The organism is Rossellomorea vietnamensis, assembly GCF_008180415.1.
Classification (GTDB): Bacteria; Bacillota; Bacilli; order Bacillales; family Bacillaceae_B; genus Rossellomorea; species Rossellomorea vietnamensis_C.
The window spans coordinates 1-115,343 of record NZ_VTEI01000006.1; the positions used below are offsets into that span (position 1 = coordinate 1).

Annotated in this window: 104 protein-coding genes, 1 tRNA gene and 1 other annotated feature (1 of these 106 running past the window's edge); of the genes, 18 read left to right on the forward strand and 87 right to left on the reverse strand. The window is 40.8% G+C overall.

The annotated features are described in order from the left end of the window. Window positions 1–37: 37 nt before the first annotated feature. The 4 genes from FZC78_RS12290 to FZC78_RS12305 all read right to left on the reverse strand — a co-directional run bounded on the left by FZC78_RS12290 (window position 38) and on the right by FZC78_RS12305 (window position 3,424). On the reverse strand, window positions 38–1,174 hold the full coding sequence (locus tag FZC78_RS12290) for a bifunctional cystathionine gamma-lyase/homocysteine desulfhydrase (RefSeq protein WP_148940007.1): 1,137 nt from the start codon (window positions 1,172–1,174) through the stop codon (window positions 38–40). 4 nt (window positions 1,175–1,178) lie between these two features. Then, window positions 1,179–2,096, reverse strand: coding sequence for a PLP-dependent cysteine synthase family protein (locus tag FZC78_RS12295; protein ID WP_148940008.1), 918 nt, complete (start codon window positions 2,094–2,096; stop codon window positions 1,179–1,181). Window positions 2,097–2,111: 15 nt separating this feature from the next. Then, window positions 2,112–2,573, reverse strand: coding sequence for an S-ribosylhomocysteine lyase (locus FZC78_RS12300; protein ID WP_148940329.1), 462 nt, complete (start codon window positions 2,571–2,573; stop codon window positions 2,112–2,114). A gap of 203 nt (window positions 2,574–2,776) precedes the next feature. Next, complete coding sequence (locus FZC78_RS12305) at window positions 2,777–3,424, reverse strand: class I SAM-dependent DNA methyltransferase (protein ID WP_148940009.1); 648 nt, start codon at window positions 3,422–3,424, stop codon at window positions 2,777–2,779. Between the two features lie 237 nt (window positions 3,425–3,661). Here FZC78_RS12305 and FZC78_RS12310 point away from each other — a divergent pair, with 237 nt between their 5' ends. Then, complete coding sequence (locus FZC78_RS12310; protein ID WP_148940010.1) at window positions 3,662–4,504, forward strand: hypothetical protein; 843 nt, start codon at window positions 3,662–3,664, stop codon at window positions 4,502–4,504. A 23-nt stretch (window positions 4,505–4,527) separates the two neighbouring features. Here the strand turns inward: FZC78_RS12310 and FZC78_RS12315 are convergent, their stop codons facing one another. Continuing rightward, window positions 4,528–5,826 carry a Glu/Leu/Phe/Val family dehydrogenase gene (locus FZC78_RS12315; RefSeq protein WP_148940330.1) on the reverse strand — a complete coding sequence of 433 codons (1,299 nt, stop codon included), beginning with the start codon at window positions 5,824–5,826 and terminating at the stop codon, window positions 4,528–4,530. A gap of 384 nt (window positions 5,827–6,210) precedes the next feature. Here FZC78_RS12315 and FZC78_RS12320 point away from each other — a divergent pair, with 384 nt between their 5' ends. Beyond that, window positions 6,211–6,504, forward strand: coding sequence for a hypothetical protein (locus tag FZC78_RS12320; RefSeq protein ID WP_148940011.1), 294 nt, complete (start codon window positions 6,211–6,213; stop codon window positions 6,502–6,504). Between the two features lie 925 nt (window positions 6,505–7,429). Here FZC78_RS12320 and ggt read toward each other — a convergent pair. From ggt to FZC78_RS12350, 6 genes are all read right to left on the reverse strand, one after another. Beyond that, the gene (ggt, locus tag FZC78_RS12325; RefSeq protein WP_148940012.1) at window positions 7,430–9,136 is read right to left on the reverse strand and encodes a gamma-glutamyltransferase; all 1,707 of its coding nucleotides are present in this window, start codon (window positions 9,134–9,136) and stop codon (window positions 7,430–7,432) included. Between the two features lie 455 nt (window positions 9,137–9,591). Beyond that, window positions 9,592–9,993 carry a glucose starvation-inducible protein GsiB gene (gsiB, locus tag FZC78_RS12330; RefSeq protein WP_148940013.1) on the reverse strand — a complete coding sequence of 134 codons (402 nt, stop codon included), beginning with the start codon at window positions 9,991–9,993 and terminating at the stop codon, window positions 9,592–9,594. Between the two features lie 705 nt (window positions 9,994–10,698). Next, on the reverse strand, window positions 10,699–10,878 hold the full coding sequence (locus tag FZC78_RS12335; protein ID WP_148940014.1) for an H-type small acid-soluble spore protein: 180 nt from the start codon (window positions 10,876–10,878) through the stop codon (window positions 10,699–10,701). 92 nt (window positions 10,879–10,970) lie between these two features. Next, a complete protein-coding gene (locus tag FZC78_RS12340; RefSeq protein WP_148940015.1) occupies window positions 10,971–11,549 on the reverse strand; it encodes a GNAT family N-acetyltransferase in 579 nt (192 codons plus the stop codon). A gap of 156 nt (window positions 11,550–11,705) precedes the next feature. Further along, window positions 11,706–11,987, reverse strand: a complete 282-nt coding sequence (locus FZC78_RS12345) for a hypothetical protein (protein WP_148940016.1) — start codon at window positions 11,985–11,987, stop codon at window positions 11,706–11,708. Between the two features lie 84 nt (window positions 11,988–12,071). Further along, window positions 12,072–12,638 carry a VanZ family protein gene (locus tag FZC78_RS12350; RefSeq protein ID WP_148940017.1) on the reverse strand — a complete coding sequence of 189 codons (567 nt, stop codon included), beginning with the start codon at window positions 12,636–12,638 and terminating at the stop codon, window positions 12,072–12,074. Between the two features lie 224 nt (window positions 12,639–12,862). Here FZC78_RS12350 and FZC78_RS12355 point away from each other — a divergent pair, with 224 nt between their 5' ends. Then, window positions 12,863–13,126, forward strand: coding sequence for a YpbS family protein (locus tag FZC78_RS12355; protein ID WP_148940018.1), 264 nt, complete (start codon window positions 12,863–12,865; stop codon window positions 13,124–13,126). A 570-nt stretch (window positions 13,127–13,696) separates the two neighbouring features. Here FZC78_RS12355 and FZC78_RS12360 read toward each other — a convergent pair. Beyond that, complete coding sequence (locus tag FZC78_RS12360; protein WP_148940019.1) at window positions 13,697–14,134, reverse strand: Dps family protein; 438 nt, start codon at window positions 14,132–14,134, stop codon at window positions 13,697–13,699. Between the two features lie 242 nt (window positions 14,135–14,376). Here FZC78_RS12360 and FZC78_RS12365 point away from each other — a divergent pair, with 242 nt between their 5' ends. Next, window positions 14,377–15,171, forward strand: coding sequence for a SurA N-terminal domain-containing protein (locus tag FZC78_RS12365; protein WP_148940020.1), 795 nt, complete (start codon window positions 14,377–14,379; stop codon window positions 15,169–15,171). Between the two features lie 54 nt (window positions 15,172–15,225). Here FZC78_RS12365 and FZC78_RS12370 read toward each other — a convergent pair whose 3' ends face one another. The 4 genes from FZC78_RS12370 to FZC78_RS12385 form a co-directional block, all read right to left on the reverse strand. Continuing rightward, window positions 15,226–15,705 (reverse strand): 8-oxo-dGTP diphosphatase, encoded by a 480-nt coding sequence (locus FZC78_RS12370; RefSeq protein ID WP_148940021.1) that lies wholly within the window; start codon window positions 15,703–15,705, stop codon window positions 15,226–15,228. Window positions 15,706–15,757: 52 nt separating this feature from the next. Next, on the reverse strand, window positions 15,758–16,657 hold the full coding sequence (locus FZC78_RS12375) for an SDR family oxidoreductase (RefSeq protein WP_148940022.1): 900 nt from the start codon (window positions 16,655–16,657) through the stop codon (window positions 15,758–15,760). 49 nt (window positions 16,658–16,706) lie between these two features. Beyond that, on the reverse strand, window positions 16,707–18,599 hold the full coding sequence (gene selB / locus FZC78_RS12380) for a selenocysteine-specific translation elongation factor (protein WP_148940023.1): 1,893 nt from the start codon (window positions 18,597–18,599) through the stop codon (window positions 16,707–16,709). 199 nt (window positions 18,600–18,798) lie between these two features. After that, window positions 18,799–19,335 carry a GNAT family N-acetyltransferase gene (locus FZC78_RS12385; protein ID WP_148940024.1) on the reverse strand — a complete coding sequence of 179 codons (537 nt, stop codon included), beginning with the start codon at window positions 19,333–19,335 and terminating at the stop codon, window positions 18,799–18,801. A gap of 364 nt (window positions 19,336–19,699) precedes the next feature. Here FZC78_RS12385 and FZC78_RS12390 point away from each other — a divergent pair, with 364 nt between their 5' ends. After that, window positions 19,700–20,521, forward strand: a complete 822-nt coding sequence (locus tag FZC78_RS12390; RefSeq protein ID WP_148940025.1) for a DUF2935 domain-containing protein — start codon at window positions 19,700–19,702, stop codon at window positions 20,519–20,521. A 110-nt stretch (window positions 20,522–20,631) separates the two neighbouring features. Here FZC78_RS12390 and FZC78_RS12395 read toward each other — a convergent pair whose 3' ends face one another. The 6 genes from FZC78_RS12395 to FZC78_RS12415 form a co-directional block, all read right to left on the reverse strand. Next, window positions 20,632–21,228, reverse strand: a complete 597-nt coding sequence (locus tag FZC78_RS12395; protein WP_148940026.1) for an SCO family protein — start codon at window positions 21,226–21,228, stop codon at window positions 20,632–20,634. A gap of 310 nt (window positions 21,229–21,538) precedes the next feature. After that, window positions 21,539–22,333, reverse strand: a complete 795-nt coding sequence (coaW, locus tag FZC78_RS12400; RefSeq protein ID WP_187444927.1) for a type II pantothenate kinase — start codon at window positions 22,331–22,333, stop codon at window positions 21,539–21,541. After that, entirely contained in the window at window positions 22,330–22,623 is a 294-nt protein-coding gene (locus FZC78_RS23710; protein ID WP_187444928.1) for a hypothetical protein, read from the reverse strand. Before FZC78_RS23710 ends, coaW begins: the two co-directional genes overlap by 4 nt. A 417-nt stretch (window positions 22,624–23,040) precedes the next feature. After that, window positions 23,041–26,175 carry an AAA family ATPase gene (locus FZC78_RS12405; RefSeq protein ID WP_148940028.1) on the reverse strand — a complete coding sequence of 1,045 codons (3,135 nt, stop codon included), beginning with the start codon at window positions 26,173–26,175 and terminating at the stop codon, window positions 23,041–23,043. Next, complete coding sequence (locus FZC78_RS12410; protein WP_148940029.1) at window positions 26,172–27,317, reverse strand: exonuclease SbcCD subunit D; 1,146 nt, start codon at window positions 27,315–27,317, stop codon at window positions 26,172–26,174. Before FZC78_RS12410 ends, FZC78_RS12405 begins: the two co-directional genes overlap by 4 nt. Window positions 27,318–28,064: 747 nt before the next feature. Beyond that, on the reverse strand, window positions 28,065–28,595 hold the full coding sequence (locus FZC78_RS12415; RefSeq protein ID WP_148940030.1) for a hypothetical protein: 531 nt from the start codon (window positions 28,593–28,595) through the stop codon (window positions 28,065–28,067). Between the two features lie 258 nt (window positions 28,596–28,853). On the opposite strand from FZC78_RS12415, the gene FZC78_RS12420 reads away from it, so the two are divergent. After that, window positions 28,854–28,950: transfer RNA gene (locus FZC78_RS12420), tRNA-Sec, on the forward strand. Window positions 28,951–29,263: 313 nt separating this feature from the next. Then, window positions 29,264–29,755: a CBO0543 family protein gene (locus FZC78_RS12425; protein WP_148940031.1), complete on the forward strand. Its 492-nt coding sequence runs from the start codon at window positions 29,264–29,266 to the stop codon at window positions 29,753–29,755. Window positions 29,756–29,885: 130 nt separating this feature from the next. On the opposite strand, the gene FZC78_RS12430 is transcribed toward FZC78_RS12425, so the two are convergent. Together FZC78_RS12430 and FZC78_RS12435 are read right to left on the reverse strand one after the other, a co-directional pair. Next, window positions 29,886–30,449: a YtxH domain-containing protein gene (locus tag FZC78_RS12430; RefSeq protein ID WP_148940032.1), complete on the reverse strand. Its 564-nt coding sequence runs from the start codon at window positions 30,447–30,449 to the stop codon at window positions 29,886–29,888. 612 nt (window positions 30,450–31,061) lie between these two features. Beyond that, window positions 31,062–32,390: an ATP-binding protein gene (locus tag FZC78_RS12435; protein ID WP_148940033.1), complete on the reverse strand. Its 1,329-nt coding sequence runs from the start codon at window positions 32,388–32,390 to the stop codon at window positions 31,062–31,064. Window positions 32,391–32,630: 240 nt separating this feature from the next. On the opposite strand from FZC78_RS12435, the gene FZC78_RS12440 reads away from it, so the two are divergent. Next, window positions 32,631–33,059, forward strand: coding sequence for a DUF2621 domain-containing protein (locus tag FZC78_RS12440; RefSeq protein WP_148940034.1), 429 nt, complete (start codon window positions 32,631–32,633; stop codon window positions 33,057–33,059). A 532-nt stretch (window positions 33,060–33,591) separates the two neighbouring features. Here FZC78_RS12440 and FZC78_RS12445 read toward each other — a convergent pair. The 4 genes from FZC78_RS12445 to FZC78_RS12460 all read right to left on the reverse strand — a co-directional run bounded on the left by FZC78_RS12445 (window position 33,592) and on the right by FZC78_RS12460 (window position 37,515). Then, the gene (locus FZC78_RS12445; RefSeq protein ID WP_148940035.1) at window positions 33,592–34,374 is read right to left on the reverse strand and encodes an undecaprenyl-diphosphate phosphatase; all 783 of its coding nucleotides are present in this window, start codon (window positions 34,372–34,374) and stop codon (window positions 33,592–33,594) included. A gap of 500 nt (window positions 34,375–34,874) precedes the next feature. Continuing rightward, the gene (locus FZC78_RS12450; RefSeq protein WP_148940036.1) at window positions 34,875–35,360 is read right to left on the reverse strand and encodes a CcdC family protein; all 486 of its coding nucleotides are present in this window, start codon (window positions 35,358–35,360) and stop codon (window positions 34,875–34,877) included. A 635-nt stretch (window positions 35,361–35,995) separates the two neighbouring features. Then, on the reverse strand, window positions 35,996–36,355 hold the full coding sequence (locus FZC78_RS12455) for a response regulator (RefSeq protein WP_148940037.1): 360 nt from the start codon (window positions 36,353–36,355) through the stop codon (window positions 35,996–35,998). 452 nt (window positions 36,356–36,807) lie between these two features. Continuing rightward, window positions 36,808–37,515: a cytochrome c biogenesis CcdA family protein gene (locus FZC78_RS12460; protein ID WP_148940038.1), complete on the reverse strand. Its 708-nt coding sequence runs from the start codon at window positions 37,513–37,515 to the stop codon at window positions 36,808–36,810. 472 nt (window positions 37,516–37,987) lie between these two features. Between FZC78_RS12460 and FZC78_RS12465 the strand changes: the two genes are divergently transcribed. Continuing rightward, a complete protein-coding gene (locus FZC78_RS12465) occupies window positions 37,988–38,188 on the forward strand; it encodes an aspartyl-phosphate phosphatase Spo0E family protein (RefSeq protein ID WP_148940039.1) in 201 nt (66 codons plus the stop codon). Between the two features lie 190 nt (window positions 38,189–38,378). Here FZC78_RS12465 and FZC78_RS12470 read toward each other — a convergent pair whose 3' ends face one another. From FZC78_RS12470 to FZC78_RS12485, 4 genes are all read right to left on the reverse strand, one after another. Continuing rightward, the gene (locus FZC78_RS12470; RefSeq protein ID WP_148940040.1) at window positions 38,379–39,032 is read right to left on the reverse strand and encodes a hypothetical protein; all 654 of its coding nucleotides are present in this window, start codon (window positions 39,030–39,032) and stop codon (window positions 38,379–38,381) included. A 112-nt stretch (window positions 39,033–39,144) separates the two neighbouring features. Continuing rightward, complete coding sequence (locus FZC78_RS12475) at window positions 39,145–40,941, reverse strand: ABC transporter ATP-binding protein (protein WP_148940041.1); 1,797 nt, start codon at window positions 40,939–40,941, stop codon at window positions 39,145–39,147. Window positions 40,942–40,945: 4 nt separating this feature from the next. Next, the gene (locus FZC78_RS12480; RefSeq protein WP_148940042.1) at window positions 40,946–42,694 is read right to left on the reverse strand and encodes an ABC transporter transmembrane domain-containing protein; all 1,749 of its coding nucleotides are present in this window, start codon (window positions 42,692–42,694) and stop codon (window positions 40,946–40,948) included. A gap of 640 nt (window positions 42,695–43,334) precedes the next feature. Beyond that, a complete protein-coding gene (locus FZC78_RS12485; RefSeq protein ID WP_148940043.1) occupies window positions 43,335–44,495 on the reverse strand; it encodes a CamS family sex pheromone protein in 1,161 nt (386 codons plus the stop codon). 497 nt (window positions 44,496–44,992) lie between these two features. On the opposite strand from FZC78_RS12485, the gene FZC78_RS24280 reads away from it, so the two are divergent. After that, window positions 44,993–45,316 carry a hypothetical protein gene (locus FZC78_RS24280; RefSeq protein ID WP_252183607.1) on the forward strand — a complete coding sequence of 108 codons (324 nt, stop codon included), beginning with the start codon at window positions 44,993–44,995 and terminating at the stop codon, window positions 45,314–45,316. 359 nt (window positions 45,317–45,675) lie between these two features. On the opposite strand, the gene FZC78_RS12495 is transcribed toward FZC78_RS24280, so the two are convergent. From FZC78_RS12495 to yneA, 6 genes are all read right to left on the reverse strand, one after another. Then, window positions 45,676–45,894 (reverse strand): YneF family protein, encoded by a 219-nt coding sequence (locus FZC78_RS12495; protein ID WP_148940044.1) that lies wholly within the window; start codon window positions 45,892–45,894, stop codon window positions 45,676–45,678. Window positions 45,895–46,090: 196 nt separating this feature from the next. Next, the gene (gene sirA, locus FZC78_RS12500) at window positions 46,091–46,531 is read right to left on the reverse strand and encodes a sporulation inhibitor of replication protein SirA (RefSeq protein ID WP_148940045.1); all 441 of its coding nucleotides are present in this window, start codon (window positions 46,529–46,531) and stop codon (window positions 46,091–46,093) included. A gap of 189 nt (window positions 46,532–46,720) precedes the next feature. Further along, complete coding sequence (gene tkt, locus FZC78_RS12505; RefSeq protein ID WP_148940046.1) at window positions 46,721–48,727, reverse strand: transketolase; 2,007 nt, start codon at window positions 48,725–48,727, stop codon at window positions 46,721–46,723. Between the two features lie 429 nt (window positions 48,728–49,156). Next, window positions 49,157–49,390: a DUF896 domain-containing protein gene (locus FZC78_RS12510; RefSeq protein ID WP_148940047.1), complete on the reverse strand. Its 234-nt coding sequence runs from the start codon at window positions 49,388–49,390 to the stop codon at window positions 49,157–49,159. Between the two features lie 121 nt (window positions 49,391–49,511). After that, window positions 49,512–50,162 carry a YneB family resolvase-like protein gene (locus FZC78_RS12515; RefSeq protein ID WP_148940048.1) on the reverse strand — a complete coding sequence of 217 codons (651 nt, stop codon included), beginning with the start codon at window positions 50,160–50,162 and terminating at the stop codon, window positions 49,512–49,514. An 11-nt stretch (window positions 50,163–50,173) separates the two neighbouring features. Continuing rightward, on the reverse strand, window positions 50,174–50,500 hold the full coding sequence (gene yneA, locus FZC78_RS12520; protein WP_148940049.1) for a cell division suppressor protein YneA: 327 nt from the start codon (window positions 50,498–50,500) through the stop codon (window positions 50,174–50,176). Window positions 50,501–50,654: 154 nt separating this feature from the next. Here yneA and lexA point away from each other — a divergent pair, with 154 nt between their 5' ends. Further along, window positions 50,655–51,275 carry a transcriptional repressor LexA gene (gene lexA / locus FZC78_RS12525; RefSeq protein WP_148940050.1) on the forward strand — a complete coding sequence of 207 codons (621 nt, stop codon included), beginning with the start codon at window positions 50,655–50,657 and terminating at the stop codon, window positions 51,273–51,275. Window positions 51,276–51,516: 241 nt separating this feature from the next. On the opposite strand, the gene FZC78_RS12530 is transcribed toward lexA, so the two are convergent. The 15 genes from FZC78_RS12530 to FZC78_RS12605 form a co-directional block, all read right to left on the reverse strand. Next, a complete protein-coding gene (locus FZC78_RS12530; RefSeq protein WP_148940051.1) occupies window positions 51,517–51,903 on the reverse strand; it encodes a nucleoside 2-deoxyribosyltransferase in 387 nt (128 codons plus the stop codon). Between the two features lie 468 nt (window positions 51,904–52,371). Beyond that, window positions 52,372–53,763 carry a 23S rRNA (uracil(1939)-C(5))-methyltransferase RlmD gene (gene rlmD / locus FZC78_RS12535; RefSeq protein WP_148940052.1) on the reverse strand — a complete coding sequence of 464 codons (1,392 nt, stop codon included), beginning with the start codon at window positions 53,761–53,763 and terminating at the stop codon, window positions 52,372–52,374. A 495-nt stretch (window positions 53,764–54,258) separates the two neighbouring features. Beyond that, complete coding sequence (locus tag FZC78_RS12540) at window positions 54,259–55,149, reverse strand: EamA family transporter (RefSeq protein WP_148940053.1); 891 nt, start codon at window positions 55,147–55,149, stop codon at window positions 54,259–54,261. A gap of 191 nt (window positions 55,150–55,340) precedes the next feature. Beyond that, on the reverse strand, window positions 55,341–55,892 hold the full coding sequence (locus FZC78_RS12545; RefSeq protein ID WP_148940332.1) for a GNAT family N-acetyltransferase: 552 nt from the start codon (window positions 55,890–55,892) through the stop codon (window positions 55,341–55,343). A 340-nt stretch (window positions 55,893–56,232) separates the two neighbouring features. Further along, window positions 56,233–57,114 (reverse strand): aminoglycoside 6-adenylyltransferase, encoded by an 882-nt coding sequence (locus FZC78_RS12550; RefSeq protein ID WP_148940054.1) that lies wholly within the window; start codon window positions 57,112–57,114, stop codon window positions 56,233–56,235. A 105-nt stretch (window positions 57,115–57,219) separates the two neighbouring features. Beyond that, on the reverse strand, window positions 57,220–59,280 hold the full coding sequence (locus tag FZC78_RS12555) for a DUF4179 domain-containing protein (RefSeq protein WP_148940055.1): 2,061 nt from the start codon (window positions 59,278–59,280) through the stop codon (window positions 57,220–57,222). 1,205 nt (window positions 59,281–60,485) lie between these two features. Next, the gene (locus FZC78_RS12565; RefSeq protein WP_252183608.1) at window positions 60,486–60,821 is read right to left on the reverse strand and encodes a DUF5412 family protein; all 336 of its coding nucleotides are present in this window, start codon (window positions 60,819–60,821) and stop codon (window positions 60,486–60,488) included. 248 nt (window positions 60,822–61,069) lie between these two features. After that, entirely contained in the window at window positions 61,070–61,834 is a 765-nt protein-coding gene (locus tag FZC78_RS12570) for a MerR family transcriptional regulator (protein ID WP_148940057.1), read from the reverse strand. Window positions 61,835–62,081: 247 nt separating this feature from the next. Further along, the gene (locus FZC78_RS12575) at window positions 62,082–62,576 is read right to left on the reverse strand and encodes a VanZ family protein (RefSeq protein ID WP_252183609.1); all 495 of its coding nucleotides are present in this window, start codon (window positions 62,574–62,576) and stop codon (window positions 62,082–62,084) included. 39 nt (window positions 62,577–62,615) lie between these two features. Beyond that, window positions 62,616–63,116 (reverse strand): GNAT family N-acetyltransferase, encoded by a 501-nt coding sequence (locus FZC78_RS12580; RefSeq protein WP_148940058.1) that lies wholly within the window; start codon window positions 63,114–63,116, stop codon window positions 62,616–62,618. Window positions 63,117–63,380: 264 nt separating this feature from the next. Beyond that, the gene (locus FZC78_RS12585; RefSeq protein ID WP_148940059.1) at window positions 63,381–63,653 is read right to left on the reverse strand and encodes a DUF2188 domain-containing protein; all 273 of its coding nucleotides are present in this window, start codon (window positions 63,651–63,653) and stop codon (window positions 63,381–63,383) included. Between the two features lie 192 nt (window positions 63,654–63,845). Further along, a complete protein-coding gene (locus tag FZC78_RS12590; RefSeq protein ID WP_148940060.1) occupies window positions 63,846–64,829 on the reverse strand; it encodes an SGNH/GDSL hydrolase family protein in 984 nt (327 codons plus the stop codon). Window positions 64,830–65,371: 542 nt separating this feature from the next. Further along, window positions 65,372–65,986 carry a PH domain-containing protein gene (locus FZC78_RS12595; protein ID WP_148940061.1) on the reverse strand — a complete coding sequence of 205 codons (615 nt, stop codon included), beginning with the start codon at window positions 65,984–65,986 and terminating at the stop codon, window positions 65,372–65,374. 206 nt (window positions 65,987–66,192) lie between these two features. Next, the gene (locus tag FZC78_RS12600; RefSeq protein ID WP_148940062.1) at window positions 66,193–66,663 is read right to left on the reverse strand and encodes a GNAT family N-acetyltransferase; all 471 of its coding nucleotides are present in this window, start codon (window positions 66,661–66,663) and stop codon (window positions 66,193–66,195) included. 136 nt (window positions 66,664–66,799) lie between these two features. Beyond that, window positions 66,800–68,944 carry a peptidoglycan D,D-transpeptidase FtsI family protein gene (locus FZC78_RS12605; RefSeq protein WP_148940063.1) on the reverse strand — a complete coding sequence of 715 codons (2,145 nt, stop codon included), beginning with the start codon at window positions 68,942–68,944 and terminating at the stop codon, window positions 66,800–66,802. 760 nt (window positions 68,945–69,704) lie between these two features. Here FZC78_RS12605 and FZC78_RS12610 point away from each other — a divergent pair. Beyond that, complete coding sequence (locus tag FZC78_RS12610; protein WP_148940064.1) at window positions 69,705–70,952, forward strand: dicarboxylate/amino acid:cation symporter; 1,248 nt, start codon at window positions 69,705–69,707, stop codon at window positions 70,950–70,952. Between the two features lie 115 nt (window positions 70,953–71,067). Here FZC78_RS12610 and FZC78_RS12615 read toward each other — a convergent pair whose 3' ends face one another. From FZC78_RS12615 to hflX, 14 genes are all read right to left on the reverse strand, one after another. Next, entirely contained in the window at window positions 71,068–71,283 is a 216-nt protein-coding gene (locus FZC78_RS12615; RefSeq protein WP_148940065.1) for a short-chain dehydrogenase, read from the reverse strand. 131 nt (window positions 71,284–71,414) lie between these two features. Further along, window positions 71,415–72,347 (reverse strand): zinc-dependent alcohol dehydrogenase, encoded by a 933-nt coding sequence (locus FZC78_RS12620; protein ID WP_148940066.1) that lies wholly within the window; start codon window positions 72,345–72,347, stop codon window positions 71,415–71,417. Between the two features lie 64 nt (window positions 72,348–72,411). Then, window positions 72,412–73,281 carry an SDR family oxidoreductase gene (locus FZC78_RS12625; protein WP_148940067.1) on the reverse strand — a complete coding sequence of 290 codons (870 nt, stop codon included), beginning with the start codon at window positions 73,279–73,281 and terminating at the stop codon, window positions 72,412–72,414. Window positions 73,282–73,384: 103 nt separating this feature from the next. Continuing rightward, window positions 73,385–73,822 (reverse strand): hypothetical protein, encoded by a 438-nt coding sequence (locus FZC78_RS24285; protein WP_252183610.1) that lies wholly within the window; start codon window positions 73,820–73,822, stop codon window positions 73,385–73,387. Between the two features lie 13 nt (window positions 73,823–73,835). Next, the gene (locus FZC78_RS24290) at window positions 73,836–74,213 is read right to left on the reverse strand and encodes a nucleotidyltransferase domain-containing protein (RefSeq protein ID WP_252183611.1); all 378 of its coding nucleotides are present in this window, start codon (window positions 74,211–74,213) and stop codon (window positions 73,836–73,838) included. 191 nt (window positions 74,214–74,404) lie between these two features. Further along, window positions 74,405–76,024, reverse strand: coding sequence for a putative polysaccharide biosynthesis protein (locus FZC78_RS12635; RefSeq protein ID WP_148940068.1), 1,620 nt, complete (start codon window positions 76,022–76,024; stop codon window positions 74,405–74,407). A 108-nt stretch (window positions 76,025–76,132) separates the two neighbouring features. Then, entirely contained in the window at window positions 76,133–76,639 is a 507-nt protein-coding gene (locus FZC78_RS12640) for a GrpB family protein (RefSeq protein WP_148940069.1), read from the reverse strand. Between the two features lie 24 nt (window positions 76,640–76,663). After that, a complete protein-coding gene (locus tag FZC78_RS12645; protein WP_148940070.1) occupies window positions 76,664–77,308 on the reverse strand; it encodes an alpha/beta hydrolase in 645 nt (214 codons plus the stop codon). A gap of 191 nt (window positions 77,309–77,499) precedes the next feature. Continuing rightward, entirely contained in the window at window positions 77,500–77,976 is a 477-nt protein-coding gene (locus FZC78_RS12650; protein WP_148940071.1) for a hypothetical protein, read from the reverse strand. A 664-nt stretch (window positions 77,977–78,640) separates the two neighbouring features. Then, the gene (locus FZC78_RS12655) at window positions 78,641–79,855 is read right to left on the reverse strand and encodes a S8 family peptidase (protein WP_148940072.1); all 1,215 of its coding nucleotides are present in this window, start codon (window positions 79,853–79,855) and stop codon (window positions 78,641–78,643) included. A gap of 841 nt (window positions 79,856–80,696) precedes the next feature. Continuing rightward, the gene (glnA, locus tag FZC78_RS12660) at window positions 80,697–82,031 is read right to left on the reverse strand and encodes a type I glutamate--ammonia ligase (RefSeq protein ID WP_148940073.1); all 1,335 of its coding nucleotides are present in this window, start codon (window positions 82,029–82,031) and stop codon (window positions 80,697–80,699) included. Between the two features lie 42 nt (window positions 82,032–82,073). Then, the gene (locus FZC78_RS12665) at window positions 82,074–82,481 is read right to left on the reverse strand and encodes a MerR family transcriptional regulator (RefSeq protein ID WP_148940074.1); all 408 of its coding nucleotides are present in this window, start codon (window positions 82,479–82,481) and stop codon (window positions 82,074–82,076) included. Window positions 82,482–82,618: 137 nt separating this feature from the next. Beyond that, complete coding sequence (locus tag FZC78_RS12670; RefSeq protein ID WP_148940075.1) at window positions 82,619–83,890, reverse strand: aminotransferase class I/II-fold pyridoxal phosphate-dependent enzyme; 1,272 nt, start codon at window positions 83,888–83,890, stop codon at window positions 82,619–82,621. A 67-nt stretch (window positions 83,891–83,957) separates the two neighbouring features. Then, window positions 83,958–85,199 (reverse strand): GTPase HflX, encoded by a 1,242-nt coding sequence (hflX, locus tag FZC78_RS12675; RefSeq protein ID WP_148940336.1) that lies wholly within the window; start codon window positions 85,197–85,199, stop codon window positions 83,958–83,960. 282 nt (window positions 85,200–85,481) lie between these two features. Between hflX and FZC78_RS12680 the strand changes: the two genes are divergently transcribed. Beyond that, complete coding sequence (locus FZC78_RS12680; protein ID WP_148940076.1) at window positions 85,482–86,090, forward strand: trimeric intracellular cation channel family protein; 609 nt, start codon at window positions 85,482–85,484, stop codon at window positions 86,088–86,090. 144 nt (window positions 86,091–86,234) lie between these two features. On the opposite strand, the gene FZC78_RS12685 is transcribed toward FZC78_RS12680, so the two are convergent. Further along, a complete protein-coding gene (locus tag FZC78_RS12685) occupies window positions 86,235–87,593 on the reverse strand; it encodes an aspartate aminotransferase family protein (protein ID WP_187444929.1) in 1,359 nt (452 codons plus the stop codon). A gap of 725 nt (window positions 87,594–88,318) precedes the next feature. Between FZC78_RS12685 and FZC78_RS24295 the strand changes: the two genes are divergently transcribed. Together FZC78_RS24295 and FZC78_RS24300 are read left to right on the forward strand one after the other, a co-directional pair. Then, a complete protein-coding gene (locus tag FZC78_RS24295; RefSeq protein ID WP_435874110.1) occupies window positions 88,319–88,492 on the forward strand; it encodes a sigma 54-interacting transcriptional regulator in 174 nt (57 codons plus the stop codon). After that, window positions 88,458–88,739, forward strand: coding sequence for a winged-helix domain-containing protein (locus FZC78_RS24300; protein WP_148940079.1), 282 nt, complete (start codon window positions 88,458–88,460; stop codon window positions 88,737–88,739). Before FZC78_RS24295 ends, FZC78_RS24300 begins: the two co-directional genes overlap by 35 nt. A gap of 88 nt (window positions 88,740–88,827) precedes the next feature. Here FZC78_RS24300 and spoVK read toward each other — a convergent pair whose 3' ends face one another. The 5 genes from spoVK to FZC78_RS12720 all read right to left on the reverse strand — a co-directional run bounded on the left by spoVK (window position 88,828) and on the right by FZC78_RS12720 (window position 93,854). After that, window positions 88,828–89,778 carry a stage V sporulation protein K gene (gene spoVK / locus FZC78_RS12700; RefSeq protein WP_148940080.1) on the reverse strand — a complete coding sequence of 317 codons (951 nt, stop codon included), beginning with the start codon at window positions 89,776–89,778 and terminating at the stop codon, window positions 88,828–88,830. A gap of 517 nt (window positions 89,779–90,295) precedes the next feature. Continuing rightward, window positions 90,296–90,529 carry an RNA chaperone Hfq gene (gene hfq / locus FZC78_RS12705; protein WP_148940081.1) on the reverse strand — a complete coding sequence of 78 codons (234 nt, stop codon included), beginning with the start codon at window positions 90,527–90,529 and terminating at the stop codon, window positions 90,296–90,298. Window positions 90,530–90,568: 39 nt separating this feature from the next. Next, a complete protein-coding gene (gene miaA / locus FZC78_RS12710) occupies window positions 90,569–91,510 on the reverse strand; it encodes a tRNA (adenosine(37)-N6)-dimethylallyltransferase MiaA (RefSeq protein ID WP_148940082.1) in 942 nt (313 codons plus the stop codon). A gap of 371 nt (window positions 91,511–91,881) precedes the next feature. Beyond that, window positions 91,882–92,448 carry an MFS transporter gene (locus tag FZC78_RS12715; RefSeq protein ID WP_148940083.1) on the reverse strand — a complete coding sequence of 189 codons (567 nt, stop codon included), beginning with the start codon at window positions 92,446–92,448 and terminating at the stop codon, window positions 91,882–91,884. Then, entirely contained in the window at window positions 92,445–93,854 is a 1,410-nt protein-coding gene (locus tag FZC78_RS12720; protein ID WP_148940084.1) for an FAD-binding oxidoreductase, read from the reverse strand. Before FZC78_RS12720 ends, FZC78_RS12715 begins: the two co-directional genes overlap by 4 nt. A gap of 192 nt (window positions 93,855–94,046) precedes the next feature. On the opposite strand from FZC78_RS12720, the gene FZC78_RS12725 reads away from it, so the two are divergent. Continuing rightward, window positions 94,047–94,310: an alpha/beta-type small acid-soluble spore protein gene (locus FZC78_RS12725; RefSeq protein WP_353733577.1), complete on the forward strand. Its 264-nt coding sequence runs from the start codon at window positions 94,047–94,049 to the stop codon at window positions 94,308–94,310. Between the two features lie 230 nt (window positions 94,311–94,540). On the opposite strand, the gene FZC78_RS12730 is transcribed toward FZC78_RS12725, so the two are convergent. Together FZC78_RS12730 and FZC78_RS12735 are read right to left on the reverse strand one after the other, a co-directional pair. Next, the gene (locus tag FZC78_RS12730) at window positions 94,541–95,005 is read right to left on the reverse strand and encodes a GNAT family N-acetyltransferase (RefSeq protein ID WP_148940085.1); all 465 of its coding nucleotides are present in this window, start codon (window positions 95,003–95,005) and stop codon (window positions 94,541–94,543) included. An 18-nt stretch (window positions 95,006–95,023) separates the two neighbouring features. Further along, window positions 95,024–96,019: a tryptophan--tRNA ligase gene (locus FZC78_RS12735; protein WP_148940086.1), complete on the reverse strand. Its 996-nt coding sequence runs from the start codon at window positions 96,017–96,019 to the stop codon at window positions 95,024–95,026. A gap of 229 nt (window positions 96,020–96,248) precedes the next feature. After that, window positions 96,249–96,481: a binding site (T-box leader), on the reverse strand. Window positions 96,482–96,648: 167 nt separating this feature from the next. Between FZC78_RS12735 and FZC78_RS12740 the strand changes: the two genes are divergently transcribed. Beyond that, window positions 96,649–96,984, forward strand: a complete 336-nt coding sequence (locus tag FZC78_RS12740; protein WP_148940087.1) for a DUF948 domain-containing protein — start codon at window positions 96,649–96,651, stop codon at window positions 96,982–96,984. Window positions 96,985–97,356: 372 nt separating this feature from the next. On the opposite strand, the gene FZC78_RS12745 is transcribed toward FZC78_RS12740, so the two are convergent. The 7 genes from FZC78_RS12745 to cotE all read right to left on the reverse strand — a co-directional run bounded on the left by FZC78_RS12745 (window position 97,357) and on the right by cotE (window position 109,455). Continuing rightward, window positions 97,357–99,018: a glycerol-3-phosphate dehydrogenase/oxidase gene (locus tag FZC78_RS12745; protein WP_148940088.1), complete on the reverse strand. Its 1,662-nt coding sequence runs from the start codon at window positions 99,016–99,018 to the stop codon at window positions 97,357–97,359. Between the two features lie 305 nt (window positions 99,019–99,323). Beyond that, the gene (gene glpK, locus FZC78_RS12750) at window positions 99,324–100,814 is read right to left on the reverse strand and encodes a glycerol kinase GlpK (protein WP_148940089.1); all 1,491 of its coding nucleotides are present in this window, start codon (window positions 100,812–100,814) and stop codon (window positions 99,324–99,326) included. A gap of 156 nt (window positions 100,815–100,970) precedes the next feature. Further along, window positions 100,971–101,540 (reverse strand): glycerol-3-phosphate responsive antiterminator, encoded by a 570-nt coding sequence (locus FZC78_RS12755; protein WP_148940090.1) that lies wholly within the window; start codon window positions 101,538–101,540, stop codon window positions 100,971–100,973. A 1,299-nt stretch (window positions 101,541–102,839) separates the two neighbouring features. After that, window positions 102,840–104,699 (reverse strand): DNA mismatch repair endonuclease MutL, encoded by a 1,860-nt coding sequence (gene mutL / locus FZC78_RS12760; protein WP_148940091.1) that lies wholly within the window; start codon window positions 104,697–104,699, stop codon window positions 102,840–102,842. A 12-nt stretch (window positions 104,700–104,711) separates the two neighbouring features. Next, a complete protein-coding gene (mutS, locus tag FZC78_RS12765) occupies window positions 104,712–107,333 on the reverse strand; it encodes a DNA mismatch repair protein MutS (RefSeq protein ID WP_148940092.1) in 2,622 nt (873 codons plus the stop codon). 727 nt (window positions 107,334–108,060) lie between these two features. Further along, window positions 108,061–108,429 carry a VOC family protein gene (locus FZC78_RS12770; protein ID WP_148940093.1) on the reverse strand — a complete coding sequence of 123 codons (369 nt, stop codon included), beginning with the start codon at window positions 108,427–108,429 and terminating at the stop codon, window positions 108,061–108,063. A 489-nt stretch (window positions 108,430–108,918) separates the two neighbouring features. Then, window positions 108,919–109,455, reverse strand: coding sequence for an outer spore coat protein CotE (gene cotE / locus FZC78_RS12775; protein ID WP_113929967.1), 537 nt, complete (start codon window positions 109,453–109,455; stop codon window positions 108,919–108,921). 318 nt (window positions 109,456–109,773) lie between these two features. Here cotE and FZC78_RS12780 point away from each other — a divergent pair, with 318 nt between their 5' ends. Then, entirely contained in the window at window positions 109,774–110,451 is a 678-nt protein-coding gene (locus FZC78_RS12780; RefSeq protein WP_148940340.1) for a class I SAM-dependent DNA methyltransferase, read from the forward strand. 585 nt (window positions 110,452–111,036) lie between these two features. On the opposite strand, the gene FZC78_RS12790 is transcribed toward FZC78_RS12780, so the two are convergent. From FZC78_RS12790 to FZC78_RS12810, 5 genes are all read right to left on the reverse strand, one after another. After that, window positions 111,037–111,468, reverse strand: coding sequence for a RicAFT regulatory complex protein RicA family protein (locus FZC78_RS12790; protein WP_113929965.1), 432 nt, complete (start codon window positions 111,466–111,468; stop codon window positions 111,037–111,039). A gap of 1 nt (window position 111,469) precedes the next feature. Continuing rightward, the gene (gene miaB, locus FZC78_RS12795) at window positions 111,470–113,032 is read right to left on the reverse strand and encodes a tRNA (N6-isopentenyl adenosine(37)-C2)-methylthiotransferase MiaB (protein ID WP_148940095.1); all 1,563 of its coding nucleotides are present in this window, start codon (window positions 113,030–113,032) and stop codon (window positions 111,470–111,472) included. A 291-nt stretch (window positions 113,033–113,323) separates the two neighbouring features. Beyond that, window positions 113,324–114,253: a dipeptidase gene (locus FZC78_RS12800; RefSeq protein WP_148940096.1), complete on the reverse strand. Its 930-nt coding sequence runs from the start codon at window positions 114,251–114,253 to the stop codon at window positions 113,324–113,326. A 394-nt stretch (window positions 114,254–114,647) separates the two neighbouring features. Continuing rightward, complete coding sequence (gene spoVS / locus FZC78_RS12805; RefSeq protein WP_029281188.1) at window positions 114,648–114,908, reverse strand: stage V sporulation protein SpoVS; 261 nt, start codon at window positions 114,906–114,908, stop codon at window positions 114,648–114,650. 292 nt (window positions 114,909–115,200) lie between these two features. Then, window positions 115,201–115,343, reverse strand: partial view of a TIGR00282 family metallophosphoesterase gene (locus tag FZC78_RS12810; protein ID WP_148940097.1) — the 3' portion only. The gene runs 658 nt beyond the window's last position; only the last 143 of its 801 coding nucleotides appear in the window; its start codon lies beyond the right edge, outside the window — the gene reads right to left on this strand; the stop codon is at window positions 115,201–115,203.

The following is a 115,343-nucleotide window of genomic DNA, read 5'->3' on the forward strand; positions in this document are numbered from 1 at the left end:
AAAAAAAAAGCAAGTGCCTAAGCACTCGCTTTACTCATTATTTATCCAAAGCACTTTCTACATCTTCAATAAGATCTTCTACATCTTCGAGACCAATCGACACACGAACAAGACCATCAGTTATTCCTAATTCCGCTCTTCTTTCAGCCGGGATGGAGGCATGTGTCATTTTCGCAGGAACGGAGATCAAACTCTCCACAGCACCAAGACTTTCCGCCAGCGTGAAGTACTTAACATTTGTTAACAATTTTTCAGCATTTTCTTCACTTCCCACATCAAACGAAATCATTCCGCCGGCACCACGCGCTTGTTTTCCGTGTACATCACTGCCTTTATGGGAATCAAGCCCTGGGTAGTAAATCGAGCTCACCTTGGGATGTTTTTGAAGAAACTCCACAAAACGTTTGGTATTTTCTTCAATCTCTTCCATTCTGATTCCGAGTGTCTTGATACCTCTCATCAGTAACCATGAATCCTGCGGTCCCAAAATGGCACCCGCAGAGTTTTGAACAAAGTGCATGTCTTCTGCAAGTTTTTCAGAATCAACGACAATCAATCCCGCTACAACATCGCTGTGGCCGCCAAGATATTTAGTTGCACTGTGCAGGACAATGTTAGCTCCCTGTTCAATTGGGTTCTGCCAATAAGGTGTGCTGAAGGTATTATCAACGATGAATAATAAATCGTTTTCTTTTGTAATTTCAGAAACTGCTTGCAGATCAGTAATCTTAAGCAGCGGGTTTGTTGGTGTTTCAACATAAACTGCCTTCGTGTTTTCCTGTATAGCTTCTTTTACCTTTTCCGTATCGGATGTATCAATGAAAGAAACGGAAATATCGAAGCGATTCAGGACTTTGGAAAGCAGACGGTATGTACCGCCGTAGACATCATCCGTAAAGATGATATGATCTCCTGATTTAAACAGCATCATCAAGGATGATATGGCTGCCATTCCAGAACCAAAAGCAAATCCTGCGTGTCCGCCTTCAATATCAGCGATCAATGTTTCAAGTGCATGTCTGGTTGGGTTTCCTGTACGGGAATATTCAAAACCGCGATGCTGCCCCACTCCATCTTGCTTGTATGTGCTGACTTGATAAATCGGAACGGATACGGCACCTGTCTGCTCGTCTCCAGTTATACCGCCATGAATTAATTTTGTTTTTCTTCTCATGATTTCACTCCTCATAGATTCCTTGACTTAGGTATCGTTCGCTGCTGTCAGGGAAAACCGTCACAATGTTTGTTCCCTTTGCAGCCTTTTCTGCTTCTTTAAGAGCCGCTGTAAATGCAGCTCCTGATGAACTGGCAACCAGCAAACCTTCTTTTAGTGCCAGCTCTTTCACTGCTTTGAAGGCGTCCTTATCAGATATGGTATATATATCATCAAAGTATTCAGTATCCATATAGGAAGGAAGAAACTCCATGCCAATCCCCTCTGTTTTATGAGGGCCGGATTCTCCCCCATTCAAGATGGATCCTTCCGGTTCAACAATGACAGTTTTAACAGCTGGATTTTTTTCCTTGAGATACCTGGCCGTCCCCATAAAGGTTCCTCCCGTTCCCCCGCCAGCGATAAAAATATCAATCTTTCCGTCAAGTCCATCATGTAATTCCGGCCCCAAAGTTTCGTAATAGGTCTCAGGGTTCGATGGGTTGTCGAATTGCTGGGGACAATAGGAACCCTCCGTTTCGCGGCTGAGTTCTTTCGCTTTCTGAATGGCGCCCTTCATCCCTAGTTCAGTGGGAGTATTAATCACTTCAGCTCCCAAAGCACGCATGAGGGTCTGTTTTTCAACACTGAATTTTTCAGGTGTTACAAACACTACCTTATAGCCTTTCCCTACCGCTGCAAGGGCAATCCCTATCCCGGTATTTCCGGCAGTGGGTTCAATGATCGTACCTCCGGACTTAAGCACCCCGGTCCGCTCAGCATCTTCCAGCAGCTTAACTCCCAGACGGTCTTTGATGCTTCCACCGGGATTGAAATATTCAAGCTTGGCAAACAATCGAACTCCTTCAGGAAGCCCCATATTCGTCAGCTCCACCAATGGTGTATGTCCAATCAGTTCTTGTACACTTTTAACATAATTCAAGAATACCGCCCCTTATTAAGCAAATACTTCTGTCCATTCATCTCTTTTTGAAAGCATATCTTCCGCCAGTTCCTTAGCTCCTTCAAGGCTGTGGCTTGCAGCAAATCCGCATTGAACTTCATTGCAGGCAGGAACTTCTGTTGCTTCAAGGACATCTTTTAAAGTATTTTCAATAACATTCAGAACAGTATCATAGCTGTCATCATTCAGAACCGTGATGTAGAAGCCTGTCTGGCAGCCCATAGGACCAATATCGACGATTCGATCATGATGATTGCGGCTGAATTCAGCCATCATATGTTCAAGTGAATGCAAAGCTGGCATATTCATGTATTCTTTATTAGGTTGTTTGATCCTGAAATCATATTTGTATATTTTGTCTCCACTCTGACCTTCTGTCGTCCCTACCAATCTCACATAAGGAGCTTTTACTTTTGTATGGTCTAAATTAAAACTTTCTACATTCATTTTAGGCATATTCCATCTCTCGCTTTCTAATAAATTAGTTTTCAATTTTCAAAATCCTGTTGAGGCTGCTTAGTGAAATATGGTCATTTTCCTTTGAGACCATACAGCGTCCCGGAATCCCTCAGCTAATCGGATGCCGGGAGCGGGCAGGATGCCAGAAAGTCAGCACCCGATGATCTTTAATTTTGCTTCTTTTGTATATGAATTGCCTTTCACTGCTTCTTAGTTGCTGTCATAACCCAAACATACTTATTTTTCTGAACAAATTCAACTGTAAACCCATGCTTTTCACACATTGCTGTTAAATTATCCAGGTACGAATAATGCTCACTGTTCAGGTCGTCTACCAGATTATTATAGTAAGAGGCTATTGCATGCTCCATTATCGCTCTTTTGGCCGATTTGTCTTTGAAAACAGTATCAGCAAAAACTATTACTCCTTGTTCCGGAAGTATCCTGCTGTACTTTTCAATCGCTCTGTCTTTATCAGCGTCAGTCAAATGGTGAAAAGCATAAGAGCTTACAATGGAAGTGATTTGTACTTCCGGAAGCTGAAAATCAAGAAAATCACCATCTTTTATCTTCGCTTCCGGCACTTTGAGCTGGCCGATCTTTAACATTTCTTCAGAAGGCTCAATCCCATAAACATTGTATCCTTTATTGACCAGCTTTCTTGTCAGATTACCCGTCCCTACACCAAATTCAAGTATATTCGGTCCTTTAGTATTTCTGACTACCGATTGTAATATCTCTTCATAGTTTTCAAAAACTTCTCTATATTCGATGTCTCCATCTTCAGAAACGGTCTGATCATATGATTGGGCCCAATTATTGAACAAATCAACAAATTCGCGACTCATTTTTTATCACCCTTTTGTTTTCTAACAAACCCGATAAGAATACTCAGGTATGTTGTTTGTTTTATAATATCACAACCTTTTTAAAAAATAAATCCGCAGAGGCCTATTTTCTGAAAATATTCTTCTTGAGTATTTATATTTTCTTATATGTATAAACACGGCACTTCCTTCAAAGTATAATTAGGAAACAGCTTTGGTGAATATGTATTTCATTCACTTAAGGAGGTATCCAGAAGTTTGAAACGAATCAATAAAAATTCAATTCCTTTTATTCTGCTTTCCTTCATACATATTGCCCTTTTCATTTTTACTCTGTACAAAAAACGCGACAGAAAGACGATCACTCTTTTGTTTTCAAATGTCGCATTTGCTTATATATTTGAATATGTTGTGTTCAATGTGCTTCAGTCTTACCGTTATAACCCGGAAATCCTGAAGAAAAGACAGCTCGATAATGCCTTGGGAGCGTTGCTTTCCCAAGCGATTTATATTCCCATAACAGGGACTGCCCTTTCCGTTTTCCGGCTGGGATGGCCAGCAAAGTTCTTAGCCATTATTTATTTTCATTTAATTGAACTGTACTTCCTTAAGATCAATAATTACCGGCTTCATTGGTGGAAACCACTATATACATCACTCTTGCTGCCTGTCTTTTTTGCTTGGAGCGACTATTGGAACAGAAATCTCCATCAGAAGAACAAATTGTTTCTTTGGTTTTCAACGTATTTATCATTAGGAGTCATCACAAAAACCCTTTTGTTTGTACTGGACATTTTTAAAAAAAGAAAGATTGGAATAGGAATGGTTCATACTTGGAAAGAGCATTTTCTAATTTCCCCACTATATATGTTTATTTGTTCAGGTGCGGCTCTTTTGCCTGCGGTTAATAATCGGACTTCCAGCAAAGCAGCCTCCATGATGATCATGGCATTCATTAACCTTCTGCTTTTACGAATGAAGATCATAAACAGCAAAACAACCTTAATGTGGACCACTGTTCAAAACTTATTTATGATTTTTTTGTCTCCAAGAATAAAGTCATTTATATTCTCTACACCAAAAGAAGACAGACACAACTAGAGGAGTGTGTCTGTCTTCTTTTCTCAGCATTCTATCGGCATTTTCCAATTCTTTATCCAGCCCCTCGCTTTCATGGCTTCCGCCAAGCGTCCGACTCCTACGAGGTAAGCGGATTCTCTCATAGAAGCGTTCTTCTCTACCTTCATCCGGTACACACTGTCAAAAGCATTTTCCATTTTTTCTTTCAGTTTTTCATTCACTTCCTCTTCTTTCCAGAAGTAATGCATTGCGTTTTGAACCCATTCAAAGTAGGATACTGTTACCCCGCCGGCATTACATAAAATATCCGGAATGACAAAAATGCCCTTCTGCTCCATAATATGATTCCCTTGAGGAGTTGTCGGCCCGTTAGCAGCTTCTGCTACTATACTCGCTTTGATAGAAGGTGCCGTCTTTTCCGTGATTTGATTTTCCAGAGCAGCCGGAACAAGGATATCACAGTCAGCCGCAAACAATTCTTCATTCGTAATATCCCTGCTTCCAGGAAAGCCTTTGACCGTTCCTTTTTCATTAACATAGTTGATAAGGCTGACGATATCCAATCCATCAGGATTATAGGCGCCGCCTCCAGCATCTGTGATCGCGGCAACTTTTACCCCCTGCTCTTGAAGAAGCTTGGCGGTTATAGAACCAACATTTCCAAATCCTTGGATGACTGCTGACAATTCATCCAATTCCAGATTCAAACGCTTGGCCGCTTCCATAATGTTGATAACGACACCCCTTCCCGTGGCCTCAATTCGGCCTTCAGAGCCACCGATGATTACAGGCTTTCCTGTAATGAATCCCGAAACATCCTTGCCTCTCAGCCGGTCGAATTCATCAAGCATCCAACCCATAATCTGTCCGTTTGTATTCACATCGGGTGCAGGAACATCCTTATCCGGCCCTATAATAGGTTCAAGTTCTCTGATATACCCCCTGCTCAATTCTTCAAGTTCTCTTTCAGATAGCTCTTTGGGGTTAACAACGACACCGCCTTTCCCTCCTCCGAATGGAAGTCCGACGAGGGCGGATTTTAAAGACATCCACATGGATAAAGCAACAACTTCATCCTCATTAACTTTTGGATGGAATCGTATTCCGCCTTTTGTGGGTCCCAGAATGTCAATGTGCTGGGAGCGCATTCCTGTGTAATTTACATATTCTCCGTTATCTTTACGGACCGGTATGGAAACCTTCATCACCCTCTTAGGTTTCTTCAAAATGTTGTATACTCCTTCCGGAAGGTCGAGCGATTGAGCTGCCCTCGCAATCAATTGCTGTGCAATCAAATAAGGGTTTGTGATTTCCTCTCCGTTTTTTTGTTCCTTTACTGGCATTTCTGTCTTCACTTCGGCAGCAACTTCATTTTCCGCCCCTATTTGAGGTTCTTTATTCGTTACTATTGGTTTTTCATCCATCTTGATATCTTTAGCTGGATCTGGTTTTCTCATTGAATTCCCTCCATAAATTAGTAGTCCGTACAGCCAATTTCTCTCACTTCTTCAAATACCCCCTCACTTTCTATGTAAACGTTTTAGTCTTGCTTCCTTAATAAATTCCATTTCGTGGAACCTTAAGCAGCATCTGCTGTTCATCGACACAAGCGAGGATTCATCAAATCTCTCTAGTGAAATATTTTGATAATTTAAGTAATTATTATTTTGTCAATTCGATATTATAAAGAGGAAACTGTGAATTAATTTAATGAGGTGAGGATAGCAGTGAGAGTTATACTTGAGTTAGTCAGGATCTTGTTTTTGTTTCTTTTTTTTGGCGGAATGCTTGGCGGGCTGATTAAATTAATATATATAGTTTTGGGCATAGTAATAAATGAGGATGGTTCGGGTGGTTGGTTCCCAGCCATTGCCATTCTTTTAATTCTCTATGTACTCTATAAAAACTGGCTTCAATTTTCTAGCTTTGTTCAAGGAGCAAAAGAAAAACTTCCTAAAACAGTATCTCTCAGACTGATTTCGAGTGCTTTGATATTAATTGGCATAGCCCCTTTTATTTGATTCCTTATAAAGAGGACATTGCCCTTCTACTTCAAGAATGAAATGCCGGCACCTCCTAAAAAGCAGCGGTACCTTTGCTGCTGGATAAGCAACTAAATGCGTCCCCTACCAACACTTAATTCGTGATGGCCTCCGCACTCAGGCAGGGAGAAAGATGAATTTTAATAAAATGTACCTTATCTTAATTGGTGACAAAAAAAGACTTCATAAATGTAACGGGTTCAGTTTTCTAGTACATTATTACCCATTACACAGCAAATGGAGTGTCAAAACGCATTGATTTGACACTCCTATTTGGTTGATTTAGCGGTATTCTTGCTGGTAATTCTGTTCAATTGGTTAAGCAAAATGCACCCTAGAGAGCAAATGACAGAACTTCTTGTTCTTCAAAATTGTGACACAATTTCCTATACACTTTCAATCCTACTATTAATATGAAGGAAAATTTTTTAATTATAGTTAATTACAAAAAATCTAGCAATGATTTGATTGGAACGGAAGGTGCGTGACCTCCTGCGGGACTAGCGTGCGTCTAGTTCCAGCACCTAGCCCCTCGGGGTCAAATAACCCCAAGAGATAAAAAGGAAGACCGCCTTTTTTTCTCTTGAGAACATTTGCCTGTCGGGGCTGAACAGGGCGCTTCCACTTTTGAAGACAGGTGAGACCCCCAATCCAGTTCCAGCGCCCAGCCCCTCGGGATCAAATAACCCGCATCGAATAAAAGGAAAGACCCCCTTTTTTCGATGCGGAACATTTGCCTGTCGGGGCTGAACAGGGCGCTTCCACTTTTTATACAGGCGAAGCCAAGGAGGCTCACCACACGCCCCGCGGAGTCAGGCATCTGGAGTGGAAATCACTCTGCCATTTCTTGGGCTAATTAGAAGTTTGTACTTCAATACAGAACCCGTTAGCATATGTGCAGCCTTTAGATTCTGCCAGCCTCTTCCTTCCACACTGCCGAAGCTTTACCCGGCCTGGTAGAGTCTGCAGCACCATAAAGAAGGTTTTCCTCTTTATCCATTAATATTGCCTGAACATTACCTATTGGCATGGTGTCATCAAGTATTTCGATCCCCAGATCTTTCAATTTTCGCTTCACTCCTTCGCTGAAGTCATCTTCAACCCATACTTCAGGAGCTGTACTGTTATAAAGGCGGGGATGTTCGATTGCTTCTTTAAGATCCATTTTGAAGTCGATAACATTCATGATGACATGCGCGACGGATGAAACAATCGTGGGCCCTCCTGGCGATCCAAGCGTCATAAAAGGCTCCCCATCTTTCAGGATGATTGTCGGGCACTTTGCGCTGACCGGGTATTTCCCTCCACGCATTTCGTTGATGTGCTCTTTCTCCACTTTGAAGTCTGTTAAATCATTGTTTAATAAAAATCCGTATTCTTCAACCATGATTCCCGTTCCAAAATAATGCTCTAATGAAGAGGTACAGGAAGCCACATTTCCCCACTGATCTACTGCAGTGAAATGAGTGGTTTCTCCCCCTTCCCTTCTTTTTTGAGAAGAGGCACCTTGCTTCATTTCACTTTTTTCATATTCCCAGGGGTTGCCAAAATCAATATCAGGGTTTCTGCCGCCGTTAAAATCAATAAATTTCACTCTTTCAGCGATATACTCTGGATCAAGCAAGCCGTTTACAGGGACATTATGAAAATTCGGGTCACTCATGTAGGCAAGTTTATCTGAGAAAACAAGGCGCATTGCTTCTGAAAGGATAAAATATTTCTGCCAAGAGGACGCATTATATTCACTTACATCAAATTGCTCGATAATCTTTAATATTTGCAGCAGATTTGTTCCTCCCCCATTCGGAGGCGGCGGAACCGCAACATCATACCCTCTATAATTTCTAACAACTGGTTCTTGAATTTGGCATTCATAATTCTCCAAGTCACTCATCTCCATGTGACCATTATGAGACTGTAGTCTATCGATAATTGCCTCGCCAATTTCCCCTTTATACAGTGCATCAATTCCTTTTTCTTTGAATATCCTGAAGGTTCTTGCCAGTGCTTCATTTTTTACCAGATCCCCTTTGACCAGTGGAACGCCCTTCGGGTAAAAGAATTCTTTAGCTGTATGCCCAACCCTGTCACCGTATAGCTTTAAGGCTGTATCCCAAAGGGAATTTACTGTGAATCCATTTTCAGCGAGATCAAGAGCAGGATCAATCAGTTCTCCAAGATCCTTAATTCCATAAGTTTTATTGATAGTATCCATCGCTTTCATAATACCCGGTATCCCGACAAAACTTTCGTTCATCGTCCTTTCCACAAAAGGTATTACTTCGCCATTTTCATTCTTGCACACCTCGGGATGGGCACTTCGAGGGGCTTGTGAGTGTCCATTAAAAATTTTAGTTTCTCCTGATTTCTTATCGTGATAGACGATAAAACCACTAGCACCTACACCTGTATTGAACGGTTCAGAAACAGCAAGGGCAAACTGCATGGCTACTATGGCATCCGCTGCTGTCCCTCCATTACGCAAAACTGCAGCACCAATGTCACTCGACTCCTTTGTTGCACTGGCAGTCATTCCATAATCCCCCACCGCTTTGTAACGATCTTCACTGCGTTCATATTTTTGGTTTTTATAGATTTCCTTCACCTTCATAACCCATTCCTCCTGCCTGATTCATCTCAAATTATCTGCCTTGATGGCCATTCTTAATAAACGCTATATTTAATTCCTGGCAATTAACAGTTAACTATATAGATTACTTTTAATGTGATTCTATTTATTGAAGTTAATAGTATCGTTACCCTTAAAAATATCTGTTTAAAACCTACTCCAAAAAAGATAGTATGAAAGGAACGATTGTTATCATGATCTTCTAAGCTTCGATCTACTAAAGAAACTGATAGTCTTTTGCAAATTCATGAGGCTCATATTTTATATTGCAAATTGAAAACTTGGGGTTAACTGTCCCCCCCCTGTAGTTCAATGCCTGATAATTCTATTTCAGGTTCCTTACCTGTGTACAGGGAATCATTTTCAAGTAAAGCAAAGAGCTTGCACATCAATGTGCAAGCTCTTTACGATCTTTATATTAAACGGCGCAGAACTTATTAATTGTTGTTATTATTCTGTCTGCTGTTTCCGCCTTTTTCGCCAATTTCCTTGTAGAAGTCTTTGTCATGGTTATTAGAAGTTGCTTCTCCGCCTTTTTCACCAATTTCCTGATAGAATTCTTTATCATGATTTTCGGAAGTTGCTTCTCCGCCTTTTTTCCCAATCTCCTGGTAGAAATCTTTGTCATGATTATTGGAGGTTGTCTCTCCGCCTTTTTCACCAATTTCCTGATAGAATTCCTTATCATGGTTGTTGGAAGTTGCTTCTCCGCCTTTTTGTCCGATTTCCTGGTAAAATTCTTTGTCATGATTATTAGAAGTAGTCTGTCCGCCTTTGCGTCCTGCTTCTTCCAAACTCATTTTACCATTGTCATTTTGATTGTTGTTGTTTTTAGCCATTATTAATTCCTCCTTAAAGAATAAAATATTTTTTTCATTAGGTTGAATTACTCTAGCTGTTTTCTCAGATGTCCTTAGCTGTCTTAATGAGTGGTCTTGCTGTTAACCCAACACGAAATTTCCGGTTGAGCAATGACTTTTTATCTTAACCTGTGTTCTTATTCTTCCACTTTTAAAGTCTATTAAACTCCAAATGATTCTTTTAACACTATTGTAACGTTCCTGTAATTCTATTTATACTTAAAATATGGTATGGAACCTTCTGCTTCTAGTACTTCTGCTCATGTGTGGAACAAGTTCCTTTCCTTTTGTAATATTTAATTTTACAAATGTCTTTATGTTAAATTCGATACTGTTTAATAAATTCCTGAATGAGTTTCCTTATTTCAAACGAAATCTATTCAAAGGGCAAAATATTAAAGCTCTTGTACCCCGGATTAGAATCCGAGACAGCCAAATTCACGTGAACCCCTGAGAACTGATAACTGTACTAGCCGCCAAACAAAGCTTGCACTCTATTTAATTTTTTATATTATGCTAAGAGGAATAGTTATTTACATACAAACAAGCTTCTACATCCATGCTTATGATAATCGGTTCCCGAAAAATTAGTGAAAGTATATTCGTTTTCATTTCAGAATGGATACATTTAAGGGGGGAGTTAATAAAAGCAAAAAACACCCGTCAGCAGGTGTTTTTTTGGTTTTATTCTTCTATAAGATCTTCTATAGCTACTTGAGATCTTTCTTCGAGCGGACCCCGCAAATGGACTGCGGCCAGTCTTTGATCCTCCATCAGTTCATCAATCCAGACAGATACTCCTTGATAAGTAACATCAATATCAGCTGAAGAAGACAGTATTTGTTTAACTCTGTTAACGTCCATGCCTCCACCTCCAATTATAATCATGGAAATAGTTTGCCTGTTTCTTCAGCTTTTATTCAAATAAGGTTTAGCTCCTGATTAAATGAACAATGTTAGATTCGGGAATCATTTAACACAGGTGCATCCACGGTTTCCTGCCATTCTGCACGCAATAGGGAATAAACGTAGGTATCATTGGAAACACCGTTTTGAAAAATATACCCTCGAAGTATACCCTCCTTTTTGAAGCCGATCTTCTCAAGCAGCCCGTAGGAAGAATGATTCTCCAGAAATGTAACAGCTCCTATACGGAATAACTCTAATTCTTCAAATGCGTAGCGGATGACGGCATTCGCTGCTTCTGACGTGATGCCGCTCCGCCAATAATCAGGATGAATTTCAAAGCCTATTTCTGCTTTTTTCTGGCCGATTTGTAAATTATTCAGCCCTGCTGTCCCTATAAAAGTTCCAGTATCTTTTAAAATGATACCCCACCTCATTGATCTTTTGCTTTCGTATCCTGTCCTAAAAGCACGAATGATTTCAGCAGCTTGTTCTTTCTTTTTAAAACTTTCCATTCCATAATATTTCGTCACGCGATCCAATGACATGACATTGAAATAAGCCTCTACATCCCCCTCTGTTATTTCCATTAATTTCAAGCGCCTAGTTTCTAATTCCGGAAATGTCATATGTAACTCCCTTTCTCTACGGCAATATAGAATATATGCTAATAAATTCTGCGCTTAAAAGGTGTAGAAATTTGTCGAGATAGTAAATTTTCTATCTTCCACCGAAGTACACCATGGAGGATATAGTGGACAGTTGCCCAAAAAGAAAAGAGCATATTAACTATGCTCCTTCTGATTACTTCTTTTTTGAATGCCCTTTGTCACTAGAGAGTTTTCACTATTAGCGAGATAATTGTCGGGATCTACACCTTTTGAAGGTTTGCCACTCTCCAGCTCTTCATTGATTTTCTTATTAGCATCCTCTGTTTTAGTATCAGCCATAGATGAGTTTTCTTCTTTATAGAATTCCCCATTCAATTGCTGATTGGCTTTTTGAGCATTGTTTTTATCACTGGACCTGCTGATAACAATTACCTCCTTCGAAATCTGGGGTTTCATTATTCCTATTCCCGTTTTGACAAGAAGTAATCAACACATTATTTTTACTGATAAAAGTAAATTGAATGGGCAGAAATAATTCTATTAGCTTTTATTCTCTTTTCTTCTTCTATAGAATTTGAATACTATAATAAAAAGGAGAAACAGCAGACCTCCAAGCAAAGATCCACTAGTGTTCATCATCCAATCATCGATATCTGTCGACCGTCCAAGAGGCAGTAAATACTGTATCACTTCTACAGCTACTGAGAGCAGACTGCCGGAAAGTGTTGTTTTTAACAACCTCCACTTCCTGTTCCGAATCCACCAGGAATAAAAAAAACCGAACGGTATGAAGAGCACTATGTTAGCCAGTAAGTTCCTTACAGGAATATCCAAGTGGGTTCTATAAACCAGGTTAAGTCTGAGATTATCAAACGGCCGGAAATTGGTATTCCCTTCAAGTGCAACCCCGGGTACAAGCGGAGATAGTGTAATAAGAAATATTCCGCCAATTGATATCAAAGTGAAAAGGACTGGAATAAGATCAGCCCACCTGGCGCCCTCTTTTCCTTTTCGGTTCTTCCATACAAAAACTGCCGCTACCAGTGCGGCGGTCACTAGAGCCATGATAGGGATTACCCAACCGAATTGTCTCCAAAGCTGTATCATCTTCAGCCTTCTTTCTACTTATAAATACAAATATTCTATTAAAAATTATTTAAACTAGTATACTACTTGTTCTTATAGTCGATTACTATTTTCACTGAAAATGAGTTTCTGTTCAAGAAAAATTTAATGGAATTTGCGATTTTATCTGAATTAGTTGCGGTAATAATAATAAATGAGCATAATAATAAGGTGGCTTAAAAGAACGTTTAACAGGAGTGAATAGCATGAATGTACATAAAGCGATTACAAACCATTCAAAAAAGCAAAATGCAATTGCCCAAGAATTTATAAAACTTGATCAGCAGAGAGAGTATTATATTGAGGAAGCAGTAAGCCTCTGCCTGAAGGGCGATCCCTTTACAACAGATAAAATCAATGAAGTTACTAAAAGAATCAATGATGAGGCAAGGCTCGGTATAGTTCCCGAAAGAAAGTTAGTAACTGCACAGATGGTCGAGGAGTATTGTGCTTCCTTATCAAAAAAATAATGCAGACCCACCCCCTTTGCGAGGGAGGATGATAACCTAAGAAATACCCCGGAAATCTTATGAAACCACTAAAAAAAGTGTTGATTTCCGTTCCAGGTGAGCAATAAAGAAAACTATCCGCTAATAAGTCTTATTTAAAATAAACTTATTAATATAAGCGGGTGTTTTCCAATGATATATCAACAGACCATAATGTTCATAAAAAAAGCTGTCTCTCCTTCCTTTTATAGGAAGAATAGACAGCTTTTAATTTATTTATCAAAGTTAAAATTAAATATCAGGAGATTTCAGCAACCCCAAATCTTGTCCTGTATACTTTTTAAATAAGGTCCTTAACATTATCGTGCTCTTCCTCAGCCTTAAAACTCCCGGGCAGCAGATCAAGGATAGGATCTCGTCATCAAAAGTGGAAGCCCCTGGTCAGCCCAGACAGGCAAATAACCTCCAGAGAAAAAAGGCGGTCTTCCTTTTATTCTTTGGAGGTTATTTGCCCCCGAAGGGCTGGGTGCTGGAACAGGACGGATCAAAAGCGGAAGCACCCCGGTCAGCCCGGCTGGCAATTATACTTTTTTATGAATTATAAGCACTCAGCATCCAAACATGCTGTTCCAGTGAGGATTTAATTCCAATGAACATATCAGCAGTAGGCTGATCATGCAGATCTTCGGCAGTTTCAATCAGCTTCTTGCTTTCTTTGATGACCTGTTCGAAATCTTTCACCAGGGCTTCCACCATATCCTTCGCATCTTCCTGACAAGTTGCTTCATTTATAGTAGCCGTTTCTAGGTATTTTTTTAAAGTGGCAACCGGCTTCCCTTTCAATGTAAGAATTCTTTCAGCAATTTCATCTATGTATTGTCCTGCTTCATTATAATACTCCTCAAACTTTTCATGTAGAGTAAAAAAGTCCGGACCTGTAACATACCAATGGTAATTATGAAGCTTGGTGTAGAGGATATTCCAGTTTGACAGCTGGTTATTCAGCATCACAATCAATCCGTTTGACATCCTTATATCCCGCCCTTTTACTAATTTTTATTTCAATTTAATTAAATTGACTCTTTTAGCTTTCCTTTTTTCTGCAAATGTTATACACTTGCTCCTAGGTTCAAATTTTGAGAGCCTGGCTAATTGGTGAATGATATATCTCAGCCTTTATTGCAAGGGACGATGAGCCTATTTTTCATCACAATGGTCTTTTAAGACAATCAATTTTCCAACTAATAATTGGAAGAAAGAGGGGTAAGAAAATGAAAAACAGATGGAAATTGGCAATGCTTACGGGCATTCTTTCACTAGGATTGGCAGCATGTTCCGATAACGAGGAAAATGCTGAGGAAGCAGAAAATAATTCAGATGTTACTGAAGAACAACCTGCAGAGCAAACTGAGGAACAGGCGGATCAAGCCGCTCAAATGGAAGAAATGCAAAAGAAATTAGAAGAACAGCATATTGAAGAAGACAAAACGGTAGCAATTGTCAATGATGAAGAAATCAAAGGTGAGGCTTACAATAGCCTTCTGACTGAAAGCCAAATGAGCTATCAGCAGATGGGACAAGACCCAACATCAGAAGAGATTGCAGCTCAATTAAAAGAAAGTACGATTGACAGCTTGATAGGCCAGACTCTACTCCTTCAGCAAGCTGAAGAAAAAGGGTACGAGGCTAATGATGAAGAGATTCAGCAAGAGATCGCCACACTCAAGGAAGGCTATGAAGATGAGGCTGAATTTGAGGAAGTGTTGAAAAGCAGCGGTCTGTCACTAGAAGATTTGGAAGCTGAAGTTGCTAAAAATATTCAATATACTGCTTATATTGAGAATGAATTGACCGTCGAAGAAGTGAAAGAAGAAGATGTAAAAGCTTATTATGATGAAATCGTAGAACAAAACAGCGGATCCGAAGAGGCTGAGGCTCAAATTCCTGAATATGAAGAAGTGAAAGATCGAATCAGACAGGACCTTGAAAGTCAGAAAACACAAGAAGTGCTAGCCGCTGAGGTTGAGAAATTGCGGGAAAATGCATCAATAGATGTGAAGATCTAAATTGTAGTATAAAGAAAAAAAGCCTGTTCATCCCATGAGGTGGACAGGCTTTTTTTATAGTTCCCTGATAGTCACATGTGCCTCATTCCGGTCGTTTCCATCCCACTTAGAATGTATTTCAAAGACTCCCTCTTTGAAAAAGTAAGGAAGTCTTCTTTGGAACCAAGGCTGCATAGGCAACTCCATGACTTCTTTCCGATTTATCCACTTAAGCTTTCCTTCCGGAGGGTCTTCCAGCAGGTCACCATCTATATCCTCAGCCAGATAGTTATATACAATATATCTGTAGTTTTTATGAGGAATGACAAACTCGTCTATGCCTTTGAATTTCATTGACTTGACTATCAGCCCAGTTTCCTCTCTTACTTCCCTTTCAGCGCCCTCTGAGGGACTCTCAGGGAAATCAATCTTCCCTCCTGGAGCTATGTATCCGGGGAAGCCTTTGTCAGAAGGCCTTTCGATCAATAGGAGGTGATCCTCTTTCTCTATCATCACCATTGTATATAGCTCCGTCTCATATTCTCTCCAATCCATTTCATACCACCCAATCGTATATGTAAGGAGGATTGTTCATCCTCCCATTAAATTATGATTCTACCATCGCTCCTCCATTCACATGAAGAACCTGGCCTGAGACATATCGTGAATCGTCGGAAGCCAAATAAACGTAGGATGGCGCAAGTTCAAATGGCTGCCCCGCCCTTTTCATAGGTACGTCCAATCCAAAAGAAGCCGTTTTGTCTGCAGAAAAACTCGAAGGAATCAACGGTGTCCAAACCGGACCGGGTGCAACCGCATTTACCCTTATCCCCTTGTCAATTAACTGCAGTGACAATGATCTTGTAAATGTGACGATTGCTCCCTTAGTGGAAGAATAGTCCACCAGATCTTTATTTCCACGATAGGCCGTAATAGATGCCGTATTAATGATGGAACTTCCATTTTTGAGATGCGGAAGAACAGCCTTAGTCATGTAAAAAAACGAAAAAATGTTTGTTCTGAAAGTATCTTCGAGCTGCTCTTCCGTAATATCCATAATGCTTTTCTGAGGATATTGGACAGCACAGTTATTCACAAGAATATCAATTTTCCCAAACACTCTGATGATTTCTTCTACAGCAGCAATCGAGGTAAGAGGAGCCCTTAAATCACCGCTGATTGCCAAGCATTTTCTGCCAATCTCTTCAATCCTTCTCTTTGTTTCATGGGCATCTCTATGCTCATCAAGATAGACAAAGACAATATCCGCACCTTCTTTGGCCATCGCATAAGCCGCAGCCCTGCCGATGCCGCTGTCACCTCCAGTAATGACTGCCACTTTGCCTTTCAGCTTATCAGAACCTTTATAATGAGGGTTTTCAGAAATTGGTCTGGGTACCATGATGTACTCCAAGCCCGGCTGCCTCCTCTGATGCTGGGGAGGAAACGGGACAGGAACAGTTTTACTTGTCTGTTTAAAGGCATAGTAAGGATAAACAGGGTACATTTTTTTCACTCCTTTATTACTCTTACCGTACCCTATTCCTCAACCTTTCTTAATGTGCTGCAGATCTCCACTTCCTCTTATTTTCCACACGGGTGGTCAACCCCTGGTTATCCAGCGTTTCCAAAAAAGGGATCAAAAATTTCCTGGACAAGCCAAGAGTTTCTTTAGCATCAGACAATTCAAATTCAATATCTGTATTACCCTGAAGCTTTCTGACAGCTTTATGAAAGACTTCTGCATGGAATGCGAGCTTTTCATCCAGAAAGACGACCAGATCCTGCTCCCGATAATATTGCCGCAGCCCTCCCTGCAAATCAGCAGGTATACCCGCATCCGCAAGATAATCAGCCAAGTCCACCGGCTTCATTCCATCCTTCCTTAATTGCTCTAATACCTGTTGAGATCTTTTTTTCCATTGTGCAGGTACATGCGGATCAAACTCCGCTAAAGACAAATAGTGCCCCTTTTGTTTCCAACTCCCCGATTGCAGGTTTTTCTTTACTGCATAATCCAAAAGGGATTCTTTGTATGTGCTTCTATACAATTGCATTAACATGGCTTTATCATATCCTGCTTTCAAGGGATTTTCATCATGATACCTGTTAAGCTGCTCGTTCATCAGCTGAATGATTTCTTCGAGTACATAGGTCGTTGTCAAGTCACCGCCCGGAAGCTGCAATAAAGTACCTTTCTCCAGCAATTCATTTATTGCGGGAGAAGCTAAAGAAGTTTCTTGCAGGAAATGACTTTTACTTAATACTTTATGTTTCTTTAAAGCATCCTCCGCCCGCTGCAATGGTGTTCCATTCTTCTTTTGGAGAAGCACTTGTATCGTTTCCTCACCAAATTTGTATCGGCCGCCGTTTGGATCAATGATGAATCCTCCCCCGATGGTTTCGGCTGGTGTCGGCCTCCTGAGAATCAACCGGTCATTTCTTTTTACGACAATGGAGTCGTCAAGCCTCAACTGGCAGAGAATTTCCTCATTCCCTGAATCAGCTTCGTTGCGGTCAAAGAAGATGATTTTTCCCATTGTTTCAGAAGTTCCAGTATGCAATTTTATCGGCATTCTTTGTTTAACAGGGTGGTCCAGGTCATCAACCAGCTTTAAACTGATATCTATAGTTTCTGTTACAGTAAAAAATTCCGACTTCACTAATGCATCTCCGCGTTCAGCCTCTTCTTTGGATAATCCTGACAGATTAATGGCCGTTCGTTGACCACCGAACGCTTCAGCCGCTGATTTATGATGAACTTGAATCTGCCTTGCTTTGGTTTCTTTTCCTGAAGGAAGCAGAAGCAGGGATTCTCCCTCTTTGACGCTTCCTTCATAAACCGTACCCCTTACCACCGTTCCTTGTCCTTTTACAGTGAATACTTGATCGATCGGCATGCGGAAATCTCCCGTTATACTTCTCGATGGAAGTTCCTCTAAAAATCCAAGGATAGTCTTCTTAATGTCGGATATTCCTTTTCCTGACAAGCTATCGGCCAGTAAGATTGGGCTATCTTCAAAAACGGTCCCCACCAGTTCTTCTTTAATTTCTTCCTTTGCCAAACTATGTAATTCTTCATCAACGTTATCGACCTTGCTTAGTACCACAATCCCTCGAGTGATACCCAGAAAAGAAAGAATCTCCAAATGTTCCTTCGTCTGGGGCATAACTCCTTCATCAGCCGCCACCACAAGGATTACCAGATCAATTCCTGCTACCCCGGCAATCATTTGCCTGATGAACTTTTCATGGCCGGGCACATCTATGACGGAAACCTCCATCTCTTCTGTTTCCAGCAGGGGAGCAAACCCCAGTTCAATAGAGATCCCCCTTTCTTTCTCTTCTTTCAGGCGATCCGTTTCTTTATTTGTCAAAGCTTTAACCAAGGCCGTTTTTCCATGATCAATATGCCCTGCCATACCTACTGTAAAATATCGTTTTGTCATTACGTACACCTTCTTTCTAAGTTGCAGCCTTTCAATGCCATTTTATCTTAATCTTCTGTTGAAGACCAAGAGACCCGCCATCACAACGAGAAGGATAGAGAAAATGATTCCTTTGGAAACATCTCCTTCTAAGAATGTCTTAACCACCCAGATAAAAATAAATATAGTAAATAAACTATCAAACAAAAATAATTTCTTCTTAGTCTTTTCCTTCACTTTCTGCCTTCATCCTTTCCTCAATCAACCCTCCCGGCCGGTACCTTGCCATTCTGTATTCACCGGCATACCTGCCATGCTGGACAATCGTACCTTTGGAAAAACCTTCGTCAACAAAACCGAGACTCTCATAAAGTTTTTTTGCCTTTAGGTTATTGTCCAAAACCGTTAGCTCTACTCTTTCAAGCATCAGCCAATTATCAGCCATATCAAGCAGCTTCTTAATCAAGGCTGAGCCTGCACCCTTTCCCTGGAATTCTTCATGAATCATAATAAACAGAGTGCCGCTGTGAGACCTTCTCCCTTTTCCCTGGTGAAGACCTGCAAACCCTATCACCACTCCATCGTGAACAGCGACAAATTCATGTTGCTCAGGAGCTGCCGCTTTTAAAATATTTTCAAAACGTTCGACACGTACACTTGGCAATGATACCACATAAGGCATGACTTTTTCCTGAATCATAATTTCCGTAATCTGCATAGCGTCACTCATTCGTACCGGCCTGATTTCAATCTTCAATATGGGTACACCCTCTCACTATAGTTCTATTTCTAATTCGACGTTCTTACTAGCATCCCTTTATGCTGGGGTAAGTTTCAGAAAAGTTGTTTTTCTCAACATTGGTGCTTTTGGATATCTACGGATATAAGGATTTTTCTCTGATGGGGAGGGTATTTCTTTTCTTTCTAAATCACCAGATAGTTTACGAAAACAGCCTTTATAAAAACTTCCCCAAAATCATATCATGGTAGAAAAATGCCGCTAGTTTTTGACTATGGGATTCCTACATAAGGTACTGCTCTTATAAAACAAGAAACATGCAAGCATATCCTCTTCATTCTAATAATAACTTTTAATATATAACTTAGAACGGAGGATTAATATGCCTGAACAATATATCTCAACGTGGGATGAGCATCAATTTTGGCTGAACATGCTGCAGGATCACGCTTATTTTGTCAGAGATTACCTTTCTCCTGCCGAAATTAGATACGTTACTGAAGCAGACATGCACATCAGAAGTTTTGAAGCAGTAATACAAAAGTTACAAACCATTTCTAAAGATGCCCCCTATTCCTCTCCTGAAATGATGGAGCTGGCACAATTTGCTTATCAGACAGCTGGCAAATACTATTTATTTGAAGGAAATATCCTAAATTTGAGGCTGAAGAACGAAATTAATATAAACCTGTCCCCTACGTACTTTAATGGAACCCTGAACGAGAATGGAGAATACTTACGGATTCTTCAATTTTTCATGAGGGGGCAAGAGCCGCCGCCGCTTTCATTGGTTGATCTATTGTCTTTATGGCTTGAGGACCAGTTGGGGCATGCTGTCCTGCTAATCAGACTGGTCGACGGTATAGAGTTTGATATTATCAGGCAGGCAGACGTTTTGAAGGGAAAGTTCTCTCAGTTTATTGTAAAAAATAATGCAATCAAAGGTTATTTACGATTTCTGCCGGCCAACTCCCCAATTCAAATCCGCTTTGCTCATGAAGTGGCCGGATCTGTAGTGGCATTCAATAATCTTGTAGCTCTAACCTTGGAACTCTATGATGAAAAATCACTCGTGAACCAATCTACCCGGAGATTTCTATTTCACCATTTTCCTGAAGCCTGTTATTTCATGAAAAAAATGTCGCTCTATGCCCCTGACCTTCAGTATCCTCCATGCCAGGTAACTTATCCTCCAGGAAGGTGAGCAGGTTGCGGGAGGATGGAACAGCATGGCGACACCCATAAAATGTATGTTTGATTAAGCAGCATACAAATAAAGGACTGCTTGTGAGTCAGCAGTCCTTAAAGTAATCCTCATTTATTTCCCTCTTTGATTAACGCTTCAATATCCAGGGCAATCTGGTCAAACGGCACTTCTTCATAACCACTGTAGCTCTTTACCGTTCTTCCCTCTTGATTCACTAAATAGAAGCTTGTCTGGTGGACAACCTGGTCAGTATTCGGGGCATCCGCCACAAGAGATTTAAAAGACTTTTCGGCAAATTTTGAAATATGGTCTTGTGTATAACCTGTTACTAGATCCCATTTACTTGTATCAGCATCGTATTTACTGATATATTCCGATAAGGCTTCAGGCGTATCCACTTCAGGGTCGACACTGAAGGATACAATTTGGTAGTCTTCAATACCCTTCTCTTGCAGCTCTTCTTGAAGCAGAGTCATATTATACGTCATTGGCGGACAAACCGTTTCACAGTTCGTGAAAATAAAGTCGGCCAGCCATACTTTCCCTTTTAAATCGTCTAAACTGACTGTTTCATTGTGCTGATTCGTATAACTAAAATCTTGCACCTGCCAATTATGATCAGCTTTGAAACCGCCGTTTCCGCAGGCAGCCAAAAAAGCGGCAGCAATGAGCACGAAGGACAGCAGCACCATCTTCTTAACCAAGGATATCCCTCCAAAACACTTTTCTTCATACAATTGTTTTCTTAATCTATGGTAGATGAAACGAAGGATTAAAACAATCCGTTCCACTAATTATACTTGAATATTTTGTGAAGAGTTCCCCAAAACCCTTTAGGTGCAAGTATCATTGCCTTCTTGTAGAACTTTTGGAGAATCAATAAACCAATTTCTACAAAGGGAATAATATAGCAGGGTGATTAGCGCACAAACACCATACTTCAGCGCGAATGGTGACTGCAGGGGGAAAGCCAGCCGCTACAATAATTCTTATCGTTTTCTAACAGTATTTATCTCACAATAAACAGCCTATTGCTCCAGCAAAGGCTCCTTCTTTTAAAAAAACAAGATCATAGTTTAATATATCCTGAAATTGTCCAAGGTCTTTCACTAATAAAGGATTTCCTTTCAGCGCTCCCCCTGAAAACACGATTGTTTTGGTTCCCGCCGCTTCAGCTTCCCTTGAGGATAGAAGAATGATATTTTCTGCCACCATATTGATTAAAGATCTCAATGCATCTGCCGGAGATACCTCATCAGTAAAATCACCAGCAAAGTTGGCAGCGGTAAGGTGACCCGGAATGGGAGGCTTCTCGTTTTCGTACAAGTCCTTTACCAGCAAGTCAACCTTTTCACGGTTACCTGATTCTGCTGCTTGAATGATATCCGAAAAGGTATACTGAATGCTCAATAACCTTCCCAGGCCCATGATGGTTCCTCCTCCCATACCTGTACCGGTGAGGCGGCGCTGCTTGTCCTTAATGGGATCTACTAAGAACAAGGAAGTGCCGGTTCCAATATTAGCCAAAATAAAAGGTTCCTTTTTCTTATGCTCTTCATATAGCAGGCTGGCTGCACCGGAGCATACTGCATTAAATTCAGGTATTTCAACCGCATTCTCAATATGGGCTTTTATTCTCGCGGCCCTTCCTCCCGTAACGCAGAGTTGCGAGTTAGGGGAAAGCCAGCGAATCCACAGGCTGAAGGAATCTGTTTCATTGGAAAGGAAGGTCTTGTAATGCCTTTCCCCTCTTTCTTGATAAACAACTTTAACAAGCGTACCACCGGCATCAATCCCAATTTTATTCATGAAGGTGTATCCTTCCTTTTGGAATATAAAAATGCCAAAACCGCTCCATTTAAAACCAAAATAACCAGGAAGCAAATCAGAAAATAAAAAATACCTGTCCATCTTTCTTCAGAGCTGCCGGAAATGAACGTCCACCACAACGACCCTGACAGCAGAATAATGAAATTCAGAATGGTTCCTTCCAGAAAAGGCTTCTTATAACTGTTAAAATCCAGCAGGCGCTTCCAGCTCCAAAAAAAAGACGCTGCAGCAGCAAGTAAAATGCACAAGGTAAAAAAGAACAATACCATCTTCTGTGAAAACCTCCTCTTCTTTGCTATCTCTATATTAGGAGAAAATTCTGCCAATAGAAAGCACTTTCCTCACACAATTGGCTGCCCTTTGAGATACCCTTCCATTCTTCTAGGTAAACTGCAGCAGCATAGGTAGAGGGCGATATCGTTTTCCCTCAAAAAAATATCCTTACCCAAAGGCTGTTTTGGCATATAGTGTTGCTTTCGAAAAAATCTCCAAGAGCCGGTTTCCCCCGGATACTAAGAGTTTTATTTCTTATCGTGGAAGAACAGCTCTTTTTTAGGTATTACCGTATTTCACCTTATTGATATTTATATTTCTTCGGAGTTAGTATCAAACAGCAACAAAGTTAACGAAAAAAGCCTGCCTAAAAAGGCAAGGAATTGGAAAACGACCAAGTCCTTGCCGCAATGTTAAGCTAAAAAGTGAAATCTGGTGGTACTGCCTGTTTGTGAAGAGATGACTTCCAATCGTGCATCAATTCGTTCTTTCAGCTCTGGAACATGTGATATCAGACCGACTAAACGACCACTGCTTTGAATATCCATCAGTGCTTCAATCGCATGGTCAAGAGATTCGGGGTCCAGTGTGCCAAACCCTTCATCAATAAACATTGTTTCCAGGGAAACACCCCCCGCATACTGCTGAACGACGTCAGCAAGACCGAGCGCCAGGCAAAGTGCTGCTTTGAAGCTTTCGCCTCCTGAAAGAGTTTTTACATGACGATCCTGTCCTGTATATTGATCAAAGACAAGCAGCTCCAAGCCGCTTTGGACATTCCCTTTACTTCTATCTTTTTTCCTGATCAGCCTGTATCTTCCCGATGTCATCTTCATCAGCCTTTCGTTTGCCACCAACAAAATATCCTCTAAAAAAGAGGCAAGGACATAGCGTTCAAATGTAAGACGATGTGCATTATGTCCTCGTGCCATCTCGGCAAGATGACCGGCAAGGCTGTATCTATTTTCCATATCTTTCATCTTCTTGTTAAGTTGAAGGACATATTCTAAGATCGCTTCGTTTTCAGATTTCCTCATTTTCATGGAATTATAGTCTTCGTTCAGTCTTTTTAATTCTTCGTTCATAAAGGTGAATTGCTGCTGAAGTTCTTCAAGGCGGGGTTCTTCTGAATCCTGAAGAGCTTTTTCGAGTTCTTCAAGCCTGTCCTTCACCGAGCGGACTTCCTCCCCGTAACTGCTCACACCTTTTTCCATTGAACTGATTTCAGAATCGGTTCTTTTGGCTTCCTGAAATGCCCTGTAGCTTTCAAAACCTTGTTCTTCCAGTATTTGAAGGAATTTATTCCGTTCATCTTCCATCTCTGTTTTAAGTTTATCCACAGCAGCCTGCCGGTCATTCACTTGGACTTCATTAACAGAAACATCTTTACTCAGGCGATTGTAGACTTCCTGAGCTTTTTCATATGAGGTTTTTAATAGGTTCAATTCCTTCTCGGCTGCATGCAGTGCCTGGGTGAATTTCTCCCTGGTTCTGATCTCGGGGGGAATGGCCGACCTTCTGCTCTCTAATGCACCCTTCTTGGCATAATAATTTTCAGATAAATTCTGTTCATCCTTTGTAAGCTGTTCGATTATTTTATCCTGCTGCTCAATGGACCTCTTATTCTCTTCGATATTTTTAATAAGAAGCTGGAGACCGCTAAGCTGCTGTCTGCCTGTCTTTAAGTCTGTTTTTTTCGCATCCATCAGGCTTCTTACCGACTCTAGTTCGCTATCGATATGCTCTTCTTTGATTCCTTCAATCATTTCAGTAATTTCACTCAATGCTTCCCGTTTTTGGGTTTGAATCGATGTGTATTGAGCTTCAATCTCATAAAAGCTTCTGCTGGATTCATTTGAGAGTTTTTCTTTTTCCCCTGCCATTTCTTTTGCTGCTTTAATATCCTTTTCATGAGGGAGGTCCTCCTGCAGATGTGCAAGAACAGGATGCTGCTCGGATCCGCATACTGGACAGGGGTCTCCCTCATTAAGGCTGGAAGCAAGTATACCTGCTTGCGCTTTATTCCATTTGCCTTCCAGCCAATTCAATGTGGAACGGGCATCTTCAAGTTCTTGAACGGCATGCTTTTGCTGTTGGTTCCGCTTTTCCAGATTAAGTTTCAGGAGAATGCTTTCTTTTGCTATTTTTTGATAATGCAAGAGTAACTTCTCGCTGCTGTGCAGTTCGGAAATCGCTTTTTCTATTTCAAACATCTCAACCCGGAGGTTTTCCAAGGCGGCTTTTCTTTCCTCCTGCTCCTGAAGAATTTTCTTCTTAGCAGACAGGCCTTCTACAGCCTGTTTCATTTCGACCTTCAACCGCTTCCGCTGTCCGTCAAGTTTGGAGACCTCATCCTCTAATTGTCCGTAGGAGAAAACATCCTCCCGCAGGCTTTCCAGGGTATTGACCTTCTTTCCTGCTTCCTTTCTCTTCTCTTCCTTTTTCTGTTCTCGCTCCCATTTCTCCCGTGCAGTATGCATATTGATTGTTAACTCACGCTGTTGAATGTGGAGCTTCTCTAATTCTTGTTCTACCGATTTTAATTCACGATTCAACCTATGGCAGTATTCATCCTGTTTTAACAGCTTGTCTGCTTGATGAGCTTTTTTGATTTCGGCCTTCAACCGTTCTATATCTTCCCTCTTATTTTCAAGGGTTTGTTTTAGTTTTCTAAGGACTCTCCTCTTCTCAAACTGTTCTACCAGTTTCTGCGCGTGTACGATCTGTTTTTGAAGCTGATCTCTATCTTTCTGCTTTTTATCAAAGAGCTGGCTTAATTCATTCAGAGCATTATTCATATCTGTGTTGTGATATTGAAGTTTTTCTATTATTAATGTGTCGTTTAGGGGTTCCTCCAGAAGAAGCTCCCTTAATGCTACATTTTGCTCGGGATGTATACCCAGCAGATTTCTCGTTCTGTCTTCCACCGCTTTTTCTACATCTCTTTTTAAAAGATCACTTTCTTCTTTTAATTTATCCTGGATGTTTTTATAGAACTCTGTATGAAAAAGACGTTGAAGAATCGCTTCTTTATCTTTGCTGTCAGAAGTCAGAAGCTTACGGAACTCTCCCTGCGGAATCATGAGAATCTGCCTGAACTGGTTTGCATCAAGCTGAATGATTTCTTTTATTTTTTCATCGACATCTCTGACGTTCGCCGCCAGCAGTTTTTTCTCGCCATGTTTATCGATTGAATAAAACTCTGCTTTTGCATTGACGGTTGTGAACCCTTCACCACGTGCTTTCTTTTTTTCCTGTTGAGGAGATCTGGTAATGAGGTACGTCCTGCTCCTTAAGGAAAAAGTCAGAGACACTTCGGTCAAGTCGTTGTCATCTGCAAATTGACTGCGGAGATCGTTGCCGTTCCTGTCTTCTCCCGAGGCTTTTCCATAGATGGCAAAGGATATCCCATCAAAAATGGTTGTTTTTCCAGACCCAGTTTTTCCGGAAATGACAAACATCGTCCTGTTTTCAAGAAGCTGAAAGTCAATCGTTTCGGCAGCAGGGTAAGGCCCGAACGCCTGCATGGTCAGTTGTAATGGTTTCATTTCTTTTCAGCCTCCCTCTTCGCCTTCTCAATGACATTGATCATCATTTGTTTCTTCTCTTCTGAAAAATCAGAAGTGGTCATTTCATTGTAAAACTGCTGAAATAGTTCCAACTCTGTCTTTCTCTCATCCTTGACTGTAGAATAATTCTCTTTCCTTCTTAAATCGTATTGTTCTGCTTTTTTTTCTAAATGAAGAACATTGGGGTATACCTGGCGCAATTTATTGATTGGATCGATAAGCGCTCCCTCATCAAGCAGAGTCACTTTCAGAAAGTCATCTGTTTTTTGATCGTTGAAAAAATGGGGATCTAATAGCTCCTCCATAAACCCTTCTATCTCACGCATGTCCTGTTTGGGTGTTAAAGTTTTTTCTTCTATCGAGATATTTCCCTTTGAATCGATTTCAACAATTGAAACAGCTTTTCTCTGTTTAGCTTCAGAAAAAGAGTATTTTAATAGTGAACCAGAATACTTCACTCTAGCGTGCTTGATGGCATCCGGACTATGAAGATGTCCAAGGGCAGTATAGTGGAAAGGATCAAATAATTCAGAGCCTACACATCCTGAACCTCCCACAGACAAAGTTCTTTCAGAGTCAGAGGTTTTTCCTCCAAGAACAAAGGCATGACCTACGAATACCTGTGGCAGTGATGTGTCCATATTCTTTTCGATTTCACCAACGAGAGCCTGCATGGCATCGTGATGGGAGTGAATGGAATCATCTTGAAGGAGCTGTCTGACGATTCCAGGGTCTGCATAAGGAATTAAGTGAAAATGAACACCTTCCACTTCTATTGGAGTAAGATCATTCGTTAGTTTTCCTTTTAAATATAAACGGCTCTGTTTATACCACGACGTACCGAAAGACAGCCTTTCAGCACTATCATGATTTCCCGATATAGCTATTACTGGGATTTTTAACTCCACATTGATTTTGTATAAAATTTCATCAAGTAATTCAACAGCTTCCGTTGGCGGTACCGAACGGTCATATAGATCACCAGCGATAACCACTGCGTCAGGCTGTTCATCTTCTACCAATTGAACAAATTGATATAAAACTTCCCGCTGCTGTTCAGTCATATAGATTCCATGAACCAGCTTTCCCAAATGCCAGTCAGCTGTATGTATAAACTTCATCCTAATCACCTCTCCGAACAAATATTCTATTCGTATTATATCAAATATTCCCCGGTGTTTGTTACACTTTGATGGGTTGGCATGAATTTACGGAGGATGCTGCAGTAATAACGTTTTCTTTGATCTGGGAGAGTAGTATTTCCTTTCTTAATCAGCTCTCCACACCCGCTGAAGCTCGTAGTAGACTAGCTACTCTCACCCACAGCCATTTATACACATGTATTACGCTAATAAGAAAATAGAAAAAACCATACCCTGCAGATAAGCAAGATGAAAAAAACTCTTTTCTAAAAGCTCTTTTCGTAAACTTTGTTTTTTTGTTACTATTTCCGAAAAAATATCCATATTAAGAGGGGTGAAAACTGGTAACCACCGAAAAGAAAAAAGCTACCCTCGATAAGAGATAAAACTCTTCCTCATTTTTACCAAGCAGAACTGGAGCGTAAGGCGTGCGACCTCCTGCGGGACTAGCGGGCATCTAGTTCCAGCGCCTTCCCCCTCGTGGTTGCTCGCCTGGAGCGGAAACCCATTAGGTTTAGAACAGCGAAATGTATACGAAAGGCTGTTTTCGTATACATTGTTGCTTTCGGATATCCCCAGATACATGTTAACTAGGTTATCCCGGTGACTTAAGGTTGTTTTTTTCTGAAATTAGTATCAAATAGCAACAAAGTTTACGAAAAGAGCCTTACGAAAACAAAAAAAAAGATTGCTCCCTTTTTAGAAACAATCCTTTTAAGCCTTTAATTATCCGTTAACATCATTGCTAAGAGAAGATTTAACCAATCCGGCTTCTTCAAGCAAGCTGCCGATTTGCTCTTCAGCTTCTGTGAATTTTTCATTAGCCGCTTCAAAGTTTACTTCTTCATTTTGCAGCTCAGCAGCTTTCATATCATAAGATTCGGCAAGTGTGGATTTGAATGTTTCTAATTCTTCCTCATACTGAGAAAGCTCTTCTGAAACTTCCATCCCTTGTACTGCTTCACTTGATGCAGTTGCTGATGCTGCAGCAGCTTCTTTCATTTCAGCACTAGGAGCTTCTTCTCCACCCATAGCAGCTTCAAACTCATTTAATTCATTATCTACTCCGTTAAGAGTACTTGTCATATTCAAGTAAAAATCCATCATTGCTCCGGATACATCAGCAGTTTCTTCTGTTGACTCAGTTTCTTCTGCATTGTCTGCACTATTATTGTCCGCTGCATTATTTTCTCCATTGTTCGAACAACCTGCAACCGCTAACAAAATAGCTAATCCTAACCACCATAATTTTTTCATGTTCTTCATCCTTTCTGAATTGCCCATGTTGAATAGTTTTCCGGCAAAATCTGTGCTGCTGCCCATGCAACCTCACAAGTTTCAGCCGATAAGTATCTTATCATGGGAATATCAGGCAGGTAAAGGAATTGTCCTTCATTTCCATAAAGTTTAAATCTTGGAAATTTTGTATTATTTCTGAATAAAAGTAACCAATACTTACTGCTTGAAATTCTTCCGGAAATTCTACATAATAGAGAATGCTGATATTATTCTTGTGGGGCTGATTGTGTTGCTGGTGCATGCCTCGGTCTTCAAAACCGCTTGGGAGGCGCGTGCCGTCTCCGCTGGGTTCGATTCCCAGGCAGTCCCGCCAAATTTAACTACAATTTCTATAGAATTTACATTGACCTTAGAGGTTTCCTCTAAGGTCATTTTTCGTTGAAATGGGTTAGTTCCTGCCTTTCTTATACATCCGATAAGCTGCAAAGAATAAAATGACCCCAATAACTATGCCTGATAAATCCATCAGCAGCCCCATTGATCCTTCCGCCTTTCTACCCTCTTATTCACATGATAATGTGTACTACTTTTTGTATATTTTTTCGAAAGAAGAAGAAATTAAAATATACAAGCATTAAGATTTTACCACATGATTCGATTTCGAATCTCAAAATAGGGGGATTAGGGTGAAAAAGAGGAATGAGAAAAAGATTTTACTCTTTTTACTGGGTTTTGGGTTACTTTCCTTCATGAATATTCTACGAAAACCCCCTATCAAGGACTGGCTGATTATTTTCCTTGTAAAGGGGTATATTTCTTCAATTTTAGATAAGTTTGTGGTTAAGAAAGGTTATATAAAATATCCTCTCAAATTGATCAAAATATTTGATACAAGCTTTATTTTTGACTATTTATTATTTCCTATTACCTGTGTTTATTACAATCTGGCCACTTATCAAAAGAACTTTAAAACTATTTTAATAAGAGTCCTCTATTTCAGTGTTCCTATGACTATGGTTGAACAATGGCTGGAGAGGAAAACCAACTTGATTCAATACAAAAAAGGATGGAGCTGGATTTTTACTTTTACATCTTTAAATATCACCTTTTTAATGGTGAGAGGAATTATCTCACTAGTAAGGGTGAAAGCAGAGAGTGAGGATAGGAAATTTCAGTAGTATTAAATCCATGAATTCTCACAGGCTGCTCTCCAAAATTCGAGTGAGACCACCTCCAACATAAACTTTTAAGTTTTTCCGAAACCAGCTCAATTTAAACAGTAAAAAAAACCGGTAAAAACCGGTTTTTTTATCCAAGCTGTCCAGGTATTTTTTTTTCTGAACTATCAGAAGAAGAAGTGTTGTTAAAGCCTGGGCTGTTGTTTGAAGTTGAACTGCTATTCACGCTTCCGCCTGATTGACTGGAGCTTTCATCCATTACTTCTTCCCCAGCCTCCTTTACCTTTCCTCCGATGTCTTTTAGGTCTGAAGTAGCTTCTTTGGCAGTTGAAAGAATTTCTGTGGATTCTTCTTTAACTTGATTGACCTGCCCGACAATATCTCCGTTTACCTTTTCATAAAGATTTTGAGCATCATTGATAGCTTCTTTCAATACAGATTGAGCTGAACTTAAACGATCTTGCAGGTCGCTCTTAACTCCAGATGGGTCATTTCTTACTTGTCCAACCATGTCCATCGTGGAGTCTTTCATGCTTTTCGTATTGGAAGTCACTTTTTGTCTTGTTGTAGAGTCAAGCATGGCTAACGCTCCGCCAACTACCGCTCCCAATACCATTCCTTTTACAAGCTTTCCGTTCTTCTCTTCTTCGTTTGATGAAACATTCGTGTTATTATACGATACTGTTTGTGTCATAAAAAACATCCTCCTAAGCAATATTTATATATGGTCTTAGTTTTTTCTTTCCCGATATTTTTCATTTTAAACTTTAAGTCCCTCCACATAGCCTTCGGGAATATTTCCCAAATTTAAAAAGCTGTGATGTTCTTACAAGGTCACTGAACAAGTCCACCAAAGATACCTTTAATTGCAGAATCGCATCTTTCCCGCTTCAGATGGTATGTAAGAGTGTTGGTTTCCATTCAAGATGCCTACTCCACTTGGGTACAAGCCTGATGGAATGGGCTTTATTTTGATAGAGGCCTGTCATGTTTTCATTGGATACCCGAACCTTTTTCCTCTATTTATTATCCAAAATACTAAAAGACATGGATAAGTGCCACCGGTCACTGGATTGAATCAGCGACTTTCCATCCACTAGGTGAAAAAGGACCATTTCAGCACCGACTGGCAAATGTTCTTAAAATCCTTCTATAGTTTAAGTAGTAAAGAGAGCAGCATATACATTGCTTCCAAAGAAAAAAGTCAACTTTTCTTCCTATTAAGGAAGGGAAAGTTGACTTTATCTTTGATTATAACAAGTCATAATAATAATTCGGTATATTTAAGAGCACTTGTTTTCACAGCTTAAACTTTTTCTTTTGTTCCCTCTTTTGCTCTCTTTGATTTTTTGGGGAGAGCAGCAGGCAAAGTCAGATCAAAAGTAGTTCCTTTTCCTTTTTCACTTTGGACATGGATGGTTCCGTGGTGATCTTTCAATATTCTGAGACACACCATGAAGCCAAGTCCAGTGCCCTTCTCTTTTGTTGTATAAAAAGGCTCACCAAGTTTATTTAAGGTCTTTTCATCCATGCCGTTTCCTTCATCTTGAAAGGTCAGCAGTACTTGTCCATTGAGTTCATTTGCCGATATGTAGATGTTGCCGCCCTCTGGCTGTGCTTCAATGGCATTTTTAATCAGATTGATAAACACCTGTTTGATCTGATTTTCGTCACATTTTATAAAAAGTTCCTTTTTCGTGAACTGCTGGTGGATCGAAACATCGAATAACGTAGCATTGGTCTGCAGCAAGGCTGTAACCTGTTGAAGAATATGAAGGACATTTTTCTCCTTGAATTGGACTGCCTGTGGTTTTGCGAGCATGAGCAATTCACTTAAAACCATTTCAATCCTCTTAATTTCCGCAAAGATTATGTCTAAATAATACTGATTCGTATTTGAATCAGATTTCATTAGTTGAAGAAAGCCGTTTATGGCTGTAAGGGGGTTTCTGACTTCATGTGCGATTCCTGCAGCCAGCTGCCCGGCAATCGACAGCTTTTGTGATTGTACAGCAAGGTTTTCATTTATTTTCATAAGCTCTTCTTCAGCATATACTCTATGGGTTATATCTGAAATAGTGCCTATTGTTCCCTTGAAGACTCCTTTGTCATCATAATTAAGTTTGATATGAAGTTCCGCCCAATAATTCCCGCCGTCTTTCGTTCTATAGAGTACCTCTACTTTTGTACTGCCTGCCTTTTCTTTAATGCTTATCCTGATTATCGGCAGAACTTCATGGCGCTGCTGCAAAGGTAAAAAATGGAGAGCATTCGCATTCAAACTTTCATGGACTGAATAACCTGAAAAACTCTCCCAGGCAGGATTAAGAAATTGAAATTGTCCTTGGGAATCAGTACGAAACACCACTTCGTCTATTTCCTCCAGAACAAGGCTCATCTCATCAGATAATGTACGGTACTTCTCTTCGCTTTCCTTCAGCTGTTCGAGGTTTCTTTTATGACGGTCGTAATAGCCGCCCAGCCAAACTGCCGCTCCTAAAATGAGAATGGTATACACAATATCGACAATTAGGTTAAGATCGTTTTCCAATATAAAATAAAAGATGTAATCCCAGGCACCCACAAACAAAGCCACCGTTATAAAAGATGTTATCCGACCCTTATATCGACCCATTTCGTCACCCTTCGATTCATTCTTATAGTAATATCCTAATTTTCGCACAATTATCCTAAAATCAGTATACCATCTCTTGAAGAAAAAGGAATATTTTACTTGTGAAAAGTTTTAGAATTCACTTTAGCACATTAAAGCAACAATGACGGCTTTTTAAAACTGCCTCTTGCCACTGCCCCTCCGCTTGTCTATAATGAAAGACGATAATTGGCTTTTACAGAAATTTTGAGGTGAAAAAACATGCAATTAGAAGGCTGGTTTTTAATCTTCATCCTTTTCTGGGTAGTTGTCCTTATTTCCTTGTTTGCAATCGGTGGTTTCTTTATGTTCAGGAAATTCTTGAAACGCATGCCGAAAGAGGATGGACGATCTGATTTAGACTGGGAAGAATATTATGTCAATAAAACGTATACTTTATGGGGTCCTAAGGAAGTTGAAATTCTCAATGAATTGGTATCCCCAGTTCCGGAGCTGTTCAGAGATGTTGCCAAACAAAAAATCGCTGGAAAAATCGGCGAGCTGGCTTTGAAAGAAAAGGCCTCTTTCATATCACAGGAGCTGATCGTCCGAGGATATATCATGGCCACTCCCAAAAGGGACCATAAATTTCTTAGAAAAAAACTGGATGAAATGAATATTGATGCTGCACCTTATGAACATCTATTCTAAGAGTGCGGAAAGGAATTTATTGTAATGAGTGTCATTTTAATTATCCCTATCATTTTATATTTAATCTTCTTCGGGGCAGGTCTGGTTATCTATAAAAAATATAAAAAGCAAAAAGGCTGAAACGGGAATTCCTGTTTCAGCCTTTTTTTTCAGCCTCTTTTCATAAACTTTGTTGATAATGATACTAATCCCGAAAAGAATAACTATAATTCAACGAAATAACCTTATAGTCTTGAAAAGAAAAGAGCTGTTCTCTTCGATAAAATAGAAAACCCTTAATATCCGTAGTGGGGGATCCGGCTCTTGGAATTTTCCTAAAGCAACAATGGGTGCGAAAACAGCCTTTCTTAATGATTGTTGCTTTTGAATGCTATTCTATCCCTTATCCCTCTTTCTCGTAGAAGAATCTTCGCTGCAGGCGTGCGATCTCCTGCGGGACTTGCGGTCGTCTAGTTCCAGCGCCCAGCTCCTCGGGGTCGTGCGCCTGGAGCGGAAATCCATTATAATTAAGAAAGCCATCGAAGACAGCCATTTATAGTAAAAACAAGGCAACAACCGCTGCCAGGGCAAAACGATAATAAGCAAAAGGAGTCAATTTCACTTTGGATAAAAGTTTTAAAAATGACATAATAGCAATCAATGCTACTATGAAAGCCGAAAAGAATCCCGCCATGAACATGTCAACATCAGAAACTGATATTACCTCATAACTCTTAACTAAATCCAGTCCGCTGGCCGCAAACATCATGGGTACTGCCACCAAAAAAGAAAACTCAGCAGCAGTTTTATGATTTGCACCGCTTAAAATCCCACCCGCTATTGTTGCCCCTGCTCTTGAAAACCCAGGAAATAAGGCAAGGCATTGAAAAAATCCTATTCGAAACGCCTGCTTGTATGTCAATTCATCCAAGCTTTCAGTTAGTACACGTTGATTTTTCTTTTCTGCATAAATAAGCAGCACACCGCCAACCGCAAGAGCAACAATAACAGTCTGTGGTGAAAACAAGTATTCTTTAATCAGATCATGCAGCAGCAATCCGACCATCACCGCAGGAAGCATGGCAAAAAGGATATGAAGGACGTTAAGACCCTCCTTGAAATTAAATTTCAAAATCGACAGGACTCGTTTCCAATAGTAAACTACCACTGCCATAATGGCACCAAGCTGAATAAAAATACTAAAAGTCTTTTCCTTCTCCCCAGTAAAATCAAGAAAATGCCCAGCCAGAATCAAGTGGCCAGTAGATGATACAGGCAAAAACTCAGTGAGTCCTTCAATAATCCCCAATATAATGGCGATAATGATTTCATTCAAATGTTCCATCTCCTACAATTTTTATTCTTTCTGATGCCCGATAAGAGTATATGTATTCTTCCCATAACTCTATTTAATTGATTGGTATCAGCCTATAGAGAATGAATCTATTAAATTGCTTTGTTTGCTCTCTCAGCTGCTGCTTTATCCACCTTCTTATCCAGGTTAACAATATATCTCCTTTTATTGTATTTCATGATATACTGCTTCTCTCAATACTATCTAAGTAATATTACTTCGAAGTGATTCTACTGTAAAGATAATTTTCATCGCCCAGATACTGGTCCATAAACCAGCCACCTTCTTCGATTTTGGTAATTGTTCTGCCGAATTATCTTCCTTCAGCTGATTCTGATTATATCCTTGAAGGTGATTTTCATTTCACCCCACTCTATCTTATTGAATCCCATTAAAAGCTCTAGCCCCGATGGTATAGTTGGGATTTTCTAAAATCAAAAAAACCGGCAGTCTGCCGAGAGGGCCAGGTACCGGTTTATGCTTTAAATCGTATTGGTCGTTAATTCATCTTTATCGTCCAACAGTTTCTTATACTGCATATACATAGCAACTCTCCATGGAACAATCATCCCGAAGGCAAGAATCCAGAACATCCCACTGAGCTGGCCATAATCAATACTGCTGCTTAATACTATTTTTGCAGCAATCCTTACTAGCAGCAAACCAATTAAAATGAACCCAAAAGCTTTTGAGCGTTTTAGGTAAATATCATTATCACGAACTTCAAAACGTGATGTTTTGACGAGGAATATAGAAAAGATCATGCCGACAATCAATGCTTCGACCATTTCTGCCAGGGTGACCCTGAACATCGGGATAAGAAACATAAGTGCACCTGTGCTCATAAATAGTGGCGGCAGGATAATCTTTCTGGCTGTTACCGGCTTTTTCTGGGCCTTCATTCTAATAAAAATTACAAAGAACCCCATACCAATCGCAATAATGGATGAAGCAATCGTCATGGACATAGTCATCATCCTTCTTAAATAATTTACATGTGTCGACACTAATTATAGACTATTAACACAAAAGCGCAAGTAGCCATTCGCAGGTCATCTTAAACAATCAACAAGGCCTCGCCATCCAGTTGTGCAAACAGAATCTTTCCCTCGTCCTGGTTATAAACACCAACTGGCACAAAAGAAAGTTATCATTAATTATTATGCGTCATACAAGCTTCTTCTCTGCTTCCTTCATTCTTTTAATGCGCTTTTCTTTCTCTGAGCTTCCTTAACCGGAGCAGCCGTCATCTCTCTCTTCCAAAAGACTGTTTTCGCATATATTGCTGCTTTCGGATATCTCCGGATACTAAGGTTTTTCTCTCCAATCAGAGGGTGCAGCTCTTTTCTTTCTTATCTTTAGTTTCGGTGATTTACGGCGATATTTTTGCCTTTAATGTTAAATCGCAACAAAGTTTACGAACTACTCCCATGACGGTACCACCGACACCATCGATCATAAAAAAGGCTAAACTATTTCTTCCCACAGTATAGGTTTGATTCAAAGTGGATATGCTTATAGTTTTGCAAAGCGTAAATATGGCTTTTTCATACAAAGAACCTTATATAAAAAACCCCTGCATCACTGATGAGGGGAATTATATTTAACTTATTGCTCTATTGATTGCCTCGACAACACGGCTTTCATCAAAAGGCTTTACAATGAAATCTTTTGCGCCGGCTTCTATCGCTTCGACAACAAGCTTCTGCTGGCCCATTGCCGAGCACATGATGATTTTGGCATGTGGATATTCTTTCACAATAAGTCTTACAGCTTCAATCCCGCTCATTTCGGGCATGGTGATATCCATCGTGACGATATCAGGGAGAAGCTCCCTGTATTTTTCAATAGCCTGGGCGCCTGTCTCGGCCTCTCCGATTACTCTATGTTCACTTGTTTTCAGCATATTTCCAAGCGTCATGCGCATAAATTTAGCATCGTCAACTATTAGTACTGTTGCCACCGGTGATCCTCCTTGTTCCAGCAATGGATGTGGAATTTCTGATTTTAGCAGGTTAATTTTCTGATTATTATCATCTTCAAATATATCACTCTTGATCTGGTAATTTCAATCATTGAAGCAAATCTTAACATTTATCTATTTTTTTGATTATTTGCAGCCAAGATAGTGGAAGACTGTTACTCAAGGGTATGACACTACTCAAATTACCTCTCATATGTAATATGGCCGGCTCATAAAGCCGGCCTTCTATTGGTTAGGCTCTTTTCGTAACCTTTGTTGCTATTTCAGACTGATTCCAAAAAATACAACCCTAATTCACCGGAATAATTTCGTAACCAGGAAAAGAAAAGAGCTGCTCTCTCAGATTTGAGAGAAAACACTTAGTATACGGGGGAAAATCCGGCTCTTGGGATTTTTCCGAAAGCAACAATGTCTGCGAATACAGCCATTGGTTAAAAACCAGTGAATCCTCCAGTGATTTTACTGAAGAAGATGATGATCTCGGTAAGCCAGTCAAAGAATAGCATGATGCCGACAAGGATCATGATATAACCGCCGACTTTCATGATTTTAGCGTTATTTTTTCTAATCCATTGCATTTTACCCACAAAGAAGGACAATACAAGGAATGGAATGGAAAAGCCCAATGCGTAAGATATCATGTAAATCATACCTGACCCTGGATTCGAACCGATCAGCGATATGACAGCTCCCAAAATAGGGCCTGTACATGGAGTCCATCCGGCTGCAAAAGCCATACCGATTAAGATTGATCCGATAAAACCAGCAGGGCGGTTCTTGAATTCAAACTTCCTGTCTTTCATTAAGAACTGCGGCTGGAAAACTCCTATAACCATCAGTCCGAAGATGACAATGAAGATGGCCCCCGCCTGACGGATGATATCCTCATATTGGAAGAGGAAATTCCCCAAATAGGTCGAACTGAATCCCAAAACAACAAATATTGACGAAAACCCTATTAGAAACAAAATGGTATGGATCAGACTTCTTTTTTGCAGCTTTACATTTTCATTTTTTAAATCACTGACTGACATTCCAGTTATATATGATAGAAATGCAGGATATAGCGGCAGACAGCACGGTGAAATGAAGCTAAGAAAACCAGCGCCGAAAGCTAAGAATATATTAATATCACCCATGAGACCCCAACTCCTAAAGGTTTCTTTATTATTAATGGCTCTTTTCGTAAACCTTCTTGCTATTTCTCACTACTTCTGAAAACACTATTTTTCACCCGAATAACCTCGTAAACAGGAAAAGAAAGTAGCTGCTCTCTCAGATTTGAGAGAAAACCCTTAGTATACGGGGGAAAACCCGGCTCTTGGGATTTTTGCCGAAAGCAACAATGTATACGAAAACATTCTTTTTTATTGTATCAGACATCAATGCCTCATTGGAGATTTATCACTGTGAACAATTTGTGTACAGAGCAGGATAGTTGATATACAAGGAATCACACTCACTCCTATTAACAATTACTTACTTTTTTCATAAATTATGTGAATAATTCTTTTAAAAAAAGCTTCTTTTAGCTATACTATTATTTATTAGTAACATTTATTAACAAAACCAAAATAAAATATAAACTCTTCCAAGAAAGGATTTAAGGCCATGTATAAACAAGAGCTACTAGATCGTATAGAAAAAAAACGTGCCCAATTAATAGATATTGCAGCTGTTAATGGTCTTAATTCACCTCTCGCCATCAAATACAGTCAAGAGCTCGACTCCCTGTTAAATCATTATAACCGACAATTCATTAAAGCTTCATCTATATCAAAATCATTGGCTGCCAAACATGCAGCTCATTGAAAATTTTGATCACATTAACCAGCGGTCCTGCCACTGTGCTTCTGCGAAACGGTGTTAGACAGTGAAAATCTTCACCTAAAATAATAGCTGATTAAAAAAGCTCCGCCCAAGATTAAATCCTATTATTGAAATCAATTCTACTTAAAAAAGGCAAAAGCAGTATTTCCGCTTTTGCCTTTTACTATTAGAATCATTTAAAATCCATTTCACCCTCGATTTGATCTTCGTGTTTCTCAGTTTCCAATCCTTCTGTTCCAGCGCTCTCCTTCCCTTCAGGCTCTGTTTTTTCGGTTTTAGTTTTAGAAACCAACCATGAATCATCCTCCATCACTAAAACAAAAGTAACTTCTAAGTTTCCTCTCAATTCGCTGCTGTTGCTTTGGATGATATGGTATTCACCTTCAGAAATTTTCTCTACTTTATAATCCTGATCATACTTCAGCCAGATCGGTGCTTCTGTCGCCACTACGGATAATGTTCCATCCTTATCATTGATATAGATATCCGCAAGGTCTTCTGCCTGCTCTTTTGTCATGATAGTGGAAAATTTTTGAATGATTTCATCTCTGGATTCATATTCATTGAGTTCAGGACCTTTATCGATCACTTCCATAAAGGTTTCTTCATACTTCCTTAGAACCTCTGCCGCTTTCTCCTTAGTCATTTCTGCTTCTTCAGTATCGCCATTTACGGCTTTATCCGTTGAAGCGGTTTCAAATGTTTCCTCTTGTGTCTCCTTCACTGCCTGAGCTTCTGCGGGATTGGCTTCTGTACTTTCTTCAGCTGTTCCACAACCTGCCAACAAAAATAAAGAAAGACCAAGCCCATAAGATGTTTTTTTCATATTCTTGATTCTCCTTTCTATAATTTACCTTATACTAGCCTATACACCACAGGGTCACCTCCTAAACAAAAAAAAGAAAGACAACCGCCAATTTAACGGTCATCTTTCCGAATTATGAATTCACTGCACCCTCAATGCCCTCTACCAAACCATTTTGCAAAAGATACATTTTGTGGTACAAGCCTTTTTGTGATAAAAGCTGCTGATGATTCCCTTTTTCCACTATTTCTCCCTGGTGGAGGACGAGAATACAATCTGCATCTTGGATTGTAGATAGTCTGTGGGCAATGGCAATCGTTGTACGTCCTTTACGCATTTTTGCTAATGCCTGCTGAATTGAGTCTTCTGTTTCTGTATCAATGTTCGCTGTGGCTTCATCCAACACTAGAATTTTCGGGTTGGTGGCAATTGTCCTTGCGAAAGCGATCAATTGCCTCTGTCCGCTGGATAACGTGGAGCCTCGTTCAACCACTTTATGCGAATATGAATCTGGCAGCTTTTCAATAAATGTATGAGCTTGAACAAACTCTGCCGCTGACTCAACCTCTTCATCGGTCATATTACTGTTATGAAGCTTAATATTATCTTTTATAGTTCCATAAAACAGAAATGGATCCTGCAGAACAAGTCCGACACGGTTTCGGAGCTCTTCGATAGGATATTCCTTAATGGACTGTCCGTCAATCAAGATTTCTCCTCTTTCAAATTCATAGAACCTCATCAGTAAATTAATTATCGAACTTTTCCCGCTGCCTGTATGACCGACCAATGCAATCGTTTCACCAGGTTTAGCTTTAAAAGAAATGTTCTTCAAGACATCTTTATGCCCGTCATAGGAAAAAGTGATGTCCCTGAACTCTATCTCGGCATCTGCTATTTTGCCTTTTGCCCCTTTGATTTGTGCAGGTGTTTCTTCAGTCTCATCAAGCAGCGTAAACACACGGGAAGAAGCGACAATCGCCTGCTGGAACAGTGACAGCCTCATCATGATATTATTTACAGGCTCAAAGAAACGGTCCAGATAGTTGATGAATGCATAAAGAACACCAATTTCAATCGGGTTATTAAAGGAAGCAATCCCGAAGTAACTCAGCACAAGAATCAAGGCAGAGGTATATACGAGATCAATCGCGGGACGAAGCAGCAGTCCATCGATTTTTATATTCCGCATACCGGCTTTATAGTGACTTTCATTAATGTCTCCAAACTCTTCTCTAAGCCGTTTTTCTTGCCTGAACACCTGAATGATTGCCATTCCTTGCAAAGATTCGCTCAACTTGGCATTCAACTGACTCAATCTTTCGCGTAAATCGTGATAAAAGATGGAACTGTATTTTCTGTAAGTCCTGATAATCATGAACAAGACTGGCAGGATAAACAAGCAGAACAACGCCAGTTTCACATTGAGGATGAACATGGCGGTAAATATCCCTATAAACAGGAAACTTCCTTGAATGAAGCTCACCAGAACACTGACAAACATATCTTTAATGGCTTCCGTGTCATTTGTTACCCTGGATACAATACCTCCTGCAGGGGTTTGATCGAAATATCTCATTCCAAGATTCTGCACTTTTGAAAAAACGTCAACTCTCAGCTGTTGAATGATTTTCAAAGCTATTTCCTGAAACTTTAATAATTGAAAATAAGAAATGAGTACATTGGCAATCTGTATACCGATATAACCCGCTGCCAGCCATACCAGCGGTTCATATGGAAAGTTCCTGGGTGTGAGATAGTCATCTATAAATACTTTGACCAGATAGGGGCCKAGAACATCGCCTACAGTCGTCAAAGCCAAAAGAAAAAATGCCATGAATATAGATTTTTTATGCGGAATTGTGTATCTTACCAACCTTTTTAAAACTCGGCGCTGTTCCTTGGCTGACATGGTTGTTGTTTTTTCCATACGGTTATCCTCCATGCTCTACTAATTCTTCTAACTGCTGGCGCAAATACATCTCCCTGTACCAGCCTTCATTCTTCATCAACTCTTCATGGGTCCCTTTTTCTGTAATTCTTCCTCCATCAAGGACAAGGATTAAATTCGCATGTTGTATGGCACTCAGCCTGTGAGCCGTGATAATGGTTGTCCTGCCTTCTCGGTTCTCCTTAAGCGCTCTTAGAATGGATTCTTCCGTCTTGGCATCTACAGCTGATAAAGAGTCATCAAGGATCAGTACCTCCGGCTCCATCATCAGGGCCCTTGCTATGGAAATCCTCTGTTTCTGCCCGCCTGACAAGGAGACCCCCCGCTCACCTACTACTGTTTGATAGCCGTCAGTGAATCCTTTAATATCTTCGTGGATGTGAGCCAGCGAAGCTGCTGTCTCAATAGTTTCCATATCAGACATGGGATTGGTAAAGGCTATGTTTTCAGCTATGGTGGCAGAGAACAAGAAATGATCCTGCGGGACATAGCCGAGGGACTTTCGGAGCGGTTCTAATTTATAGTCTTTAATAGACCGGCCACCCAATCGGACTTCCCCATCATAGCCCTCGAATTCCCTGATAAGAATCTTGAGCAGGGTAGTCTTACCGGCACCGGTCTTACCGACAATCCCTAATGTTTCCCCTCGTTTCAAAGTGAAGCGGATTTCTTCGAGGACAGCCTCTTCTTCTCCAGGGTACTTAAATTGGGCAATATCATACTCAATATCTCCCTCAGGCTTCAAATTCAATGCACCAGGGCTGTCATCAATTTCAACTTTTTCTGCCAGCAATCCGGATACCCGGTCATAAGAAGCACGACCTCTTTCAACAATGTTAAAAAGCCACCCAAACGCAAGCATCGGCCAAATCAACAGTCCCAAATAGGTTGTAAACGAAACGAGTTCCCCTATCGTAATTTCCCCAGCAATTACGAACCTGGAGCCAAATGCAACAGATAAAAAGAAAGAAATTCCGACTATAAGGGAAATAGTTGGATCAAACAATGAATCGACCTTAGCGACCGATATGTTTTTTTGGACCACATCTTCAGATTGATCCCTGAATGACTCTATATCTTCTTTTTCCTGCCCAAAGGTCTTAATGACTTTTATACCGGAAACACTTTCTTGCGTTTTATCATTGAGATTGGAGAAAGCCTCCTGAGCCTTATGGAATCTTTTATGTAATAAAGTGCCGTAATAATTGGTCAATATCGCCATGACCGGCATTGGAATTAACGCAATCAATGTCAGTTTCCAGCTGATTGTGGCAGCCATGGCAATGATGACAAATCCGCCTGTTGCCAGGGAATCCACAAGTGTCAGTACTCCCTGTCCTGCTGTCATTTGAATAGCTTGAAGATCATTTGTAGCGTGCGCCATCAAGTCACCTACACGCCTTTTCTGATAAAAGGACGGAGTCATCTTCGTAAAATGATGATACAGCTTATTTCGAAGCAATTTGGACAGTTTAACAGCAGAACCGAAAATCATCATTCTCCATACAAATCTCAGACCATACATACTTAACCCGGCTGCTGCCAAGATGCCCGCCCATTGCAGTAATTCAGCAGGTGTAAGCTCATTTTGTTTAATACTGTCAACCACTATACCGATCACCTTAGGCGGCACCAGCTGGAGCAATGCTACCAATAACAGAACGCTTATGCCTGTTAAATAGGATTTCTTTTCTTGTTTAAAAAACCACATCAAATCAAGAAAGACTTTCATGATGCAACCCCCGAATCCAGAAATATTTTTGCGACTCTTAATTTTAGCAAATTTTTAAATAATATAAAATACAATTAAGCTGTCTTCGTAAATATTTATTGCTTGCTTTCTAGTGGACGGTTGATTTCCGCTCCGTGTGCCCGGCTTCAAACGGCTCGCAGTGAATTTGATCAGAAAGGGCCATTATTCCTTATAAATTTTCAAATCTCCTCCATAGAAACACAACTAACAAAATTGACTGAGCTGACTTATCGCAAGGATGGGCGTTCGAAATCCCGGCACCTTGACTCATGCAGCGCACTAAAAGTGGGAACGTCCTGTTCAGACCTGACATTCAAATAACCTCTAGAGAAATAGGATGGGGCATTTATTTTCAGGAGATTATTTGACAACAGCGGGCTTGGACGCTGCAGCTAGACGCCCGCTAGTGTCCGGGACTATCTTCTCCTTCCGCTCCATATCAGCGCTGCTTTAAAAAATAATACTATCAACAATCTATTAAAAGTGCCTAATTGATTCTATGTTCTTCTTTATAGCAGCAGGCCATTCCCGTAACTTCTATTTGCTCTGAATTTTTAAAAGAGCTTTATTTTTCTCCCAGAAATTTGAGCAAACAAAAAAACGTGCCAATGCACGTTTTTTAACTGCCGTTATCATGAATGTGTACTGCCGGTTCTTGTTCTGGCTCCAATAAGATTGTGGCTGCTGTACCTTCAGGAGTTTTCACATAAATATATACAGGTTCATGTGGGAAAAAGTCTTGAATTTCAGGAGTAAATGCTTGTACAAAGCCGACAATTTCTCCGTATTGCGTCATGTCAGTATTAACATTGATTACCATTTTCTGCATGTCACTGCCAATATAAGTTCCTTTAGAAACCAATTGGATGGTACGGTCCACAAAGAAGGAATTCATATCTTCTTCTAATCCTTTGAAGCGGTTTGAAACTACACGGTCATGCTCTTCAGCCTCATCAGATGGAAAGAGGTACTCTTGTTTTTCTGTGTCTCTCCACTTTTTAATCGATTTATCATTAGAATCCAGGTAAGCGTAACTGAAATAGGATCCTGGAAGAACACTGTTTTTCTTTTCAAGCTGATAGAGAGAAATAACAACAGGTATGTTTGCCAGGCCTTCTTTTTGTCTTATACGGTTAATGATTGTACCGGCCATTTTCTTGCCTTCACTAACCATTTTTTTACTGGGCTCATCCAAACCGCTGATTTCTTTCGTGTCAAAATGTTTTAATCCCATATTATCATCCACAGTAATATAATCAACAGAGTTCATAGCAAGCGCAATGGATATCCCCTTCAAATTCCCTTCTTTATCCACGTAATTTTGTTCATGGACATATCCAAGGTACATAGGACTTTCTTTTTTAATCTCCATTATTTTTTCCCAACCCATGCTCTCCTCTACTTCTATTGCAGGATTTAATCCAAGTTCATCATTAGACTCCCGGCGTATCCAGCTCCTGATTTCCTCCAAGTGCTGCCCTTCTTGATAGATGTAGTCCTCAGCAGGGAAATATTCTTCTGAGATGCTCATCAGGCCCGTTTCGATTTCGTTCATATCAACACGGTTATTCACCTGATTAGTAATAAGATCGCGGTTCTTGCTGAAAGCTGAAGATTTAACATTATATCTTAAATATTCATTGGTTTCATTTTCAGATGTAGTCTGCTGAGTAACCAGATTTGTGTTTTCAGTATCTGACTCGCCAGGTATGCCCATGAAGTTGCATCCTGATAGAATCAACAGTAAACTCGCACTAGTTGCAATTAGTCGTTTTTTCATTTAGGTCTCCCTCCGACCACTATTTTAACATAAAAACAGACAGGTGTAGACCAGCCGTTATAATTCAACACCATAATAATAGTGAAATAAATAGAATAGATAATCAAGTAAGAAGCTCAACAACCTAAACTTTAGGTTGTTTCCGCTAAGGTTGCGGATTTCTTATTCATAATGGATTTCCGTTCCAAGTGCGCGACTCCTCGGGGCGGGCGTTGAGCCTCGGCTTCATAAAAGCGAAAGCGGCCGTTCAGCGACGTACATATTTTAGGGCTCATGTATGAGATAAAGGAATCACGAAGAGCGTTAGCGATTCGATGATCATTTCCCTATAATTAAAAATAGCGATTTAAATTGGAATTCAATTAAGCACAGAAAAAGTCCTGAACCAGACTTTTTCTCATAACTGCCTCTCAATTTGTAAGGAAATGATCTATATGACTTATCTATATAAAGGGGAAAGGCCCCGCTCAGCGGCGTACAGATTTTAGGACACTCGCATGAGAAAAGGAATCACGGAGAGCGACAGCGATTCGATGATGACTTATCGCAAGGAGAGAGTCCGAAATCTGCTAGTCGCTAAGTCCGTTCCAGTGGGTACTGACCCTCGGCCGCTGGAGCTGGATGAGACTCGGCTTCGCCTGTATAAAAAGTGGAAGAGCCCTGATCAGACCCGACAGGCTAATGTTCTCAAGAGAAAAAAGATGCTCTTTCCTTTTACTTTCTTGAGGTTATTTGACCCCGAGGGGCTAGGCGGTGCAACTAGACGCCCGCAAGTCCCGCAGAATGTCGCACGCCTTCCACTTCAATCCTTCTATAAATAAGAGGGAGAAGGTATAAAATAGCATTCAAAAACAGCATTCTTTAGAGAAGAGCCTGATTTTTATAGGCTCTTTCCTTAACTTTGAGGCTGTTTAATATTAGTTCAAAATGACGTCTTCTTTTATCCCAGATTACATAGAAGCAAAAGCGAATTTCAAAAGCAGCAACCTATTTAGAAGAGGCAGGGCTGTTAACCATTCACATTTTCAATAACCAAAAAAGATCACCACCATGCTTTATGCAGGAAAGTGATCTTCTTTATTTCAATGCTGAACGATTGTGCATAGAGGAAAAGGGCTCTTCCATACACTTCAATATAATCAAGCATTTCATGAGCTGAAACTCATTGTGCAATTGGCAGTTACTTGCCTTGCTGCTTGTTCATAGCGTTCATCATCTGATTGATTTTCTTCTGGGAAGGTTTCTGTCCCATTTGCATCATCATCATTCTTAACATTTGTTCATTGATTGGTGGATTTTTCTTTAGGTAGCTCATCATATATTTACGAGCGATGAAAAATCCTAGCGCTACTCCAGCTAAAGCAGCCAGAACACCGACTAGAATAAATTGCCAAACCATAGTTCTATTTCCTCCTTCATGTTGTCCTTATAAAAGTGTACTAAACCAAGGAAGATTATACAATATTTTAATTTAAATTTCTTTATTCAAAACATTTTTTTCAATAATATGATACCTAATTGAGGTTAAGTTTGAATATTAGCTGCATAATCTACCAGCAGTTTTAGCCGAAAGAATGTTGATTAGTTCCAGCCTTTCAAACATACTTTCTCATTTTTATCGGTTTGAGCCAGCCAAATTGTTCATCATCGAGATTAATTGCCAGCAGCCGGCCATCGAGCTTTCGCAACAGTTCGAAAATGTACGCTTCCCAATCACTATGCCCTTGCAATTCTACCTTTACATAGTGATCCAGCACACTGATTTTGGCGGTATTTTTCCCGCAGGAAGATTCAATATAATATCTATTATCATTCTGGATGTATTCTTTTTTGATTGAAAGTGCCTGGGACAAAGCTCGATTAAAAGGCAAAAAAGGGATAGGTTTTGTAATATATTGAACTTGTTTCAACACTATCTCTTCCATCTGCCCAGTGGCAATCGTACTTTCGAGAAATAAATTATAAAACGCTCGTTCCCTGCCATAGAAATAATCAGCAACCTCATCTTCAATCCAATAGAGCCGGTAGGATTTCATATATCTTCCTCCCTATAGCTTGTCCTTTTTTATAGTATAAAGAACCAAGAGGGGCAAGATTGTAGAAAACTGTTGAGAAAATGCACTAGTTTTGTCGAATCTATTTACAAAAACCTGCATATCAAAATTCGATTTCAGAAAACCAAAAGCTGCTGTATTACAGCAGCTTTTGAAGTATCAATCATTCAATTATCTTTCAAGCAATGCCTTTACACGTGAAACGACATTTTCGACTGTAAAGCCATACTCTTCCATGATTCTTTCTCCTGGTGCTGAAGCTCCGAAACCATTAATCGCCAGGATATCACCCTCATCACCAGAGTAACGGTCCCAGCCAAGAGGAGAACCAACTTCCAGTGCAAGACGCTTCTTAACAGCTTTTGGAATAATAGATTCTCTATATTCTTTGGACTGCTCTTCGAAGCGATCCCATGACGGCATGCTGATAACGGAAACAGCAATTCCATCCTTGATTAGAGCACTTTGAGCTTCTACAGCAAGGCTTACTTCAGATCCTGACGCTAATAAAAGAGCATCCGGCTGTTCTTTGCCTGCAGGGGATACGACATATGCGCCTTTTTCTACCCCAGTTTGTGCCTTGGCATCCGTTCCTTTTAAGGTAGGAAGATTTTGTCTTGTCAACACAAGTGCTGTCGGCTTATCTTTTGAAGTCAGCGCTGTACGCCAAGCGGCAGCAGTTTCGTTTCCATCAGCTGGACGGATGACAGAAAGATTAGGCATAGCCCTTAGAGAAGCCAGTTGTTCGATTGGCTCATGCGTCGGTCCATCTTCACCCACTGCTATACTGTCATGAGTGAACACATACGTTACAGGAAGACCCATCAAGGCAGCAAGACGGATTGCCGGTCTTAAGTAGTCGGAGAATACGAAGAACGTTCCGCCGAATACTTTAACTCCACCGTGCAGCGCCATACCATTCATGGCAGCACCCATTCCGAATTCACGGACACCAAACCAGATATTGCGTCCTTCATAAGATTGAGGAGTGAAATCCTTTTGGTTTTTGATCATCGTCTTATTAGAACCAGCAAGGTCCGCTGAACCGCCTATTAATGTTGGCATATTTTTAGCTATACTATTCATCACTTCACCTGAAGAAGCACGGCTCGCCAAGCTGCTTCCTTCTTCATATACAGGGACCTCTTTATCCCAGCCTTCAGGAAGCTCGCCATTCATCGCAGATAGGAATTGAGCGGCAAGTTCTGGATATTCTGCTTTATATTGAGTGAATAACTCATTCCATTCCTGCTCTTTCTTCGCTCCTGCATCAACCATTTGCTCTTTGAATCGATCTTGAACTTCAGAAGGCACATGGAAATCTTTTTCAAAAGTCCACTTGTATGCTTCTTTAGTCAACTTCATTTCATCTTCACCAAGCGGCGCACCGTGCACGTCGGATTTACCCGATTTATTTGGTGCTCCATAACCAATGACAGTTTTTACTTCGATTAGTGTCGGGTGGTTTTCGTCACTCTTTGCCTCTTCCAGCGCTTTTGCTATTGCTTCTGTGTCATTTCCATCCTCGACACGGATATATTGCCAGCCATACGCTTTAAAACGGCCTGCTACGTCTTCAGAGAACGACCTGTCCAACTCTCCATCTAGTGAAATATCATTAGAATCATACATCACAACCAGACGACCTAATTTTAAATGAGCTGCCAGTGATGCTGCTTCTGATGATATCCCTTCCATGAGATCTCCATCACCACAAACACTGTATGTATAATGGTCCACAACATTGAAGTTGTCACGGTTATAAACAGATGCCAAATGACGTTCTGCCATTGCCATTCCCACTGCCATTGCCAACCCTTGTCCAAGTGGACCAGTAGTGGCTTCCACACCAGGAGTATGACCGTATTCAGGGTGCCCAGGCGTCTTGCTTCCCCACTGTCTGAACTGTTTCAGATCTTCCATTGAAACATCATAACCGGACAAGTGCAGCAAACTATATAACAACATCGATCCATGGCCTGCTGAAAGAACAAATCTGTCTCTGTTATGCCAATCAGGATTCTTTGGATTGTGGTTCATAAATTTGGACCAAAGTGCATAAGTCATTGGTGCAGCACCCATCGGCATACCCGGATGACCTGAATTTGCCTTTTCAATGGCATCAATTGAAAGTGTTCTAATTGTATTTACGGCTAATTGATCAGTTTTATCAAACATTAATCAACATCCTTCCTTTTTTCGATTATTACTTGTTAATATTAATATTCTTATCCAGTTTATACAAACGATTTGTTTGCTCCAAAAAGCAGTTCTGACATGAAGAAAGCGCTTACCTCGCTGATATGAAAGCCTTTTCTTTAGCAAGAAAATAATTTTCTTCCTTCCACAAAGATGCGGAATTTTTTTCTTCTGCGCTTCATTCTCATACAGAGCTTGTAAAACCATACTTTCTCAATAGCAGTGTCCGCTATTTAACTGTGACTCCTTAGAGCAAAGAAGAATTATTTAAAGGTGTACACTTAGTATACGTCTGCAACGTGAAACAGAGGGCCTTTACTTCTTTAGAATGCACCTTTTTACTTTCCTGATACCCTGTTTAAAACACTCTCAGTACGAAATAAAAAAACATGCAGAAAAATGCATGTTTTAATTAAGCTTCTTGCTATTTTGAATATCTTTGACCTTTTGGGGAGTTACTTCATTTCCTTCAGGATCGAACATTCTTGTATTCTCAATGGTAGAACGCATGGATTGTCTGAATGTTTCCAAATATTCTTTTCTTAATTTTGTTTGTTCTTTTGCTTCAGCAGCCGTCAAACCTTTGCTTTTGGCTTTATTAGCCAGCGTATTAATCTTTGCCATTTTTTCTTTTGATAGCATTACCTAGTTCTCCTCTCCTAATGAGTGTCGATTATTCTAAAAGCATCCTGTGCTTATAATTAATCAGAAAAGACCGATTGAATATCGACATGTTACTAGAAAAAGAGAGAAAAAACAAGTGTCACGCTTCTTCAGGAGCGTGTACATACTCCTGATATCTCCTGTGAACAGTGGCTTTAGAGATATTATAACCAAAGCCTCTCAGCGTAGCTGCTATTTCCGCAAAGGTCAGTTTATTGTTTCTTAGTCTTACAATTTCTTCGACTGGGACTTCAATTCGTTCACGTCCCTCTCCGTTTCCTCTGTTCTTTAAGTTTTTATGGGGTTCATACCCCTTCTCAACCGCTCTTTTCATTCCGCGCTTTATTTTGAGATTATGCAGCTGCCTCTGGTGTTCTTCTACCATACTGACAATTTGAAGGACCATAGAGTCTGATTCTGAAAGATGAAGCTCCCCGCTATGTGAAATACTGAAAATCTTCACACCTTCCTTAATGATGCAGTGGATGAGGGCGATCTTGGCATTCCCTCTCCCGATCCTTGTTTCATCCTGAATTAAAACTGCATCAATTTCTTCGGCCTTTAAGAGATCCAGCAATTCCAGTACGCCCTCTCTGTCAAGTTCATATCCGCTGGCTTGGTCTTTTATGATATGGCTTACTTCAAAATTAAAGTTGGAAGCCAGCTTGAGAAGCTCCTCTTCCTGCCGCTGCAATGAAGACTCCTGAGTATCCTTTTTTGTACTGACTCTGCAATATATTGCTGCTTTCATAAGTCAAACTCCTATTCTGTTCCACTTGCCAGTTCATAATCGGCGTTGTTAAGTAGAACCCGATTTCCCCCTGGAATAATCAGTGATTCTCCGGGTTTAATTATGTCCGTTGCCAGATTGTTTTTTTGTGTGACCCATTCTACTATCGCTTGTGTGGACATATCATAATCTTCAGATAACTCCTGAGCAATCTTCCAAAGTGAATCCCCTTCTTTTACTGTTATTTCCTGTTGGGCTTCTCCTGCCCCAAGTTTAATAAGTGCTATGGAACTCATGGCAACGGCCAATCCCATAAGAAGGATAACATAAGAATAATTTCTCCAAATAGTTATAAGCATGACATTACCTCCGTGCGAATGTGTGTTCGGTTTTTGTTAATTTGATTATAATACGAACATCTGTTTGGCGTCAACATTTATTCGAACTTATGTTTGTATCACCTTGTTTATCATGCTATAATGGGAACAAAAGATCGGTTTAGAGGTGAAAAAGATGACAAAATTATCCAAAAGACAGCAGGATATCCTTCAATATATTAAAGAGGAAGTAAAATCAAAAGGATATCCGCCATCCGTAAGAGAGATTGGAGAAGCCGTAGGACTTGCCTCCAGTTCGACTGTTCATGGCCACCTTGCCAGATTGGAAAGCAAAGGCCTGATCAGGAGAGATCCAACCAAGCCCAGGGCGATTGAAGTCCTGAACCTTGAAGAAGACAATATTCCAAGACAAGCAGCAGTAAATGTTCCATTAATCGGTAAAGTAACAGCAGGCCAGCCCATTACAGCCATTGAAAATGTAGAAGAATTCTTTCCGCTCCCACAGCATCTGGCGCCAGCAGATGAACAAGTGTTCATGCTTGAAATCATGGGAGATAGTATGATAGAAGCAGGCATACTGGATGGGGATTATGTTATTGTCCGCCAGCAGCAGACAGCCAATAATGGAGATATCGTTGTAGCGATGACGGAAGAAGATGAAGCAACGGTGAAACGCTTCTTCAAAGAGCAGGACTTTGTCCGTCTGCAGCCAGAAAACTCATCCATGGATCCTATTATTCTCCGCCATGTTTCCATTCTTGGTAAAGTTATTGGAGTTTACCGCCAAATTCATTGATAAAAAATCCAGGCCGGATGCCGGCCTGGATTTTTTATAAGTTTAACGAACTTCCGAAAGAAGTCTCCCTCTTCAAGCGTGTGAAGGGCGTAGCCCAACGGTAAGGGGCAGATGAATTTCGGTTGGGCGATAGCCCAAAAGTTTCTGTCTTTTGTCTGGAGTAGTTCACTAGTTCATCCTATCTTTTCAAATGGTGTTAAAGGGAATTCATTCTTAAAATATTCCCATAACTGCAAATCACTTATATATGCTGGAAAGCTGCCACCTTCCCTAACAAATCATCAAGACTCCCAAAGCATTGTTCTACTTCCGGCAAGTGATAGAAAGTACTTGTGGATGCCAGGTCTGCATTTTCCAGTGAATAAAGAAATACTTTTTTTCCAAGTCCCAGTGCAATGCCCAACTCTATATGGCTTCCTTTTCCAGCAGGCAGCAGAACGATAATAAAGTCAGATTCCATAACTGCCCTTTTTTCTTCCCGGCCAATCCTCTCGAGCTCTTCCCGGGAAGATGCCCTGTCATTTTGAGTCCAATCATAGGTATGTATATAGCCAATTCGTTGTAACTCTTGGTTAATATTTCTTACTGATTCGATATTTTTAAAACTGGAAGCTGTGTAAAACTTCAATACATTCCCTCCTCATATTAAACCTCTTATTCTTTAATCTCTTTGTAAGCCTTTTACAATACTATTTCAAAGAAAACTTCTTCTTTTATTTAGGCTGTTTTCACCTAGATTGTTGCTTTCGGAAAAATCCCAAGTGCCGGATTTTTCCCCGGATACTAAGGAATTTCTCTCTAATCGGGGAAAGTAGCTCTTTTCTATTCATGATTATCAGGTTATTAAGGTGAATTTTGATTAGTTTTTGAAATTAATATCAAATAGCAACAAAGTTTACGAAAAGAGCCTTTATCTATTGAGGCTTATGATCATAAAAAACTTCGGGCTATACACATAAAAGGGCTTGGAGATTTTTTTACCTCCAAGCCCTTTTCACTGTGCATTGTATGTGATTAGCTTCTTGTATGATGTCTACGATTTACCGCTTTTTATCTCCCAAGTAAACCAGTGGCAGTTCGTGATGGTGTTTCACTATCACTTCTCTAAGATAAGTTCTGCAACACACTCTACATGAACGGTATGAGGAAACAAATCAACAGGTTGAACGACTTTCAAGCTGTACCCAAATTGCTCAAGTTCTTTAATATCTGCAGCAAAAGTGGAAGGGTTGCAAGATACATAGACAATCCTTTCAGGCTGGGAACGTCCAATTCTTCTCATGACCTTCCCGCCCGCACCGGAACGAGGAGGGTCAAGGAGCAGCAGTTCTGGCCTGCCAAAGCTCTCCAGGATCTCATCGATTCCCTTTCTTGCATCCTTTGCAAGGAAAGTCGTATTGGAAATTCCATTATCTTCGGCATTACGTTTAGCCGATTCAATCGAGCTCTCCACAATCTCAATCCCAGCCAGTTCTCCAACTCTGCTGGCAAATGGCAGAGAGAACGTACCTACTCCACAGAAAAGATCGATCATTTTTTCCGTTTTCTTCGGTTTCCCCATCTCGACGGCCAAGTCTACAAGCTTCTGGGCTTGGACGGGATTGGTTTGGAAGAACGTGTCAAACCAAAGGCGGAATCTGTAGCCATCCATTTCGTCATAGATGTAGTCCCGTCCAGCCAACGTATGGCTTTTTTCTGATTGAGTACGATCTGCCCAATCTCTATTTTCAAGCCACAGCAAACTTTTGACTTTCGGGAACTTTTTTTCCACACGATCAACCAAATCAGATACAGCTTCTTCCAAACTGCCATCTGGTGACTCTGTGGCAAAGAGGCCAAGCATGATTTCTCCCGTTACGAATGACTGTCTTACCATCAGATGGCGAAGCAGGCCTTCATGGCTGTCTTTATCGTACCCTTTCAATTCATGCCCGCTTACCCAGTCTGCTACTTCCATTGCTGCTGTTACCATTTCTTCACTTGCGATCAAGCATGTTTCGAGCGAAATGACTTTACGGAAATTTCCCTGCTCATGCAATCCAAGGGAACCGTCCGGTGAAAACGTGAATTCCATCTTGTTTCGATACTGCCAAGGTTTATCCATTCCAATCGTATCAAGTACAAGAGCCGGATCATATCCTTGAGAAGCAACTTCTTCTTTAACGTGAGCGGTTTTATGTCGTAACTGGCCTTCATAACTCCAGTGCTGCCATACACAGCCGCCGCAGCGTTCAAAATGAGGACAAGGTGCATTCGTCCTATCAGGGTTCGGTTCAATAATTTCTTCAGGAATGGCTTTTCTTCTCCTTTTTAGAGGTTCATCGACCTTCACTCTGACCTTTTCACCGGGAAGAGTGCGGGGTATCGTAAGTTTCAGTTTGCCGATATGGCCCTTCTCATTCTCACGCCAAACAACAGCCTGTCCAGCACCCCTATCATCCAATCGATGAATTTGTGTTTCTACCATTTCACCTTGAGTAATCTTCAATTGGAATTCCTCCTTCATACCACAACTTTTAATAATCTATAAAGAATCTCTTTAAGATAAATTTATATTTCTGTTAGAAGACATACTTATCTAGTATAAAGGACGACGAGTGAATATGGAATGCTTTCCTGCCTATTTGAAGAAATTCACTTAAAAAACTGCGAATTTCCCAGCTGGAATCAATCTGCGAATAATTTACCTTTTTATTCTCAACATAAAATTATGCCCTTCCGTTCATTCATCGGTTTGTAAATTAGAGAATCCTCTTTGTCATAGGCTGTTTTCGCAAAGATTGTGAATCACACTTCTTAGTAAACAGGGCTGCGACTGCTGACCCCTCTTCGCTAAGATTATACATCTCTGTTGCCATGATAGAAAAACAAGCACCTATTAATAGAGTGTGCTTGCTTAGTAAGTTCATTATTTCTATCACTCAACCAAACCGCTTTAGGATTGGCTCTAAGAACCTCTCCTTCTTCCTTGAAAATACGCACTTCAGTTTTTTGATGTAACCTTTCCCTGGTCTTGACGATTAGTCGAGCATATCAATAAACAAATTGCAGTTAATATTAAGACTAGGCCAGCCCAAGAATAAGTGCTTAACGTTTCCCCAACTAACAAGACACCCAGCAGTGCTGCTGTAAGCGGTTCAGCTAATGAAAGTGTAACCGCTGTAGAGGAAGAGACATTCATAAGGCCTTTTGCGAAGAGTAAATAAGCAGCGCCAGTAGCAGCAAGTCCCAAGTGAAGACTGACAGCAATTCCACTTGCTTTAAATATCCAGGTCATGTCTGAGAGAAATAGAAAAGGAGATAAGCACAAGGCGCTTAATGAAAATACGACCGCTGTGACTGAAAGCGAAGAGCGGTTACTGATCAGCTGCTTGCTGACTAATGTATAGCCGGCAAATGAAAGTCCTGCTCCTAAAGCCAGCAACACCCCAACTGGCTCTATAATAACTGAATCCCTGTTACTAAATAGCAAAGAGCAACCTGTAACTGAGAGCATTGTTGAAAAAATCCATAGCCTTGATAGTTTTCTTTTTTGCACTATCCATTCCAATAGCCCGGCAAGAATTGGTGCACTTTCGATGGCAACCACTGTTCCCACTGCCACTCCTGTCATAGATACAGCAGAAAAGAATAGCGGTTGATAAAAAGCCATGCTCAGAGAAGCCAAAATAGTTGGTCTTATCGGCCAGTCCTTCAACTGAAGTTTTGCTGCAGCAATCATAAGCAGAAATAAAGCTCCACCTCCAACTGCAAGCCTGGAGGCTCCAATTGAGATCGGACTTGCCCCCTGAGGAGCAAAAGTTTGAACAGTGCCAGTTGTTCCCCACAAAACCGCAGCCAACAGCACTAATAAGGCGGACCCTTGATTGAACATACATATCACTCCTGCTCCTTCAATCTCTGAAAATCTGAATTGCCGACGAATACACTGCTATCATTGTGAAATGAAAAGTCAAAACAAGCCTATTAACTACCAGCTATTTACGCACTAAGAGCACTATAAAAAATAACAGGCGGCATCAGCCCTCCTGCTATCTTCTTTACGCTTCTCCTGCATGTTGTGCATCAAGCCTTAGATAAATCACTTCTTAAAAGAGAATACATGTACAAATCATCAAATTTTACACAAGTGTATTCATAGTGCCGGAGGAGACCTTCTCTTTGAAATCCCTTCGCTTCCAATAGGAGTTGAGAAGCTTTATTTTCTGGTTCAACCAAAGCTTCTACCCTTTCCAATTGGAAATGTCTTAAGCCAAATTGTATGACTGCTGCTAATGCTTCACTTGCTATGCCCTGCCCCCAGTAGTCCCTGCTTAATTCAAACCCCACCTCTGCTCTGCGGTGTTTGCTGACCAGATTATGAAATCCACAGCTGCCAATCATCTTTCCGCTCACCTTACTCGTAATACCCCACCTGATACCTGAACCTTCAGTAAAGATCTTTCTGTACCAATTTAATTCATCAAGGGCATCCTCCATGGATTGAAATGGCGCAAGTCCCATATATTTTACAACTTCAGAGTCGGATAAGTAGCTCAACATATCCGCAGTGTCGGATTGTATGGTTTCTCTTAATATCAACCGGCTGGTGTCTAGTACCGGAAAATTCCTTTTCATCATATAACCTTCTTCCTAATGGTACAGGTCTTATTCTCTGCTTTCACAAATTAAAACTCCTCAGAATAAGGATACGCTTTTTCGTTCAGGCAATATTCAATCCTTTGTTTAAAGTTCGAATACGTAACCTTTTCTATAGGAAAGGATTCTGCCTCTAAAGCCTCAGAAGTCGTAATAAGCTCTCCTTCAACCGGTTTTCCAAGAATAAGAGTATTTCAGATGGATTCGTCTACATTTTAGAAAACACCTTAAAAATTTGCGTCCTCGATATCCTGTCCATATTCTTCCTTTGTTTCCCGTACAGCGCCGTCCTTATAAGATTCATTGTTCAGGTGTGTATTTAATAGATTCCTTCTGCATCATTTGGAAGATTACGAACTCTTTCCATGTATCTCATCATATTGCGATCATCCTGCTCAGGATAAGTGTATTCCAGGCTTTCCGCAACTTCCCTGGCTAATTCACGGAACAAGGAGCAGGCGGTGAAGACAGCTTCCCAAAAGTTATTATATTTTCCGTCAGAATAGGTGGCACGGTACATCTCCCAATAGGAATCAGGAAGATACCTTTTAAAATACTTACCTGATTTCCCAGGTGACAGCCCAAAATTCGTTTTAGTTCCTATCCACCATGAGATTGCTTCATCCAGATGGGGCCGTATGATGCATTCAAACATGTTCTTTGAATAGGGGAGCTCATCGCGCCATATTCCTTTGGCCACATTCTGCTGGCACCACCAGAAATTATTGCATGTTCCGGAGAATTCAGCTTCTGTCGGCTTTTTCACATGATAGTCACTATCTGTGGGATCTGGGATGGCAGGCAAGATATTATCTTTATCCATTAAAGGAACAGTCAACTTGTCGCTGCGGTACCTTTCCAGGGCCCCTTCTATTGATTGCAGCTGCAAGTCGATTCTATTACCGTCTGCAAACAGCATAAGGTAACCATAAGAATTGGATGGCTCCTTCTGAATGCCGGCCATCCTGTCATTCTTGTCTGGTTCCTGAATCATGAGAAGCTCACCAAATACTTTCAGCCAACTTTTATCATCTATTAAAGGTGACGTTTCTTTAACCACATATACAATGTCGTAATCTTGAAAGATGTCTTTCGGGACATTAGGATTTGTCCTTGAGCCATTCATATACACAGCGCGGACGTTATCATTGTTCCCCGCTGTCTCCAGTATGACATCCATCATTTCATTCTCAGTTCTCAAATAATCACTCCACTTCATGTTACACCATTAAGTGTAAACAACTTTATTCAGACCTTATACTAGAGACAACATAAGGTTAAGGATGAACCTCTACCAGCAAAATCTCTAATCTATTGGAATGATAATCTTGTCTTCTATATATTTCGTAACGTTATACCCTTCAATCACCAACCTTGTCGGATAGCCTGGATCACTGGAGGAATCATCATATATTTCCAGTTCGTGGCTTGTCTCAAAGAAGCGGGGCTGTTCAATCTCTTCAAAAGGATAGTGATATCCTTCTGGCTCGAATTCCTCGCCGTTTTTATCAACCAATATCCCGTCAACCCCAAAACCATAACCTTGAGATGAACTATCAGACATTACTTGCATACGAAGTCTTTCATGCTCTCTTCCTTCAGTATAAGGATCCGTAATAAAGACCTTAGTAGAGTTCCCTGCCATTTCCACCTGATCGATGGTAAGCTCGTTTCCTCGATATTCAAAGGTTTGCGGAAGTTCGCCGGCTTGATTAATCTCGATATCTTTTTTGTCTTCTATAAATAGGAGCATAGAGTCAAAGGAAAGGGTTACTTCCTCAGGAGTTGTAACAAAAAGCGGTTCAAACCTTGATTGTAAGGTGGTCCATTCTCCTGATTGATTGATAAACTCTCCACCTCGGAAATAATCAGCCTTCGCTGAATAACCATTAGTGGTAAGGGAATCCATGGTTACATGTTCTATCCATTGTTCTTGGTCTCTTTCCTGATAGCTGTATTCCAAAAGGGCTGCCGTAGGGGCCAGCGTGAGTTTGTTAATCTGAATTGGAATACCATCTACTTCACTCTCCTGGTCAAGATCATATACAGTGGATTCGTGCTTTTCGACCGGAATGTCAAAACTCCATTCGCCCTCTAAGAATTCAGGATAGTAAGAGTCCATTGTAGAACTGTCTGGTTCCTCTTTCATCGTCTCCTGAAGTCTCATTAGCTTTAGGTTAATGGTTCCGCTATCGGATTTGATCGGAGCCAGACTGATCTTTCCTCTAAAAATATTTACCTCTTCTTCATTGGCCAACCCATTTTCAAAAGGATGATAGAATCTTTGATTAGCCTGCCTATCCAGAACTTCATATTCATTTTCTACCCGCATTCCTTCATCTTGATTGAGGAAATACTGATTTTCTTTATTCATGTCCTCCACTTCATAGTAAATCACCGTTTGTATATCATCGGCTACCGCTGTCTTGATCGTCACTTTGACTCCTTTGTTTTCCTGGACAAGTTCAAGGGGTTCGCTTATTCCGCTTTTGTAGTACTGAATGATTTCCATTTCTTCTTTTTCAGTCCATCCCATCCAAGAATAGTAGAGGTTGGTGAACCCTCCTGTTACAAAACCGGTACAGACAATAAATGTCATGATGCCTACTGCCGTAAGGCCAAGCCTGTTTCTCTTCTTCTTTCTCTGTGTTCTGAGCCTCTCCGTTTCAACTGCCTTCTCTTTGACCGAGCGCATCAATCCAGGAGGAATATGTAATTGATCTGCACTTCTTTGCAACGAAAGAATAGACTCCTGAACATCAGTCAGTTCCTCTTGACAAGAAGGGCACGTAGGGATATGAATCTCTACTTCTACCTTTTCATTCCTATCAAGGTTTTTCCCTAAATAATCGATGAACTTATTTCTATATGGTGTACAGTCTCCTGGATGCATCTCCTTTTCCAATCCTCTGCTTAACTGTTGTATCCCTCTGGACAGCCGTGATTTTAAAGAATCAATAGAGATTTGCAGTATCTGCGCTGCCTCTAGAAACGATAATTCTTTCAGATATGTAACCGCAACCGCTTCTCTATCTTTCTCTTCAAGATTTTTCAATTCATTAAAGATACTGCCAGACTGCTTATTTCCTGTATCAGCGATGCTTGTCTTATTGATTGCCTGGCATTCTTTTATAAAAATTGCTGCAGCCTGCATCTCAAAATTCTGATCTTCCACATTATATTTTTTATCATCAAAAAGCTTCATAACCGTTTGATAAAAAACTTCCTGAATTTCCTGGTTGCTGCTTGAATAGGCCCTGGCCAGTTTATAGAAAGATGCCTTTCGTTCCTCGAACCAATTCAAAATAGTCTTAATACCTTCTTCGCCGGCATTTTTAACTACAACTGTTTCTGTTTCAGCTTTCATAAAATTGACTTACCTCCTCTATCCCCTGATGCTATAGTACTATATAATTTCACAGTTTAATAGGTGGAATTTTCAGAAATATGGATCCAAAAAAAAGCAACTCTCCCTCTCCTGATTTTACCATACTAAAAACTCCTGTTTAATCGTTTCTTCAAGAATAAATGCTGTTTCGCCAAGATTGTGGCTTTCTTAATCATAATGGATTTCCGCTCCAGGCGCACGACTCCGCGGGTCGGGCGCCCGGCCTCCTCGGCTTCATAAAAAGCGGAAGCGGCCGTTGAGCGACGTACAGATTTTAGGGGTCTCGTATGAGATAAAGGAATCACGAAGAGCGATAGCGATTCGATGATCATTTCCCTATAATTAAAAATAGCGATTTAAATTGGAATTCAATTAAGCACAGAAAAAGTCCAGAACCCGACTTTTTCTCATAACTGCCTCTCAATTTGTAAGGAAATGATCTAGATGACTTATCTATATAAAGGGGAAAGGCCCCGCTCAGCGGCGTACAGATTTTAGGACACTCGCGTGAGATAAAGGAATCACGGAGAGCGACAGCGATTCGATGATGACTTATCGCAAGGAGAGAGACCGAAATCTGCTAGTCGCTAAGTCCGTTCCAGTGGGTACGGACCCTCGGCCGCTGGAGCTGGATGGATAACTCGGCTTCGCTGTATAAAAAGTGGAAGTGCCCTGATCAGACCCGACAGGCAAATGTTCTCAAGAGAAAAAAAGGCGGTCTCCCTTTTTATCTCTTAGGGTTATTTGACCCCGAGGGGCTAGGTGCTGGAACTAGACCCCCGCTAGTCCCGCAGGAGATTGCACGCCTTCCTCTCCAATCCTTCTACGAAGAAAAGGGAGGAGGGATAAAATCGTATTCAAAAGCAACAATCTTGTAGAAAAGAGCCAAAATAAAAGACCTTACTCATGATGGTGAGACTGCATCATCACAACAAGTGGAACCAATCAAGAAGCTGCCTCATTTAGTTTAACTATTTTCATTATATGTTTACTCACTGTCATGAACATGATACCGGGTGCTATAAAGTTGATTAATTAGAAAAAACTTAAAGACAGAGGTGTTTTAATTTTATTCACAAAAAAGAATGATCGATGCTGCCATCCCAAATACTGTGAAAATATCTTGCTAAATATATTTAATTCTTATGCTGCTCACTCAATATTAGTGGTTAAAAGGCCTTTCTTCACTGATTTCTATAATCAATTTTTCCATCAGGGACTTTTAGTGAATGCCCTTTAATCACGACTGTATTGTTATCTGTCCAGGAAATGTTCGCTGTTTCTTCCCTGTTATTCCAATAGATATTTCTTTTCTTTTTTTCCTCTTTATTGAATACTAACTCGCCTCTGACGGCATAAGAAGTGGTTGCTCCGCCGTTGGTTACATAGGCCTTAAGCGTAAATTTTCCATCCGGTGATGTTTCTTCAGTAAGATACTCTCCAGCAGGCAGCCTGCCCATATCAAAAAAGGCCCAATTAACTACATAAATGCCCGCTGCCATAATTATAATGGCGGCCATAAAAATACCAATCATGAACCGTTTGATTTTTTTTTTTCAGAGCTTTCACTCTAGAACTTGTGTATGTTGATGACAATACTGCCACCCCTGCTCTCTCTCGTTTATAAGTTGACGAGTTTCAACCGATAAAGGTTTCGGTTTTCAGCCAAACTAGAACAAATTGAATATATTTTTTATGTATAGATAACCTGAAAGAGATGCAAATCACAGCCGATTTGCATCTCTTTTTTTATGTGACCCATCCTAAACTAACCGTTTTTTCCTGTAAAGACGTATATCGCATCCCTCAAGAACTTCGCAACTCCATCTTGTTCCTTATCGTAGTATGCTTTGAAACGCTCATCTTCCACATACATGTCCGCCAGACCAGCGTGTCCTTCTTTGCTGTATTCACTCCAATAAAACATCAGCCATTGTTTGTGGAGGCCGGCAGCTTTTTGAGCGAGATTACCAGCAGGGTCCCCAGTTTTGTACGCTTCAGAAAGTGTTGTATGAATTTCTTCAGAGAGTTTGTTCGCTTCCTCAAACTGGCTATGTGACATGTTTTTCACCTTGGTATTGGATCTGTTTACTGTTTCTTCTCCATATCTTGTTCTTATCTCTTCACCATATTTACGTTCGTTTTCCTCTACTAACTTATTTTTAAACCCTTGGAACTTTTCTTTATCGGTCATCTGGTTTCTCCCTTCCTTCAGTGCTATAGTTTTTTCCACATTATGGATCAGTTGATCAAGCTGACGGCGTTTGTTGACTAATTTTTCTCGGTGGCCTTCCAATGCGCTGGTTATTTCAAATCCCGGATCATCCAGGATTTCCTTGATCTGCTCCAATTCAACACCAAGTTCTTTATAAAACAGAATTTGCTGCAGTCGGTCTACCTCCTCTACACCATAAATCCGATATCCTGAAGAATTGACCCTTGCCGGCTTAAGGATGCCGATTTCATCATAATAACGCAATGTGCGGGTGCTGACGCCTGCTAATTCTCCAAGCTTTTTTACCGTATATTCCATGAATTCACCTCCTGATATTTTTAACTTTACACCTTGACGCTGCGTTAAGGTAAAGAGGTTTTTATAAAAAAAAATTTAAGTTGATCTAGTCTATTTCATTGATAGTGCATTAAAAATGTAAACACAGAATAATGATACTCACTGCTGATTATCGCCGAGTTTTCAAGTGTTGAAATTGAAGTATAGAATTAATTCTAATAAAAAAGCTAAAGATCGAGAAGACCTTTAGCTGCTGCAACTGCACTATCTAATTAGCAATTCTATTTGCGAAGCCCTGATTTTTCTTGTACACTCTGAGAAACAGGAAGACTGGCAAGCAGCCTGCTATTCCTCCGACTGTATTCAGAATTAAATCGTCCACATCAAAGCTGCCAAATTTGAATATAATCTGAATGATTTCGAATGTTGAACTTAAAAAAAAGGCAGCAAAAGCAACTCTTTTTAAGCTATAAAACTTCTTGGATATTATGGGAAGCAAGAATCCCAGCGGCATAAAACCAATGATATTTCCCACCAGGTTTTCTATCCGTATATTTGTATTGATATCAGCAATGAACAAATAATACAAGATTGTTTTGAAGGGAATAAAGTTATTCTGATTCCAGTATGCCCCTTCCGTCTTAAATGTAAAATGACTAATGATTTCCGGAAACGACATATACTTAAATAAAATCATTTTTGTTAGAATCATTAAGTAAACACAAAGAGCAGCCACAGCACCTGCTTTAATTAATATCTTCAATGAAATGTCTCTCCTGTCCCAATGGTTGAAAATTGTTCTTCATACTAGCAGCTTCGACATATAGTACTCATTAAAAAATGTTCCTTTGATGAAAAGGGAATTTCTCTTTGTACCTTCAATTTCAAATCCTCTCTTTTTATATAGAGCTACCCCTTCTTGATTTTCCGTTACTGCTGTAAGTTCAAGTCTGGAGATATTATGTTGTGCTGCCCACTCTTCTATGTATTGAAATAATGAAGTGCCTGCCCCCTGTCCTCTGCAGGACTCGGCTATCCCAATTGCAAGATAAGCAGAATGCTTGGTTCTGAGGGTATTCCCTCCGATGGCAAATAAATATCCTATCAATCTTCCATCCTTCTCTGCTACTAAGACCGTTGAATTGTCCTGATTCGTTATCCGCTCCAATTGTTTCCGCTGCCCTTCTGAAGTTGTTTTTCTTTCTCCAGGTTCCATGAGCATAAATCTGGAGCTTGCTTCAACCTCTTTGATGAGGGAGATCAACTCTTCTGCTTCTCCGGATTCTGCCTCTCTGACTATCATAGCGTTCTCACCTTTCAATAAGAATTTTCAATATACTGCACATGATAACTTCAAATTTTTTCCATTCCTGATTATTTTCTGGGTCTAAAAAGATCATAATTTATAGATGATTCCATATACAATAAGACCTTTCAATATTTATGTGTGCCCCCTACCTCTTAACCTAATTATTCCAGCAAATTAACTTTTTCACAATATGTTTTCATTTATGGTATTTATTATCAAAATTAAAACCCGGGATTATTACTCCCGGGTTAATCACTATCATTCATCTTTATAGTTGTGCTGTTCTTCAATCTGTCCATGCTCGCTGTGAACATAAGCCATGGTGCCTGATTTTTCTGCTCTCTGTTTGGCTTCCTCCACGGCATCAGACTTAGAGCCGGCTGTGTAGACGGGATCATCGTTTCCTTCTTCTTTTACTGCCCAGCCCTCTTCCTCATGCGGGACAACATGGAATCTTGCCTCATCTGTTCCCGCTCTGTCTTCAAAGTACTCATTTCGGTTGTTTTGATCATTGTTATTGCTGTTGGCCATGATTAAAACCTCCATTTTTAGATTAGGAATATGGTTCTCAGGTATAATTACCCTTTAATAATCCTAAAAAACATGGAAGTGTAGAGGTGATTTCTGCATTTTTATCAAATATGCTATTTCGAATTACATAGTAAGAGAGGTAGCAAAAAAAGCTGAAGTGCGACCTTTCAGCTTTTTAAATCATTTTTACATCTATTCTATTACTTCGGGTTCAGGCTCACTGTCCTCTGGTGCCTCTGGTGCCTCTGCTGCTTCCAAGTCTATTTCTTTTACATGCTCCAATACCCGTTTGGCTATAAGTTTATAGCCATTAGTATTGGGATGAAAATAATCTTCCGCTAATAACTCCAGATCAGAATCCTGAAATAAATCAGCCGTCGGAATATAATTTACATTGTCATATTCCTCTGTGACTGTTTTGCCCGCGGTATTCCAGCTCTTCATTACCATCTCCAATTCACTGATATTCCCAAAGTAACCTTCAAATGGATTATAAAATCCGATCAAGTAAATTTGAGCATCGGGATTATACTCATTGACCTTATTAAAGATTTCCTTCAACCTTTCCTTGTACCCTCTTTTTTCTTCTTCAAAGGTTTCCATCTTTAAATCGATGAAATTGCTTTTTACTATTTTCATAATGTCGTTTGCACCAATGGTGATTAGGACCACATCAGCATTCTTAATAGAGTCGGCTATTTCCTTTTCTTCCAGTCTCTTTAACAATTGATCAGTGCGGTTTCCTCTTTTTCCAAAGTTATCTATGGTGATATTTATTTCGTTATCTTCAAAAGTATTATTAAGGATCCCGACATAGCCTCCGTTCCCCGTTTCATCTCCTACACCTTGAGTAAGTGAATCTCCAACGGAAACAACTTTCATGTCTTGCATGAATAAACGGACTACTCCTTTAAGCACTTCCCTGACATTTTCTTTAATTTCCTCAGTGATGGACGATGGCTTCTCATCTTTTTCTTCATCACTTTCAATTGACTCAAGCTCTTTCTTTATCTTTTCCTTCTCTTCAGGGTCCAGATTCTCCAGCTGTTCATTTATTGAAGCAGTTTGAGTCGATATGCTGACATGTTCATTTTGAGAATAAGGGGAAAAAAAGTAAATGAGAATTCCTGTCAACAGGAGACCTGTTGATATCATAACGATCTTCAGCTTTTGCAAGTTGTCTTTACACCTGCCAATTAGATTTATTTTCTATTAGATAGGACTTTTAGATACTTCAAGATTTCAAATATATTAACATAAAGCCAATCAGAATAGTCAATATATTTTAGCATGTAGAACACATTCATAAAAGGTATCAAAATTTAGTAATGTTTTTATAGACTGTTTGGCAAAAATTGCTGCTCTCGAATTATCATCGAGGCTGCTGGAGATTTTCATTCTTACTTATAAGGATATTCCTGTAGAAGGAATAATGATCTATTAGTATGAATTTTTTTGTGAGAGGTACGTTTGTTTCTTTTTAACCTAAAGTTTATTTTGGCAAACATTTCCGACAGATGCATTTGTTTCTTAAAGGTCCACGACACTGCGGGTTAACTTAAGGTTCATAGTCACTAGAAAAATGAATAGGTACAGCTAGGTATGGCTCAGACAATTAAACAGCATGGCACTAGAGAGAAAAAGCACCACTCTGGAGCAATTTAGAAAAAAACGCCTGTCCCCCTTCGAATTGCGGGAGCAGGCGGTACATAGGTTGGTTAATTTTGGATATATCGATTAAAAATTTCTCCAAAATCTTTTTTCGTGGTCGTTTGGTAGTGGTCGTTTAACCAGTCATAGGCAAATGTAGTGGTTTCTTTGAACTCATTTGAAATGTCATTATCGTGGAAGCGGTTATTATGAATGAGATCCTTTGCAACCGTTAAACTTCTTTCAGCCCAGTCGAGTTTGCGCTTCCCTTCTTCTTGGGTATGAGAAATGGCCAGTAGAGATTTATATAAATCTGCAATGGCTTCTCCTTCCTTTTTATCAATATCCACGGACACTGCTTTATTTCCTAAAGTGAACTTTATCTCCAGGTCAAGGTCGATTGTTCCGGCAGTTTCAATTGAAACATCGCTGATAGGATGTTGATAGTACTCATACCGATACAAATTTCGTTTGCTGCTGGCTGCTTTTTCTCCATCGAGATGAATCAGCGCCCTATTGGTAAAACAGTATTCATCCGTCTTGGACTTGATTAAAAAATGAATTTTTTCGCCATCTTCATGAAGAACATAATCATCCGATAACGTTTTGTCAAAGTCCTCTTTCTTGATGATTTTTCCGATATCGCTTAGGCCCAGTGCATCACTTGCTAATTTTTTGAACATGTTATGACCCCTGTTCTAATTGATCTATTAAACATTCCACTTCTTCATGCTATCAATTAATCACATCAATCGTAAACGTTTTTAACTTTTCAAACCCTCCCATCTTATTCAGCTTTACACTAATTAATTCTATAAAATCGCTTAAAAATACTAGAGCGGAAACCTGTTAAGTGATTCCTTGTTTAAGCTGCCTGAATGAAAGCCACTTATAAGTCGATCTCCATCACCCTAATTTTTGTCTTAAGATTCATTGATTCATAAAATTTTATAGCACTTTCGTTAAATTCCCATACGCCTAATTCTAATGAATCTGCTTCTATATTTTTTGCATATTCCACTATTTTCTCGAAGAATTTTTTCCCCAGTCCCTTTCCTCGACACTTAGAATCCACACCAAAATCATCCATGTAGACAACTTTCTTTGGTTTTAAAATGGGTCTATCGGCTGCATATTTTACAGTCAAGATTGTATAAGCGATTGGCTGGTCTTCTTCTAATAAAAATACCTTCGTATTTGCTCCATCTATTAATTCGTGAAAATAGTCCTTGTCCAGCGTGATATCAGCCATCATATAGTGGTCTGGTCTTTCTTGTGTATGAATATCGTGAACCTGCTTCTGTATTCGATGAACAGCATTGTAATCATTCTTTACTGCTTCTCTAATATGAATTTCCATTATACTTTCCTCCTGGTGGTTAATGCTTTTTATTCTGGGAGCATTTCTCGGTAAAAAAACTAACCTATGCCAATTGATAAGTCAGTTTCTACTTACTTTACGATAGCACTGTTTGACGATAACACCCTCTTCTGAATCACTCACTGAAATCGCTTTTGCCCTTCTCTTCACCACTATCTCGCTGCTTCTTTAATTCAAAATATTTGTCCATAATTCTTCTGGAAATATCTTTATTGATATAAGGATCTGTTTTCCCGTTATGTGAGGCCGGCACAACTGTAGAATAGGCAATTTCCAGCTGATCGTAAGGGGCGTACCCTATTAATGTAGTATTATAAGTTTTATATTTCATTCCAGTTACAGGATCTCTAGGAGTAAAGGACTCTGCTGTTCCTGACTTGCCGGCAGCAACATACGGAGCATCGCCAAAGTGGGACTCTGCCGTTCCCTCAGATCCGTGGTATACCTGGTAGAAACCTCTTTGAACATTTTTCAACTGTTGAGATGTCACATTGACCTTATTCAGGATAATGGGTTCTTTTTTCATTTCCATTCTGCCCAGGGTTTCATGATCCCCTCCTGGCTTTCTTACCTCTTTTAGAATTTGCGGCTGTACTCTGTATCCGTCATTGGCAATCGTTGATACGTACTGCGCCAGCTGCAATGGAGTGTATGTATCAAATTGCCCAATGGCAAAGTCAAGGAGGTTTCCGGGATCATTAAATTCACCTTTGTATCCATCCACCTCACCAGGTAAATCAATTCCCGTATTCACTCCAAGACCGAATTGGTTGAAATGATTCCTCAAATTCACCAGATCCTTCTCAGAGCCATTTATAGGAGCTTTCCGGATATAAACAGGGTTTCCTGCCATCTTCATCGCTACCTTGAACATATAGGAGTTAGAAGAGATTTCTAGTGCAAAGCGGTCATTCATTGACTGGGTCCGCCCACCATTCGGATTAAACCATGAAGCCTTAGTTTTAGTGGCAGCTATCTCAATAGGCTCGTCTACCAACGGCTGCCCCGGACTGATCGCACCTGCCATGTAGCCAGTAAGGACCGTGGCTCCTTTTACTGCAGACCCCACTTCATAGAAACTGGTATATGTCCCAAGAGCATAATCCATCACTCTGTATTCACCCGTGCTGGGATCTTTTCCATACCTTTTACCAACTAGGGCCAGCACTTCTCCATTATTCGGATCCATCATCACCACAAATGCTCTGTCCAAATGCGAGGACCTTCCCTGATGGACATTCTTAAGGAGTTCCTCTGAAACGATTTTCTCCACTTCCTGCTGAAGCTCCATATCGATGGTGATGACGATATCCTTTCCACGCTGTCCCTCTTTCAACACCTTCGTCTCCAGTACGGCTCCGTCCTTGGTAACATTCTTCATCTTTTCTTTGCGCCCGCTCAATATATGTTCATATTGCAGCTCAAGCTGACTCGTTCCGACCCGGTCATTACGGCTATAGTCCTTGGATAAATAATAATCAACCATTTCACTTGGAATCCCTTGCTTTGATGAAGACACACTGCCCAGGATAGAGCGGATCGTATTCTCAAACGGATACACTCTTTCCCAATCCGTGGTTGTATTGATACCCGGTAATTCAGATAGGTTTTCACTCACTACAGCGAATTCCCTCTGGCTTACTCCTTCATTTTTAATAATTTTTGGGGTGAGGGCATAACCTGTACTTAATTCACGGTAAATCGCCAGGTTTTCAATATCCTGTTCAGTGAGGGAGGCTAAATCCTGTTCAGATATTCTCTCCAAAGTCATCTGATATATCTTGTTATTCTTTTCTTTAGAAGATAGTTGTTTGTTCCTCGCAATCTCCTTTTCTTCCTCAACTGTTACCTTGTTATCCGCTGCTTTCTTATTGGTTAAGATCCAATAATCCTTTTGATCTCTTTCTCTTACAGATGAAGTATCCATTTCAATAAGCTGTGCCAGTTTCACCGCCACTTCCATCATGTCTTCTGGATTGGGTGACTGCGGAGGAGTATAGGTAATAGCATTTTTAGCCACATTATCAACGATTACTTTCTCTGTACGGTCATAGATCTTTCCTCTTGGTACACTGTTGGTTACAACAACATCTTCTGTTCTCTCGACTTCCTGTTTATATCCCTCACCTGATACTATTTGAACAACTCCCAGCCTTAAAATCAGTACTGAGAATAAGAGAAATACAAAGAAAAACAAGAGGTTCATCCGGACAGGGACATGCCTGTTCTTCTTTTTCTTCTTCTGTTTCTTTTTATCCATCACTAACACCTTCTCTTTAAAACTTCATATAAATAATTGCAGTAAAACTCCAAAAGTAGAAATAATTATAATATTTTCTAAATATTTACACTTCTGTTTTATTATTTCAAACTTCGACTTCAACTTCAAGGCTATTAGACTAGTTTAATAAAAAGAAAGAAGAAGCGATCTGGCCTTTCTCGGGTGTATCTGTTGGACACAGACTTAAGGAAGAAAGGCTTCCCTCCTGTTGGGCTGCAAATTTTTTATATGAGAATTGCATCGATACATGACATTCTGGTAAAATAAATCTTTCTTTGAGAATTTCTTTTGCTCGTTGTGTCACCTGTTGAAGAAACTCATTCTCATCCTGCGTTATTCTTACATTGGTCTTCACAGCCTATTCAAACAAGAAAATTCAATTTAGTCTTCTCCACCCATCGGCGATTTATTATACATAGTCTCTATTCGTAAACTTTGTTGCTATTTAAAGATAATCCCAAAAATCCATTATTCATCGGGATAACATGGTAATTATTATAGGAATTGAACTCCTCTCCCAATAGAGAGGAAACTCTTTGCATCCAGGATATTCGACAGCAGCAATATATGCGAAAACAGCTATACATAAAACTCTTTTATTAAAGTAATGTACAAAATTCGTTGACATCCTGATAGGCAGCCGCCCAGCCCTCAGATTCCAACTAGGAGGTTTGGCATGCGCTTAAAAAGGGAAAAACCTGAAAATATTTTGCCTAAAAAAAGAAGGTGAGGAAATCGTATGAAACTTGGTTTGACTAGCAAAATCATCATCGGCTTAATTGCTGGTGCCATTACTGGCTTATTATTGAATATCTTTGCAACAGATGTATTTGATATAGCAGATCCTTATTTATTTACTCCATTAGGTAGAATCTTCCTTAATTTAATTTCCATGCTCGTGGTTCCCATTGTGTTTGTGTCGATTGTACTTGGCTCAGCCGGCCTTGGAGATCCTAAAAAGCTCGGAAGGATCGGTATCAAAACAATCCTATTCTTTCTTCTGACAACCTGCATCGCGATTGTCATTGGACTTTCACTGGCGAATGTTATTGATCCCGGACTTGTTGAGGGAATAGACACGAAGAATAATGAAGGTTTTGAAACAGAGGAAGCTCCTCCCGTCGGCGAGACACTAATGAACATCATTCCTAAGAATCCGCTCACTGCAATGACCGAGGGAAATATGCTGCAAATTATTGCATTTGCCATTTTTATTGGGTTTGGTTTGACGGCATTGGGAGACAAAACAAAAGGGATACTGAAATTGTTTGATCAGGCAAATGACCTGCTGATGTATCTCGTGATCCTGGTTATGAAATTTGCCCCATACGGCACATTCGGATTGATTGCTTCAGCAATTGGAAGCCAGGGCTGGGGAGCCATCAAGGCCATGTGGCTGTATATGATGGTAGTCATTCTTGCCTTAGTGGTCCATGCTGCAGTCACTTATGGAGGAGCTGTAATGCTTTTGGCTCGCAAAAGTCCACTATGGTTCTTCAAAAATTTCAGTCCGGCTATGAGTGTGGCCTTTAGTACATCCAGCAGTAACGCAACCCTTCCAATTTCAATGGAGACTGCACAAAAAAGATTGAAGGTTTCTGAGCCTGTCAGCTCTTTCGTACAACCATTAGGTGCAACCATCAACATGGATGGGACTGCGATCATGCAGGGGGTTGCCACGGTTTTCATTGCCCAGGTATACAGTGTTGACCTTTCTATCGGAGAATTGGTTACTGTAGTCCTGACTGCCGTGCTAGCCAGCATCGGAACAGCCGGTGTCCCTGGTGTAGGACTCATTCTGCTCGCAATGGTATTGAGCAGCGTGAACCTTCCTGTTGAAGGCATTGGCTTGATTCTCGGTATTGACAGATTACTCGACATGGCAAGAACTTCGATTAATATTTCTGGCGATGCTGCTTGTGCACTTATCGTTTCTGAAAGTGAGAAAAAACGGGAAAGTACAGCCAAAAACATAAATAATGAGTAGAATGTGAAAAGTCTCCCAACTAAATTGGGAGACTTTCTTCATAACAATGTATTTCATGACATAAATAAGGCGATCCTTTATAGATTGCCTTATAAAATTATATTTGTTCTCTGAATCAGATATTTCCCTTTTCCACTGACTTATCCCTATTATACCTCTTCAAATACCCCTCAATCAGCCACTTGTTCTTATCCATAATTTTATCCACTGCTAATATGATCAGTACAAACACAATTGCCGGCTCTCCGGTTTCCAGCCAGCTCGTGATAAGTAGAAAAAACACGAATGAACTAACGAGTAAAATGGTCAGATAAGCGATTCCTTCTTTCACTGTTTCCCTCCTTGATTGCGCCTTTGAGGACTGGCCTTTCTCTTTTTATTCCATTGGAGTCAATTTATCAGTCTTAGTGATCTATTGAGTTCTTTCGTGAAATAAGCAAATCTTTTCAAATAATAGTAAAACTAAGAATCATAGGTAACAAGCACTTTTAAAGGGTTGATCTTTAGCATGCTAATGTCAGCAAAACAATCGATAAGTTCATGGTGTCTAATTTTATAATCAAATAATTTAGTTAAATATTCCGCTGATTCGCTTTCCTTGAAGAACCATTTGGAATGTTCTTGATAGTCCCATCCATCGCTCGAGCCGATTAACTTTAACTCTTTATTGAAGAAGTTTTCATCCAGATAAAAAAGGTCTTTATTTCCATCAGATAGTATGCAAATTTCTCCACTTACTTTCAATGATCGTAATAAGAGCTTAAAGGCTTTACTGCTTGCCGAGCATTCCAATCCAAAATCATAACCATCTTGCGAAATTTCATTTTCTCTGCTGTAAACATTCACCGCTCCAAATTCTTTAGCAAGTATTCTTCTATGTTCGTCTGGCTCTAAGACATCAACCTGCTTTACCTTCGTATAGTTTTTTAGAAAATGGATGGTTAAAAGCCCCATCACACCTGCGCCGGTAACTATTACTCTATCGCTTGGTTGAGGCTGGAGCTTAAGCACCCCCTTTCCTGCATCACAAGATAAAGTATTTAATAACGCATGAGTATAATCAATACTCTCAGGAACTTTGACCACTTTATCAGCATTGACAATAGCGAAATCTTTATGGCCGTAAAAAGACAGCACGTGATCGCCTGCTTTCAATCCTTTTACCGCCTGTCCTGTTTTCAGGATTCTTCCAAAACTTTCATATCCCGTTTCCTTTGGATAAACGGGGTCAGGGTCTGTTACATCTGACTCGTTGTATTGAGGCAATTCAGCTCCGATACTGATAGCTCCTGCAATTGTTTGAATCAATATTTCATCCTTTTCTAATGGTCGCAATTCACTTCTGGCCCACTTTAATTTTTGCTTCCCTAATAAGGTTAACGAGAGTTGATTCATATTTATATATCAGTCCCTTGCTGCTTTGGTAATTATTTTCATCTTTCTCAAAATTTCGTAAAGCTCATCCCTCTACGTGCCGCTTAAAATAATTCCCCCAATGAGGCTGGGTTCCGTCGATATCCTTAAAGCCATATTCTTCGGACAATTCCCATGTGCTGAAAACCCTGCCTGTCCTGCTATGTATTTCAGGATCCGATGCCAAGCAGCGAATCGCTTCTCCAATATAATAAGGCGATTCTGAAGCAATGAAATGAGGGTCTTTATTGGCTCCCTCTTTCCAGTTTTCTTCTGTCACACCAAAAAGTTCAAGCATTGCTTCTGATCTTAAAAATCCAGGGGTGACTGCAATAGCGGTAATACGATCATCCTTTAGATCCTCCGCCATTGCTTGAGCAGTATGAATGTTGGATACTTTAGCCAAACTATAGTAAAAATTCCCACGAGGCTTATAATCTACCCCATCGGTAATTTCCACAATCAGGCCGCCGCCACTTTGTTTTAATAAGGGAATACTATAATGAGCGGTGATGATATGTGATTCTACTGCCTGCCTCTGCATTTGAAGACCTTTTGCCAAACTATGTTCACCAATCGCTTTTCCCCATTCTGTCAGAAGGTCTCCACCCCATACATCATTGATAAGGATATCGAGTCTCCCACTTTCTGCTTTGACCCTCTCAAATAGCTCAATGACATCAGATTCAATTGTATGATCCGTCTTTACCGGAATTCCTAAACCTCCAGCATGTGTAACCAATTCTGCCGTCTCTTCAATCGTTTCTTTTCGTCCCATGGGCGATGGGCTGTGAAGAGTCGACCTTCCAGTGACATATACAGTTGCACCAGCTTCACCAAGTTTTACAGAGATCCCGCGTCCAGCCCCTCTTGTGCCTCCAGCGACAACTGCAACCTTACCTTTTAATAATTTCATAACAATTTGCCTCCAGTCGAAAATCGTTTCAGCCCTTTGAGATCTTTACCTTCCAAAAAAATAAAACGGTTGCTCCAGTAACAAGCAGCCGCCTCTTTCAAAACTAAATCACCTTATCGATAACTTCCCTGCACCAGGCTTCGTTTTCCTTTATTCCTGTTTGACTGGAAAGCTGTTTGTTCAACTTGAAAAACTCAGGTAAAATACTGCTTACAGTTTTCATGATATCCGCCGAATCACGGGTTGATTCCCAGCTGTCCAGTAAAGCCAGCTGCCAATCTTCCAGCAAGCTTCTTTCACCTTCAAGCTTAGACCAGATGCCATAAGAACTGTCTATCCGCTGGTCATTTTCCATATACCAGCCTTGGACAATCAGCCATCTTAATCTATCTAAATTGGCTAATGCATAATATCGTTCATTTCTCATGACAGACCGGTACGTTTCATGGATAAAAGCAAGCACCTTTCCTCTCCATGCTTCCACTTCTTCCGCAAAAGGGCTGTATTTTAATTTTGAGGAAGCCTCTAAAACCTTTTCCACGATCCCCTCTGGATCATAAAGTGCTTTCAATCCAGACAGCCAAAGAGAGGGGGGTCAACTCACCAGGTTCTTTATAAAAGGTATCCACTTTAACGAAACAATCAAAGTGGGAAACAATTACCGGCGTACTTGGATGTCCTTCAAAAAATAAAACAGTTCCCCATTTTCTCGGCCGTACGCACTTGTTTCGAATAAATTCATTCCTGGATTCCGGAGAGACAATGATATGTAAATCTATATCCGAATAGCGGTCATAATTCCCCTTAGCCAGCGAACCTCCTAAATAAATCCCTAATACATCTGGGTCATTGGTTAAATCATTCAGGATGCACTGTAGAAGTTTATCCCGTTCTTTCGGTAAATTATGGTCTCTTAATTCGTGTCTACTCACAAATCCCGCACATTAATAACACTCCTCATTTTAGTTTTTATTTTTAGTCATTCGACAAAGGTTCTCCCGATTCCTCTTAAAGAATATGGATCCTCATTAGAGTTGTTTCACTTTATCCTTTAAAAAGTATTTGGCCGACAAGGTTGCAGTCCACATTTTCCATTGTGGTACCTCATTACGTATCAACGGTATCAATCTGAAAAACTATCATTCTTTATACTCATGAATAGATTTTTTACAGAGCGCATCCTCACTCCCCCTCCAAGGTAAACAAGGAGCCCGGCTATGATGGATATAATAGAAATGAGGACCGATCCAAAAAAGTCACCGATAGAAGCAGGCAGCCATAATTCTACGAGAGTTTTCACTCCCCAAACTGCTGATCCCATAACGATAACTAATAAGGTCACTTCTCTTAAAGAGTGTAAAAAGGGAGCCATTTTAAAACCGACACCTTTCTTAATCCTATAGACATTAAAAAGAATAGATACCGAAAACCCCATGTAGGTTGCTATGATGGGCCCTGCAACTTCCAAAGAACTGACAAGCGCCAAGTTCAAGAATATCTTTACCAGGACTCCAATTGTAATCCCAATAATCAGTTTCTTCTGCTGATTAATTCCTTGCATAATTGCCGCAGTCAGGGTAAAAAGAGCTAATACGACTGCTGCCGGAGCGTACCATTGCAATACCAATCCGCCAAGCTCCGGGCTGTTTCCCGTTCCGAAGATCATCGTATAAACCGGCTTTCCGAGTATACTTAAACCTATACCAGCCGGCAGAGTAAAAAACATCATGACCAGCATCGATTGAGAAATTTGACTATTAACTTCCTTTGCTTTTCCCCTCGTATAAGCTGAGGTAATTTCGGGGATAAGAGACATCCCAAAGGCAGTTGCCAGTGATAAAGGAACCATGACTAGGATCAGCGACATTCTCATCACTGAATTAATCGTTTCTGCTTCACCTAATGTGTAGCCTGCTGATACAAATAGTTCGTTTATGGTAAATATATCAATGTTCTGGTAGATTGGTATCGCCAGCCCGGTTATCACAAATGGAATAGCGTACCCTATTAATTCTTTCATTATTGAGAAAATAGGTAAATCTTCGTTATCCGGACTTTCATCCCTCTGTCTCTTAATAACCCCTCTTCGTTTAATGAAACTGAAGAGCAAACCACAAAAAGCAGCTGCCCCTCCTGCAAATGCTGCAAAAACAGCTGCCCCAACGGCATTAGCCACCGTTCCTTCAAACACGTGAATAATCAGGTATGCCCCAACAAGGATAAAGGTTATCCTGACTACCTGCTCAATCACTGTACTTATTGCGGAAGGACCCATTGACTGGCTTCCCTGAAAAAAACCTCTAAAAATACTCATGGCTGGTATAATCAACAAAGCAAAGCTCACCAGGCGTATCACAGATTGAACATCCTCCATTGTATTTCCTGAAGATTCATTCGCTCCGACCACCACTTCTGCTAAATAAGGCGCCAGGACATACAAGACAACAAAGGATATTCCCCCGCTCAAAATCATTAAATACATACCGTATTTCAAAAGTCTCAACCCTGCTCTGTAGTTGCCTAATTCGTTGTATTTGGCCACAAATTTGGAGACTGCCAGAGGAAGGCCGATAGTGGAAATACTTAAAAGTATAGTATAGGGACCATAAGCATAACCGTAGAGAGCAAAGCCTTGTGTCCCGACAAGAGCTGTGAATGGAATGATATATATGAAACCAAGAACTTTGGATATAAGGGCCGCTGCTGTTAAAAAGAACGTTCCCCTAATGAATTTATTTTGCACTTTCACACCTCAATTGATTGTAAATACAATGCAGTAAAAAGACTGTTTTTTATAAATGCCATACAGATGCTGCCAGACCTGGATATTAGGAGCCATGAACAAATCCATTCATAAAATTTTCCTCAAGACCTCTGACACAAACTCGGTCTTATCATCTGCATATTGATGCTTGTCCCGTTTATTTTGCTGTGTTAATTGTAATTTCAGCTTTTCATACTTCTTCCTGTCTTGCTCGTGGTTTCTTAAATGATCCCTGAATTTCAGCTGCTGAATCAAGTATTGACTTCCTCTTTGATACATATGGATTTGGTGGGTTCTGGGTTCCCCTTTATTGAAGTAATGCCTATCGGGGAGAATATTTGAACCTCTGTAAGAATAGCCAAGCCCTTCAAGAGGCAGCGCAAATTTCTCTCCGTAATTAAAATCTTCTATTTCAACAGCGATATCAATAATCGGTTTTGCCTTTAAATTCCTAACAGAGGTGCTTCCGATATGGTGGACTTTCACGAGGCTGCCCAGAACCCTGTGAATTTGTTCCCTTTCCCGTTCAAATTCGCTTTCCCACTCATCACTCCACGGAACTATAAAGACTTCTCCTCTTGGAAGACCAAGCATCCTCTCGCCTCCTCAACTTTTTATTTAGAAGTGATAAATATCCCCTAGTATTCTTTTTAAAACATCAATGGAGTCTAGGGTCTTCTCATTGTATTCGAGAATATGATTGACTTCAGGAATTAACTTTGCTGTGACATTAGGATTCTTACTTACTTCTTCAAATCTTTCCGAAATGTAATATGGATCTTGATCACCAATGAATAATAAACCTTTATTTTTGCTTCCCACCAAGGATTCAAGAACATCCTCTCTTTGAATTAAAGGTGTCAGCCAAATTGCCTTGGCATTGCTGAAATCTTCCCTATTTAAAACTCCTCCCAAAGGAATGGTCCCCAGTGACTTCCCAATAAGATAAATATTTTCATAGCTGTTATGGAAAAAAACTTCATCGATGACAGTATTAACATCCACTTTGATAGCTTCACTAATTTCAGCCATACTGAAATCATCATACAATTTGTCATTATAGCGATAATTGATCTGCAAAACATCAAATGACTTGTTAAGAAATACACTTGTGGAAAAATGCAGAAGAGGTGATTGAACAGTATAGCCGGCCCCTGGTAAAATGATGGCTATATTTTTACACCCTTCACTTTTACTTACAATGGAGTAAGGAACCTCCATGCCTTTGTATCCTTCAACCGCATTCGTATATACCTTAAACATTACCCCTCCGCCTTTCCTACATATATAAATAGGTTATTTTCTGACTTACAGACTAACTAAAATGAGACAGAAGCCTGCCCCCTCTTGTATATGTTATCTATTTTTCTTTAAAAACCAGATATAAGTAAGCTTAAAAGGAATTTTCCAAATGAGAGCACATGAATATAAGCCTTTCCTAACCATGATTCATTTTAGATGGTCAGCACTCTGTAGCTGGCTTCAATGGCAAGCAGAGAATGATTTAAGTCTAATGAACCATCCATAGCGTTCCATATTCCGAATCCAGCAAAAACAGCGATAACGGTAATGGTCTCCTTAAACAGATTTCTTTTCTTAATAAAAAGGAAAAGAGTTAAACAAGCAACGGCTAGTAAGTAAGTAATGGAAACAACAATCTGCCAGAACTGAGCTTTAGCAGAACTTACTGCCTCCATGTAGTGCATTACATCCTCTTCGTTTGCAGCTGTTTCTTCTATTAAAGATCTTTCCCCTTTATAGCCAATTTCCCAGGTGAATCCTTCCTTCTCTTTCAGCATGATATAGGTGTAATCAAAGGCTTCTCCTTCGCCAATAACCCCTATGTGTTCCTTTGTGTCTTCTTCATTTTTGGAACACCCCGCTAACATTACTGGGAAAGAAAATAATACGATCAATAACAGTTTTTTCATCCAGTATACCTTCTTTTTTTTATTTGGCTGTTTTCTAAAAGATTATTGCTGCTTTAACGAATTGGATTTCCGCTCCATGCGTACGACTCCGCGGGGCGGGCGTTGAGCCTCCTCGGCTGCGCCTGCGGGGTCTCAGCTGTCCCGCTAGTCCCGCAGGAGATCGTACGCATTCCGCTTCAATCCTCCTACAAAAAGAGGATGACGGTAAGATTGCATTCTCAATCAGCAATTAATTAGAAGAAATCCTATTAAACAGACTGTTTTTGCATTAATTTTGCTTTCGTCAGTATCGCCCTCCGGATACTAAGATTTCTAATTCTAAACGGGGAGCCTTAGCAGGATATAAAGCAGTTATCCTACGAAGGTAATCTAAAATTGCAACAAAGTTTACAAAAAAGCATTTAATTAAAATGTATTAAAATTCTCTTTATCTCTTAATTCAGCTGCCACTAAATTTGTTTCCTAATTTTAACATATGAATAGGTTTTTTAGTATTGATTTTAAGCTGTTCGTCTTATTTATTCTTTGCTTTCGAAAGCAATTTATCATTGCATCTTAGAAAGCATCTAAAACCTCTTTTCCTTTTTTAATCCTTATTAACTAATTTTATTTCCTCACTAAAAAAACAGCCCTAAACAATTTGTTTAGGACTGCCTTTTTCAATTTAGTATCTTACAGCAGCGTTAGAGTTGATACGGCCATGCTGGAAGTAAGATCCTGTTCCACTGATAGGATCTGCTGTTTGTTCAATGGCGGCACGGATCTGGGAGTTGCTGCGTCCCTGACCTGCCAATAATCCAGCAAGTCCCGCAACGTGAGGAGATGCCATGGATGTTCCTGACATGTAAGAGTATCCATTGTTAGGAACAGTTGAAGCAATATCCACACCAGGAGCAGTAACGTCTACCCAAGAGCCGTAGTTAGAGAATGAAGCTCTGCGGTCACGTGAATCAACAGCACCTACAGCAATAACATTTGAGTAGGAAGCAGGCTCGAATGTTGTGGACACTCCGTCATTCCCTGCTGCAGCGATGACGACAGATCCCTTATTCCAAGCATAGTTGACCGCATTTTCTAAAGTTGTTGTATTACAATCGCAGCCAAGCGAAAGGTTGATGACTTCAGCACCTTGATCGGCAGCATAACGGATACCGTCAGCAATGTCATTCAAAGATCCGCTACCATTTGCATCTAAGACACGAACAGCTAGAATTTTAGTGTTCGGCGCCATCCCTGCTACCCCTCGGGAGTTATTTGTAATTGCAGCAGCAGTCCCCGCAACGTGTGTTCCATGGCCGTTTAAATCCATTGGGTAATAATCATTGTCTACAAAATCATAGCCGCGGATTGTTTTACTGGCCAAGTCAGGATGGTTATAGTCCACTCCAGAATCTAAGATGGCAATCTCCTGTGAACTGCTTCCTCTTGTTACATTCCACGCTAAGTCTGTATCAGTGTTTTGCGGTCCGTATTGATAGCCCTGATAGTAAGTATCATTAGGAGTCCAGGTGGAGGCAAAGTTATAGTTAGGCTCCGCGTATTCTACATTAGGGTTTTTGCTCAGCGCTTTTACAACCGCCTCTACATTTCCTACCTTTAACACCTTATAATCGGATTTTACTGCATCAGTATCCTTCACTTCGGAAGCACCAAGTTTATTCAGTTCGCTTCCTTCTTTTGATTTGCTGACACTATCCTTAAATTTGACGATGACTTCGCCTTTGGCATAACTGCCTTTTTCAAGATTGACTTTTACTGCTGAATTTTTGGGAGCATTCTCTAGAGGGTTTGAATCCTTTGCAAAAGCACTACCTCCGAAGCTAGGGAACAGGGCAAGTGATGCAGCAAGGGATAAGGCGGCAATTTTTTTGATTTTCATAAACATTCCTCCGTTTTCATTTTTTTGAAAGCAAAATTCTTTATACCATTCTTCCTAAAGCAGCTTTCGACAGCTTTCCCTCCTTTTCTGTTAGATGCCAAGAGTCATAGGATATCTGCGCTGAGAGTATGTAATGACTCTTGTTAATAGGATTCTAGCAGATTTTCGACGTTAACTGAATATATTTGAAATTCTGAAAATGGATAAAATTAGGAGTTTAAAACTATAAAATTCGTAAAAAGGTTGTCTGATTATGAAATATTTCCATAGTCAACTGGATAACCCCTCATTCGGTATAGTCAAAAAGACCTTTATTTTCTCAACCTCTTCAGTAAAACCCCCTTCTTTTTCAGCTGAAAATTTGGCGCATATGTATCTTTATGGCAAGGTTTTTTTAAATACTTCTGTTTATAACGATATAAGGAAGATCAATTCATTCAGGGATTTTACCAGCAATGACTCAAGGGTCATTCTAAACACTACTTCATCTGGGTTTTCCTGCGGGACTGGTCTCTTGAATACTTTTTGACACCACTTCAACTGGATCTTTCTACTGAACTGGTCCCTTGAATACTTTTTGACACCACTTCAACTGGATCTCTCTACTGTACTGGTCTCTTGAATACTTTTACACACCACTTCATCTGGATTTTCCGGCGATATTGGTCTCTAAAATGCTTTTTGTCACCACTTCAACCGGATCACTCTGCTGAACTGGTCTCTGGCTGCCTTACATAATAGAAATCATTAATGCCGTTAATCATCTCCCGGCATCCACAGTATGAATAGCTCACATAAAAAACCCCCGACGCAAAATGCGTCAGGGGTTGAACAATTTGGATCAATACATCTGCAGGTACTGCTCGCGCTCCCAAGGGTGAACTTGAGTACGGAACATATCCCACTCGATTTCTTTTGCTTCAATGAAGTGTTCAAAGATATGGTCGCCTAGTGCTTTCACCATTACCTCATCTTTCTTCAGTGCATCAAGCGCATTGGAAAGGTTTGCTGGAAGATCTTCAATTCCGGCTTCTTCGCGCTCTTCTTTGTTCATAACATAGATATTGCGGTCAACTGGCTTTGGAGCTTTCATTTCGTTCTTAATTCCGTCTAAACCAGCCGCAAGCAATACAGACATTGCAAGGTAAGGGTTAGCAGCAGGATCGACACTTCTCACTTCAACACGAGTACTCATACCGCGGGAAGCAGGAATACGGATCAACGGACTGCGGTTTTGCGCAGACCATGCAACGTAGCAAGGTGCTTCGTAACCAGGAACCAGACGTTTGTAAGAATTGACTGTCGGGTTCGTAACGGCCGTGAATCCAGTCGCATGTTTGATTGTTCCAGCCAGGAACTGACGTGCAGTTTCACTTAATTGAAGCTCTCCGCTTTCATCGAAGAACGAGTTTTTCCCTTCTTTGAACAGGGACATATTGCAGTGCATACCAGAACCGTTCACACCAAACAGCGGCTTCGGCATGAATGTTGCGTGAAGTCCGTGCTTACGCGCAATTGTTTTTACAACAAGCTTGAACGTCTGGATATCATCACATGCTTTAAGTGCGGATGCATATTTAAAATCGATTTCGTGCTGTCCTGGTGCTACTTCGTGGTGGGACGCTTCGATTTCAAAGCCCATTTCTTCTAGTTCTAGTACGATATCTCTGCGGCAGTTTTCCCCAAGATCTGTTGGAGCAAGGTCAAAATATCCGCCGTTGTCATTCAATTCTAATGTCGGCTGTCCTTCTACATCAAGCTTAAAGAGGAAAAATTCCGGCTCAGGTCCAAGGTTGAAGTCTGAGAATCCAAGCTCTTCCATCTCTTTAAGAACTCTTTTCAGGTTGCTGCGTGGATCTCCTCCAAATGGAGTTCCGTCCGGATTGTAGATGTCACAGATAAGACGTGCAACTTTACCTTTTTCAGCTGTCCAAGGGAATACAACCCAAGTATCAAAGTCAGGATATAATTTCATGTCGGATTCTTCAATTCTTACAAAACCTTCGATTGAAGAACCGTCAAACATCATTTCATTATCAAGAGCTTTTCCTAACTGACTTACCGGGATTTCAACGTTTTTGATTGTTCCCAGGATATCGGTGAACTGCAAACGAATGAACTTTACATTCTCCTTGTCAGCCATTTGTAAAATGTCTTCACGAGTAAACTTTCCCATCTTAACTAATTCCTCCTCAAGATTATCTAAAATATTGTGTTTTTAGTGGAAAAAGCGTGATAGATCTCCTTGACGAAGAGAAGATTTGTTGAAACGCCCTGCATGAAGAAGTTCGTTTCTTAATAATTTTCTCAGTTCGTTGTCGGAAAGATCCGGCTTAGCTTTTTCTGTTTGCTGTTTGTCGGCTTCTGTTCCTTTATGTTCTTCTTTCACAGCAAAAATTTTCTTAATACCAGCCATGTTGATTCCTTGATCCAATAAATCCTTAATTTCCAGCAATTTATCGATATCATTCAAGGAGAAGAGCCTGCGCTTCCCTTCTGTTCTTGCCGGGAAGATCAATTCATTCTCTTCATAGTAGCGAACCTGGCGAGCAGTCAAATCAGTCAGCTGCATCACAATTCCCATGGGAAACAATGGCATGCTTCGTCTAATTTCACTTCCACTCATCCCGATTCACCTCCTTCTTGCTTTCATTATATGTTATGTAAGGAATATTGTCAAAGGAATGTTAGGTTTTCTCACATGAAATTTCAATAAAAAAGGACAGCTCATTTTTAAGCTATCCTTTTAAAGTATAATTATCCTTATTTTATAGTGATTAAACCTTTTTCCATCAACTTATTTATACTTGTCAATATCGCGATCTTTACGTGAGAGTATGTTAAGCCTCCTTGGACATACGCAGTAAACGGGGGGCGAAGCGGGCCATCTGCAGAAAGCTCGATGCTCGCTCCCTGAATAAATGTCCCAGCTGCCATAATCACATCATCCTCATATCCGGGCATATAATCCGGGTGGGGCGTAAAATGCGAATTAATAGGTGAAGCAAACTGAATCGCCTGACAGAAAGCCACCATTTTCTCTTTGTCATTGAATTGCACAGATTGAATCAAGTCAGTACGATCAGCATCCCAGGCAGGATCTGTACTCATGCCAAATCCTTCTAGTATGGCAGCCGTAAAGACAGCTCCCTTCAAAGCTTGAGCGACCACATGAGGAGCCGCAAAAAAACCTTGATACATCTCCTGCAAAGAATATAATGATGCACCCGCTTCCGCTCCAATCCCAGGAGAAGTCATTCGATAAGAACAGGCTTCCACAAGGTCTTTCTTCCCTGCGATATATCCTCCTGTTTTCGCAAGGCCGCCTCCTGGGTTTTTAATCAGCGATCCCGCAATAAGGTCAGCTCCAATGTGGCAAGGCTCCATATCTTCAACAAACTCGCCATAACAATTATCAACGAATACCACTACATCGGGATTGATTTCCTTTACAAACTTTATCATCACTTCGATTTGCTCAAGGGTAAATGAAGGACGGTTGGCGTAGCCCTTCGAACGCTGGATTCCGATCATCTTGGTATTGGGCTTCATAGCCTTTGATACTGAATCAAAATTTACTGAACCATCTTCATTCAGCGGGATCGAGTCATATCCGATCCCAAACTCCTTTAATGATCCTGTGCCTTTCCCTCGAATCCCTACAATTTCTTCCAAAGTATCATAAGGTTTTCCTGTGATATATAACAATTCATCACCTGGGCGCAGAATTCCAAACAGTGAAATGGAAATGGCATGCGTGCCGGAAATGATCTGCGGGCGAACAAGTGCTGCTTCACCACCGAACACATCTGCATAGATCTGCTCAAGCGTATCTCTTCCAATATCGTCATATCCGTACCCTGTGGTCGGGATGAAGTGGGAATCGCTTACACGATGTTTTTGAAAAGAAGTTAGCACCCTGAACTGATTTTCTTCAGCACGGCGGTCGATTCTTTTATGAATGTCACTAATTTTCGCTTCTGCTTTTTCTGCTATGGATTGTAATTCTTTTCCGTAAGTTAAGTACTGATACATCTGTTTCTCCTTCTAAAGGTGCAGATTTCAATTATAGAAAAATTACATTTCTGAATTGTTTTTTGTATTACTTTTGAAATTTTTTGATGCTTCCCGTCATAGGATGATCTGATAAAGAATATCCTTTCGCTTCATACTCGTGGGTTTCTTCATTAAACTGGAGCTTTCTTACGATTGTTTCGTTTTTCAACTGCGACAGTAATTTCCCCTCATCTGAAGGAAGATGAACATGATACGCTTCCATCTGCTCTATGACGATGCTTTCCATTTTATCTTTAAGAGCCGCTCTGTCTTCTTCATTCAATGCGCTGATGATGATTTTATCGCTGCCGCTGTCCGGCACAAAATCAGGATGCATCTGGTCGCGTTTATTGTAAATTGTCAACTGGGGAATGTGGTTCATCCCGAGTTCTTCCAGAAGAGACTGCACAGTTTTTTCATGATTGTTGTAATCCGGATTCGAACTATCGACGACATGCAGCAGCAAGTCAGCTTCCTTAACTTCTTCCAATGTAGACCTGAAGGCCGCTACCAGGGCAGTAGGCAGATCTTGAATGAATCCTACTGTATCCGTCACCAAAGCGGTGTATCCGCTCGGCAGGATCAACTTTCTCGTTAAAGGATCCAGCGTCGCAAACAATTGATTCTCTTCATAAGACTCCGCAATGGATATTCTATTGAAAAGAGTAGATTTACCTGCGTTTGTATAGCCCATAAGAGCCATCTGGAACGTTTTATTCTTTTTCCTCCGTTCCCTGTAGCGCTCACGGTGTTCCACAACCACTTGCAGGGCTTTTTTAATATCATCTATTCTCCGTCTGATATGGCGGCGGTCACTCTCAAGCTTCGTCTCACCAGGACCTCTTGTGCCGATACCGCCCGCCAGACGGGACATCGCTGTTCCCTTACCAACCAGGCGGGGCAGCATGTATTGAAGCTGGGCCAATTCAACCTGCAGTTTCCCTTCTTTTGATCGGGCTCTCTGGGCAAAGATATCGAGAATCAATTGAGTCCGGTCTATGACTCTTGCTTCAAGCTGTTCCGACAAGTTTCGGATCTGGCTTGGAGATAGTTCATCATTAAAAATGATAAGATCCGGTTCAAATTGCTCTTCCAGCGCAACAAGCTCTTCCACTTTCCCTTTTCCGATATAGGTTTTCGGGTGTTTACGCTCCCTCTTTTGAGTAAGGGTTGCAGAAACTTCAGCCTGCGCTGTTTCCGTCAACGACTCTAGCTCTTCCATTGAGTACCGAAACCTTTGATCATCTTCTTCAATCTGACATCCGACTAATAACGCTTTTTCGATCATTTTTTCTTCCAAACAGAATCCTTCTTTCCTATTAGATTTGCTATTTTTCATCATATCAAAAACAAAATGTAAACACTATGTTTAACCTTTCTAAATATGTGATAAAAAAAGGTTGCAAAACTAAGATTGCATGTTAAAATCAATATGTTTGAATAGAGACTAAAGTTAATCATCATGCAGAGTTTCTTTAACAGATCAACGCATTCTTGCATGGAGCAAAAACCACTCTCTGCGCTTATGTGTTAAAGGAATTCCGGAATCGACAGCAAAGGAGGAACAGCTATGACTTGGGAAGTTCTAAGTATTGTCGGCACAATTGCTTTTGCCGTTTCAGGAGCAATTATCGCCATGGAAGAAGAATATGACATTCTCGGGGTGTATATTTTAGGTATCGTTACTGCATTCGGAGGAGGAGCAATAAGGAACCTGCTGATCGGCGTTCCGGTCTCTGCTCTTTGGGAACAAGGGTTTCTTTTCCAAATTGCACTCCTGTCCATTACCGCAGTTTTCTTATTCCCTAACAACCTGCTCCGCCATTGGAGACGGTGGGGCAACTTCTTTGACGCTATTGGATTATCTGCTTTTGCCATTCAGGGAGCACTATATGCATCAGAAATGAATCATCCTCTCAGCGCCATCATCGTTGCAGCGGTTTTAACAGGCAGTGGAGGCGGAATCATACGTGATCTTCTCGCCGGCAGAAAGCCGCTGGTTCTAAGATCTGAGATTTATGCAGTATGGGCCGTTCTTTGCGGTGCCGCCATCGGATTAAAACTTGTAACTGAACCTTGGGAATTATACACTCTCTTCATTATGACTACTTCTCTAAGAGTATTGTCATATTCCTACAAATGGAGACTGCCAAATAAGAATATTAAAGCATTTCAATGACAACAAAGAAGCTTGATCCCCGGTGGATCAAGCTTTTTTTGTGCTATTCACCTATTTAAAATCCTGAGGAATGATTGTCTTAGAGTATTTCTTTTACCTTTATATTTATAATGCTATAAGGTGCAGGTCAGGCATCTCTGCTATTTATTCAAGATTAAGGACAGCATCGCAAACCGTCCTTAAAAGAAATTCCAAGTCGGCCGTTTTGATGCTTAATGGAGGAGAGATCGCCAAAACATTATTAAAGCCTGCAACAGTTGCCCCATTCTTTCCTATTAAGACCTTTTTTGATTTACAGTATCCAACTGCACTATTCACCTTATCAGCCGTTAAAGGTTCTTTGGTGTCTTTATCCGAAACCAGCTCAATGCCAATTAACAAACCTTTTCCCCGTATATCCCCTACATACTTATGCCCCTGCAGCTCCTTTTTCAAAGTAGAGAGAGCGAATTCACCTAATTCTACAGAACGCTCAAACAACTTTTCGTCCTCCAAGAGCTCAATATTTTTCAGAGCCAGGGCACACGCAGCAGGATTTCCTCCAAATGTATTGATATGCCTGAAATATTCGTACTCACCTTTTCCCTTGAACGCTTCATATATTTCACGCTTGACTGCTGTAGCCGCAAGTGGAAGATAGCCACTGGTGATGCCTTTTGCCATCGTAATAATGTCTGGCTTCGTTTCATAATTCATAAATCCAAACGGTTTCCCTGTCCGGCCGAATCCGCAGATCACTTCATCAACGATTAATAAAGCTCCGTGCTTCTCACAAACTTCCATTACCCCTTTCATGTATCCTTCTTGAGGAAGCAGTATACCGCCTCCTGTGATAATCGGTTCCATGATCACAGCCGCAATTGTTTCACTCAACTCCCAAGTCATCACGCTCTCAACAGCTTTTACACCAGGAAGCTTATGTGGTGGTGTATCCTCAGGCACTTCATCCCGGTAAGTATCAGGAGGCTGAACATGGATAAACCCCGGCGCCAAGGGTTCATATTTGTATTTCCTTTGCGCCTGCCCGGTTGCAGCAAGTGTACCCATCGTATTTCCGTGATAACCCCTGTAACGCGAAACAATCTTGTAACGGCTTCCTTCTCCTTGCTGCTGATGATATTGACGGGCAATTTTAAAAGCCGTTTCGTTGGCTTCCGATCCGCTATTGGAGAAGAAAATGACGTAGTCTCCTCCGAGCATCTCATTTAGTTTCTCAGCTAATCTAATAGCAGGAGGATGACTTTGGGTCAAAGGGTAATATGACATTTTCTTTAATTGCTCGTATGCCTCATCGGCCAATTCCTTCCGGCCATAGCCGACATTCACACACCACAATCCTGCCATTCCATCTAAATATTTGCTGCCATTATGATCTGTTAGCCATGAGCCATCCGATTCTGCAATCACCATAGTACCACCGGGATCATACGGCTTCATAGAATGCCATATATACTGTTCATCCTGAGATGACAATTTTTCATTTTGTTGTCCTTTTTCCACCAAGAAGACCTCCCTCATTAGGACTTTCTTTGTATTTATATGAAGAGGAATCTTTTTATAGAAACGGTATTCTTTCAAAAAGAAAAATCTGGTTCATAGTAACGGGTTCTGTTTTGAAGTACAAACTTCTAATTAGCCAAAGAAAAGGTTAAGTGATTCGTACCCGGAAACAATGTCTGTTGATTTCCACTCCAGGTGCGTGACTCCGCGGGGCGTGGGGTGAGCCTCCTCGGCTTCGCCTGTGGGGTCTCACCTGTCACGCTAGCCCCGCAGGAGATCACGCACCTTCCGTTCCAATCAAATTATTGTAAGATTTTTTATAATTAACTACTCTCCTATTTATTAGTATTGGTTATAGGAAATTGTGCATCAAATTTTGTAGAACAAAAAGTTCTGTCATTTGCTATTTAGGGTACATTTTGTATTACCAATTGAACAGAGTTACTAGCAAGATTACCCTTAAATCAACAAAATAAGGTGTGCCAAAGTCAATGCGGTTTGACATTCCTTTTGATATACAATTGTTAATTTTGTACTCGGAAACAGAACCCTTTAGGTTCATAGTCACTTTTAGTGTATTTCATTCACTATCCACTGCCAATAAACCTTCGAGTTGCTCATGAGTGAAGACATCTTTTTTCTTTCTTCACAAATTCTGTATCCAATACACTGACTTGCAGACATCTTCTTCCCCTTCTGCACGAGTTCATGTATCCAAGAGGCTGACTTTGGGACATGAAACGGGAACTGGGAAAGAATTATTCTCTTCCGCCATTCACAATGAATCATCCAGAAAACATGACCCCTTTCTGGTAATCAACTGCGGAGCACTTCCTGATTATCTCTTCGAAAGTGAATTATTCGGTTATGAAGAAGGAGCTTTGCTTTCACCGAGGCAGTGAAAGGAGGAAAAAAGAGTATCTTGCTCTTCTCACAGCAATAAAGGTGCTGTTTGCCCAAAATAAAAATGACAGCAGGCAGGAATTGAAAGAAATGCTCAACGAAACCAGACATACCCTTTCTCTTCATCAAATCAGGACTAGAATGAAAGAACTTGAAGACTTGGGCTGCTTGGTAATTCATAAAGGCCGAAAAGGAACGGAAATCACTGAAAAAGGGATAGAGATGATCGATCAATTAAAAGGTTAACGTTCTTAAAGTTCTCCCCGGAGTTTGATTTATTATTTATTGAGCAAAAAAAAGAGCCAGTCAGGGTCAGTCCTGTACTGGCTCTTTTCTATTCTTCGGCCGATGGAAATAACAAGTCATTACTTCTAATTGTCATCAACTCATGGCGGTCATAGGTATTTTGCAAAAGCAGGCGCATAGCTTGAGATCTTATCGATTTCTCAATTACATTTCTGACATATCTTCCATTAGAAAATGCTGCCGGGCTGATTGCCGTCTTCACCTGAAGAAGGTGTTCTCTGATTTTTCTTTCTGCATCTATACTCAATTCATATTCTTTGTCAGTGAGCATTCTTCTTCCTATCTCCATTAACTGGTCAACGGAATAATCCTGAAATTGAAATACTAAGGGAAAACGTGAATGAAGACCAGGGTTCAAAGTAAGAAATTGATCCATTTCACGTGAATACCCTGCAAGGATAAGTATAAATTCATGCTGTTTGTCTTCCATATGTTTTACCAGAGTATCAATGGCTTCCTTCCCGAAATCCTTTTCCCCTCCTCGTCCTAAAGAGTACGCTTCATCTACAAACAGAATTCCGCCCATTGCCTTTTTCACCAGGTCCCTGGTCTTCTGGGCCGTATGTCCGATATATTCTCCTACAAGATCAGCTCTTTCCGCTTCAATCAAATGGCCTTTAGAAAGAACATTCATTTTAAGAAACAATTTTCCTATCAATCTGGCGACGGTCGTTTTTCCAGTCCCGGGATTTCCTTTAAACATCATATGCAAGGCCTGCTTACCCGCTTTAAGCCCTGCTTCCTCCCTCTTTTTATTCACATAGATCCAGGCGTAAATTTCTTTCACCATTTTTTTCATATCGTCCATGCCGACTAATGAGGCCAGTTCCGCTTCGATTTCCTTTAGTGCTGCATGCTCCTGAGGAAGAACCTTAACTGGTTCCTCAGCCTTTCTCATTTCCCGAACAGGATTACGTTTATGTGAATTTAATACAATACTTATTTGTCCATTATTTTTCATTCTCATCGGCTGTTCCATAAATTCACCTCACCATTCTATACAGTATACGTCTGGAGGTTTTTAACGGTGACAAATGCCCAGTTAAAACGCTTAGAAAGCTCTCTTATCATCCTATTCATTTAAGAATGAAATCATTATTAAAATTTAGATTGTGTTGAATGGGATGACAAACTATTTAGTTTACAATAATATTGTTATGTATTTTATAATCTTTTCTGTTTTTGCTCCTAAATAGGGAAAGACACCAGCCCTCTACCCTTTTACGTAGAAGGGATTGGAGCGGAAGACGTGAGACTTCCTGCGGGACTAGCGGTCGTCTAGTTCCAGCGCCTAGCCCCTCGGGGCTGACCAAGGCGCTTCTACTTTTAAAGACAGGTGAGACCCCGCAGGCGAAGCCGCGGAGTCGTACGTCTGGAGCGCAAATCAATTGCATTTAAACAACAGCAATTTTTGCGAAAAGAGCCTTTTTGAACAAATCCGAAATAAAAAAAACACACCGGCAAATTACCGGCGTGCTTTATCATTCAATCAAATTTTATTGAGCTTCGTCGAAATTAATTTGAACGTTGCGCTGAGGCGAGAAGGTGGAAATAGCATGCTTATAAACTAATTGCTGCTTGCCTTCTGACTCAAAAAGTACGGTAAAGTTGTCAAACCCTTTAACTAGCCCCCGGATTTGGAACCCATTCAATAAGAATACGGTTACTTGAGTGTTGTCTTTACGTAATTGATTAAGAAATTGATCTTGAATATTAATTGCTTGTTTCATGATAAGTCCTCCTCTTCTATCTCTACCTTAACTATTCGACTATAACCCTAGCTTTCCTGCAACAAAATCCGATATCTCTTCAATTTTTTTGTTCTTTTCCCTCGTGCTGCTCATATCAAACCATTCTACATCCATTTTATTGCGGAACCATGTTAACTGCCGCTTGGCATATCTTCTAGAGTTCTGTTTCAGGTTTTCAACTGCATCATTTAAAGTGACTCTTCCTTCAAGAAACTCGTAAATTTCTTTATACCCAATCGCCTGGATAGATTGTACATCTTTCAGCCCTTTGTCAAAAAGTGCTTTTACTTCTTGAATAAGTCCCTGTTCCAGCATGATGTCCACCCTGCTGTCGATTCTGCTGTAAAGTAATTCCCTTTCCATCATCAGGCCAACTAGTGCCACGTCATACAGAAGTTCGTTATTCTGATTCTCCTGGTACTCAGACATCGTCTTTCCTGTACAGTGATGTATTTCCAAGGCCCTTATCACCCTTCTGATGTTGTTAGGGTGTATGCTGCCAGCTGCTTTTGGATCAACCATTTGCAATCGTTGGTGGACTTCCTGATTGCCATGATCCTCGGCTTCTTTTTCCAATTTCCTTCTGTATTCTTCATCACCGGGAGCATCCGTAAAATGATAATCGTAGATGACGGACTGAATATATAAGCCGGTTCCTCCTACAATCATCGGAAGCTTTCCACGGCTGTGAATCTCAGAAATCTTTTTCCTGACCAGCTCCTGAAATTCTGCTGCCGAAAAACTCTCTTCAGGTTCCCTAATATCTATAAGGTGGTGAGGAATACCTTCCATTTCTTCTTCTGTTATCTTGGCGGTTCCAATGTCCATCGATTTATAGATCTGCATGGAATCCCCACTAATGATTTCTCCATTGAATTTCTTAGCCAGATGTATACTGGAAGCTGTTTTTCCCACAGCTGTAGGCCCTATAAGTACGACAAGTTTTTCTTTCTGATCCAAACGATTCACTGCTTTCTATGTAAAAGAATAAGTTTACATATTATCGTACCATAAGAATTCATCGTTACATATCAGAAGAGTATAACCGTATAAAGTTTTTTTATACATTTTCCTTTTTATTTTTAGCTGTTTTCGTAAAGTTGTTGGTAGGTTTGAAAGTTTGAATTTCTGGACCCGGCGCATGACTTAGCGGGGCGGGAGGCAAACTAGACGACCTATAGTTCCCCGGGGATTCGATCTTCATGGAACGTTCTTCTAAACGTACCAATTTCTTTTCACTCTTCAGTTTTAATGGTACGTTTAACGGCTAATCGTACCATTAACTTATCCAACCCACCGATTTCATGGTACATTTCACTTGAATACCTCATCTACCCAGCTTGATCTTCCATTTCTACTATCTCTTCCTGCTCCTTATTATAAAACAGCAGTGCCAGCCCGCTTCCGGAAAACAAAAAAGAAGCTATATAAAAAATAATCGCTATAGTAAAGAAGTCGATCAGGACGCCGGTTGCAAAAACAGCCAAGGAGGCAAACAGTGACGTCCAGAAATGATAGCCGCCAATCTTTTTCCCCGCTCCTTTACCATGAAATACTTCCCCTGCCAGTGTTTTTTCACATGTTTTTTGGACAGCTCCCAATAAGCCCAATATGACTTGGAGTGTATATACACCTGCTAGAGAATCTACTTCAGGTATTAATAGGAAGATGAATGCCATTCCCCATGCATATCCAATCAGTAAGGGACGGCTGCCAATTTTATCTGAAGCTGCTCCTATCCAGCGGTGAAACAGCGCAGAGCTGAGCATGAACAGTCCATAAGCAAACCCGAAGCTGGAAAAGTTGGATCCGACGTTTTTGATAAAAAGAAGGTAGAATGGAAAAGAAACCGAACTGGCCATCATGGCAAAGCTCTGTGAAACCACAAAATATCTCATTGACCATACTCCTCATAAAAGTGATTCATGAATACTTCTTCAGGGTCCAGCTTTCTTTTGCTTTTGAAGAATTCCTCCGTCCTTGGGTAAGCCTCTTTCATCTGCTTCTTTGAAGGATATTCATAATAAGGAAGATAGTAGCTTCCTCCATGCTTCAATGTCACATCTACCATCTTTCTGACAACCTTTTCCGTATCTTCTTTTCCTTCAGCCGATTTACTCTGATTAATGAGCAGCACTAGTGCAAACATCTCATCCTTGGAATACGACAAGACAGCATCTTCATTTTCATCAACGTAACGGACGGTAATGTTCACCAGGTTCAACTCCTCCTCATCGAGCACTTCTCTTAAATCATCGATATAGGCGGTGAATTTATCTATAGGAACAAAGTATTCCTGCAGGACATCTGTATCACGCCGGCTTTCGTATTCCATGAATTTGGATTCTGACCTCATTGCATTATTCCGGGTAGTGAAGTCGCCATCTTTGCCTTGAAAATAGGTTTTCTGCATACCCCAAAAGAGATCTTTTCCCCAATCGAATTTCCTGGAGATACCAAGCATGAATTTAGAAATGAATGTCCCTTTTTCATCTTTCAATGAATTATGCTTCTTCTGCAGATCCTGGCTGTCTGAATGAATATAGTCCGTTATATACATGTCTTCCATAAAAGTATCCGGAGCAGTCGAGATTCGGGCAAGATGCATCTTAACATCTTCATTGCCTTTTACTTCTTCAAGAAAAAAATCACTGTATTCATCATATGGTAGTTCCGTCGTTTTCATTTCATACAGTTCATCATCGGTCAGTTGCAATTCTGCATCAAGAATAACTCCAAACAGCCCATACCCTCCGATAACCAATGGAAAGAATTCTTTATTTTCAGTCCGGGATACGTTGATAATCTCTCCATCATGCTTCAATAAACGGAAAGAATTGACCGTCTCAATTAATGCCCCATGCCTTATATCTCTGCCATGTACATTGACAGACAGCGACCCTCCGATAGTAAATATATTTTGGGACTGCATTACTTTCACTGATAACCCATGTGGATTGGCTGCCTCTTGTATGTCTGCCCAGGTCGCACCGCTCTGTACACGTATGGTTTTTTCAACTGTATTGAAATCCAGTATCTTATTATGACTGGTCATATCCAATACGACGCTGCCAGGGTAATAAGTGTGTCCTCCCTGGCTGTGCATCTTTCCGGCAATTGACACTTTAAGATTTTCATCGGCTGCCTTCTTAACTGTTTTCACTATCTCCCGTTCTTCCTCACCCTTGGTCACCTGCTCTATTCTAGTCGGCATCAAGCCGCCTATATCACTGACGATTTCAGAACTAACAGGGTCATTATCCACAGTGAAAAAAACACACCCGTAAATTATGAAAAAAATCATCACTATTGCCGCTCTTTGTGATACTTTCTTTCAGGTTATCCGTTTCTTCAATTATTTCACCTCATATTTACCAAATTTAACTATTATTTCTTAGTGTAATTTTACACTATTTAAGTTAAATTACAACATTATTCTGATATATTTCTCTCTTTGCATCATAATAAAGATGTACATGAACCTTAAGAAGAAAGGATGATCGCCGTGAGCAAAAGAAAGCCTCTCATCCCCGAATCTCAAAGGGCACTGAATAAAATGAAAGCCGACTTATTTCATCAAGAGGATCCTTCTGCAGTGAAGTATGAGGCAGCAAAAGAGCAGGGTATCACCTTAACCAAAGGCTCTAACGGGGAACTTAGCGCACGGGAAGCTGGAAAAGTCGGCGGGAAAATTGGCGGTAGTATGGTAAAAGAAATGGTAAAGATGGCTGAAGCGTCGTTAAACGCTAAAAAAAGGTAGAAGCAAAATAAGCTTCTACCTTTTTAATGGCTGTTTTCGCATTATTGTTGCTTTCGGAAAAATCCCAAGCGCGGAATTTTTCCCCGGATACTAAGAGTTTTATCTCTTGTCGGGGAAGAGTAGCTTTTTTCTTTTCGATATTACTGAATTTTTACTGAATTTTTCCTTCTAGAGATTAATATTTCTTCTGAATTAGTATCAAATAGCAAAAGTTTACGAAAAGAGCCTTTTTAATCTAACTTGTATGTCAATATGGACTGCAAGCCCTTCCTTCCCATAAGTTTCTTCCCATCATCCTTAAAGGCTGACTTCAGGTAAAGTGTTCTCGCTGCTGAATTTCTTTCGTTCACAGCCAGGACGATTTCACGTGTTTCAGGAAAATGTTCCAGGACGAACGAAGGAAGCAATTCCATGGCAGTTTTGGCATACCCTTTTCCTTGCTGTATCTTATTAATGGAAAAAGCTCGTAATAATAAGGCATTGGTTTCAAGTGAATAGTCTTTAACAACTGGTCCTTTATGAAGAACAAAAAAACCAACTGCCATGTCCCCATCCATTATGACGACTGGATGTCTATTTCGGTCTTCAATTTCTAATGCTTCTGAAGGCAAAGCCGTAAATTGATGCTGTTCTTCTGCAAGTGAAAACTTATATAGCTCGGCTTTCACTTTTTCATTGTAAAACTGCAGTTGCATATCGATTCCTCCCGATCTTTAGCAGCCGATCATTTCTTTGATTTTTTTGAGTTGAAGAGACGCAATGCTTCTTGCCTTTTCTGCCCCTCGTTCAAGAATCTTATCAATTTCCTGCTTATTGTCGAGATATTCATAATACTTCTGGCGGGGTTCGCTCAGTTCCCTGTTCATGACTTCGAATATTTCTTTTTTCACTTGGCCCCAGCCGATTCCTTGTTTGTACTTCTCTTTCATGGAGGCAGCTTCAGGGGCAGCCGCAAACTCTTTATAAAGAGTGAACAGCGAGGAACCCTTCACTTCCTTAGGCTCTTCCGGGGGCGTAGAATCCGTCACAATTTTATTAACGAGCTTTTTCAGAGCTTTTTCTTCTGCAAAAAGGGGGATGGTGTTTCCGTAGCTTTTACTCATCTTTCTTCCATCAAGCCCGGGTATGACAGCAGTCTCTTCTTCAATCACATATTGAGGCAGCTTGATGGCTTCCCCGAAAGTACGATTGAAATTATCCGCGATATCTCTTGCGATTTCCACGTGCTGAACCTGATCTTTTCCAACAGGAACCTTATCTGAGTTAAAAAGCAAGATATCCGCGGCCATTAGGATTGGATACGTAAACAGCCCCATGTTGACGCCAGCATCAGAATCGTTTCCTTCCGCCGCGTTTTCTTCGACTTTGGCTTTATAAGCGTGTGCCCGGTTCATCAATCCTTTTGGTGTCAAACAGGAGAGAATCCAGTGGAGTTCAAGAATTTCAGGAACATCTGATTGTCTGTAAAAAATCACCTTTTCCGGATCCAACCCTAATGAAAGCCAAGCCGCCGCGATTTCGTAGGTATACTCTTTAAATTTTTTGCGGTCCTGAACTGAGTTTAAGGCATGGTAGTCCGCAATGAAGTAAATCCCTTGTGAGGTGTTGTCTTTTGCCATTTCAAGTGCTGGCTTGATCGCGCCGATATAATTCCCCAGATGAGGGTGTCCTGTTGGTTTTATCCCTGTTAGTGCTGTTGGTCTTTCCATATAAATTCCTCCTAAAGATAAAAGGCTGTTTTCGCATACATTGCTGCTCGGAAAAATCCAAATAGCCGGATTTTCCCCTGGTACTAAGGGTTCTCTCTCAAAACGGGAAGAGTAGCTCTTTTCTTTTCATAATTACCAGGTTATTCCGGTTCATGGTTATTTTTTTCAGAATGAGTATTGGATAGCAACAAAGTTTACGAAAAGAGCCAAATAAAAAAAGCCCCCATCCAAAAAGGACGAGAAACCCGCGGTGCCACCTTCGTTTACCCTGAATAAAAAGGTAATCTTTAAAAGAGCTGATTATATGCTCTCTGTTCCTTTTATCGGTAGAACTCTCCGCCTGCCCATTTGTTCGGCATGGATGCTCCGAAGCCCATTCAACATGGTCCGACACTGATTCCCACCAGCCATCAGCTCTCTAAAGTCTTATCCATGCATACTCTTCTTCATCATTGCATAATATTAAAAAAATTTTGATTTTATTATAGCTCATTGCTTTAAGATTAGCAACGTATATTTCCACTGTTTTCCTCATCGCAAAAGACCGTTTTATTCATAATCTAAAGGGTAAACAAAGATACAAAGAATAACTTACCCTTGAAAATCAGCAGAAATTTAGGAGGTATTCCATGATCATTGTTTACGCAAGCATAGCCCTGTTTGTTCTCTCGATTGCATACCTGGGATATAAAGGCTTTAAGTTCATGAAGGAAACCAAACCGACCATCAACCACTTGAATAAAACGGTAGAGAGCCTGCAGCAAAGAGCACAAACCCTGCAGGAGGAGACCAATGAACTTTCTACACACAGCCAGGAAATCAAAGAAGATATTGATACTAAGAAAGATAACATTCAATATACAGTTGGTGCCGTTAAACAACTGCCAAAGCCTGTAAAGAGAATTTGGGAAAATAACTTCAAGAAGCCTGAAGAAGGAAAGAATTATCGTACTTCCAATGGGTGATTTTAAGACTCGTCTATGGACGGGTCTTTTTGGGGATTTCTTAAAGAATTCTGGAATGAAAAAGAACTTTTCTTTGGTACCGACGAAACTTATAATTCATTCAAAACGTATTAATGTTTGTTTCTCAGTTAAGAAGGCGCAACTCGAATACAAAAGCCGATAAAAATTTTTAAAGATAACAAGGAGAGTTAGTATTAACTATTTAATAGCATTCAGATTATCGATTCATAATTAAAGAGAGTAAAGCTCGAGCCCTACAATCTTCCCTTGAAAACAAATAAACCGTCCTGTGCATGACACAGAACGGTTTTTATCATTGAAAAGAATCAGGCAGCTTCTCATTGGATTACTGGTTTTTATGATCGTTTCTGGTTACATTACCGGCACTTGTGCATCTCTAATTGCATTGTCCAAGTCAATGAGATATTGCCTCTTTAATCCCGGTTTCCAGTCAAGCAGGATAGCCATCATTTCGACAATCTCTTTTTTCCACTGCTTCACCCATTCTATATTGAAAAACAGTTTACCTGTCCTTCTCATGAAGAAGTCAATTGGCGTGACGGCCATTTCTTCATTGATGGAATAAAGAAGCATGGCATATATTTCGGCAGGCAGTTCATTATTTGAAGACTTTGTTGTTTTTTTGTAAGAATGAGCCATTTTGAAAAGTTCATCTGCATTCGATCCGTACTGTTGAACAAGTTTCCGTCCTGCATCAATGCTTAATCCGAATTGTTCCGCTTCCATTGCTTTCTTATCTATAAAGTTCTGGAACCCTGATGAGCCCCCGAAATCTCCGCCGGATAACGGAAGATGTTTAGTGCTGGAGCCTGGAAACTCTCTCTTGGTTTGCTGCTTCAACCTCTTGGCAATGAGGTCGACCACATGCTCCGCCATTTTCCGGTAGCCCGTCAACTTCCCGCCTGCTATTGTAACCAAGCCGCTGTCTCCTTCCCAGACTTCATCTTTGCGGGAAATTTCAGAAGGGTCTTTTCCTTTCTCATAAATCAACGGCCGGATGCCTGCCCAGTTCGACTCTACATCTTCTTTTGTGACTTTTACATCAGGGAACATATAGTGAATCGCATTCAGCAGGTACTCTCTGTCCCCCTCTGTCATTTTTGGGGAAGTGGCATCTCCTTCAAAAAATGTATCGGTTGTGCCGACATATGCTTTTCCTTCCCTGGGTATAGCGAATACCATCCTGCCGTCCTGTGTATCAAAGTAAACGGCTTGCTTCAAAGGGAATTTTTTTTGGTCTATCACAATGTGTACCCCTTTTGTATGACGAAGCTTTTTATTATTGATTGAGTAATCTTTTTTCCTTACTTCATCCACCCAGGGTCCAGATGCATTGACAACTGTTTCAGAGTGAATCTCAAATGTTTCTCCAGAGAGCACATCCTTGGCTTGAATTCCCTTTACCTTTTTATCCTCATAAATGAAATGCTCTGCTTTCACATAATTCAAAGCAGCTGCTCCATACTCAACCGCCTTCTTCATTGTTTCGATTGTCAGCCTGGCATCATCCGTCCGGTATTCAACATAATAGCCTCCACCTTTAAGTCCTTCCCGTTTGACAAGAGGCTCCTTTTCCATCGTTTCAGATGAAGAAAGCATTTTTCTTCGTTCAAGCCTCTTTACACCGGCAAGATAATCATATACCCGTAATCCGATGGAGGTGCTGAATCTCCCGAAGGTCCCGCCTTTATGGATCGGCAGCAGCATCCATTCGGGTGTTGTAACATGAGGAGCGTTTTCGTACACGATCTCTCTTTCCTTTCCCACCTCGGCAACCATTTTCACTTCATATTGCTTTAAATACCGCAAGCCTCCGTGAACCAGCTTGGTCGATCGGCTGGAAGTTCCTGCTGCATAGTCCTGCATTTCCACGAGGGCGACCTTCATGCCGCGATTCGCTGCATCCAAAGCGATTCCGGCTCCTGTAATGCCTCCCCCAATGATTGTGATGTCAAAATAATCGTTCTTTAACTTTTCTTTGATTTGACTTCTTTGCAAGCTCGAAAAACTCATCTGTCATTCCTCCGCTTCTGTTGTATACAATAAAAAAGAGACCGTGAACAAACATTATGAAAGCAGCATAATGTTGTCAGGTCTCTCTAAATTCTCTAACCGTTTATTAACTTGTGTTTATAATACCATAACCTTCAGATTTTTAAAAATGTTATGTCTTGGTTTAATTTAAAGGCTGTTTTAGGATAGATTGCTGCTTTCGGATATCTCCGGATACTAAGAGTTTTATCTTATCTCTTATCGGGAAAGAGCAGCTCTTTTCTTCAATATTACCATTTTTCAGCAACAGAGTTTACGGAAAAAGCCTATTTAAAAGCCATTGCCGCTTTCACTGCTTTTTGCCACCCGCCGTAATGTTTTTCTATTTCTTCCGCTTGCATGGCAGGATCAAATTTTCGGTCAAGGTTCCATTGAGCGGTAATCTCACTGGTATCACTCCAATACCCGACAGCAAGTCCTGCAAGGTACGCTGCTCCTAACGCCGTCGTTTCATTTACCACCGGCCGCTCTACAGCTGTATTCAGAATGTCGGCTTGAAACTGCATTAAAAAGTCATTTTTAACCGCTCCTCCATCCACACGCAGCGTTTTCAAGGCCAGCCCAGAATCAGCTTCCATTGCGGTAAGTACATCTTTCGTTTGATAGGCGAGGGATTCTAATACGGCGCGGATAAAGTGTTCTTTAGACGTTCCTCGGGTCAATCCAAAGACCGCTCCTCGTACTTCGCTATCCCAATAAGGAGTTCCAAGGCCAACGAACGCCGGCACTACGTATACACCGTCATTACCCTCGGTTCTCTCCGCATAGGCTTGTGTTTCGCTTGCATCCTTGATCATCCGCATTCCATCCCGGAGCCATTGGATGGCAGATCCGGCTACAAAAATGCTACCTTCCAGTGCGTATTCCACCTTGCCGTTAAACCCCCAGGCAATTGTGGTGAGAAGACCATGTTCGGACTTCACTGCCTTTTCTCCTGTATTCATCAGCATAAAACAGCCGGTACCATATGTGTTTTTCGCCATACCTTCTGAGAAGCAGGCCTGACCGAACAGTGCCGCTTGCTGGTCACCTGCAACTCCGGCAATCGGTATTTCCTTCCCGAAGAAATGATACGGCACTGTTTTTCCATAAACTTCAGAAGAAGGCTTTACTTCTGGAAGCATGCTTGCCGGAACACCTAATATATCGAGGAGTTCCTGGTCCCATTGCAAGTCATAGATATTGTACATCAATGTCCGTGAAGCATTAGAGTAGTCAGTTACATGTGATTTTCCGCCGGTAAGCTTCCAGATCAGCCAAGTATCCATCGTGCCAAAAAGAAGATCCCCTTTTTCTGCTTTAGCTTTCGCTCCATCCACCTTTTCCAGTATCCACTTTACTTTGGTTCCAGAAAAATAGGCATCGATTAAGAGCCCGGTTTTACTGCGGAAAGTATCTTGGAGACCTTTTTCCTTTAGTTCACCACAAATCCCCGATGTCTGGCGGGATTGCCAGACTATTGCATTATAAACCGGTTCACCTGTATGTTTATCCCACACTACAGTGGTCTCCCTCTGATTAGTGATTCCAATGGCCGCTATTTCGTCAGGCTTCACCAATGATTCAGAAAGAACCGATGCGATCACTGCCAGAATTGATCCCCAGATTTCGTTCGGATTGTGTTCCACCCAGCCGGGCTGAGGAAAATACTGCGTGAATTCCTTTTGTGACGTATGGACAATCTCGCCTTTTTTATTAAAAAGGATCGCTCTTGAACTTGTCGTCCCCTGGTCTAAAGATAATATGTATTCTCCCAATGCTCCCACTCCTTCTTCCAGTAAAGTTTTTCATAGGATTCTGAAAAAAAGCAGAAAAACCCACACAACTATCGCTGGCGATAAACTGCGTGAGTCTCATCTTCTCTCTTCACGAATCATTAACTTGTTTTAGATTAATAGATTATGGAAACGTTGTCAAATCTCTTTATCCGGATTGAAATGCTTCCATAGTTCTCTATTTGAAGTGGTAATGGCAGATGCACCTGCTTCTATCGCTTCTTCGACTTCATTGACAGTATCGATTAACCCGCCTGCAAAAACAGGCTTTCCTGTTTCGGTTTTGATGGTTTTAATCACTTTCGGAATAACACCAGGCAGAAGTTCGACATAATCAGGATTCGAGTGTTTCACCAGTTCCATGCTTCTCTCCATCGCGGAGCTGTCAAGGACGAACGCACGCTGAATCGCTACAACCCCTTTTTTCTTCGCTTGCTGGATCGCGTTGCCTTTTGTCGATATGATTCCGTACGGCTTGATTTCCTGGCAGACATATTGCGCACCATATTCATCACCCTTCAAGCCCTGAATCAAATCCAGGTGCAGGAACATTTTCCGGTTATTTTCCTTTGCATACTGATAGACCGTGTTAAGCATCCCGATATGCAAATCGAGGAACACACCATATTCATAGTTCGTCTGCAGCATCTTATCGAATTCTTTCATCGACCTGACTGCCGGGAGAATTTTTTGACCTTTGAATGTCATCGTGACACCTCTTTCTGGGTGATAGTTATATACTATTGTAACCTCTTAACGTCTGATATGGTTTCATCTGTTTTGGTTTTCCCTGAGTTTAATTCGGAAAGGCGTTCAGTTGATACCGGCTGAGCGCGGGACATTAAAATGAGAAATCTCCGAGTTGATGTACCTCGCTGGCTGAGCGAGGTACACTAAAATGAGAAACGATTGTGTTGATGTACCTCGCTGACGGAGCGAGGGACATCATAATGAGTAATGCTCGAGTTGATGCACCCCGCTGGCGGAGCGAGGTACATTAAAATGAGAAATCCCCGAGTTGATGTACCCCGCTGGAGGAGCGAGGTACATTAAAATGAGAAATCCCCGAGTTGATGTACCCCGCTGGCGGAGCGAGGTACATTAAAATGAGAAATCCCCGAGTTGATGTACCCCGCTGACGGAGCGAGGGACATCATAATGAGAAATCTCCGAGTTGATGTACCCCGCTGGGGGAGCGAGGTACACTAAAATCAGAAATCCCCGAGTTGATGTACCCCGCTGGCGGAGCGAGGTACACTAAAATGAGAAATCCCCGAGTTGATGTACCCCGCTGGCGGAGCGAGGTACACTAAAATGAGAAACGCTTGTGTTGATGTACCTCGCTGGCGGAGCGAGGTACATTAAAATGAAAAATCCCCGAGTTGATGTACCCCGCTGACGGAGCGAGGGACATCATAATGAGAAATCTCCGAGTTGATGTACCCCGCCGACGGAGCGAGGTACATTAAAATGAGAAACGCTTGTGTTGATGTACCTCGCTGACGGAGCGTAGTCTATCAAAGCAATTATATGAACATGGATGCTGAGATTGGAGGTTTCACGCTGTATAAACGGCCTTTTTACTGCATCAAGTTTCTAATTCTAAGTTTTCATGCTGTTTTAACGATCTTTTTACTGCATCAAGTCTCTAATTCTATGATTTCATGCTGTATAAACGATCTTTTTACTGCATCAAGTCTCTAATTCTATGATTTCATGCTGTATAAACGATCTTTTTACTGCATCAAGTCTCTAATTCTATGATTTCATGCTGTATAAACGCTCTTTATACTGCATCAACTCTCTAATTCTTGAATTTCATGCTGTATAAACGCCTTTTTTTACTGCATCAAGTTTCTAGTTCTATGATTTCATGCTGTATAAAATAAATTTCATGCTTAAAGCCCCTGACCAGCACACATATCTGCTTCGCACAACGCCAGCGAGGTCCGCTTTAATAGCAGGTTTTAAAAAAGCTTATACACTACTGCGTATAAGCCTCTTTCCCTACATAACCCGCTTGAACATCTTCTCCATCTCATAAACTGAATAGTGAATGATGATCGGGCGGCCGTGCGGGCATGTGAATGGATCCTCAGACCGCCGCAGTTCATCCAGCAGCGCTGAAATTTCTTCGTTCCTCAAGTACTGATTCGCCTTGATTGAAGCTTTACAGCTCATCATGATGGCCGCTTCTTCCCGAAGTTTTTTTATATCAACCTTTTTCATATTGAGAAGCTGTTCTATCATTTCATCGATCAGCTCGCCTTCCTGGCCAGCAGGCAGCCATTGAGGATGTGAGCGGATGATGAAGCTGTTGTAGCCGAACTCCTCCAGAAAAACGCCGACCTTTTCAAGCTCTTCTTTGTGCTCGACGATTTTCATATACTCATCTGCAGAATATTCGAGAGTGATCGGAACAAGCATTTCCTGGAGTTCATTCTCCACTTTTCCGACTTTCTCCCTGAAGTATTCATATTTGATGCGTTCCTGTGCCGCATGCTGATCAATGATGTATAAGCCATTTTCGTTCTGAGCAAAAATATATGTTCCGTGCATCTGTCCGACAGGATATAAAGGCGGAACTCTTGAGGCCTTGGGTTCTTCCTGCTCCACCAGGTGAGTTCTTTGTGGAGTAGTTTTTTCTACTTCCGGTTTCTCTTCATGAATCACCGAAGCTTCCTCTTCTTCGAAACCAACCGGTTCTGGGTTTTTATACAGCATCTCCAAAACTTCCTTAGGAGGCAGGTTTTCCTGCTGAAAGGTTCTTTCCGGCATCTTTTCTATACTTTTTTCTTCTGGCAGGTGATCTAATGTAAACGCACCCTGTTCAGACTGGGGTTTCATTGGCTTTGGCTCTTTGTAACCTGATGGAATGAGTTCTTTTGTTTTAAAAGAATCTCTTATTGCACCGGATACCAGTTCGAACAGCTCAGGTTCTTTACTGATTCTCACTTCCATTTTAGAAGGATGAACGTTTACGTCCACCAATAAAGGATCCATTTCGATTGACAGCAATACAATTGGATATCTTCCTATCGGCAGAAGTGTGTGGTATCCTTCACCGATGGCTTTGGCCAAACCGTAATTCTTGATGAATCTGCCATTGATCATGGTTGAAATATAGTTCCTTGAAGCTCTTGTGATTTCCGGAAGAGAGATATACCCTTTGACTGAGAAATCCAGCGACGACGCTTCAATCCTGACCATTTTCCTGGCAATATTGGTTCCGTAGATAGCTGAAAGCACCTGCCGGACATCTCCATTTCCATTTGTATGAAGCAATGTTTTGCCATTGTGTATGAGCTTGATTGATATATCAGGATGTGAAAGGGCGATCCGGTTTGTTACATCAGTGATATTGCCAAGCTCTGTATGGATCGTTTTCATATATTTTAACCGTGCAGGTGTATTGAAAAAAAGATTCGATACCGTTATATCCGTTCCCCGCCTGCTTGAAGATTTTTCCTGTGCAAGTACCTTTCCTCCCTGCAGCTTAATCTTTACTCCAGGTCCGTCACCTGTGCTGGTAAGCATGTCCAGATGGGAAACAGAAGCGATACTTGGAAGTGCCTCACCCCTGAAGCCAAGTGTGCGGATTCTGAACAAGTCATTTTCATCTTTGATTTTGCTTGTGGCATGCCTGCTGAAAGCAGTGAGTACATCGTCTTCAAGGATACCGTCCCCATTGTCGATGATCCGGATGGAAGCCAGCCCGGCTTCCTCTACATGGATTTCGATAACATCCCCGTTTGCATCAATAGCATTCTCCAAAAGCTCTTTTACAACAGAAGCAGGTCTTTCCACAACTTCTCCGGCGGCAATTTTGTTAGATAACGCATCATCAAGCTGAAAAATCTTTCCCATGTTCACACCTCCTTATTTTTTCAATTTCTTTTGCAGATCATAAAGTGCATTCATGGCCTGCAAGGGGTTCATTTCTAGAATGTCGAAGGATTTTAATTCTTCCATAAGCTTTCTTTCTTTTCTGCCTAAGCCATTGCCCCCTTGCACGCCCGCTTTTTCCTCTTGAAAGAAAGAGAGCTGGGCCGGCTGCTCTCCGGCTGCGGCTTCTGCAATCCTGTTCTGTTGAGCAGGAACTTTGTCTGTAACCGTATCGACAGTTTTCTTTTCCAGCTTCTCTAAAATTTCATTGGCTCTGGTAATCAGTTCTTCTGGAAGCTCAGCCAATTGGGCAACATGGATTCCATAGCTTTTATCGGCTGCTCCTTCTTTGATCTTGTGAAGAAATACAAGGTTTCCGTTATGCTCCATAGCACTAACGTGGATATTCTTCAGGTTTACCAATTCTTGCTCCAATATTGTAAGCTCGTGATAATGGGTTGAAAATAATGTCTTGGCTTTTATTTTTTTATGAATGTATTCAATGATTGCCTGCGCTAATGCCATTCCATCGTAGGTGCTTGTTCCCCTTCCGATTTCATCAAAAAGAATCAAGCTGTCCTGGGTAGCATTAGTGATGGCATTTTTCGCCTCCAGCATTTCAACCATGAAGGTACTCTGTCCCGAAATCAGGTCATCGGCTGCACCTATCCGGGTGAACACCTGGTCGAAGATCGGCAGGCTGGCTTCACGAGCCGGTACGTAACAACCGATTTGAGCTAGTACAGCGGTAAGGGCCAGCTGTCTCATATAGGTGCTTTTACCGGACATGTTGGGTCCTGTAACCAGCAGGATCTCCCTTTCTTGATCCATATAACAGTCGTTTGGAACATATTCCTGTGCATCCATCACTTTTTCTACAACAGGATGGCGGCCGTCTTTAATGACGATCCTTCTTTCACGGTTGAAGGAAGGCTTCACATAATGCCTCTTCTCACTCACCGTTGCAAAACACTGGAGGACATCGATTTCACTAACAATCCTAGCGAGCTTTTGTAAGCGTGGAATATATTCTTTGACTTTTTCCCTGAGTTCTAGGAATAAGTTATACTCCAGGTCGATACATTTTTCATCAGCTTGCAGGATCAAGGCTTCTTTCTCTTTCAATTCAGGGGTGATGAACCGTTCTGCATTGGTCAGTGTCTGCTTCCGCTCGTACCGTCCTTCTTCCAAGGCGCCAAGGTTCGCTCTGGTCACCTCAATGTAATAACCGAACACCCGGTTATAACCGACCTTCAGTGAACGGATACCAGTTCTTTCCCTCTCTTCTCTTTCAAGCTGTGCAATCCAGTTCTTCCCGTTTCTGCTGGCATCGCGGTATTGATCCAATTCTTCATGGAAGCCGTCCTTGATGATGTTTCCTTCTTTAATGGAAAGCGGCGGCTGTTCATGAAGAGAATCATGGAGAGTATCCGTCAGCTCATCACATGGGTCCAGCGTTTTCAGCATTTCATCTGCTATATCGTCATCCAGCTCGCCGATAAGCTTTTTAAGCAGCGGAATCTGTGAGAGTGATTTTCTTAGCTGGATAAGGTCCCTGGCATTAACATTTCCAAAAGCCACACGTCCGGCAAGCCGCTCCAGGTCATAAACCTCCTTAAGCAGTTCCCTGATATCTTCTCTCTCAAAGAAACGTTCCTGCAGAAGCTCGACCATGCTGTGCCTCTTCTCGATTTCTTCCTGATCAATCAGCGGACGGTCTATCCAGCGTTTAAGCATTCTGGCTCCCATGGCAGTTATGGTTTCATCAAGAAGCCACAGCAAAGAACCTTTCTTGCCTTTGGAACGGATGGTTTCAGTCAGTTCGAGATTGCGCTTAGAATAGTAATCGATTTTCATGAATTGGTGGATTTGATAGGTTTCCACTTTCTGAAGATGATCCAGGCTCCTCTTCTGGGTTTTGAATAAGTAGTTTAAGAGTCTGCAGACAGCAACCTTCAGCTTATCCTGTTTGACCTCTTCGATGAGCATACCGAAGCTGTCAGTGATTTCCGTCTCATTTCCATATGAAATGGTGACTCCGTTCCTGTCAATCATGCTTTTCTTCAGTTCTTCATTAAACTCTGAATCTACAACAACTTCCTTTGCACCGATCGTAGCAAGCTCATTGATCGCGTCATCAAAACGAGAGGTTAATTGTGTCACTTTTGTTTCCCCAGTCGACAAGTCACTGTAGGCCAAAACCGCCGTTTCATCCTCAAACATACTGATGGACGCAATATAGTTATTCTCTTTATCCTGCAGACCTTTTCCATCCATCACAGTACCTGGAGTGATAAGCTGCACAACTTCTCTTTTAACGACTCCTTTAGCCTGCTTCGGATCTTCTGTTTGCTCGCATATTGCCACTTTAAAGCCTTTTTCAATCAACTGTTCAATATAATTGGGTGCCGAGTGATAGGGCACTCCGCACATAGGGATTTTTTCTGTGCTTCCTCCGTCACGGCTCGTCAATGTTATCTCAAGTTCCTGGGAAGCTTTGATCGCATCCTCGAAGAACATTTCATAAAAGTCGCCTAATCGAAAAAACAAAAAGGCATCCTGATACTCTGCCTTCACTTTTAAGTATTGCATTATCATTGGAGTGTATGTCGCCATTGGCCAACCAAACCTTTCCGATCTTATCTAGTAATCTACAAACACTAATTATAGCACAGCCTGTCCTTTTTTTATATTGAAGAAAACAACAGGAAAGGGATACGGAGTTATTTTCCCCCAGGTTAAAAAGTCTTAAGTTTGCCACGCGGAGAATTCCTCTACGTAAGAAAGAAAGAGGCAATATTTAAAGCAAAACTCTCTTAGAAAAAGGCTCTTTTCGTAAACTTTGTTGCTATTAAATATAGTTTTGGTAAGCTAATGCTCTAGCTCACCAAAATTACTCTCGTAAGCAAGAAAGAAAAGAGCTGCCCTCTGAAAACCTGAATCACCGGCGTTCAAAAATAAGGGAAGATTTTATCGTTATTTATATTTTTGAACTTAATTTGCTGGGGATAAGGGAACTTTTTCCCCTTATATTAAGCAGAAGCATAAAGATTCGAGCATTTCGAATCAAATAAGGGGAATTTTTACCGTTATTTAAGCATTTTTCGGAGTCTTTTATTAATTAGGGGAAATTTTTCCCGTTATTTGAAAGCCACAGTAACGGACCTGATAAGAAGAACCGCTTACTGTTTGCAGGCTTCGAATCTTCTCATATACCTAGTTGGGAAGTGCCTGTCCAGTCCTGGCGGTAAAGAGCACCATAAAAAGGCTGAAGTATTTTAACATTTATATTAATAAGCAATAAAGTTAAGCCGCCTCCCCCTCAAGGAAAGCGGCTTGCTCATTAATAATACTCAAGAAATTCTACTCTGTTCCCAAACGGGTCATTAACGAAAATTCTCTTCCTGTCTTCTATGCGGGTATCCTCTTTAACTTGATAACCGCTCTCTTCCAGGCGGCTTACCACCGCTTCAATATTTTTCACCACAATTCCTGGATGGGCTTTCACAGCGGGAATAAATTCATTTTCTACTCCAATATGTAATTCCTGGCTTCCGCATATGAACCAGCAGCCTCCGCTTGATATCAGTTTTTCAGGCTTCGCCATTTCCTTTAAGCCAAGAACTTCCCCATAAAACTTACGCGCTTTTTCCTCGGAACCTTTTGGAGCCGTTAACTGGACATGGTCCAATCCGATCATTTCAAATTGCATTTATTATCCTCCTCATCATTTTTTCTGCCAGGAATAGTCGATGTTTTACAATCAATTGGCTGATTTCTCGGAAGCCTTTCTCACACTTTATCTATCACATGGCAGTTAAACCCTGACTTTAAGATTTTTCTCCGGAAGCAGCCATTCATGAGAAATCAGCCTTTCTAAAAAATGCTGCTTTTGAATGTGTTATGAATGTCTTACTTTACTCGCTCCCGGAATCTCCCTTGCAATCACCAGGCCTCCTGCGGGACTAGCGGGCGTCTGGTTCCCTCCGCTTTATCCTCCAAACCTAGCGCCAAAAGATGTAATCCATTACTTTTTTCTAAAGCCGAAACTCTTGCGAAAGATGTGCTTTAAAAACAAACCTTCCCTTTTACCATATTACTCTTTTTATATATTGAATCAACCCATAACAAAAAGATGCAGTTTCCATCACTGCACCTTATGAATAAAAAAACTAGGAAGAGGCCGTCTTCCTAGTCTCCGTTATTCTTCGTCAAGCCCTTCCAGGAAGTCCGGGTTGAGCTCTTCAAAATCGTCATCATCGAAGTCGCAATCCCAGTCATCGTCACAGCCATCCGGGTTAACCAATACACAAACCTTTGTTTCACCGATGACTTCAACTTGGAATTCGCGTTCTACATGTACGATGATCTTATTGCCGTTTGGTGAAATAACCGCTTCCACACAGTTAGGCTGCTGCAGTACGATTGCTTTTACCTCTTTATCATCTAAGCAGTCAGGATCACGGTATTTCAATTTGATGACGTCACAATACTCCACTTTCTCTGTTACTACGGAAGTTTTTCGATTGTCATCATGTGAATACCAGACGTTAATCTCGTAGAAACCGGATATTTCGACTTTCTTGCCGACTTTGTGGGCTTCGTACGTGTGATTTATGATCCAGCAGCCTAAAATGCTCGATGGATGATGCGGCGGGCTAATCGTATGGTGGGATTGAGTGAATTTACGTCCCTTCGCTACGACCGCTTTGGTAATGATCTCTCTGTATTCTGCCATTCGAGCGTACCTCCTCATTCATTTTCAATTCATCTTATGCGGGCATCTAGACGTTTGTGCGAGTATTTTTTGATCGGTGACAAATTAGTTTCGGGATAGTTCATTGTATGCTTCAGTATAGTGAATGTTCCCAATTTCCCATCTGCCGGAAAGCCAGGCGGAAATATCCCATGGTAAATATTATGAATAATAAATATATATGTTTCCGTTTTATAGTATGATGGTTAAAGAAAAAAAGACTTCATTTATCAGGAGGGATTTGCTTTGTTACATAAAGGAGCCAGCGTATACGAACAAAAACAATTCTTTGAAAATTTCATGGCCAGAAGACAAAGAAAAGAAAGTCCCAACAATGCCATGGAAACTCCCGTCATTTTCGAGCTGATCGGGGATGTGCATAATAAGGACATCCTTGATTTGGGCTGCGGGGATGGAACATTCGGCAAAGAACTGCTTGCTGAAGGAGCAAGCCAATACACAGGTATTGACGGGTCGAAGAACATGGTGGAAAGAGCCATTTCTACGATCAATTCCCCAAAGGCTGCTATCCGTTTAGGCGATCTCGAGAATTTGAATTTGAACCGGACAGAGTACGATCTGATCATCTCCAGGATGGTTCTTCACTATATAGAAAACCTGGATTCTCTACTGAAGGAGGTATATACAGGATTAAAACCTGACGGCAAGTTTGTGTTCTCAGTCATGCATCCTGTCCTGACCTCCACTTTCGATCATTTCTCTGGAAAAGAAAAGCGGACCCACTGGGTAGTCGACAACTATTTTGAATCTGGAAAAAGGGTAGAGGCCTGGATGGACCATTCAGTCGTTAAATATCACCGTACACTCGAAGAATATTTCTCTCTTGTGCTTTCAGCTGGATTCACAATAAAAAATGTTAAGGAAGCTGCACCCAGGAGGGAACTCTTCCACGATGAAGAGGAATATAAAAGAAGAACCAGGATACCGTTGATGCTTATTCTTGAACTTGTAAAATGATTCTAGCCTGATTTAAAGTTTTTCTGCCTATATCCTATTCATTCAGTCTGTTTAAAGCATCTGCCCCGTTTTCAGAAAAAAGACATCTACTGTTTAGAAAGAGTTTTCAACCCAATCCGAACCAAAGAAATTACTGAGAGGCTGTAAATTTTAACGATGCTTCCGGATTCATCCTTCATACTGAAAGGAGGATTTTAGCTTACCTGCTTAACAAGATGATTATGGTGTATTAAGGAAGTTCTATCCCGAATTTATGTTATATAGCCACAATAGTTCTGAAAAAGCCGTTTAAAAAGGCTTCCTTCCCTTCCCTGTTCATGGTTAAATAGAAATACCTCCTGTGTGAGGAATTTCTATAAGAGGTGAATACAATGGCTAAAAGCAAGGCTAGAAAGAAACGGGAACATACCATAAGGACAGAGGGCAGGGACGTGACGCGTCTTAGAGCTGCTTCTTGGGAGTTCAGCACCCATGAGAGGAAAACGATGACAAAAGATGAAAAGGCAAGGAAATTCCATACTAAACACAAGAAGCGCCATCTTCAGGATTCATACCTTGAAGATAGCGCTTCTTTATTTGATGATTTTATGAACAGCTGCCAGGAGCAGAATTTTTCACTTGTGATCCTGTTTCCCCTCTTAAAAGGTCTCCGCCTGTAGAAGTAAGGATCTGATCTGTTACTGTGTTGGAAATCGTTGATGCTACTATCTGAAGCAAGTCATTCACGTCCACTTGAGACTGTTTGAATTCTTGGACCACTGGAATCGCATCAATGTCATCTTCCAGTTTTTCAATTTTTGCTTCAACCATTTTCAACGCTTCTGCTTTACCATAGTGCTGGAAGTTGACTGCTTGTTTCTGCAAGCTTTTAATGCTGGCGATCATTTCCCGTACTTTTTGGTTTTCATGGATTTGCGCTTCTGCACGCTTGAAGAAATCCACTTCTTCCGTTTCAGCGATCATGTTTGCCAGATCAGCTGCTCTTTTCATAATATCGTCTTTTGTATATTTAGCCATATTATTTCACCTCTGCCGCTTCTTGAAATTCTGTGCCAATCAGGCCTTCCCCAACCATTTCACCGCTGAGCGACCAAGACTTTGCATCAGTTATCTTAACTTTTACGATTTTGCCGATGGCCGTTTTAGGAGCTTTAAAGTTTACCAGCTTGCTGCGGCGTGTATACCCCGCAAGGACTTCAGGATTCTTTTTGCTTTCTCCTTCAACCAGTACTTCAACAATTCTGCCTTCATAATCTTTTAGTGCTTCTTTAGAATAATCATTGACCATCTGGTTAAGGCGCTGAAGACGTTCTTTCTTGACTTCCATCGGAACATTGTCATTCATCTTTGCCGCAGGTGTGCCTTCTCTTGGAGAGTAGATATAAGTGAATGCTGACTCAAAACCGACTTCCCGGTATAGAGAAAGTGTTTCTTCGAACTGTTCATTCGTTTCATTCGGATACCCGACGATGATGTCTGTGGTCAGCGCAACATCCGGCATTGCCGTTTTGATTTTCCCTACGAGTTCCAGGAATCTTTCTCGAGTATATTTTCGGGCCATGATTTTCAACACATCAGATGATCCGGATTGTACTGGCAGATGGATATGCTCCACAAGGTTCCCTTTTTTGGATAAAACCTCGATCAAATGATCATCAAAGTCCCGAGGATGACTTGTTGTAAAGCGGATTCTCGGGATATCGATTTTACGGAGCTCATCCATTAAATCACCAAGACCATAATTCTCGAGATCTTCAATGTCCTTGCCATAAGCATTTACATTTTGGCCAAGAAGAGTGACTTCCTGATAACCCTGGGCTGCAAGGTGGCGGACCTCCTGGATGATTTCTTCCGGTCTCCTGCTTCGCTCTTTACCTCTAGTATAAGGAACGATGCAGTATGTGCAGAACTTATCACAGCCATACATGATGTTTACCCAGGCCTTAATGTTGCCGCGGCGTACTTTAGGGAGGTTTTCAATGACGTCCCCTTCCTTTGACCATACTTCCACAACCATCGCCTTAGACATATAAGCATCAGATAGAATGTTTGGAAGGCGGTGGATATTGTGGGTGCCAAAGATCATATCCACCTGATGATAGGTTTTCAGGATCTTGTTGACGACCGATTCCTCTTGAGACATACATCCGCATACCCCGATAAGAAGCTCCGGCTTTTCACGTTTAAGATGCTTTAAGTGACCAAGCTCGCCAAACACTTTGTTTTCAGCATTTTCACGGATCGCACAAGTATTAAGAAGGATAACATCAGCATCCTCAGTAGTATTTGTCGCTTCATAGCCCAGAGCCATGAAAATTCCCGCCATTACTTCGGTATCATGTTCATTCATTTGACAGCCGTAAGTGCGGATATAGAATTTTTTGTTATTTCCCATCCCGCGGTACTTTTCATCGATTTTAAAATCATTATGGTATTGTACAGATTCTTTCCCGCGCTTTTTGGCATCTTTCAGTGACGGGGGAATATAGACGCTTTGAAAGTACTTTGAATAATCTTTTTCGGTTTTTTTATTTGTAGGATCAGCCGCTTGCTGACCAAGCTTCCGCTGTTCTTCATTCATCGAAAATGACTCCTTTCCTGCTCACCTGTGCCGGGGCTGTTGAGTTCTGATACCCGCGGCACAAAAAAAGAACGACTCTATTATATAAATACTGATAGTTTTTCACAAAAGAATTGCACGTTAATCTAGTATAAAGCTTTTTCATCCTTGATACAATAGAAGCACACAGATGTTGCAAAATGTTCACTTTAGCACTTTAAAGTTCTAAGAGAACTTACTTGTCACTTCTTAAAAAGCGTTAAATAGATAAAGGGCATCACCGGATTGAAAGGTGATGCCCTTTTGAACATCTTAATGTTCTTCTAGCAATGCTTCATAGAAATTTTTGAAAAGGAATTTCTGCACTTGTGCTTCTGTATAGTGCTTCTGCAGTGCCTCTATGAGATTTGCGTAATCACGGTAGCATGACAAACCTTTGACTGTTTGTGATATACCATCGAAGTCAGAACCAAAGCCGACATGGTTTTCTCCGCCAAGTGAACAAACATGGTCCAGATGAAGCAGAATATCGGATATTTCAGCTTCTCCATACTGTTTAAGAAATTGAGGTACAAACGTTAAGCCCATTACTCCATTCTTCTTGAATAGTGCCTCGATCTGTTCATCTTTAAGATTTCTTGGGTGGGCACATAAGCTGAAAGTATTCGAATGTGAAGCAATTGGGTAGCTTGCAATTTCTATAGTATCCCAGAATGAGCGTTCACATAGGTGGGAGAGATCCGTCATAATGTTATGCTCATTCAGAAACTGTACCGTCTCCCTTCCGAACTTCGTCAGCCCCGCTGCTCTGGGCTCAAGCGCTCCATCTGCTGCCGCATTTGCCCAATTCCATGTTAATCCGACAGCCCGGACTCCCAATTGATATAAAATAAAGAGTTTGGTCAGGTCTTCCTCAATGGCTTCGCACCCTTCAAGGGTCAGCATTGCCCCTATCTCACCCTTTTCTAATCTCGCTATATCACTTTTACTTCTGACCATTTTCATCTTAGGATTTGGCTCAACTATTTTTTTATGAAAAACCTCTACCATCTCCAGTGCAGCCTGGAATCGCTGACCGGGCTTCAAAAAAGACGGAAGATATATGGCAAATAGCTGAACCTTGCTTCCTGCTTGTTCCAGCTGAGGATAGGTTATATGTATATCATTCTGACTTTGAAAAGATACTTCCTCCCTGTAATGGTGAAGCTTTAGCAAAACATCACAATGAGCATCAAATATCATCTTAGAACCCCTCTCTTTTCCCATTCTTGTCATAAATACCTGTTATGACTGCATCCTCCAACAGAACGCCTGTGTTTCCAGGAAACTTCCTGTATCCTTACACCCGCTTAGACAGCCAATTCAAAGTTTCTTAAAGAGTGATATTGCACCGATCCCTCCTGCCGGGCAAAGAATATTCTTTTCCTCTACAAGACTTCTGACAAAAGACTTTGCGATTACTATTGTTTATATATACTTCTGGAAAATCACCTAAACTCCTTTTTCTGCTGACCATTTTGTATATAGGGCAAGCCAAAAGCCTCCTCAGAATTCGCACGATAAATGGAGGAATTTATATATTCTTTACAAAAAAGAGGCTGTCCCATTCAGCTTTATAGGGACAGCCTCGAATTAGTCAACGAGGTTCGATAATCAACTTTATAGCCGTGCGCTCTTCTCCATCAATCAGAATATCAGTGAAAGCAGGAATACATATTAGGTCTACCCCGCTTGGAGCGACAAAACCGCGGGCAATGGCAACAGCTTTGACTGCCTGATTAAGAGCTCCTGCTCCTATGGCTTGAATTTCTGCTGCTCCTCTCTCACGAAGAACTCCGGCAAGTGCACCAGCTACAGAATTAGGATTGGATTTTGCTGAAACTTTTAATATTTCCATTTCTTTTCCTCCTTGTCATTTCCCCAGACCGAATGTTCAATGCAAAGAACAAACTGGTATAAACGATTCCACTGCTACTATATTCAGCCATTCGTAAAATCATTCCCGCTTGGCCTAAAAAAGCGGATAACAAAGGACTCCAGCTTTCAGAACTGGTTTATATCCAATCAGGATATACATTAAGAAGTTCTAGAATTCATCAACTCAGCTGACGATTCTTACATGAAATCGTCTGTGAATTTGTGGAAACAAATAAAAAAGCAAAAGGGCCCGTTTCCCTTTTGCTTTAAACTTACTCTGACAGGAAAGGATGATCATCATTGATCAAAATCCGATCGATGCTCTTTGCCTTTCCTGTTTTCTCATTAATTTCGATAATGACCCCGCTCAATAACTTTCTGCCCGTGCTCGGCACCTCAAAACGAACAGGCAGAG

Coding starts and splice junctions, on each gene's coding strand:
- FZC78_RS12290 (WP_148940007.1), bottom strand. CDS start 1,174: ATGAGAAGAAAAACAAAATTAATTCATGGCGGTATAACTGGAGACGAG.
- FZC78_RS12300 (WP_148940329.1), bottom strand. CDS start 2,573: ATGCCTAAAATGAATGTAGAAAGTTTTAATTTAGACCATACAAAAGTA.
- FZC78_RS12305 (WP_148940009.1), bottom strand. CDS start 3,424: ATGAGTCGCGAATTTGTTGATTTGTTCAATAATTGGGCCCAATCATAT.
- FZC78_RS12315 (WP_148940330.1), bottom strand. CDS start 5,826: ATGCCAGTAAAGGAACAAAAAAACGGAGAGGAAATCACAAACCCTTAT.
- ggt (WP_148940012.1), bottom strand. CDS start 9,136: ATGAAGGTGAAGGAAATCTATAAAAACCAAAAATATGAACGCAGTGAA.
- gsiB (WP_148940013.1), bottom strand. CDS start 9,993: ATGGCTAAAAACAACAACAATCAAAATGACAATGGTAAAATGAGTTTG.
- FZC78_RS12335 (WP_148940014.1), bottom strand. CDS start 10,878: ATGGACGTTAACAGAGTTAAACAAATACTGTCTTCTTCAGCTGATATT.
- FZC78_RS12340 (WP_148940015.1), bottom strand. CDS start 11,549: ATGACATTTCCGGAATTAGAAACTAGGCGCTTGAAATTAATGGAAATA.
- FZC78_RS12345 (WP_148940016.1), bottom strand. CDS start 11,987: ATGAAACCCCAGATTTCGAAGGAGGTAATTGTTATCAGCAGGTCCAGT.
- FZC78_RS12350 (WP_148940017.1), bottom strand. CDS start 12,638: ATGATACAGCTTTGGAGACAATTCGGTTGGGTAATCCCTATCATGGCT.
- FZC78_RS12355 (WP_148940018.1), top strand. CDS start 12,863: ATGAATGTACATAAAGCGATTACAAACCATTCAAAAAAGCAAAATGCA.
- FZC78_RS12360 (WP_148940019.1), bottom strand. CDS start 14,134: ATGTCAAACGGATTGATTGTGATGCTGAATAACCAGCTGTCAAACTGG.
- FZC78_RS12365 (WP_148940020.1), top strand. CDS start 14,377: ATGAAAAACAGATGGAAATTGGCAATGCTTACGGGCATTCTTTCACTA.
- FZC78_RS12370 (WP_148940021.1), bottom strand. CDS start 15,705: ATGGATTGGAGAGAATATGAGACGGAGCTATATACAATGGTGATGATA.
- FZC78_RS12375 (WP_148940022.1), bottom strand. CDS start 16,657: ATGTACCCTGTTTATCCTTACTATGCCTTTAAACAGACAAGTAAAACT.
- selB (WP_148940023.1), bottom strand. CDS start 18,599: ATGACAAAACGATATTTTACAGTAGGTATGGCAGGGCATATTGATCAT.
- FZC78_RS12390 (WP_148940025.1), top strand. CDS start 19,700: ATGCCTGAACAATATATCTCAACGTGGGATGAGCATCAATTTTGGCTG.
- coaW (WP_187444927.1), bottom strand. CDS start 22,333: ATGAATAAAATTGGGATTGATGCCGGTGGTACGCTTGTTAAAGTTGTT.
- FZC78_RS23710 (WP_187444928.1), bottom strand. CDS start 22,623: ATGGTATTGTTCTTTTTTACCTTGTGCATTTTACTTGCTGCTGCAGCG.
- FZC78_RS12405 (WP_148940028.1), bottom strand. CDS start 26,175: ATGAAACCATTACAACTGACCATGCAGGCGTTCGGGCCTTACCCTGCT.
- FZC78_RS12410 (WP_148940029.1), bottom strand. CDS start 27,317: ATGAAGTTTATACATACAGCTGACTGGCATTTGGGAAAGCTGGTTCAT.
- FZC78_RS12415 (WP_148940030.1), bottom strand. CDS start 28,595: ATGAAAAAATTATGGTGGTTAGGATTAGCTATTTTGTTAGCGGTTGCA.
- FZC78_RS12430 (WP_148940032.1), bottom strand. CDS start 30,449: ATGACACAAACAGTATCGTATAATAACACGAATGTTTCATCAAACGAA.
- FZC78_RS12435 (WP_148940033.1), bottom strand. CDS start 32,390: ATGGGTCGATATAAGGGTCGGATAACATCTTTTATAACGGTGGCTTTG.
- FZC78_RS12440 (WP_148940034.1), top strand. CDS start 32,631: ATGCAATTAGAAGGCTGGTTTTTAATCTTCATCCTTTTCTGGGTAGTT.
- FZC78_RS12450 (WP_148940036.1), bottom strand. CDS start 35,360: ATGTCCATGACGATTGCTTCATCCATTATTGCGATTGGTATGGGGTTC.
- FZC78_RS12460 (WP_148940038.1), bottom strand. CDS start 37,515: ATGGGTGATATTAATATATTCTTAGCTTTCGGCGCTGGTTTTCTTAGC.
- FZC78_RS12465 (WP_148940039.1), top strand. CDS start 37,988: ATGTATAAACAAGAGCTACTAGATCGTATAGAAAAAAAACGTGCCCAA.
- FZC78_RS12470 (WP_148940040.1), bottom strand. CDS start 39,032: ATGAAAAAAACATCTTATGGGCTTGGTCTTTCTTTATTTTTGTTGGCA.
- FZC78_RS12480 (WP_148940042.1), bottom strand. CDS start 42,694: ATGAAAGTCTTTCTTGATTTGATGTGGTTTTTTAAACAAGAAAAGAAA.
- FZC78_RS12485 (WP_148940043.1), bottom strand. CDS start 44,495: ATGAAAAAACGACTAATTGCAACTAGTGCGAGTTTACTGTTGATTCTA.
- FZC78_RS24280 (WP_252183607.1), top strand. CDS start 44,993: ATGAGAAAAGGAATCACGGAGAGCGACAGCGATTCGATGATGACTTAT.
- FZC78_RS12495 (WP_148940044.1), bottom strand. CDS start 45,894: ATGGTTTGGCAATTTATTCTAGTCGGTGTTCTGGCTGCTTTAGCTGGA.
- sirA (WP_148940045.1), bottom strand. CDS start 46,531: ATGAAATCCTACCGGCTCTATTGGATTGAAGATGAGGTTGCTGATTAT.
- tkt (WP_148940046.1), bottom strand. CDS start 48,727: ATGTTTGATAAAACTGATCAATTAGCCGTAAATACAATTAGAACACTT.
- FZC78_RS12510 (WP_148940047.1), bottom strand. CDS start 49,390: ATGCTATCAAAAGAAAAAATGGCAAAGATTAATACGCTGGCTAATAAA.
- FZC78_RS12515 (WP_148940048.1), bottom strand. CDS start 50,162: ATGAAAGCAGCAATATATTGCAGAGTCAGTACAAAAAAGGATACTCAG.
- yneA (WP_148940049.1), bottom strand. CDS start 50,500: ATGCTTATAACTATTTGGAGAAATTATTCTTATGTTATCCTTCTTATG.
- lexA (WP_148940050.1), top strand. CDS start 50,655: ATGACAAAATTATCCAAAAGACAGCAGGATATCCTTCAATATATTAAA.
- FZC78_RS12540 (WP_148940053.1), bottom strand. CDS start 55,149: ATGTTCAATCAAGGGTCCGCCTTATTAGTGCTGTTGGCTGCGGTTTTG.
- FZC78_RS12545 (WP_148940332.1), bottom strand. CDS start 55,892: ATGAAAAGGAATTTTCCGGTACTAGACACCAGCCGGTTGATATTAAGA.
- FZC78_RS12555 (WP_148940055.1), bottom strand. CDS start 59,280: ATGAAAGCTGAAACAGAAACAGTTGTAGTTAAAAATGCCGGCGAAGAA.
- FZC78_RS12565 (WP_252183608.1), bottom strand. CDS start 60,821: ATGGCCGCCATTATAATTATGGCAGCGGGCATTTATGTAGTTAATTGG.
- FZC78_RS12570 (WP_148940057.1), bottom strand. CDS start 61,834: ATGGAATATACGGTAAAAAAGCTTGGAGAATTAGCAGGCGTCAGCACC.
- FZC78_RS12580 (WP_148940058.1), bottom strand. CDS start 63,116: ATGATAGTCAGAGAGGCAGAATCCGGAGAAGCAGAAGAGTTGATCTCC.
- FZC78_RS12585 (WP_148940059.1), bottom strand. CDS start 63,653: ATGGCCAACAGCAATAACAATGATCAAAACAACCGAAATGAGTACTTT.
- FZC78_RS12595 (WP_148940061.1), bottom strand. CDS start 65,986: ATGTTCAAAAAATTAGCAAGTGATGCACTGGGCCTAAGCGATATCGGA.
- FZC78_RS12600 (WP_148940062.1), bottom strand. CDS start 66,663: ATGGAAATTCATATTAGAGAAGCAGTAAAGAATGATTACAATGCTGTT.
- FZC78_RS12605 (WP_148940063.1), bottom strand. CDS start 68,944: ATGGATAAAAAGAAACAGAAGAAGAAAAAGAAGAACAGGCATGTCCCT.
- FZC78_RS12610 (WP_148940064.1), top strand. CDS start 69,705: ATGAAACTTGGTTTGACTAGCAAAATCATCATCGGCTTAATTGCTGGT.
- FZC78_RS12620 (WP_148940066.1), bottom strand. CDS start 72,347: ATGAATCAACTCTCGTTAACCTTATTAGGGAAGCAAAAATTAAAGTGG.
- FZC78_RS12625 (WP_148940067.1), bottom strand. CDS start 73,281: ATGAAATTATTAAAAGGTAAGGTTGCAGTTGTCGCTGGAGGCACAAGA.
- FZC78_RS12640 (WP_148940069.1), bottom strand. CDS start 76,639: ATGCTTGGTCTTCCAAGAGGAGAAGTCTTTATAGTTCCGTGGAGTGAT.
- FZC78_RS12645 (WP_148940070.1), bottom strand. CDS start 77,308: ATGTTTAAGGTATATACGAATGCGGTTGAAGGATACAAAGGCATGGAG.
- FZC78_RS12650 (WP_148940071.1), bottom strand. CDS start 77,976: ATGAAAAAACTGTTATTGATCGTATTATTTTCTTTCCCAGTAATGTTA.
- FZC78_RS12655 (WP_148940072.1), bottom strand. CDS start 79,855: ATGAAAATCAAAAAAATTGCCGCCTTATCCCTTGCTGCATCACTTGCC.
- glnA (WP_148940073.1), bottom strand. CDS start 82,031: ATGGGAAAGTTTACTCGTGAAGACATTTTACAAATGGCTGACAAGGAG.
- FZC78_RS12665 (WP_148940074.1), bottom strand. CDS start 82,481: ATGAGTGGAAGTGAAATTAGACGAAGCATGCCATTGTTTCCCATGGGA.
- FZC78_RS12670 (WP_148940075.1), bottom strand. CDS start 83,890: ATGTATCAGTACTTAACTTACGGAAAAGAATTACAATCCATAGCAGAA.
- hflX (WP_148940336.1), bottom strand. CDS start 85,199: ATGATCGAAAAAGCGTTATTAGTCGGATGTCAGATTGAAGAAGATGAT.
- FZC78_RS12680 (WP_148940076.1), top strand. CDS start 85,482: ATGACTTGGGAAGTTCTAAGTATTGTCGGCACAATTGCTTTTGCCGTT.
- FZC78_RS24300 (WP_148940079.1), top strand. CDS start 88,458: ATGAAGAAGGAGCTTTGCTTTCACCGAGGCAGTGAAAGGAGGAAAAAA.
- spoVK (WP_148940080.1), bottom strand. CDS start 89,778: ATGGAACAGCCGATGAGAATGAAAAATAATGGACAAATAAGTATTGTA.
- hfq (WP_148940081.1), bottom strand. CDS start 90,529: ATGAAACAAGCAATTAATATTCAAGATCAATTTCTTAATCAATTACGT.
- FZC78_RS12715 (WP_148940083.1), bottom strand. CDS start 92,448: ATGAGATATTTTGTGGTTTCACAGAGCTTTGCCATGATGGCCAGTTCG.
- FZC78_RS12720 (WP_148940084.1), bottom strand. CDS start 93,854: ATGATTTTTTTCATAATTTACGGGTGTGTTTTTTTCACTGTGGATAAT.
- FZC78_RS12725 (WP_353733577.1), top strand. CDS start 94,047: ATGATCGCCGTGAGCAAAAGAAAGCCTCTCATCCCCGAATCTCAAAGG.
- FZC78_RS12730 (WP_148940085.1), bottom strand. CDS start 95,005: ATGCAACTGCAGTTTTACAATGAAAAAGTGAAAGCCGAGCTATATAAG.
- FZC78_RS12735 (WP_148940086.1), bottom strand. CDS start 96,019: ATGGAAAGACCAACAGCACTAACAGGGATAAAACCAACAGGACACCCT.
- FZC78_RS12740 (WP_148940087.1), top strand. CDS start 96,649: ATGATCATTGTTTACGCAAGCATAGCCCTGTTTGTTCTCTCGATTGCA.
- FZC78_RS12745 (WP_148940088.1), bottom strand. CDS start 99,018: ATGAGTTTTTCGAGCTTGCAAAGAAGTCAAATCAAAGAAAAGTTAAAG.
- FZC78_RS12755 (WP_148940090.1), bottom strand. CDS start 101,540: ATGACATTCAAAGGTCAAAAAATTCTCCCGGCAGTCAGGTCGATGAAA.
- mutL (WP_148940091.1), bottom strand. CDS start 104,699: ATGGGAAAGATTTTTCAGCTTGATGATGCGTTATCTAACAAAATTGCC.
- mutS (WP_148940092.1), bottom strand. CDS start 107,333: ATGGCGACATACACTCCAATGATAATGCAATACTTAAAAGTGAAGGCA.
- FZC78_RS12770 (WP_148940093.1), bottom strand. CDS start 108,429: ATGCAATTTGAAATGATCGGATTGGACCATGTCCAGTTAACGGCTCCA.
- cotE (WP_113929967.1), bottom strand. CDS start 109,455: ATGGCAGAATACAGAGAGATCATTACCAAAGCGGTCGTAGCGAAGGGA.
- FZC78_RS12780 (WP_148940340.1), top strand. CDS start 109,774: ATGGCCAGAAGACAAAGAAAAGAAAGTCCCAACAATGCCATGGAAACT.
- FZC78_RS12790 (WP_113929965.1), bottom strand. CDS start 111,468: ATGGCTAAATATACAAAAGACGATATTATGAAAAGAGCAGCTGATCTG.
- miaB (WP_148940095.1), bottom strand. CDS start 113,032: ATGAATGAAGAACAGCGGAAGCTTGGTCAGCAAGCGGCTGATCCTACA.
- FZC78_RS12800 (WP_148940096.1), bottom strand. CDS start 114,253: ATGATATTTGATGCTCATTGTGATGTTTTGCTAAAGCTTCACCATTAC.
- spoVS (WP_029281188.1), bottom strand. CDS start 114,908: ATGGAAATATTAAAAGTTTCAGCAAAATCCAATCCTAATTCTGTAGCT.